Consider the following 110,711-nt stretch of genomic DNA (forward strand, 5'->3'; position numbering starts at 1 on the left):
CCACTGTCGCGCAGGGCGAGAATGAGCGCTTCGGGGATGCCGCACAAACCGAAGCCGCCCACGGCGATGGTTTGGCCGTGTTGCACCACGTCCCTTAGCGCTTCGAACGCACTCCCAAAAACCTTGTTCAAGATTCCACCACCAAGTCTTGGCGCGTGACGCTTCTCAAGAACGGTTCGAGGGCCGCTTTGAACGCGTCGGGATCTTCTTGCGGAAAGCCGTGCCCGCGTCCTTTCAGCACGAGCTCGGTCGTGCCGAGGGCGCGCGCTTGAAGGGCCAGCATCTCGGGCGTGATGAGACGGTCAAGTTCTCCGCCGAGAACGAGGGTCGGCAACGTGACGAGACGGCCTTCCACCGACCAGCGCTCCAAGGCGCGGGCGTTGCCGGTGAAGCCGCTCGGGTCCATGCGGCGCGCGTCTTGCACGAGCGCGTCGAAGTTGTGCGGCCGAGCGCTCGGGAAGAGGGCGGCGAGGCTCGCCGTGAGGAGGGTGACGTCCGAGCGGAGAAGTTCCAGCACGGGGTAGTTCTCCTCGGGCGTCTTCAGGCCGCTCAGGGGAGCGCTCGCCGCGAGGACGAGGCCCGAGAAGCGTTCGGGATGGCGAGCGGCGAGTTCGAGCGCGACCGCGCCACCGAGGCTGTGCCCGATCAGCACGGGACGATCGAGGTTCGAGGCGTTCACGAAGTCGAGAACGGCGTCCGCGAAGCCTCGGATGGACGGTTCGCCGAGGGGCGGCGCGTCCCCGAAGCCGGGCAGGTCGGGCGCAAGGACACGCCAACCGCTCGGAGCGGCGGTCACGAGGGCGTGCCACCAAGCTTTCGAGGCGAAGTTGCCGTGCAGGGCGACGAGGGGGCGGCCCGCGCCGCCCGAGAGGTGTGGAAGCATACCGAGTCCTTTCGAAGTCAGGAAGTCAGCAAGGTTTGAAGGTGCGGCGCGAACGCGTGCGTCTCGGCGACGCACGCGAGGTGCCCGAGGGTGGAGTCGATCTCGACGTGTTCGTGGCGCACGTTCGCCTCGCGCGTGACGCGCGTGAAGTCGCGCGCCTCGTCGACGGGGAAGAAGAGGTCGCCGCGCACGTTGACCGTCAAGAGCCGCGTGCCCGCTTCGCGCCACGTCTCGGCGAGGACGCCGAGCGGAGCGACTTCACGCAGGTCGTGCGTCTCGATGGCGCGTACGAGGTCGATCAGGTGCGGCAGGGACGCGGTCGCGGCGCGCTCGGACAGGTACGACTCGAAGTCCGCGTCGGGCACGCCGAACGTCGCGTGCAAACCGTCCGCGCCGAGTCCGAACAGGCTCACGAGCCGCAGGGCCTCGCGCACGTCGCCGAGGCGCGCGACTTCACGCAACAAAGGACCGAAGGTCCCTCGAATGACGACGCCGGCGTACGGACTGCAGGCGATCGCGGCGATGCGCGGCGCAAGGTGGGGCGCGCGCGCCGCCCACTGCAACGCCTGCATTCCGCCGAAGCTCGGTCCGATCACGGCGTGCCACCGATCCAACTTCAGGAAGTGCAGCAGTTCGCACTGCGTCTCGAAGAGGTCGGCGAGCGTCCACGCCGGAAAGGTGTCGCCGAGAGCCGTCCCGTCGTCGTCGAGCGTGTCGGGGCCGGTCGTGACGAAGCGCGAGTCGTTCGCCTGCACGTTCGAGAAGCTGTTCATGCTCACGACGAAGAAGCGGTTCGTGTCCACGGGCGCGTTCGGCCCGACGAGGTCCGCCCACCACCCGCCCTCTCCGGCGACGTGCGACGTGCCCGTGAGGTAATGGCACACGAGGACGGCGTTGTCTCGCGCCTCGGAAAGCGTTCCGAAAGTCTCCACGCCGAGCCGCACGGGCAGGGAGGCCGCCGAGCCGAGGGGTCGGCGCGTCTCGAACACGAACGCGTTGCGAAGCACGCGGTCAGCATAGGGGCGCGGTGTTACATCGATGTAACACCGCGCCCCTAGACTCCGAGGCGAGGAGAAACAACATGATGAAGAAATCGGCGCTGACGGTAAGCGTTCTGGTGGCCTTGACGAGCGGTCTGCTTTCCACTGCGAACGCGGTGAAGGTCGGAGTTCTGCTGCCCCTCTCGGGAACGGGCAGCGTGTCGGGCCAAGCGGCCCAAAACGGTTACAAGCTCGCCCTCAGCGAGATCAACAAGAAGGGCGGCGTGCTCGGCAAGCCGCTCGAAGTCGTGTTCGAAGACGATCAGTCGACGCCCGCCAAGGCCGTGCCCGCCTTCGTGAAGCTCGTGACGGTGGACAAGGTGGACTTCATGGCGGGCGGCGTGTCGAGCGCCACCACCATCGCCTTGTCGGGTCCCGCCAAGCAATACAACACCTTCATGGCGTGGATCGGCGCGGCCGCCGTGCCCGTCGAGGACGCTTTCGCGGACGCGCCGTACTTCTTCCACTACCACCCGTGGGCGTACTACAACGTCGCGGCGGTCGCGGACTTCTACAAGCACCTGCGCCTGAAGAACGGCGCCAAGACGATCGCGATCGCGTACGAGGACGGCCCGTTCGGCTCGAGCGGCATCGCCGACCTCGTCAAGCTCTTCGAAGGCACCGGCCTCAAGGTCGTGGCGACCGAGAAGTTCAAGTCGGGCAGCGGCAGCTTCGGCGCCCTCGTCACCAAGGTCAAGGCGGCCAACCCGGACATCTTGCACTGGATCGGGTACGACGTGGACGCGTTGCCGCTCGCGACGGAACTCAAGCAGCAGGGCGTGAAGCTCGGCATGCTGTACGGCACGCCGCCCTCGTGGCCCGTCGGCTTCGAGAAGAACCGCGTGGCGGACGACGTCGCCGGTCTCTCGATGTGGGTTCCGTCGTCGCCGGTGCTGGCGTCGAAGGACTTCGTGGCGAAGTACAAGAAGATGTTCGGGTCCGTCACCGAGGAGTACTTCGCGCCCCTGGCGTACGTGAACCTCATCAGCCTCGCGAACGCCATCAACAAGGCGGGCAGCGCCGACAAGGACAAGGTCGCGGCGGAACTCGCCAAGACGAACATGAGCACGCCGTTCGGAAAGCTGACGTTCTCGAAGAGCAACAAGATCAAGTACCAAGGCTTCAAGGGCGAAAACTGGCTGCACTTCCAGTTCCTGAACGACGAGCGCGTCCCCGTGTACCCGAAACGCGCCGCGAAGGCTCCGATCGTCTACTCGAAGTGAAGCGACCCTACCTCAAGGAGGTTTCGTCATGCCGACGTTTCACACGTCCCGCCTGAGCGTGCACGCTTCCGAGCGGCCCGCTCAAGGTGAGGCGACGCGCTTGCTGCTGATTCACGGCAACGTCTCGTCGAGCGCCTTCTACGAGCCGCTCATGGCGGCGTTGCCCGCGCACTTCCACGTGCTCGCGCCCGACTTGCGGGGCTTCGGAGACACCGAAGCCCTCCCGATCGACGCGACGCGAGGTCTGCGCGACTTCGCCGACGACATCTGGTCGCTGCTGGAGCACGTCGGCTGGACGCACGGTGTGCACGCCGCCGGGTGGAGCACCGGGGGCGGCGTGGCGATGCAACTCGCGATGGACCATCCGGGCGCCTTGGCGAGCCTCACCCTCATCGACGCCGTGAGCCCCTTCGGCTTCGGCGCGACGCACGGCGAGGACGGCACGCCGAACGACGAGGACTTCGCGGGATCGGGCGGCGGCACGGCCAATCCGGCCTTCGTCGCCGCCCTGTCGAGCCAGGACCGCTCGGACGCGCCCGGCTCGCCGCGAGACGTGCTGCGCTCGTTCTACTTCCATTCCTTTCGCCCCGCGCCCGAGGTGGAGGAGCGTCTGCTCGACTCGATGTTCACGACCCGCACGGGCGACGATCACTATCCGGGCGACTTCACGCCTTCGGCCACTTGGCCGAACGTCGCGCCCGGCACGCGCGGCATCCTCAACGCCCTCAGTCCGAAGTACCTGAACCTCTCGGAATTCGCCGATCTGCCCGACAAACCGCCCGTGCTGTGGGCGCGCGGCGCGCACGACCGAATCGTGAGCGACACGAGCGCCTTCGACTTCGCCCTGCTCGGCAGCCTCGGCGTCGTGCCCGGCTGGCCGGGCGCCGAGCAGTGCCCGCCGCAGTCCATGAACGCCCAGATGCGCTTCGTGCTGAACCGATACGCGGCGAACGGCGGGACGTACCGCGAAGTCGTGTTCGAACGCAGCGGGCACTCGCCGTTCCTCGAAGAGCACGAAGCCTTCCTCGCCGCGTTCTCGCAGCACGTGGAGGCCGCCGCGAAACAACCGACATGATCGAACTCTTCTTGCAAACTCTGCTCAACGGGCTGCTGCAAAGCGGCATCTACGCCCTCGTCGCGTCGGGCCTCGCGCTCGCCGTCGGCGTCGTCGGCATCGTGAACTTCGCGCACGGCGAGTTCTTGATGATCGGCGCGTTCCTCTCGTGGGGCTTGCTGACCTACTTCGGCATAGACCCGCTCATCGGCCTACCGCTCGCGGCCCTCACGACTTTCGGAGCGGGCGCGTTGACGTACCGCGTGACGATCAAGCACGTCCTGCTCGCACCGGAACTCAACCAAATGCTCTTGACGTTCGGCTTGTCGATTCTGCTGCAAAACCTCGCTCTGCTGCTGTTCGGCGGCAACACACGCTCGGTGAACACGTCGTACCAGACGCTCAGCGTGTCCTTCGCGAACCTCAACGTCGGCCTTCCGAAGCTCATCGCGTTCGCCCTCGCCGCCGGATTGCTCGCAGCGCTGTACTTCGTGTTGTACCGCACGACCCTCGGTCGGCAGATGCGGGCGGTCGCGCAAAACCGCCGTGGCTCGGCCCTCGTCGGCATCGACGTGGACCGCGTGTACCTCATCGCGTTCGGCGTGTCGTGCGCGCTCGCCGCCGTCGCGGGCGTGCTCATCAGCGTGCTGCTCTTCGCGTCACCGACCGTGGGGCTCGTGTTCGGCCTCAAGGCGTTCGCGATTATCGTGATGGCGGGCCTCGGCAACCTCACGGGCGTGCTGTGGGCGAGCGTCGTCCTCGGCGTGTCCGAAGCGTTCGTGCAAACGTACGTGGCGGGCGGCGGCGGTTGGAGCGACGCGGTGTTCTTCCTCTTGATCTTCGTGACGCTCGTCGGACGCTCGTGGAACTTCCGCCTTCGGAGGGCTGCGTGAGCGGCTCTACCTTGCCCGGCAAGCCGAGGCGGTCGCCGTGGGCGTCCGCGCGCGGCCTCGTGCCGCTCGGCGTGTTCTTCGTGCTCGCCTTGGTCTTTCCGTTCCTGCCCTTCGGAGACCGCGCGGAGTTCCTGCTCCAGATCGCGTACTTCACGATGGTGGCGGCGATCTTGGCGCTCAGCTGGGACATCCTGGCGCGTTCGGGGCAACTGTCGCTCGCGCACGCCGCCTTCTACGGCCTCGGCGCGTACTCCTTCGCCCTGTTCATGACGAAGCTGAGCTTCTCGTGGATTCCGGCGATGCTGCTCGCCGGGGTGGTCGCGTCACTCTGCAGCCTCGTGCTCGGCGCGGTGACGCTGCGCCTCAGCGGAATGTACTTCGCGATCGCGACGCTCGCCTTCACGGAAGTCGTGCGGACCGTGATCCAGAATCTGCCCGAAAGCTTCGCGGGCGGCGCGAACGGCCTGCTCGTGCCCGCCATCCTCGGCGGAAATTCGCGCGCGCAGTTCTACGCGGCGTTCGCCGTGCTCGTCGTGACGGTCCTCGCGAGCCTCTGGGTGCGCTTCTCGCGCCTGAACTACGCGTTCGCCGCGATTCGTCAAGGCGAAGAGGTCGCGCGGGTGCTCGGCGTGAACGTCGTTCGCTTCAAGCTCCTCGCGTTCGCCGTGTCGAGCTTTCTCGCCGCCTTGGCGGGCGTGCTGTTCGCGGGCAAGACCTTCTTCATCTCGCCCGGCGACACCTTCAGCCTCGCGACGAGCATCGCGCCGCTCACGACGAGCATCTTCGGCGGGCTGTACACCACCCTCGGGCCGGTACTCGGCGCGACGGTGCTGAGAGTCGCCGAGGAAGGGCTTCACACGTACGTCAAGAACGGTTACCTCATCGTGTACGGCCTCGTCCTGATGGCCTCGATCCTCTTCATGCCCAAAGGCCTCATGGGCTTGTTCGGGCGCGGAAAGGGAGGCAACGCGTGACGGCGGGCCCTCTCGCTCCCCGCGCCGCTCCTCTCGCGAACGCGGGAAGCCCCGCGGTTCTTCGTGCGCAGGGGCTCTCGAAGCGCTTCGGGGGACTCCTGGCCGTGTCGAACGTCTCCTTCGACCTCTTTCCGAGCGAGATTCTCGCGATCATCGGGCCGAACGGCGCGGGCAAGACGACCTTGCTGAACCTCTTGTCGGGCGTGTACCGTCCTTCGGCGGGCCGCTTGGAAATCGGCGGGCAGGACGTCACGAACCTCTCGATGGAAAAGCGCTGCCACCTCGGCCTCGGGCGAGCCTTCCAGATCGTGCGACCCTTTCCGGAAATGACCGTGTTGGAAAACGTCACGGTCGGCGCGCTCTTCGGAAAGCCCGGCACGAAGCTCGCCGAGGCGCGCGAGCGCGCGTACACCTTGCTGGAACGCACGGGGCTCGCGCCGCACGCCGAGAAGTCCGCGCACGACCTCAACTTGCTTCAGGACAAGCGCCTGGAAGTGGCGCGCGCCCTCGCCACGAATCCGACGGTGCTGCTGCTCGACGAAGTCATGGCGGGCCTGCGTCCCGGCGAGGCGACGGAAGCGGTGGAGCTCGTGCGGGGGGTGCGCGAAAGCGGCGTGAGCGTCTTGTTCATCGAGCACATCATGCCCGTCGTGCGTGACCTCGCGGACCGCGTCGTCGTGATGGACGCGGGCACGGTCATCGCGGGCGGTACGTACCAGGAGGTCGTGCGTGAGCCGCGCGTGGTCGAAGCGTACCTCGGCGGGGAGGTGACGGATGCGACTGACGATTGAGAACCTCAAAGCCGGGTACGGCAAGGTGCAAGTGCTGTGGGACGTGTCCGTCACGGTCGAGCCGGGCGAGTTCGTCGCCGTGATCGGCGCGAACGGCGCGGGCAAGACGACGACGCTGCGCGCGGTGTCCGGCATCGTCAAGCCGACGGGCGGGCGGGTAACGCTCGGCGGAACGGACCTCGCGCGCCTCTCGCCGACGCAAATCGTGAAGCACGGCCTCGGGCACGTGCCCGAAGGGCGCGAGCTGTTCGGCTTCATGACCGTGCTGGAAAACCTCGAACTCGGCGCGAGCGTTCGCGCGGAAGCGAAAGCCAAGAAGAGCGAGACCCTCGAGCACGTCCTGACGCTCTTTCCTCGTCTCGCCGAGCGACGCGCGCAACTCGCCGGCACGTTGTCGGGCGGCGAGCAGCAGATGCTCGCCGTGGGCCGCGCCCTCATGAGCCGCCCTCAAGTGCTGCTCGTGGACGAACCGAGCCTCGGCCTCTCTCCCCTGTTGACGCACACGGTGTTCGGCGCCCTGAAAGAAGTCAACCGAGAGGGCGTCGGCGTTCTGCTCGTGGAGCAGAACGTGCTGCAAAGCCTCAAGCTCGCGTCACGCGCGTACGTTTTGGAAAACGGCCGCGTCGTGAAGCAAGGGCTCGCGGCGGACCTCTTGAAGGATCCGGGAGTGCGAGAAGCGTACCTGGCGTTGTAAAGAACGACCGCGGAAAGGTAACGAAAGGCCCCGAACGAAACCGTTCGGGGCCTTTCGTTATCACTCATTTGTCTGGACGACTTTTCAAAAGCCCGAGTTTATGAAGATTTCGCCCTTGCGGAACCGGGGTGGGGACCCTATAGTCCATCCAGCTCAAACTCAAAAGGAACGCGAGGACGCACGCGAAGAGCGTGTCTCGAACGGCGTTTTCTCGTTTCGATCCCCAAGGAGTGCCGTGAAGAAAATGCGTGCTGCCGGTGTCGTCGTCTTGTCCCTTGCTCTCGCCGCGTGCGGTCAGCAAGGCCCCTCGTCTTCCATCTCGTCCGGTGACGTGCAAGCGCAAGGCGTTCAACAAAACCAAGGGCGTTACCTCGTGGGCTTCAAGCGCGGCGTCGGCGTCGACCGTGCCGCCATCAGCCGCGTGGGCGGGCAGATCACGCAAGAGTGGCGCGAACTCGACGCGGCCGCCGTTCGCCTTCCCGCCGCCGCCCTCAACGGCTTGCGCAACAATCCGAACGTCGAATACGTCGAAGATGACGTGATTCGCTACGCCCTCGGCAAGCGCAGCGTCGTTTCCGATGGCAAGCCGAGCGCGAGCGCGCCGAGCGCGACCCCGAGCGCCACGGCGACCGTCGGTCCTTGGACGGCGAGCGGCGAGTTCACGTGGGGCGACAATGCCTTGAACGTGCAAACGCTGCGCTCGTCGGGCTACACGGGCTTCAACGCCACGACGAGCGTCGCCGTGTGCGTCGGCGACACGGGCATCGACGGGACCCACAAGGAGTTCGCGGGCAAACTCAAGGGCTATCAGAACTTCATGGGTGACGGACGCAACGATCCGAACCAGCTCAACGACGTGTCGCACCACGGCACGCACGTCAGCGGCACGATCTTCGCGCAGTACAACGTAGGGTCGGCCGGGCTTCAAAGCGGCATGGACGCGAACGGCGTCGGCGGCGTCGCTTCAGGCGTGAACCTTTACATGGCGCGCGTTCTCGGCGACGACGGCAGCGGTTCGTCGAGCGGCATCATCAACGGCGTGAACTGGTGCGTTTCTAAGCTCAAGAGCCAAGGCGGTCCCGAAGGACACGTCGTCATCAGCCTCTCGCTTGGCAGCAGCCGTGGCAGCAAGACCGAGCAGCGCGCCTACGACTCCGCGTACAGCAAGGGCGCCCTCATCATCGCGGCGAGCGGCAACGACGGCGGCCCCATCGGCTACCCCGCGAACTACACGTCCGTCGTGGCGGTCGGCGCGATCGACGATCACGCGAACCTCGCGTCGTTCAGCAACTTCGGCGCGGATCAAGAGCTCGTCGGACCGGGCGTGGCCGTCCTGAGCTCGGTGCCGACCGGCACGGGCCTCGCGGCCAGCGCGAGCGCCACGGGCGTCACGGCGTACACCAGCGTCCTCGCCGCCGAGTTCGCTGCCAAGGGAACGGTCGCGAACACCGCGATCGTCGCGACGAACTCGGCGAACAACGAGCTCTGCGGCGTCGGCACGACGGACGCGAACCTCGGCGGCAAGATCGCCCTCATCGCGCGCGGCACCTGCTCGTTCGAGGAGAAGGTCAACAACGCCGTCTCGAGCGGCGCGAAGGCCGTCATCATCTACAACAACGCGGCGGGCGACCTCGGCATGACGCTCAACGTGCAAAAGACCGTCCCGGTCGTCGGAATCACCCAACAAGACGGTCAGAACACCCTCGCCGCCATCAACGCCTCGGCCACGAAGAGCACGCCGGGCACCGTGAGCATCACGAGCGCCGACTACGAGTACTTCGACGGCACGAGCATGGCGACGCCGCACGTGTCGGCCGCCGCCGCGCTCGTGTGGGCGACGAAGCCGACGTACAGCAACGCGCAGATTCGTTCGCTGCTGCAATCCACCGCGACGGACCTCGGTACGACCGGCAAGGACAACAACTTCGGCTACGGCCTCGTGAATCCCCTCAAGGCGATCAACACCAACTGACGTCCTGACGACCGAACAAGAGCGAGAGGGTCTTTCGTGGCCCTCTCGCTCTTCTTGTTCACGACTTGCACTGAGCCAAAACGCGCAGGTGAAGCGCGGGGTTCGCCGCCTATCCTGATCGCTATGACCTTCTCGTTCGAAGAGCGCCTCGATCGCTACGCCGACGTGCTCGTGCGCGTCGGCGTGAACCTCCAGCCCGGCCAACGTCTGCTGCTGGGCGCGGACCTCACGGCCGCGCCCCTCGCCCGCTTGATCGCCAAGCACGCCTACGCCGCCGGATCTCCCCTGGTGAACACGGTGTGGGACGACGCGGAAACGACGCGCACGCGCTTGCTGCACGCGTCACCCGACACGCTCGCGGAATTTCCCGAGTGGCAGGCGCGCTTGTGGCGCGAAACCGCCGAGCGTGGCGACGCCTACTTGTACGTGAAAGCCGACGATCCCGGTCTGCTCGCCGACATCCACCCCGACCTCGTGGACCGTGACCGACGCGCTCGGCAAACCGCGTTGCGCCCGTTCTCGCAGCTTTTGCGCAAGAACGCGTTCGCGTGGTGCCGCGCCGCGTCGCCGAGCCTTCCGTGGGCGACGCGCGTCTTTCCCGACTTGCCGCCGCAGGCCGCCTTGGAGCGCCTGTGGAACGACGTCTTTCAGGTGACTCGCGTAGACGAACCGGACCCCGTCGGGGCGTGGTGGGCGCACACGAACGAGTTGGAGAGGCGGGCGAACGAACTCAACGCCCGTCGTTACCGCGCCGTGCACTTTCGAGGTCCCGGCACCGACTTGCAAGTCGGGCTCGCCGATCGGCACGTGTGGGTGGGCGGCGCGTCGCTCACGCCGTCGAACGTGCCGTTCGCTGCCAACGTCCCCACCGAGGAAATTTTCACCTCGCCGCATCGTGAGCGCGTGCACGGCACGGTTCGCGCCACGAAACCGCTGGCGTTGTCCGGAACGATCGTGGAAGGCATCGAGATGCGCTTCGAGGGCGGGCGGATCGTGGAGGCGCGCGCTTCGCGCGGCGAGGAAGCCTTGCGCCGCGCCCTCGATACCGACGAGGGCGCGCGCTTCCTCGGGGAAGTCGCGCTCGTGTCCGCCCGGTCGCCGGTGGCCGCGACCCGCACGCTCTTCCTCGACACCTTGTACGACGAGAACGCCGCGTCCCACATCGCGTTCGGCGCGTCGTACGGCGAGAACTTCGAGCGGGGCAACGACCTCACCTTGGCAGAGCTCGCGGCGCTCGGCGCGAACGACTCTCTCACGCACGTCGACTTCATGGTGGGCGACGAGAACGTCGACGTGGACGGACTTCGCGAGGATGGAACACGCGAAGTCCTGCTTCGTGACGGAGACTGGGCGTTCTGATTCGCCGTCCTTGAACACGAGGGCCTCGCGCGAGACGCACAGATCTCGGAGGTTCGCGTGCCGCCTTCTCGGTTCCAGGTGTCTCGCCGCCCGTCAGGGTCACGAGGTGCCAAAGGCCGAGCCCATCAAGCGGACCGGTGATGTTGGCGCTCGGTTCCCGGGTGCGTCAAGGCGCGGCCTTCTCGCCGAAGGCCGCGCGTCCGCTCAATCCTTTCGGCTCACGCCGCGCGAAACGGCCGCCGCCGCCAAACCGCCCGCGAAGTACCACGTGACCGTCAGAAGTTGCGTGAACGGCGACCGCGCGTCGGGTTGCCGCCCCAATCCGAGACGATGCGGCAGGAACACCGCGCCGAGGCCCGCCGCGAGGCCGAGGGCAGCGCCGCGCGTCCACGTGCCCCGCGGCGAACCGACGCTCACGAGAGCGTAGTACAGCGAGTTCGACACGACGTCGCCCAGCATGGCCGCGCGGTACAAGTCCTCGCCGTGGGGCGGCTCGGCGCCGACAGCCGAGATCGTCTTTTCCAAGCCGCGCTCCCCGATCACGTCCATGCGTGGAGCGTGCGGCACGGCGCGGCGCACGCCCTCGTTGAGCAGCGTGACGGTGAGGGCTCCGGCAAGACCGCTCGCGAAGCCTTTCAAAGTGCCGTTCTTGTCGTTGTGCATCGTGACCTCCTCTCGCTTCTGCATACTCCACGCGGCGAGGCGTCGTGCCCTGTCTGAAGAAGCGCTCATCATCGCGGGGGCGGTTTACAGCCCATCGTGATCTGGAACCACGTTCATGGTGGAGGGCCAACAAGAAGCGCATTCCCTTTTCCGTCGAGGCGAAGGGACGTTCCGGCATTTCCCGCTCGACTTGAGGAGTACGACTGCACGACCGGCATCGGAAGCCCGAAGGCGAACACGATCGTTCCGTCCTTGCAACGCACTAGCGCAAGAGCCTCTTCAAAGTTCCTGCGCGTTCGGTAGGCTGTCGTATGAACGTGTCTTTCCTCATTCGTTCGACGACGCCCGGTGACGCGCCCGCGTTTCACGCCGTGATGATGGCCGCCGGGATGGATCCGCGCAGCTCATGGACTCGCACGACGGTCGCGCAAGTCGAGTGGTCCCTCGTGAACCACGGGGGCTTCGTGGCGATTTCGGGTGAGCGCGTCGTGGGCTGCGTCGGTCATCGTCCGGACGGCCCCGCCACGTTGACGCTCAACAAGCTCGCCGTGCTGCCCGAGGCGCGTGGATCGGGCGTCGCGCGGGCGCTCGTGGCGGCGGTCGAGGAGGTCGCGCGCGAGCGGCACTTCGAGCGCGTCCTGCTCGCCGTGAGTCAATTCAACCTCTCGGTGATCGGCTTTTACGAGAAGCTAGGGTACGCGGTGAACGGCGCGGCGACGTACGCCTTCGCCAGTCCTCTCAGCCCGCCGCCCGTCGTGATGACGAAGCAAATCGACGCGCGCTGAAGGTGAGCGACAGGGCGGAGGCCCCGCGGCCGACAAGCGGTTCGTCACACGCTCACGAGGCCGCGCCGCACGCCTTCCCGTAGAGCGGCGGCACGACTGGACACCCCGAGTTTCGAGTACAAGGCGCTCAAGTGGAACTTCACGGTATTCTCGCTGATGTCGAGCTTGGCGGCGATGCGCTTGTTCGGATCCCCATTGGCGAGAAGCACGAGGACGTCGCGTTCACGCGGAGTGAGCGGCTCGATGTCGACAAAGTCGCCACTCGCCCGTTCGAGCGTCGTCACCTCCGCCAGCGAAACGTCGGCGAGTTCGAGCGGCAAGACGGCAAGGCCGACGAAGGCCGACGCCAACCCCGCCGAGAGTTCCTCGGCGGTCGCGTCGAACGGCAGGAGAGCCCAGCCGGACGGGCGAAGCGTGCGGACGAGCGCGAACGTCTCCTCGTCGGCGCCGAGCACCACGAGGGCGGGCGGCGGCAAGCTCGGCAGCACCTCGACGAGCCGCGCGAACGCCGCGTCCACCACGAGGACGTCCGCACCCGGAGCGGCGTCGAGGTCCAGCGGGGACGCGAGCTCTCCGACGATCTTGGCGTTCGGCAGCAAGGCGCGCAACTCCGCGCGCACCGACGGTGACGCCGCGCCGATCAGTACGCGCGCGCCCGCGTCCGTCACGCCGCCCTCGCCTCACGCAAGCGCACCACGACGCTGGACGTCGCGCCGCCCCGCCACACGTCCAGCGTCAACTCGCCCGCCGCCGTGAGGTACGCCCGAAGCGCTTCGGGATGAGGCAGGAGTTCGCCGTTCGCCGCGAGAATCACGTCGCCCACGCGCAATCCCGCTTCCCGAGCGGCGCTTGCGTTCTCCACGAACGTCACGATCACGACGCGACGTCCGTCGAGTCGCGCGCTCGCCGCGCCCACGCCCAACTTCACCTTCGGCGCGTCGAGGTTCGCGAGCCAAGCGTGCGCGACATGCGCGGGCACCGCCACGCCGAGACGTCCGCCCCACACCATGCTGTTCACGCCGATCACTTCACCCGAGGCGTTGACGAGAGGTCCGCCCGAATTGCCGGGCGCGAGGCGAACGTCGCTTCGCACGAATTCGCGAGGTGCGCGCCCGAACCTCACTTCGCCGAGCCCGCTCACGACGCCGTGGGTCAGCACCCACGGACGGCCCCACGGGTGGCCGAGCGCGAACACGAGCTCTCCGAGGCGAAGCGCCCTCGAGTCTCCGACGCGCACGAAAGGCAGAGAAGCCTTCGTCTCCAGCAACGCGAGGTCCAGGGCAGGATCGCTCGCCACGACACGCGCTTCCATCCACGAGCCGTCCTCACGTGCGAGCTTCACGTCGTTTCGTCTCGCGACCACGTGATGATTCGTCAAGACGCGCACGCCCGACGGTGAAACGCTCCACACGAACGCGCCGCCGTGACCACGTCCGGACCGCACGTGCAGCACGGACGCTTTCAAGTCGTCGAGCCACTCCGGCACTTTGGGAATCGACGCGAAAGGCATGCTCCTCACCGCTCCCTGGCACCCAACGTCACCTGCACGCCGAGAGGTTGGCCGCCGCGCAGCACGCCGAGCACGACCGTTTCGTTCGCGCCGCTCGTCACGCGCTCCATGAGCGCTCCCCCGGAGTCGAGCGCCTCGCCGTTCCACGTCAGCAAGACGTCTCCGAGCAGCAGGGCGGCGGCGGCGGGACTGCCGCTTTCGACGCCCAGCACGAGCAAGCCCACGTTGCCCGTTTCGAGCTTCACCTCTTGGATGTTCACGCCGAGGAAGCCGCGCGGCGTCGATCCGTGCGCCGACAAGGACGTCGCCACCTCCATCGCTCGGGCAACGGGCACCGCGAGAATTTCGCCGCGCGACACGCCCGCGTTCACCAAACCGACGAGGGCGCCGCGCGCGTTCACGAGCGCGCTTCCCGAGAAGCCCGGGTAAGGCGCGGCGTCCGTGCGAATCCACACGCCACGACCGCTCGAACGGCGCCTCGGCCCGCGCGGCGCTCCGTGCGCCTCACCGCTCACCACGCCCGACGAGACCATCGGCGATCCCCCGGGCTTGGCGACCGCGAGGACGATGCTTCCAAGGCGCGCCGCTTCCCCGACGTCGATCGCCGGGGCGTTCAGACCGCTCACCTTCACGAGGGCGAGGTCCGTTGCCGCGTCCCGTCCCGTCACGGTTCCTTCCAGCCGCTCACCTTCCCACTGCACCGTCACCGTGTCGCTCATCAGGACGTGCTCCACCGTGAGGACTTCGCCGCTTCTCACGACGACACCGCTGATGGGTCGGCTTTGCGCTCCCCATACGGTCACGACACTCTTCAAGGCCGTTTCGGCCGCGTCTGCCAGTGCGTTCGAAAACGCCGTCACATCGAAGTCGTTCATGAAGTCAGTGTGCGCTCCGAGGAGCGGCGGCGCCTCACCTGTTCGGGCGGGCCACGGCTCTTGGCCATCCGAAGCCTCGAAGCGGTAAGCGAACGCCCGGAGCAACAGCAGAAATGGCTGTTGCTCCGGGCGACATTTGTTGGGAAGGAAGGTCTGGAGTTACTTCACGAGGCGCTTGTTGGCCCGAGCGATGGAAATGAGTTCGCCGACCGTGTATCCGCCGTACAGCACCTCATTGCGGGCGCGGTCCACGGTGATGCTCGGAACAGGGTCGCGCACACCCTCCACGCTCATTTCCCAGCCTTCGGGCGTTCCGTCCACAACTTCGCCGATGGTTAGAATGCGCTGCTTTTGCATAAGACCAGCTTAACTCGATGTGACGCGACGTAGGTGAGGCGAAGCGCCGAGGGAGAGCAGAAACATGAGCGCCCCGCTTCCGGAGAACGTCAAGGCAACGTCACGTGTACAGCCGGGGTCGGGCTCGACGGGGAAGCGACAGGAACACGCGCGCACTTCTCGAAGTCGAGGCTCACTCCTGGCGAGGGTCACGCTCCAGCAACTGCTCGAGCAGCTGCCGCAAGCGCACCGTGTCTTCGTGCTCTTGCGCGCCCCGCACTTGCGCGGCGGCCGCGAACAGAGAGTGCTCCATACGCCGAGACGGAATGAACGCCAGTGGCGTCACCAAGAACAAGATGCCGCTCAGCCACGGCGACACGAACGCCAGCACGGCCGCCAACGCGTATCCGAGCACCATCAGTCCCTGCCGCCGCGTCACCATCCGCACTACCTCGGGATCCAAGTCCGGATGCGCGAGACGGCCCGGCGCGAGCGCGTACAACACGTTCACGAGGCCGACCAAGGTCGCGGCCGTCAAGTTGAGCCCGAACACCATGTGTACGAGCGGCACGCTCGGGTACTCGCCGAGCGCCCCCGTCGAGAAAGGCACGAGCGCGACGAGCAGCAAGTACAGCAATCCCGTGGACGTGAAGACGAGGTCGCTGCGCCGCAAAAGCGCGTGGTAGTACTGGTGGCCCGTCCACAAGACGCCCAGCGTGAGGAAGCTCACCGCGTAACTCACGAGACTCGGCAACACCTCCTGCAGATGCTCCGGAATGTCGGACACGGCCAAGCCGGAGGGAAGGTGCACCTCGAGGACGAGCAGGGTCATGGCGATGGAGAACACCGCGTCGGTGAACGCTCCGAAGCGTTCGGTGGACAAGCCCAGGTCTTCGGGTTCGGCCTGTCCGCTGAAGGCGAAGCGGCGAACGAGGCGCATCAAGCGTGGCCTCCGCGTCGTGAACGCAGCGCGCAAACGTATGGCATACGTCACAGCTTACACGCCCCTCACGCGCCGACGTGCCGTTCGAGGGCTTGACGGGTCGCTCGCCGCGCGGGTCTTCGCAGGAGCGCCCGTCACGAGCGGGGTGGGGGATGCGAGCAGAGTTCAGCATGACCGCGTCACGTCCGGAGGTGCGTACGATGCCGCCGAGACCGTGAAGCGCTGCTTGAGGCTCGAAGCGTGTCCGAGCTCAGGTGAGCCGCGACGACCACTCGCCGGAACCTTGCTGTCGGGCCTTGACCGCCGACGCCGCTTCTCCAAAGCTAGAGGTGATCACGCCGACTCGGCGTTGCCGACTTCTCGAACGCTTCATGCAAGGCGCGGACTTCCCGTGCAATCGGCGTGGCGAAGTCAGGCGAGCGTGACGTGAAGACCGAGGGTGGCGGCGAGGCGCGTCAATGCGAGGCGAGTGCTGTCGAATCCGTCCGTACCCGCGCGTGTGATGGTGATGGTCGAGACTTCGACACCTCGAAGGTTGCGCGTGGTGTTGAAGGTCCAATCGGCTTGGTCGAGCTCGGACACGAAGTCGGCGTGGGAGTTGAGCGCACCAAGCTCTTCGGAGGTGTGCTTCCGCGTGAAGATCAGCGTGACCACGCCTCACGGTAGGCGTCCGAGAATACTTCGCCCTATGAACTTTCCGACACGCGCGTCGCAGGACAAACGTCGTCGCTCGTGGATACGCAAAGCCCACGCGACGTGGCGTGGGCGGTGACCGTCCTTCACTCGGGACGGGATGGTCGACTTGTGGATGATTCAGTGTACCTGTTTTCCAGGGCAGGTCAGCGCGCTCGGCCACCGCCGCACCGACTCGTGCGTGAGGGCAGGGCGCGGCGGTCGTTCCTGCCCTCGCGCTCCCCTCGAAGGCCGAGCATGCGGGACTAATATGGAGCCATGCTCGACCTGCCCTACCGGCTCGGCTTGACGGCCCCGGTCATTCAGGCGCCCATGGCGGGAGTGCAGGACCACCGACTCGCCGCGGCCGTCAGCGACGCGGGCGCGCTCGGCTCGCTTCCCGCGGCCATGCTCGATCCGGAGGGTCTGGAGCGGGAACTCCGCGCGTACCATGAACTCAGTTCCGGTCCGCTCAACGTCAATTTCTTCAGCCACACACCGACCGAGCCTGACCTCGCGCGCGAGGCTGCCTGGCGAGCCGCGCTGCAACCGTATTACGAAGAGTTCGGGGTCACCGCCGAGCCGTCCTCGGGGTCCGGTCGGCGCCCGTTCGATGGGGCGGCGGCGGACGTACTCGAAGCGTTCCGGCCTGCTGTGGTCAGCTTTCATTTCGGTCTGCCTGCTCCCGAATTGCTCGCCCGGGTGAAGAGTTGGGGCAGCTTGGTGTTCTCCTCGGCCACCACCGTCGACGAGGCGGCGTGGCTGGAGGCGCGCGGGGTGGATGCGGTGATCGCCCAGGGCCTGGAGGCCGGTGGACACCGCGGCATGTTCCTCGACCGTGACGTCACGACGCAGGTCGGCACCTTCGCGCTCCTGCCCCAGATCGCTCGGACGGTGGGTGTTCCCGTTCTCGCCGCAGGCGGCATCGTCGACGCGCGAGGCTTGACGGCGGCGAAGGCCCTCGGGGCCAAGGGGGTCCAGATCGGCACCGCCTTGCTCTGCACGAACGAGGCGACGACGAACTCCGTGTACCGAGCGGCGTTGCTTTCACCGTCGGCGAGGCATACGGCGCTGACGAACGTGTTCTCCGGGCGTCCGGCACGCGGCATCGTCAATCGCGCGATTCGTGAGCTCGGTCCTTTGAGCGACGTCGTGCCGGCGTTTCCCCTGGCAACGTCCGCTCTGGGGCCACTTCGGGCCGCCGCGGAGGCGCTGGGCCGAAACGACTTCACTCCCTTGTGGTGTGGCCAGAACGCCGAGGGTCTGCGGCGCGCTTCGGCAGCGGAGGTGATACGCGACTTTCTGGAAGCGTGGCACGAAGGTTGATTCGTCAAAGCGCTTCATGACTGCCCTGACGACAAACGAAGCGCGCCTCGACTCGCCCGAATTCGATAGTCTTTCGGCGCGTTTTCCCGTTCCACGCGAATCACGAGGCGAGAGCACGGCCCTGGCTGTGGCTTCGCTATTTTATTTCTCGTCGTTTCGAGATGTCGCCGTTGGCCTCATGCTGCGTGAGCACGTTTTCGAGGTGAGGCGGTCGATGATCGGCCTCGGCGATCAGGAGGGGTCGCCTTTTGAAGGAAGCGATATTTTTCGCTTCCTTCACAGATCGTTTATGTAAGACTCATGGTATGGATCTCGTCGACTTCGAAGCCGCTGGAGCGTTCGGTCTCGAGGGAGGCTGACGTGACCGCCACCGCCCGCCGAATCGTCCGTCTCGATACGTACGAACCCGAAGAGACCGACATCCTCACCATCTACCTCGCCGCGCTCGACATTCGTCAAGCGACGCTCGACGAACCTCACCACGTGTGGGCGATCACGTCTCTGGGCCGGGAGCTTCGCATCACCGAATACGGCTATCCCACTCGGGAGGCAGCCATCGCGCACGCCGCGCACCTCGTCGTCGGCGTCCGCGCCCATCTCGAGGCGTGCTTCGCCCGCGAATTCAATCTCGATTTAATCGAGAACCGCGAACTGAATTGATCGCCCGCCTCTCGGCGTACCGCACGACGGCGCGGAAAACCTCCTGCCAGCCTTGACGGCATGACGACGACTCAGTGCGAACTCCACAAGCCTTTCGCGGCATTGACACGCCGTTCGAGCCCTTCGGACCTCAGGCGAGCGTGCCTCGGGCGACCGAACGCTCCAGGCTTGGCGAGGGTGGCGCGAGACGCGTCTCGGCCCCGCTCTCGGTGCGTGGCGTGGCAAAGAAGAACGCGAGCGCCAGCAGGACGTACACCGTGATGAGCAGGACGCCCTCGAACCACGTGGTCTCCCCGTCGCGGGTGATGCTGTTGACGATGAGCGGCACGGCGAAGATCGCGAAGAGTTCCAGGGGGCTGCCGAACACGAGGTTCATCGGGTGCCCGATAAAGTACGACACGATGACCAGCAGGGGCGCCGTGAGAAGCGCGACTTGAATGGTGGCGCCCACAGCGATACTGATGGCAAGGCCGATGCGTCCTTGCCGCGCGAAGTACGTGGCGCCCACGTACTCGGCGAAGTTTCCGACGATGGCCAGCACGACGATGCCAAGGAAGAACGGCGTGAGCCCCAGGGCTTCCGAGGTCGCTTCCAACGCGCCGGACACCAGCTCCGCCTCGACTGCCACGAAGACCGTCGCCACGACGAGCACAAGCACCGAGCGGCTCAGCGGCCACACGGGACCGTGATGGGGCGCGTCGTCCTCCAAGCTGAAGACGTCGCGGTGCGTCACCAAGGTGTACACGAGGTTCAAGAGATACACGAGAATCAGCACGACGGCCACGCCGAGGCTGAGGTACTCGTCGAGGTTCGCGAGGGCTCCCGTGCTGGGCGCGGCGAACGCGCCCGTGCGCTCGGTGTAGTCGTAGATGGCGGGCAGCACGAGCGCGAGGACGAGCAGGACCAGCATGCTGGCGAGTTGCTGCGCGCCTTGTCGGTTGAACGTCTGCCGTGGCCGCCCGACACTGCCCGCCAGCACCGCGAGCCCGAGTCCGAGCAGGGCGTTACCGATGATGGAGCCCGTGATCTGCGCCTTGACGACGGCGGTATTCCCCGCAATGAGGACGAAGATCGCCAAGATGAGCTCGGCCATGTTGCCGAACGTGACGTTCAGCAGACCGCCGATGGTGGGACCCGCTACGCCCGCGATGCCCTCGGTGCCCTTGCGCATCCAATCCGCGAGGGGCACGATGCCGATCACGGCCGTCACGAATACCCACAAGGGTGGAGCGCGCACGACGTACTCCAGCACGAGCGACACCGGGACGAACGCCAAGAGTAGATTCATGAGCATGCGCCTAGCGTACCGGGCGAGGCGGTACTCACGCGCTTCGTTCATTGTTCACGTTCGACGTCCGCCTCGCCTCGTGCCCGTTTCACCGTCGGAAGAGCAGCGCCTCTCCGGCGGCCGCTCATGATTTCGGCCGACCCGTTCTTGGCGCTCTGGTTGTTTTAGTGATTCGCGAAAACGCTGCCATTCCCTAAAAGAACTCCCTCTGAGAGGAAGTCCTCTGCTGGTCGAGGCGGCGAAATTCGAACGTCCGATTCCTCCCACCCCAACTCGGACCAACCGCTTTCGGCTTCTGACGCCGTAGAACCGTCACAGGTAACGAAGGTACGCTTCCGGGTCCGCGAGGAACTCGCGCATGAGCCGCACGTGCTCCAGCTCTTCGTACACGGCTTCACGTACGCCTGACGCGTCGAACAACAGGATTTGCGCGGCCGGCAAGGCCAAAAGCATCGGCGAATGCGTCGCGATGATGAACTGCGCTTCCGCCCGTACGAGATCCTTCACGAGCGACATGAACGCCAACTGCCGCGAGGGTGACATCGCCGCTTCCGGCTCGTCGATGAGGTGAAGGCCGCCTGGCGTCAGTCGTGCTTGAAAGAACGCCAGGAAGCTCTCTCCGTGCGACCGAGCGTCCAAGCCGGGGCCGTATAAGGCGGTCAGTTCGCCGATGGCTCGACGATACGGAAAGGCCCGACGAGACTTCGAACCTTCTGCCGCTTCGATGCGCCGCACGTTCTCCTGGGCTTCGCTCAGCATGCGGTCGGCGCGACGCACGAAACCGAAGTAATCTTCAGCGCGCAGGAACAGACCGCGTCTCGTGCGACGCGACCAGGAGAGCCGCAAGTACGGTTCGAGTTGCACGGCGGCGTGAAGCGTGGGGTCATCCCCGGCTTCGTGGGCTCCCGCGGTGGGCAGTTCCGTCGCGCGCGCCAGCGCTTCGAGGAAGGTAGATTTTCCGCTGCCGTTCTCTCCGACGAGCAGCGTGACGGGTCGTGTCAGGGAAACGTCGAGGGCGTCCCGCACGAAGGACAGCGAGAAGGGAAACCCGTCCGGAAGCGGCTCGCCATCTGGGTTGAAGCGCAATCCGGTGAGGTGCATGTCTCACTGTACTTGTGAAGCGCGAACGGGGCGCAGGCGTGGCTCGACCCGACAAAGCGGCGCACTCCCGCGTCCGGAGGAGCAGGGAGCGGCACGCGACGAACAGAGTGCTCGTAGAAGACTTCGGATCCCCCTATAGTCACGACATGGAAGTCGAGTCGTTCTACCGTTACCTCACGCAGGCCCGCCGACGCCTCTGGACCACCCTGCGCACTTTGCCGGACGAGGACCTGTCGAAACCCGTTATCCCCACGGATGGCGCGCGCTGCATCAAGGACCTCGTGAAGCACGTCGCGGTGGTGGAGGACGGCTGGTTTCGAGGCGACTTGCTCGGCCAGCCCTTCGTGCTGGAGAGCTTCGGTCCCGAACCCAGGTCGGCTGACGAGTACTGGCACCACGAGACGGAGTCGCTGGAGTCGCTGCTCGCCTACTGGGAAGCGGTGGAGGCGGACACCCTCAAGCGCTGGCCGGACCTGATGGCCGTCGTCGCGTCGGGCCGCCGCGTCAAGGCGTTCGATGACCAGGATGTGACCGTTTCGGCAGACGAGGTGATGTGGCACGTCATGCAGCACGAGGTTCGCCATACCGCCCAGATCGTGCAGATGGTTCGTCTGCTTGGACACACCCCGCCCTCGCTGGACCTCGTGTTCCTCACCGCGCGTTGAGCCGAGCCCACGCGGCAACGCCGAGAAGAGCAAGCTCGATAGAATCGACTTCGACCGTCGTCAGTAGGAGGTTGCATGAACACGCCCGTACAGCTCGCGCCCAACCTGCACCAATTGTCCCTCGGTATGGTCAACGTGTTTTTGATCGAGCACGAGGACGAACTCGTCCTCATCGACACCGGCGTGCCGGGAAGCGAAATCCTCATTCTCGACGGAGTTCGCGCGTTGGGACGCCAACCGCAGCAGGTACGGCACATCATCGTGACGCACTTCCATCCGGATCACGCTGGTAGTCTCGCCGCCCTGAAGGAGCTCACGGGCGCGACGACGTACATGCATCCCCTCGACGCCCGCATCGTTCGTGAAGGCTTGTGGCGAGAGCGAGCCGTGATGCCCGCCCCGGGCTTCGAGGAGATGTTCGCTCAAGTGGTGATGGCACCTCAGGCGTTTCCGCGAACGGCGGTGGTGGACGTGGAAGTTCTCCCGGGCGAGGTCTTGCCGATCGCGGGCGGCTTGAAGGTGCTTCACGCGCCGGGCCATTCGGCTGGGCAGATCGCGCTGCTGTGGAGTGAGCATGGCGGCGTGCTGTTCGCGGCGGACGCCATGGGAAACATGCGAGGCTTGCACGACCCGATCTTGTTCGAGGATCTGGAAGCTGGGCGTGGAACGCAACGTGCGCTCGCCGCGTTGGCGTTCGAGGTGGCGACGTTCGGGCATGGAGACGCGATTCGTGAAGGTGCGTCGCGTGTGATCAGGGAGCGCTGGGGAGCTCCGGGAGCCGTTCCGGAAGCGTGAGGGCGGCAGACACGAGAAAGTCCGTGCGTTGGTTCATGACGGCCACCCTGCAAGGGGCGACGCGCGCGCACCGCACGAGGCTCGAGACGCGCAAGCTTCCAGCCAACCCGAGCGGGCGGGTTCCCGTCGCGCTTCGGCAACAGGCTCATTCGTCGGCACGTGCGCGAGGAGTGACACAAGGTGCTGGCACGCGGGAGTGGAGACGACGTACCGAATTCACGACCTGCGGCACACGTTCGTGACCCGACTGATCGAGGCGGGTGCAGACCCGAAGACGACGGCGGACCTGGTGAGGCTCACGTTGTCGCCGTACACGAGAGCCGAGACCCGGAAGCGGACGCTGTTGCTCTCCAAAGACGAGGAAAAGCAGGCGATCTGAGATTCGGAGGGGTATTGATGGGGTAGAAAACAAAAAAATCAGGAGGGGAAATTTCCCCTCCTGCTGCTGGTCGAGGCGGCGAGATTTGAACTCACGACCCCTACCACCCCAAGGTAGTGCGCTACCAGGCTGCGCTACGCCTCGCTTCGACGCGAAAGCAATGAATGCTTCGCTCCCAGCAAAGTGGAATATAGCCCAGCTCGCAACTCGGGTCAACCCCGGCGGCGCCTTTCGCCTTGGAGTATCCTGTCCGCCATGAGTCTTTCCTTTGAGCAGAAGTTGGCCAATTACGCCGAGCTCGCCGTGCGCGTGGGGGCGGGACTTCGGACCGGACAGCGCCTTCTCGTGCAATCTCCCGTGGAGTGCGCTCCGCTCGCGCGCGCGATCGTGCGCGCGGCGTACGCGGCGGGCGCGAGCTTCGCGGACGTGCGCTGGGACGACGACGACGTGGTGCTCGCGCGCTTCTCGATGGCGCCCGAGGCGTCGTTCGACACCATCAGCAAGTGGCGGGTGGACGCCGAGCTCGAAACGGCGGAGGCGGGTGGCGCGGTCATCAGTATTCGCGCGACGAATCCGAACTTGCTGGCGAACGTGGACTCGAAGCGGGTCGCGGCGCACCAGCGGGCGCTCGGCGCTTACCGCAAGCCGTACATGCAGCGCGTGATGACGAACAGCCTCAACTGGAACCTCGTGAGCGCTCCGATCGCGGCGTGGGCTCAGCGGATGTTCCCGGACGTGTCGCCCGAGGCGGCGGTCGCGGCTCAATGGGACGCGATCTTCGCGGCGACGCGCGCGGACCAGGAGAACCCCGTGGCGTTGTGGCGACAGCACAACGCGGATCTCAAACGCCGCAAGGACCTCTTGACCTCCAAGCAGTACCGCGCCCTGCACTTCAAGGGAGGCGAGACGGACCTCACGGTGGGACTCGCCGAGGATCACGTTTGGGGTGGCGGCAGCAGTCTCACGCCCGACGGCATCGAGTTCACGGCGAACATTCCCACGGAGGAAGTGTGGACGGCGCCGCACCGAGACCGAGTGGAGGGCGTCGTGGTGAGCACGAAGCCGCTGTCGTACAGCGGCGTCCTCATCGACGGCATTCGCATTCGCTTCGAGGGCGGGCGTGTCGTGGAAGCGACCGCGAGCAGCGGCGAGAGCGTCTTGAAGCAACTGTTGGAGACCGACGAGGGCGCGCGTCGTCTCGGCGAGGTGGCGCTCGTGCCGCACTCCAGTCCGATCTCGCGCTCGGGGCTGTTCTTCTATAACACCTTGTACGACGAGAACGCCGCGTCGCACATCGCCATCGGAAGCGCGTACCGCTTCAACGTGCAGGGCGGCGAGCACATGACGACCGAAGCGTTCGCGGCGAAGGGCGGCAACGACTCCCTGACGCACGTCGACTGGATGATCGGTTCGGCCGAGATGGACGTGGACGGCCTTCGCGAGGATGGAAGCCGGGAGCCCGTCATGCGCGCGGGCGAATTCGTGATCTGAACGGCGCGAACAGGCAAGGGAGGGTCGAGTTCGACCGTCCCTTGCCTGTTTCTTCATCTGGCCTCAGCACCTCCAGAAAACTTCCCGTCACGCTGAAGGCATGAAACACATGATGTTGGTATCGGCGTTCGCCGTCTTGACGAGTTGCATGGCGGTCGCCCAGGACGTTCGGCTCAACCGCGTCGCGGGCGGCCTTCAGCAGCCCCTCGACGTTCAAAACGCCCGCGACGGTTCGGGGCGCCTGTTCGTGGTGGAGCAAGGCGGTCTCGTTCGAGTGGTGCAAGGCGGGCAGGTGTCGAAAGAGCCGTTCCTCGACGTGCGCGACCTCACGCGAGCAGGGGGCGAGCGCGGCTTGCTGGGCCTCGCCTTCGATCCGAACTTCAAGGCGAACGGCCGCTTCTTCGTGAACTACACCGACGTGAACGGAAACACGGTCATCGCGCGGTACACGGCCAGAGGCGACCGTGCCGACACGAATTCCGCGACGGTCCTGTTGCGCGTCGCACAGCCGTACGCCAACCACAACGGCGGCGGCCTCGCCTTCGGACCGGACGGAATGCTGTACGCGGGCCTCGGCGACGGAGGAAGCGGCGGCGATCCCCAGAACAACGGGCAGAATCTCGGCAGTCTGCTCGGCAAGTTGTTGCGCCTCGACGTGAGCGGCGACCGCGTCGCCATTCCGAAGGACAACCCCTTCGTGAGCCGCGCGAACGCGAAACCAGAAATTTGGGCGTACGGGCTGCGCAATCCGTGGCGCTTCTCGTTCGATCGTCAAACCGGAGACCTTTTCATCGCGGACGTCGGTCAAAACCGTTTGGAGGAAATCAACTTCCAGCCGAGGAGCAGCAAGGGCGGCGAGAACTACGGGTGGCGCCTCAAGGAAGCGTCGGACTGCTTTCAGCCGCGCGCGAACTGCAATCGGGCGAGCCTGACCGACCCGATCTTGGAGTACGATCACGCTCAAGGCGTGTCGGTCACGGGAGGGTACGTGTACCGCGGCAAGAACGTCCCGAGCCTCGCGGGACGGTACGTGTACGGCGACTTCGGTTCGGGCGTCATCTGGGCGGCGACGCGCGGCGAGAACGGCAAGTGGACGTCTCGGCGTCTGCTCGACACCGATTACTCCATCTCGGCGTTCGGGCAAGACGAGGACGGCGAGTTGTACGTCGCCGATTACGGCTCGGGCAACTTGTACCGCTTCGCCAACCGCTGAGGACGGCGCTTCAAAACCGAGTGCCGTCCGTGAGCCAAGTCATGTACTCGGGAAGGCCCTTCTCGATGGGAAGCGCGACGATCTCGGGCACGTCGTACGGGTGGAGTTCGAGCAAGCGCGTCTCCAGAGCGTCGTACCGAGCGCGCGTCGTCTTCACGAGCAGCAACGTCTCGCTTTCCTCGGCCACTTCCCCTTCCCAGCGGTACACGGACTGCAAGCCCGGCAAGACGTTCACGCTCGCGGCGAGCCGCTCCTCGACAAGGGTTCGCGCCAGGTTGCGGGCGGCATCGGGCGGGACGGTCACGAGCACGACGATGGGCATGACAAGAAGATAACGCGAAACACCCCTCTCCCCGCGCGGGGAGAGGGGCCGCAGCGCACCTTCGCGCAAGAAGACGAATTACCGGTTCATGATGTGAATCGCTTGCTTGTGGACGTTCTCGGCCGCTTCCAAGATGCTCTCGGAGAGAGTGGGGTGCGCGTGGATGGTGAGGCTGATGTCCGTGACGGTCGCGGCCATCTCGAGCCCGAGGCCCACTTCGGCGAGAAAGTCACTGGCGTGCGGCGCGACGATGTGAGCGCCGAGCAGGAGGTCCGTGTCGGCGTCGGCGATCATCTTCACGAAGCCGTCGGTGTCGCCGAGCGTCATGGCGCGGCCCGACGCGGACAGCGGGAAGTTGCCGGTCTTGACGTTGTAGCCTTTGGCTTTCGCTTCGGCTTCCGTGAGGCCCACCCAGGCGAGTTCGGGCGTGGTGTACACGACGGCGGGAATCGCCACGACGTCCATCGCGCTCTTCTTGCCCGCGATGACTTCCGCCGCGACCAAGCCTTCCTTCATCGCCTTGTGCGCCAGCATGGGGTTGCCGACGACGTCCCCGATCGCGAAGATGTGCGGCACGGTCGTGCGCATCTCCTTGTCGACGGTGATGAAGCCGCGATCCGTCGTTTGCACGCCCGCCACGTCGAGACCGAGACCGCCGCTGCGCGGTCGACGTCCGACGGCGACGAGGACACGGTCGAACACTTCGACGCGCTTCTCGCCCGTTTTCACGTCTTCGAGTTCGACGTGCAGTTCGCCGTTCTTCTCGGTGTAGCCATTGGCTTTCGTGCCCGTCTCGATCACGATGCCTTGCTTGCGCAACACCTTGGCAAGTTCCTTCGCGGCGTCCGCGTCGGCGGCAGGCACGACTTGTGGCGCGAACTCGATGACTTTCACCTTGCTGCCGAGGTTGTTGTACACTTGCGCGAATTCGAGGCCGATGGCGCCCGCGCCGATGGCGAGCATGCGCGCCGGAACCGGGTCGGGCACGACGAGCGCGCCCGTCGAGTCCACGATTCGCTGCTGATCGACCGGGAAGGGAGGCAGCGCCGCCGATTCGCTGCCCGTGGCGACGATGATGTTCGAGGCGGTGACTCGCTTGTCGCCGACTTGCACGGTGTGCGCGTCGAGGAACGTCGCTTGTCCGACGAGGTGCGTGACCTTGTTCGCCTTGAACAAGCTTCCGACGCCGCCCGTGAGGCGTTTGACGATCCCGTCCTTCCAGCCGTTGAGCTTCGCGATGTCGAGCTTCATCTCGCCGAACGTGAGGCCGAAGTCCGCCGCGTGCTTGCTGGCGCGGATCTCCTCGCCCGCGTGCAGCAAAGCCTTCGTGGGAATGCACCCTATGTTGAGGCACACTCCGCCGACATTCCCCATTTCCGCGCACGCCACCTTGAGCCCGAGTTGCGCCGCGCGAATCGCGGCGTGGTACCCGCCCGGGCCCGCGCCGATCACCAAGACGTCGTAATCCATACGGAGCTCAGTGTAACGGGAAAGCATCGGCGGGAATTCTCGCCGACGCGACCATTGGAAGACCCTGAAGGCGCGACCCGTGAAGTCGACCAGCCTCGTCGGTGAATCAGGACGTCCGGCGAACCGGGAATTCGGCCGGAACGTGACGTCAAGGCTGTCCGAGCACTTCATCACGCTCGCCGCGAACAGAACGGCCGGAAGCCGCAACGACGCGTGCCGAACGCCATCCAGTTACAAGCAAGACGCGCGGAGCGTCATGCCGTTTCCACCCAGGCGATGCCTTGCGAGCTCACCACGGGGGGCGCCGCCAACATGGTGTCCTCGTGCGCGCGGATGTCTTGCAGGAACGGAAAGTCCGAGGGTCGCACCGGGACGGAGAACAAGGGCCGCACGGGACGTGTGGCGGCCCATTGGTGCGTCCACGCCTGCCCGCTCGGCAAGGACCTGGGAGGTTCGGCGTGAAACGCGTCACGCGTCAGGACGTACACGCACCCTTCTTTGAACGGGGACACCTTCAGCGCGTCCGCCGTGATCGAGAAGAAGTACCGTGTGGCGCCGAACTCACCCTGGGGATGCTCGAAGCGCACGGCGGCGTTCGCGAGCGTCATCGGGACGCGTTCACGGTCCAAGATCGCGAAGAACATCGACCACAACCCGTCGCTCGCCGCGTACACGGCCTCCTGGGCGCCGAACGGCGAGACGTCGCTCGCGCGACGTGGCTTCAACTCCGTCAGCCCCGACACTCCCGAGCCGTGCAGCAGCAAGCCTCGCGTGTCCGTCAGCCAGCACAGAAACGGCCACAGCGGCGTGACGTCGGCATCGGTCGGCCACGCTCCGAGATGCAGGGCGCGGTGAAGCACGCGCGTGAAGTGGCGATCGTCGGACGGCGGGAAGGCGGGGCGTTGAAGCCAAGGAGTGAAGTGCGTCGAGGGCATACGCTCGTTATACGGAAGTGCAACTTGAAACGGGCACGTCATTTTTGAGTTCAAACGTCGCTCGGGTCACTGGGCGTCAGACCGAGCCGAAGCGTGAACGCTCGCCGACCTTCGCCCGTGGCGTCCGATCGTGTCAAGACGTCGCGCCACAGCGCCTCCAGCGTCCGTTGAAGCGCCGCGGCCTCGGACGGAGTCAGGCGAACGGTCGACCACGAACTCCACAAGCCGAGCTCGTCGATGGGCGCCTGCGCGGTCACGGAGGGCGCGGTGGAGGTGAAGTCGAGGCTGACGTGCCCTTCGGTGGTTCGGTGCACGAGCGCGCCCCCGTTGGTGCTGTCCGGCCGTTCGTTGAGGTAGGCACGAACGTACGCCCGGGTGAAGCGTCGTTGCTCGTTTCGCTCGACGATTTCCCACGCCGCCTCCAGGTCCTCGAAACTTGTCGTGGCGAACGGCACGAAGAAGCGGTCGGCGGTGGAGCGGTAGTACTTCACGGGGCGTCCGCGCCGTGGTGACGTGCGGGCGACGTGCAGCAAGCCGAGGCGCGTGAAGCGCCGCGCGTGATACAAGGCGCGGCTGAGGGACGTGTTCGTTTCACGCGCGGCTTCCGTGAGAGTGCAGTCGCGCGCGAGGTACGGATGCAGGTGCGTGAACGACGACGGGTCCAGCAAGGCCTTGGCGGCGTCGGGGTCACGAATCCACCGCCAGGTGGAAGGGTCGGGCACCGCGTCTGGCATCCTCTCATCCTAGCTCTCCTGCTCGAAATCGAGGGACTTGGCGACCTCCCTTCGCGCTCGTCCCGCTCGAACCGAGCTTGGACAACCTTTTCATTGGTGCGAAGTGGGACGAAGCGCTCCATGTCCGCCGGGCTCGAAGTGTTGGGTCGGGGCCGAGCCTTGAGTGAATGCGAGCTACGCGCCGAGTTCCTGCAATGGGCGGGCGGCAGTGGCGGACGGTGAAGCGGGCGGCGTGGTTCGGCCGATTTCGTCAGTCGAGGTTCGTGCCGACGTCCACTTGGCGTTCAAGAAGCGGGCGTGCCGCCTGATCACCTTCAAGCGGCACGCCCCGGATACTGGGCCGTTGCGAGCGGCGCTCAACGGCCGTTGGTGCTGCTCTGCACCGCGGAACGGTTCGTGAGGGCACCCAGGTCCAGCAGGTAGTTGCCGTTGCTGGGCAGCATGATCGTCTGCACGCCCGGCGAGAGCTTCTCGGCGACCGTCAGCTGAATGATCTCGGGATTGGCCTTGAGGGCCTCACCTCGAAGCTTGAGCGCCTTCGATTCCCCTTCGGCGCGGGCGACGTTTGCTTTCGCTTCGCCTTCGGCCTCCACGACTTTGCGTTGCGCGGCGATGTTGGCTTGCTGAAGTCGGTTGCGTTCCACGGCGACTTGCTGTTCGGCCGTCTGCTTTTCCTCGATGGCCTTGGCGACCGATTCGGGAATGCGCAGTTCGCGCAGCAGCACCGAGTCGAGTTCGAGGTGGTTGCGTTCGAGCACTTCGCGAAGTTCTTCCGTGATGCGGGCTTCGACGGCTTGGCGCTGCGTGGAGATGATATCGGCGGCGTTGAACTGCCCGATGGCGTCGCGAACTTTCGAGCGGACTTGCGGACGAATCACGGTGATGATGTAACGCGGACCGAGTTGGCTGTGCAGCTGCGCGGCTTCGTCACGCTTCAAGCGGAACTGCACGGTGACGTCCGCGCTGATTCCCAAGCCTTCCTTCGAGCGCGCCTGAATGCTCTCGTCGGCGTTCGTTCCGTCCTCTCCGGTTCGTGACAAGGTGAGTTCCTGCAAGCGCGCGTCGTACAGAATGACGTTGTCCACGATGGGCGTGACGAAGTGAATGCCTTCGCTCAAAGGACGCTGTTTGACGCCGTTGAGCGCGCTGAACACGACGCCGACTTGACCGGCGGGAATGACGGTGAGCGACCCGCCGACGATCGTGACGATCACCCCAACGATCGCGAGTCCCCAGCCGAGGGCGCCGAAGGCGAGATTGCGTATCCGCGCGAAGATGGCCAACGCGATTCCTGCCACGACCAGCACGATTCCCAGATCAGCGAACATACACCATCATGTACGACTCATGGTCCGGTTTCGTTTCCTTCATCCAGGCAGGACAGGTGAAAGGCGGGCGGAACCAGACGTTCCGCCCGCCTTCGAAGGCCGGGTTACGGGGTTTGAATCGCCGCGAGCGGGTTGACGAGTCCGTTGCCGAAGAAGTTGTCGCGACCGTTAGGACCGAGGTCGGTGGCGGTGTCGGACAGCAACTTGCGCAGTTGCTCGTTCGTGAGGTTCGGCTTGGCCGCCCACACGAGGGCCGCCGCGCCCGACACGTGCGGCGTCGCCATGCTCGTGCCGCCGTAGTAGGCGTAATCGGCGGTCTTCACGGACAAGGAGCCCGTGGTGGACGCCGTCAGCGCTTGCAGCAACGCCTGCCCGTCGGCTTGCAGGATCGTCACGACGGGAATGCTCTTGTCGCTGCCCAAGTCCGCTCCGAAATCCCCGGCGCGGTTGTTGTAAATGATCGCGCCGATGGCGCCGCTGTTCACGGCGTTGGTGACCTTCTCGGCGAAGGTGCACGTGCCGCGCGAGATCAAGGCGATCTTGCCGCTCAGGGTGGCATCGATCGTGCCCACGCCGCACAACTGGTTGCTGGCGGTGGCCGTCGCGGTGATCACGCCCGTGACCGAGCTGACGGCCGAGCCGGTAGCGGCCTCCATGCTCGCGAAGGAGAAGCCCGGCACGCTCACCGAGCCGTCGCGGCCAAAGCCTACGGGCACGCTCGAAAGCACTTGATCGCCCGGCGCGACGAGTTCCTGCTTGGAGTTGTAGTTCGAGAAGCTCGCCAGGTCACCCTTCGCGTTCACGGCGCCCACCTTGATGACGCTGGGGTGATCGGACGGGTAGTGCGGTTCCTTGCTCGCGTCGTTACCCGCCGCGCCGACCAGCAGGGCGCCCATGTCGTACGCGGCTTGCATGGCGCGGCGTTCCGTGCGCGTCTCGTACTGCTCGGCGGCCGCTTTGGGCTTGCCGGAACCGAGCGACATGTTGATGACCATGTGCCGCTCTTCACCGAGCGCGACCTTGCCCGCGCACCACAAAACGCCCGCGATGACGTCCTCGGTCGTGCCGTACCCGGTGTCGCCGAGCACGCGCGCCGCGTACAAGTTCACGCTCGGAGCGACGCCGAGCACGCCGCCTTGCCACGTCATTTGGTGCAGCAGACCCGAGGACTCACTGCCGAGCTGAGCGGCGATCGTGCCGCTGACGTGCGTGCCGTGACCGTTGACATCGTTCGTGAAAGGGTCGTCACGTTGAGGCGAGTCCGCCAGCACGAAGTTCTTGTAGCCTTTCAAGGCCGCCGCGAGTTCGGGGTGGTCCCCGTCGATGCCCGTATCGACGACGCACACGCCGATGCCCGCGCCGCGCTGGTTCATGCCGTACAGTTGCGGCACGTTGAGGGCTTGATCGCCGTACGTGATTTCGCCTTGTTGGCTCCACGTGGCGTTGAGGCCGCCGAGGGTGCCGCCCGGCTTGCCGAGCGTCGTTCCGGCGATGGAGACGAGGCCGTCCGTGTCGGCGGCCGGACCGCCCGCTTGGTAGCGCAATTCCACGCGCTCGACGTACTCGACGCTGGGATCCGACGCGAGCTTTTGCGCGGCGGACGGGGTGAGGGTGACGGACGCGGCCTCGATGCGGTCGAAGGAGCGGCCGAGTTGTCCGCCCGCGCGGGAAATCGCTTTACGGTCGACGCCTTTGCCCGCTTTGAACCCCACGAGGTAACGGGCGGCCGTTTCACTGCGCACGCCTTGCGTGGCGAGGTCCGAGGTGGAGGCGGTGACGCTCGAAGGCGTCGAACCGCAAGCGGCGAGCGAAAGCGACAAGCCTAAAAGACAGATGGCACGGACGTTCTTCATCCCTACTCCTCGTGGTCGAACGCTCCGCGTGTGCGGTCGCCCGACTTTTCTTGCAATGTTGAACGATGCTAGCGCCCAGAATCTCACAAAAGGTGAGATATCCCTGAGAATATAATTAGAGAATGATAAGCGAAGCAGCAGCGTGAACAAAAAAACTCCCCGAGATGGGGAGTTCGAACGGCCTTTCGCCTCGTCAGATGCCTTCGAGCAGCAAGGTGTCCGGGTTTTCCAGCAGACGAATGACTTCCTTGCAGAAACGTGCGGCCTCGGCGCCGTCCACGAGGCGGTGATCGAAGGACAGCGAGAGGTACATCATGTGCGCGACTTCGATTTCGTCACGATCGTTCACGATGGGACGCTTCTGGATGGAGTGGATGCCCAAGATGGCGGCGTCGGGCACGTTGATGATCGGGAATGAGAAGAGCGCCCCGATCGAGCCGATGTTCGTGACGCTGAACGTGCTGCCGGTGAGTTCGTCCGCCGAGAGCTTGCCGTCTCGCGTGCGGCCCGCGAGGTCCACGACTTCCTTGGCGAGTTCGACGATGCTCTTGCGGTCCACGTCACGCAGCACGGGCACGAGCAGCCCCGCTTCGGCAGCGACCGCCATGCCGATGTTGTAGTACGACTTGTGGACGATTTCGCCCGTCGCCTCGTCGAAGGAGGTGTTGAGGCTCGGGAACTTGCGCAGGGCCGTCGCGATCGCCTTGAAGATGAACGGCAGGTAGCTGATCTTCGCGCCCGCCTTCTCCGCGTCGTCCTTCACGCGGGCGCGCAGCGCGACGAGCTTCGTCATGTTGACTTCGTCGACGGTGAGCGTGCGAACGGTGTAGAGGTGCGACGCCTGCATCGCGTTCGAGATGACGCGGCGCATGCCACGAAGCGGCGTGCGCGTCTCCAAGTGCTCGTAGCCTTTGGGCGTCTTGTACTGAGGCGGCGGCACGGGCAAGCCGGATCCGACGGGAGCCTTGGCTTGCTGCTGCGAGGCGCGTTCCTTTTGCATCGCGAAGGTGTGCACGTCGGCGACGCGCACGCGCCCGTTGGGCCCGCTGCCCTTGACGTCGTTCAAGTCGACGCCGAGTTCGCGGGCGAGTTGACGCGCGGCGGGCACGGCGAGGACGCGGCCGTGCGCGTTCGAAGGAGCGGTCGAGGCTCCGGGAGCCTTTCCGAGCGCGGGCATCGTGATCTTGTCGTCGCCCGCGAAGGCCTTGAAGAGACTGCCGTCGTCGCCCTTGTCCTCTTTGACGCCCGCCTCCACGATCGAGCGCTCCTCGACGGCCGTGACGGGAAGCTTCGCCGTCGTCGTGGCGGGGCTCTCGGCGGTCGTCTGCAGCGCTTGCTGAGCGGACGCGCTTCCCGCCGCCACGAGTTCACGCGCGGGCGCCGCCGACGCCGCGCCGACCGAGTCCTCGATGATCGCGAGGGCCGAGTGCACGGCGACGATGTCGCCTTCCTTCACGAGGCGCTTCGAAAGCACCCCGGCGTACGGAGACGGCAGTTCGACCGTCACCTTGTCCGTCATGACCTCCACGACGGGCTGGTCCTTCTCGACGCGCTCGCCTTCCTGGACGAGCCACTTGAGGATCTCGCCTTCCACGACGGATTCGGCGAGTTCGGGCAGGAGCAGTTCCTTGGGCATTGAGACTCCTTGAAATCAGAGGGTGGATCAGAGGAAGAATCGGACGACGCCGAACACCACGAACAGACCGCCGACGATTTGGTTCACGCGGTCCTCTCGGCCGTTCAGCCAGATCGCCACGCCGAACGCCGCGAAGAGAACGCCGATGGCGACGCTCTCCCACGGCGCAGGCAGGCGAAGCGCCCCCTGGTACAGCGCGAACCCGGCGGCGAGGCCGAAGATCGACAGTAGGGGGCGCGACAGGTCGTTCACGCGTACCCGAGCAGTTTCGCGGCGGCCCGCACCATGCGGTTGGGGCCGGGCAGGTAGATCTTGTCTTGCACGTACGGGTAGGGCGTGTCGAAGCCCGCGACTTGCAAGACGGGAGCGAGCAACTGATCGAACAGCTCCTCTTGAATCGAGTACGCGACCTCGCCCATGAAGTTCGAGATGCGCGGCGCTTCGGATACGAGCAGAACGCGGCCCGTCTTCGCGACGCTGGCGAGGACCGTTTCCTTGTCCCACGGCACGAGAGAGCGCAAGTCGATCACTTCGACGCTCACGCCTTCGCCTTGCAGGGCGGCGGCGGCTTTCATCGCGTCGGGCATCACGCCGCCGTATCCGACGATCGTGAGGTCCGCGCCTTCTTGGCGCACCTTCGCCTTGCCGAGTTCCACGACGTAGTCCTCGGCGGGAATGTCTTCCTTGAACGCGCGGTACAAGCGCTTGGGCTCGAAGAAGATCACCGGGTCGTCGCTGCGCACGGCGGCCTTGAGCAGACCGCGCGCGTCGTACGGCGTGCTCGGCATGACGACCTTGAGGCCGGGCGTGTGCGTGAAGTAGCTCTCGGGGCTTTGGCTGTGGTGGTGCCCGCCGCGCACACCGCCGCCCGAAGGCGTGCGAATCACGAGGGGCGCCGTGAACTGCGCGCCCGAGCGGTAGCGAATCTTCGCGGCTTGCGAAATGATCTGGTCGAAGGCGGGGCCCATGTAATCGGCGAATTGAATCTCGGCGATGGGCCGCATGCCGCGCACGGCCATTCCGACGGCCGCGCCGACGATGCTCGCTTCGCTGAGGGGCGTGTCGAAGACGCGCTTCTTGCCGAACTCCGCTTGAATGCCCTCGGTGGCGAGGAACACGCCGCCGCGCGCGCCGACATCCTCGCCGAAGAGCACGACCGTCTCGTCGCGGCGCATCTCCTCGCGGATGCCGAGGTTGAGCGCCTGGATGAAGTTGAGGCTGAGGGTGCCCGTGGCGGAGACGGTCGTTTGTTTTTCTTGCAGGGCGGTCACGACGTCACCTCTTGCTCGGCTTTGACGAACGCGCGCTGCTCGCCGATGTGAACGGGTGTGTCCGAGTACACGTCCTCGAACATGACGTCCCAAGCGGGAAAGCCGCTGGCATCCGCGTGGTCGAGGGCGTCGTCGATTTCACGGTTCGCCTCGGCGACGAGGGCGGCGCGGTCCACGGCGACGCCTTCGGCTTTGAGAAAGCGCTCGAACCGGTCGATGGGGTCCTTCTGCTGCCAGAAGGCGACTTCTTCGCGCGAGCGGTACTGCTTCTCGGCGTCGGCGTCCGCGTTGGAGTGCGAGCCGACGCGGTACGTGAGGCACTCCACGAGGGCGGGGCCTTTGCCCGAGCGCACGTCCTCGGCGACTTGCTTGAGAACGCTCATGACGGCCATGACGTCATTGCCGTCCACGTAGTAGCCAGGCATGCCGTACGCCCTCGCCTTGATGGCGATGTTCTCGGCCGCCGTCTGACCTTTGAAGTCCACGGAGATCGCCCACTGGTTGTTTTCGCACACGAACATCACGGGCGCCTTGTTCACGCCCGCCATGTTGAGGCCCGCGTGCCAGTCACCTTCCGACGTCGCGCCGTCGCCGAAGGTGCACACGGTGATCTCGTCCGTGCCGAGGTACTTCTGCGCCATCGCCGTGCCCGTCGCAGGCGCGACTTGATTGGCGATGCTGGAGCTGATCGAGACGAAGTTGAAGTTCTTGATGCCGAAGTGGTGCGGCATCTGCCGACCTTTGTTGAGGTCGGCGTTCGTGCCGAGGCACTGCGCGAAGAGGTCGCGCATGGAGACGCCGAGCCCGAGGGCGATGCCTTGGTCGCGGTAATACGGCCAGATCCAGTCGTGGCCCGCGCGCATGGCGCGCGAAAGGCCGACTTGGGTGGCTTCCATCCCGCTCGATTGCGCGTAGAACGTCGTGCGCCCTTGACGCAGGATGGTGATGAGCTTCTTGTCGAATTCCCGGGCGCGGATCATGTCGCGAAGCACCGCGACGAGCTGGACTTCCGTCAAGTCCAACGTCCACGTCCCGATTTTTCTGCCGTCGTCGCCCACCAAGCGGATGGGCGTGTCGGTGAACGGCTGATGCATGTGGCCTCCTCGAGAGCGAACCGCTCGCGTGACTCACGCCACGGAGGCGGTCTAACGCCCGTTAGGTAGTATACGACCTTCGAGGCGTTCGTCTTCTGGATACCACACAAGCGCTTCGTTCAGCGGCGCTTGATCAAGCGCGCGCGAACGGGCACGCGACGTGCGCGCGCCTCCGCGTCCCGCTTCGCCTTCAAGACTCCGAGCAAGCCCGCGAGCGCGCCGAGGGCGCTCACCATCGTCACCACGTCCGTCTCGTTCATGTCCGCAGTGTGCCAGTCGCAACGTCAGGGCGCGTGAACGATTTCGCCAGCGACTGTTGAGGCGAGCTTGAAGCGACTTTGAGCGAAGGCGCGCTTTGCGGCGCGCGGTATTTCACCATCCGGATGGCGCGCGGAGTATGCTGGGGCGTTTGGGAGGTTTCGTTCGGTGACGCGGCAAAGCAATTCGCTCGGACGTTCGTTTCGCAATTGGCTGCTTTCCGGCGCGAGGGCGCCGACACCTCCGAGCTACTTCGAGCCCGACGAGGACGTCGAGGCGCAAAACGAAAAGCACCCGTGGTGGAAGGTCATGTGCCTCACGGGCGTCGACTACTTCTCCACCCTCGGTTACCAACCTGGCATCGCCGCGCTCGCCGCCGGGGCCCTCAGCCCTATCGCGACGCTGATCCTCGTGCTCGTGACGCTGCTCGGCGCGCTTCCGATGTACCGGCGCGTCGCGAAGGAAAGTCCGCACGGGCAAGGCTCGATCTCCATGTTCGAGAACTTGCTGTCGTACTGGCCGAGCAAGCTCCTCGCCCTCGCCCTGATCGGCTTCGTCGCCACGGACTTCGTCATCACCATCACCCTCTCGGCCGCCGACGCCGCCGTGCACGTCGTCGAAAATCCTTACGTCAACGGCTACCTCGAAGGACTCAACATTCCCCTCACGCTCTTTCTCGTGGCGCTGCTGGGCGGCGTGTTCCTGAAGGGATTCAAGGAAGCGGTGGGGCTGGCCGTCGTGCTCGTCGTGACGTACATCGCCATGAGCGTCGTCGTGATCGCCGACGGTCTCGCGTTCGTCACGCGAAACCTCGACGTCGTCGCCAACTGGCGTTCGAGCCTCGCCGCGCAGTTTCACAGCCCCTGGCTGATGATCGGTACGGCCCTGTTCGTCTTTCCGAAGCTCGCGCTGGGCCTGTCGGGCTTCGAGACGGGCGTGACCGTCATGCCGCTCGTGAAGGGCGACCCGAACGACAAGGCCTACCGTCCCAAGGGCCGCATTCGCAACACCAAAAAACTCCTCACGACGGCCGCCCTCGTCATGAGCGCGTTGCTGCTCGGCTCCAGTTTCGTCGCGACCCTGCTGATTCCTCCCGAGGCCTTCTTGGCGGGCGGCGCCGCGAACGGACGGGCCCTCGCGTACCTCGCGCACGAGAACTTCGGACCGCTTTTCGGCACGATCTACGACCTTTCCACGATCATGATCTTGTGGTTCGCGGGCGCCTCGGCGATGTCGGGCCTCTTGAACATCGTGCCGCGCTACTTGCCGCGCTACGGCATGGCGCCCGATTGGGCGCAGGCGACGCGTCCTCTCGTGCTGCTGTTCACGCTCATCGGTTTCGCCATCACCTTGATCTTTCGCGCGGACGTCACCGCGCAAGGCGGCGCGTACGCGACGGGCGTGCTCGTCTTGATGTCGTCGGCGGCGCTCGCCGTGACGCTCTCCACGCGCCGCCTCGGCGAGCGAGGGCTGTCCGGCGTGTTCGCCGCCATCACGGTCGTGTTCGTCCTCACGACGATCCTCAACGTCTTCGAGCGGCCTGACGGCTTGGTCATCGCGTCGTTCTTCATCGCCGCGATTCTCGGCATCTCGCTGCTGTCGCGCGTCGCGCGCGCCACCGAGTTGCGTGTCGACCGCGTGGAGTTCGACCATACCGCGCTGCGCTTCATTCTCGGCGCACGAAACGCGCCCATCCGCTTCATCGCCAATCAACTCGAGACGAGCGATCCCGACGAACTGCGTCTGCGCGAACTCGACGTGCGTTACGACACGCACCTGCCCGAGGGCGATCCCGTGATGTTCCTGGAGGTGCATGTCGCCGACGCCTCGAACTTCTCGGAAGTGCTGGACGTGCGGGGCGTCGCGATCGGTTCGTTCCAAGTGCTGCGTGCCGAGACGAGCGCCGTCCCGAACGCCGTCGCCGCCATTCTGCTCGCCGTGCGCGACCTCACCGGGCACGTGCCGCACGTGTACTTCGAGTGGAACGACGAAAGCGGGGTTCGCAACGCCCTGAAGTTCCTGATCGCCGGGGAAGGCGACACGGCGCCCCTCACGCACGAAGTCCTGCGCGTCGCCGAGAAGAACCTTGGCCAGCGGCCCATGGTGCACGTGGGCGGTTGACGCCGCCCTCGCCGGGAAGAACTCCAGGTCAAGCCTGCTCGTCGTTCGTCTCGGCGGGTTCGTCCGCCAACTCGCACTCCACGACGGTGAAGCGTTCGTCATCGGGGTCTTCGAGCAGGCGGACGTTTCCGACGCGGTAAGCGTGGCCGCCGAACTCCAAGACGCCGTCCGTCGGGACGGCCTCGTCGAGGCAGAAGCCGAGAAGGTCGCCGGGAGTGAGAAGCGGCGCGAGACTCTCGAGGACGGTCGCTCGCGTGCCGCTGGACAAGTTTCGGGTGGTGCAACGAAGGCGGATGGACACGAACGTCAACTCCTCGGATGAGCGGCTTGCATGAAAGCTTCTTGCGCGCTGAACTCCCCTTCGAGCTTTTCGTAGGCGCCGTCGGGGCGCAGCTCCCACGCGCCGCGTTGATCGTGCCACTCGGTGTCGAGGATGGACAGCAGGCGCTCGCGGTGCGAGGCGGTGCACGCGGGCGCGATGACTTCGACGCGGCGGTTGAGGTTGCGGCTCATGAGGTCGGGGCTGCCGAAGTACACGCCGCTGCCGCCGAAGGCGAAGACGCGCGCGTGCTCCAAGAAGCGCCCGAGCAGGCTGCGCACCGTGATGTTCTCGGAAAGGTCGGGCACCCCGGGCCGCAGGCAGCACACGCCGCGCACCAAGAGCCGAACGCGCACGCCCGCTTGAGACGCGCGGTACAACGCCTCGATCATGCCGGGATCGGTGAGCTGGTTCATCTTCGCGAAGATCCAACCGTCCTCGCCACGCCGCGCCCGTTGGGCTTCCCCGTCGATGAGTTCGTACAAGCGGGCGCGGGCGGTGTCGGGCGCGACGAGCAGCGTTTCGTACTGCGCTTCGGCGTAACCCGTGAGGTGGTTGAAGAGGTCGGAGACGTCGTCGCCGATGTCCGGATCGGTCGTGAGCAAGCTGAGGTCGGTGTAGAGCTTGGCGGTGCGCGGATTGTAGTTGCCGGTCCCGACGTGCACGAACCGCCGCAACTCGCCGCCTTCGCGCCGCACGACGAGCGTCACCTTCGCGTGCGTCTTGAGGCCGGCGATGCCGTACACGACGTGCGCGCCGGAACGCTCCAGGGCGCGCGCCCACGCGATGTTGCGGTGCTCGTCGAAGCGGGCCTTGAGCTCGATCAGGGCGACGGCTTGCTTGCCGTTCTCGGCGGCCGTCCTCAAGACGTTGAGCAGGCGCTCGTCGTTCCCGGTGCGGTACAGCGTCTGCTTGATCGCGAGGACTTCCGGGTCGATCGCCGCGCTTTCCAAAAAGCGCAGCACCGGGTCGAAGGAGTCGTACGGATGGTGCAGCAGCACGTCACCCTTCTTGAGCGTGTCGAACACGCCGTCCTCGCCTTCGATGTCGGGCACGTGCGGCACGAACGGCTTGAAGGTGAGGTCGGGACGACCTGGGTTCCACGCCATGAAGTCGGCGAGACCGAGCGGCCCGCCGAGCTGGAAGACGTCCTCGTCGTCGAGGTCGAGACGCTCGGTCAGCAGGTCGCGCAGCTCCTTGGGCATGTCCCGCGTGATCTCCAAGCGCACGGACGCGCCGAAGCGGCGGCGCCGCAAGCCTTCCTCGATCGTTTGCAGCAAGTCCTCGGCTTCCTCCTCCTCGAACTCGTAATCGGTGTTGCGCGTCACTCGGAAGACGTACGAGGACAACACCGTGCGACCTCGGAAAAGGTCGCCGAGGTGCGCGGCGATAATGTCTTCGAGCAGCAGGTACTGCCCGTCGATCTCCACGACGCGGGGCAAGACGCCGACGGGCACTTTGACACGCGCGAACTCCTGCCCGTCTTCTTCCTCGTCGTGCACGATCACGGCGAGGTTGAGGCTGAGGTTCGAGATGTACGGAAACGGGTGGCTGGGATCGACGGCGAGGGGCGTCAAGACAGGCTGGATCTGCTTGAGGTAGTGCTCGCGCAGCTTGGCGCGCGCGCGCATGCCAAGGTCGCGCACGCGTGTGATGCGCGCCCCTTGATCTCGAAGCTTGCGCAGCAAGGCGTTGGCGACGCGTTCGATGCGCCGCAGCATGTCTCCGGCCTTTCGGCGGACGTTGGCGAGCGTCTCGGCGGGCGTGAGGCCGTCGGGACTGCGCACCGTGACGCCGGCATCGAGTTGGCGGTGCACGCCCGCGACGCGCACCATGAAGAACTCGTCGAGGTTGCTCGCCGCGATCGCGCAGAACTTCAAGCGCTCGAGCAGCGGGTTGCGCTCGTCGTTCGCTTCGGCGAGAACGCGCTCGTTGAACGCCAGCCACGAGAGCTCGCGGTTGAGGAACGTCGAGGCGTTGGAGGTAGTGGGGTTCGTGCGAATCACGTTCGGGGCCTCCAGGGCGTGTCTGGCAGCGTACCGAAAAGATGAGGAGGGCGTCGAGCGGAGCGTGCGTTAACCTGCGGCCTTCCCGAGCTCGTCATCGTCGCCGCGCTCGCAGCACGACGTACGCGCCGCCCGCGAGCAGCACGAGAAACGCGCCGCCTTCCAGCCAGCGGCCTTGCGCGAAGCGCAAGACCATGAGGCTCGCGCCGTACAACGCGAGCGCCGCGACGCCCCACAGCAGTGGAATTCGCTGCGGCGCGATGTTTCCGAGGCCGAACAGGGCGTACGCCACGACACCGAACGCGCCCACGAGCAGGTTCGGTCCGTCGCGGGCAGGATCGAAGAAGAGGCCGACGAGTTGCAGGGCCGCCAACCCGAGCACGACAAAGCCGATGGTGCGGGCCGTTCGGAGATTCACGAGAACGAGTTTACGGGGTGGCGCGCGCCCACATGGTGGGATCGCACGCCCGACCGTTCGTTGCTCCGAGCGCTCAGCTTCGAAAGCGGCGCATCACCAGCACGGCGTTTTGCCCGCCGAACGCGAAGGAGTTCGACATGGCGACTTCGACTTGCGCTTCGCGCGCGTGGTGCGGGATGTAGTCGAGGTCGAGCTCCGGGTCCGGATCGTCGAGGTTGATGGTGGGCGGCAGGATGCCGTCCGTTAGGGCTTGCGCCGTCGCGATCGCCTCGATCGCCCCGGCGGCGCCGAGCAGGTGGCCCGTCATGCTCTTCGTGGAGCTGATTTGCAACTTGCGCGCGTGCTCGCCGTAGATCGCTTTGATCGCTTGCGTTTCCGCGAGGTCGTTGGCGGGCGTGGACGTGCCGTGCGCGTTGACGTACCCGACTTCCTCGGGATTGACGCCCGCCGAGCGCAGCGCGAGCCGCATCGCGACTTGCGCGCCGCGACCTTCGGGCGCGGGCGCCGTGATGTGGTGCGCGTCGGCCGACACGCCGTAGCCGAGCAATTCGGCGTAGATCGTCGCGCCGCGCGCCCGCGCGTGTTCGAGCTCTTCGAGGATCAACACGCCCGCGCCTTCGCCGAGCACGAAGCCGTCGCGCGTCGCGCTGAACGGACGACTCGCCTTTTGCGGATCGTCGTTGCGGGTGCTGAGCGCCTTCATGTTCGAGAAGCTTCCGATCGCGATGGGCGTCACGGCCGCCTCGGTGCCTCCGGCGAGCATGATGTCCGCTTCGCCGAGTTGGATGTAGCGCATCGCCTCGCCGATGGCGCCGCTTCCCGTCGCGCAGGCCGTGACGACCGTGGAGCTCGGTCCCATCGCGCCGTAGCGCATCGCGACGTGACCGGACGCCATGTTGGCGATCATCATCGGGATGAACATCGGCGAGACGCGGTGCGCGCCGCGCTCGAACATCACCTTGAACTGGTTCTCGAAGGTCTCCAGACCGCCGATGCCCGTTCCGATGAGGGTGCCCGTCCGGTCGCTTTGCAAGTCTTGCGGCGTGAGGCCCGCGTGTTCGACGGCGAGGGCGGCGGCGGCGAGGGCGTACTGCACGAAGCGGTCGAGGCGCTTGACTTCGCGCGGATCGACGAACTGAAGAAAGTCGGCGGTCACTTCACCGGCGATGCGGCACGCCATGTTCGACGCGTCGAACCGCGTGATGGGACCGATGCCGCTCTTGCCCGCGCGTTGCGCGACTGCGAAGTCTGCCGCGCCCATGCCGATCGGGGTGAGGGGACCGAGACCCGTGATGACAACTCGTTTCATGGTTTCACCTGTCGAGGGCCGAGGGTCGAGCGACGAGGGTGAACGCACTCTCGACCCTCGACCCTCGCCGCTCGACTTACTGCTTGCTGTTGATGTAGTCGACGGCCGCTTGCACGGTGCGGATGCCTTCGGCTTCCTCGTCGGAGATGGTGATGCCGAACTTGTCCTCGAGGCCCATGATGAGCTCGACGGTCTCGAGGCTGTCCGCGCCGAGATCCTCGACGAAGCGGGCGTCCGGGGCGATCTTGTCCGCGTCCACACCGAGCTTCTCGACGATCACTTCTTTGATTTGTTCGTACGTATCCATGTTGGTTTCCTCCGTGGAATTGAAGTCTGAGACAGTGTACAGGGCGAGAGGTGAGGGGAAGCGCAGATTGAACCGCGTTCAATCCTGCCTCGGGGTCGTCAGTGCGGGTTGAGACCTCCGTCGACGCCGATCGTTTGGCCGGTCACGTACGCCGCTTCCGCCGAAAGCAGGAAGGCCACGACGTTGGCGACGTCGCGAGGTTGCCCGAAGCGCCCGAGGGGAATCGAGCCGAGATAAGTCTTCTGGACGTTCTCGGGCAAGGCGGCCGTCATATCGGATTCGATGAAGCCGGGCGCGACGGCGTTGACGGTGATGCCGCGCCCGCCGTACTCCTTGGCGAGGGCTTTCGTGAGGCCGATCAAGCCCGCCTTGCTCGCCACGTAGTTCGCTTGGCCGGGATTGCCCGTGAGGCCCACGACCGAGGAGATGTTGACGATGCGGCCCGTCCGTGCGCGCATCATGTGCTTGATGGCGGCGCGCGCGGCATGGAAGGCGGCCGTGAGGTTGGTGTCGAGGACGGCGTCCCAGTCGTCGTCTTTCATGCGAACGGCGAGGGTATCGCGGGTGATGCCCGCGTTGTTCACGAGGCCGTACAAGCCGCCCATCGCCGCGATGACGTCCTCGACGAGCTTCCCGGCGTTGGCCGGTTGCGAGAGATCGGCGCCGAAGACCTCGGCGCGCACGCCGAGAGCGCGCGCTTCTTGCGCGACCGCTTGCGCCTCGACGTCCGAACGGCCGTAGTGCACGGCGACGTCGAAGCCCGCCTCGGCGAGTCGCACCGCCATCGCGCGTCCCAGTCCTCGGCTCGCGCCCGTGACGAGGGCGACTCTTCGTTCGGTCGTCATGCGTGTTCCTCCATGCGAATGTTGAACGCCTCGATGTCGGCGGGCGTGTGGACGTTGTAAACGGTCGCGCCGGGCAAGGTACGTTCCACGAGCCCTTTGAGCACGGTGCCCGGCCCGAATTCGACGTAGGTGTCCGTGCCGAGCTCGTGCAAACGCTGCAACGTTTCGACCCAGCGGACGCTCTCGGTGATCTGCCGCGCGAGCAGGCCCGGAACGTCGCGTACGTTCGTCACGACGTCGGCGAGGACGTTCGACAAGACCGGGAAGGTCATCTCGCCAAGGTCGGCGTCGCGTAGATCGGGCGTGAGGCGCTCGCGGGCGGGCCACATCAGCGAGCAGTGGAAGGGCGCGCTGACCTTGAGGGGAATGACGCGCGCTCCCGCGCCCTTGAGCGTGGCGCTCGCCGTCGCCACGGCGCTCTTCTCGCCGCTGATGACGGTTTGCGAGGGGGCATTGAGGTTGGCGATTTCGCACACGCCGCCCGCCGACGCGCACGCTTCGCGAATGATGCCGAGATCGGCGTTCAGAACGGCCGCCATGGCGCCCACGCCTTCTGGCACGGCTTCTTGCATGAGCTCGCCGCGTTTGCGCGTGAGGCGCAAGGCGGACGCGAGATCGAGGGTACCCGACGCGACGAGCGCGGAGTACTCGCCGAGGCTGTGCCCCGCGGCGAACGCGGGCGTGAGGCCGGTGGCGGCGCGCCACGCGCGGTATGCGGCGACGCTCGCCGCGACGAGGGCGGGTTGCTGATTGGCCGTGAGGGTGAGTTCGGGCAGGGGACCGTTCGCCATGAGTGCGGTCAGGCCGGGCAGGACGGACTCGGTCGTGGAGAAGACGTCGCCCGCGACGTCGAAGGCGGCGGCGACGTCGCCGCCCATGCCGACCGCGTGGGAATTCTGGCCAGGAAAGAGAGCGGCGATGTTCACGCGAGGCCTTCTTGCTTCGGCGTGTACCAGCGCAGACAACTCGCGCTCCACGACAAGCCGCCTCCGAAGGCTACGAGCAGAAGTTCGTCTCCGTCGCGAATACGACCGTCGTCGAGCGCTTCGCACAAGGCGAGGGGAATGCTTGCGGTCGAGGTGTTGCCGTAGCGCTCGACGTTCACGACGACCTTCTCCTCGGGAATGCCGAAGCGCTGCCGAGCCGCGTCGATGATGCGGCTGTTGGCTTGGTGGGGAATGAGCCAGTCGACTTGGCCCGACGTCAAGCCCGCCTTGTCCAGCGCTTGCTGACCGGAGTCGCCGAGCACGCGCACGGCGAACTTGAAGACTTCACGGCCGTTCATGCCCGTCTTGTCGGACATGCGCTCGACGCCGGGAATGCGGTCGGCGACGGCCCTCATGTACAAAGAAGGCCCGCCCGCCGAGTCGGCGCCGAGAACGACGGACCGAAAGCCGTACCCCTCGGGCACTTCCTCGAGGATGGCGGCGCCCGCGCCGTCTCCGAAGAGGATGCAGCTGCCGCGGTCGCTCCAATCGACGATTTTGCTGAGGGTTTCCGCGCCGATCACGAGCACCTTCTTCGCGATGCCGCCCGCGATGAAGCCTTGGGCGCTCGCGCAGGCGTACACGAAGCCGCTGCAGGCGCACGAGAGGTCGAACGCGCCGACGCCCGCCAGGCCGACTTCGCCCGCGACGAGGGCGGCGGTGCTCGGAAAGAGCGCGTCCGGGCTACTCGTGGCGCACACGACGAGGTCTACGCCCTCGAGGGCGTTCGGAACGCGGCGGACGAGGTCGTGCACGGCGCGCACGCCCATGGTGCTTGCGAACTCGTCGTCCGCCGAGATGTGCCGTTCGCGAATGCCCGTGCGGGAGACGATCCACTCGTCGGTGGTGTCGAGCATCCGTTCGAGCTCCGCGTTCGTGAGGACGCGGTCGGGAGCGTACGCGCCAAGTGCGGTGATTCCGATTGCCATCTTGCCTCCCAGCGAGGCTCGACGAACCTCGCGCGGTGTTTCCGAGGGCAACCCTATCATTCTTTGACCGCCCGGTCAATGAATCGAGTCCAAGAATCGAGAATATCGAGAAAAGCCGTCGCCGCTTGCCGACTTTTCCGAACAACCGGGAGAAGCGCAAAAACGAACCTCCCCTTCGCGGGGAGGAATTCTGAAGCGCTTCGGAAGCGGATCAGACGCTCAGCGTCTTCGCGCAGCGGTACAAGTCGCGGCTGATCTCCTTGCGGCGCGCCCACGTCTCCTCGAGCGGCGTGAACGCGATGATGCCGTTGTTGCGGCCCACCATGACGCCCGACACGTCGTCGGCGAGCGCTTGCACGGCCGCTTCGCCAAGACGCGACGCGAGAATGCGGTCGCTGCTGACGGGCGTGCCGCCGCGCTGAATGTGACCGAGAATCGACACGCGCGTTTCCAAACCCGTGCCCTCGTTGATCGCCTTGCTGACGGCCATCGCGCCGCCCGGATAACCCTCGGCGACGATGATGATCGAGCTCGCCTTGCCCTTCTTGACGCTCTCGTTGATGACGTCCACGACGCTCGTCACCGGCATGTCCTCTTCGGGCAAGAAGACTTCCTCAGCGCCCCCGGCGACGGCGACGTCCAGGGCGATGTGGCCCGCGTGACGGCCCATCACCTCCACGACGAAGATGCGCTCGTGCGACGCCGCCGTGTCGCGCAGCTTGTCGACCGCCGCGAGCGCCGTCTCGACGGCCGTGAAGTACCCGATGGTGTGGTCCGTGCCGTACAGATCGTTGTCGATCGTGCCGGGCACGCCGATGACCTTGACGCCGTGCTCTTGCGACAGGAAGTGCGCTCCGTGAAAGCTGCCGTCCCCGCCGATCACGACGAGGCCGTCGATGCCCCATTCGCGCAGGTGGCGCGCGCCCTCCGCGCGCCCTTCGGGCGTGCGCCACACTTCCGAGCGCGCCGTCAACAAAATCGTGCCGCCACGCTGAATGGTATTCGCGACGTCACGCGGGCCGAGCAGACGCATGTCTCCTTGGTAAAGTCCTTGAAAACCGCGCCGAATCCCGACCACTTCCATACCGAGGTGCGTCGCCGCCCGCACGACGGCGCGCACGGCGGCGTTCATTCCGGGCGCGTCGCCGCCCGACGTCAACACTCCAATTCGTTTCATGATCACTCCTCAGGCTGCTCGCGCAATTCCGTGACGCGCAAAGACAGCGCATATGCGTCATTCTTACGCAAACCAGCCTGGGTGAGCAACGCCCGAATTTCCCGAGCGCTTCTTCCTTCATCGGCCAGCAAGCGCGCCATCGCCTCGAAATCCACCGCCTCCTCGTGAAGCGGTTCGCTGCGCCCCTCGACCACCACGACGATCTCTCCGCGCGCGCCTTGCTCGAACAGCGCCGAAAGCTCGCTCAGCGAGCCGCGCCGCGTCTCCTCGTGCAGTTTGCTCAGCTCGCGCGTGACGCTTGCCCGCCGCGCCCCGCCGCACGCTTCCGCGAGGTCGGCGAGCGTCTCCGCGAGGCGATGCGGACTTTCGTAGACCACGCTCGCCTCCTCTCGGCGAGCCAACGCCGCCAACCGCTCGCGTCGCTCTCGTCCACTGCGCGGCAAAAACCCCTCGAAGGTGAAGCGAGCAATCTTGAGACCCGACAACACCAAGGCGGGCACGAAGGCCGTCGGGCCCGGCAAGGCCTCGACCGTTCCGCCGAGGTCCAACACGATCTCCACGAGTTCCGCGCCCGGATCGCTGATGCCGGGCGTTCCGGCGTCCGATACGTACGCGAGCCTCGGGTACTTCTCCAGCACGCCCCCCGCCCGATCGCGAATGGTGTGCGCGTCGAGACGCACGAGCGGTTTCTTGATCCCGAGGTGATGCAGCAGCGCGCCCGAGTGTCGCGTGTCCTCGCACGCGACCGCGTCGGCGCCCTTGAGCACCTCGATCGCGCGCAAGGTGATGTCCGAGAGATTTCCGATCGGCGTCGGAACGAGCGTCACGTGTGGAGCCGTCATGAAGTCGGCAGCACCTCGGGGGTGGCGTCACCCTCCTCGGGCGCCTCGAAGCCGAGGCCGGGCGTCGCGGGCTTGAGGCGAATCTTGATGCGCTTGGGACGACGAAGCGCGTTCGCGATCGTCGCGCGCAGCAACTCTCCTTCCCCCACCGTCACGGTCACGACCGTTCCCTCGGGCAGGCGCGCACCTTGCAACTCGATCACGCCGTTCACGACGATGCCTCGGTAAGCCCTCACGTGCGCCTCCGACGATGACGCTCGGCGCGCGCCAACGCTTCGCGCAACGACAAGATTTCGCTTTCTCGCGCGCTTCCGAGCCGCGCGTACCGATCGATGAGTTCCGCCGCCTCACGCCGCCGCCCGAGCCTCAGCAGCAGGTAACCGACGTGCTCGCCGGCGGCGTAGAAGGCGCCCGGGTCTTGCGGCGCGCGCTCCAAGGAGGCGCGGGCGTTCACGAGGCGTTCGAGCATCACGCGATGTGTCGTGACTCGACTTCGAATCGCCCAAACGGCGAAGCCGAACGCGGCGAGCATCAGCAGGGTCAGCGTCGCCGCCGACTGTCCCACTCCGTACTGCCCCGCCGATCGCACCAGAATCGGGTACACGAACGCCAGGACCATCAGCACCGCGAGGGTCGCCGCGTAGTTCACGCGCGCCTCCCGGTCAACGTGGCGTGTCCTGCGAGGATCCGCATGGCGCCAGTGTACACGGCGGCGCCCCTCGGGAAAGCGCGTCATCTCTCATGGAGCTTCGCGAACCATAATGTGGCGCGTGAAGCTTCATTTCGTCACCGTCGGCGAGCCGAAACTGCCCTTCGCGAAAAGCGGCTGGGACGAGTACTACGGTCGCCTCGGCCGCTACCACAAGCCGCGCGTCACCCGCGTGCCGAACAGCACGCCCGACAAGGAAGGCGCGGCGATCTTGCGCGCGACCGGAACGACGCCGCTCGTCGCGCTCGATCCGCGCGGACGACAAATGACGTCCGAGGAGCTCGCCTCCTTCCTCGACCGACTCGCCGTGAGCGGCGTCGGCGACCTCGCCTTTTGCGTCGGCGGTCCGGACGGCCTCACGAACGAAGTGCGCGGCAAGGCGCACACCCTCTGGAGCTTGTCGAACCTCACCTTGCCGCACGACCTCGCGATGATCGTGCTGCTCGAAGCCGTGTACCGCGCCGCGACGATCAGCGCGAACGAGCCGTACCACCGCTGAGAATCAGACGCGCACGGTCAGCACCGGAATCGGCGACTCTCGCACCATCCGCTCGGTCACGCTGCCCGCGAAGAAGTGCGCGAGGCCCGTGCGACCGTGCGTGCCCATCACGATGAGGTCGGCGTTCCAGCGGTCCGCGACGTTCAAAATGCCCGACACGGGCTCGCCCGCGAGCACCTCGTACTCCTCGCCCGGCTCGGCGAGCGACTGCAACAGCGCGACGTCCGTGCGGCCCTCCTCGCGCAGCGTCTCCACGGGCGGCGCGACGGGCGCGACGCCGCCCGTGGAATAGTCCGTTACCGAAACCGCGCGGGCGTCCACGACGTGCAGCAACTTGACCTGCGCGCCCGGAAAGGACGTGCGGGCGAGCGTCAGAGCCCGTGCCGCGCTCGGCGAAAAGTCGATCGGGACGAGGATACGCTGAAAAGTCGTCTGCGTCATGCGATCACCGTATCACCCGCCCGCGACGGCGGACGAACGAAGGAGCTCGAGAAACGCCGCGTACACGCGCGCCGTCGCGACGGCGTCCTCGAGCGCGTCGTGCGGACGCAGAGGAATGTCGAAGCGCGCCGCGAGGTCTTCGAGGCGCGTACCGCCGACGTTCGACAAGGCGCCCGCGTGCAGCAGGAACTGCGCGGTCGCCTTCGTGTCGACCGTCGCGCCCAAGACGAGCGAGCGCCAGTCGGGCACGAGGGCGCGCAAGAACCGCTCGTCGAACGCCACGTTGTGGCCGCCGATCATCACGCGCCTTCCCTTGTCGCCCCGCAGATAGACACGAACCGCTTCCGCCGCTTCCTCCGGCGCGACCGCGAGCGCGTGGTGCTCTTTCAAGTCGATGCCGTTGACCTCCATCGCCTCGGCGTTCACGTGGTACACCTCGTGCTTCACGCGAATCAGCAAAGGGGTCGTCACGTCCAGCGAGCGCGTGTTGAGCGTGACGAGGCCGATCGTGAGCAGCGAGTGCGTCTCCGGTCGGCTTCCACCCGTCTCGGTGTCCACGAAGACGATTTTCGCCACACCCCCGTTGTACTTCCCACGCTCTTGGCGGTGTCTTCAGGAAATCAAGAGTCCGCCCTCAATTTCGGGCCGCCCCTTATGAGGTAAGGTTGGTGAGATTATGACCGCTCCGAGTGACCTGTACATCCCTGACGGCTACCAGCTGACGCCCTTCCTCAGCGAGTCGCGCAAAACGCAGTTCGGCGAGGCGCCCGAACTCGGCGACGGCATCGAGCCCGGCAAGCAGTACCTCGCCGTGTTCGAAACGAACAAAGGCCGCCTCGTCATCAAGCTGTATGCCGACGAGACCCCGGTCACCGTCAACAATTTCGTGTACCTCATTCGCCACCGCTACTACGACGGCATCGTCTTCCACCGCGTCATTCAAGACTTCATGGCGCAAACGGGCGATCCGACCGGCACGGGACGCGGCGGACCCGGCTACCGCTTCGAAGACGAGTTCGCACGCGGACTGCGCCACGACAAGAAAGGCGTCCTGTCCATGGCGAACGCCGGACCGAACACCAACGGCAGCCAGATCTTCATCACCTTCGTTCCCACGCCGCACCTCGACGGCCGTCACACGGTCTTCGGCGAGGTCGTCGAAGGCCTCGACGTCCTCGACCGCATCACCCGCATCCAACCCGGCTACCCCGGCACGCCCGACCGCATCGAGCAAGCCTACGTCGTCGAGAAGTAAACGTCCTCACACCCCCTCTCGCGCTTCGAGCGAGGGGGAGTGAGGCGCCGACAAGCCCAGCAAGAACAACTCGAGGATCTGCACGGCCGCCGCCTCGTCCAAGTCGGTCGCGCCCGATTCGCGGGCTCGCCGCGTCGTGAAACGCTCGTCTTGATAGTGAACGGTCACGCCGCGCCGAGCGAGTTCGAGGCCGAAGGACTTCACGCGATCGGCGGTCGGCGACGGTTTGCCGTCGGTACGTAGCGGCAAGCCGAGCACGACGGCGGTCGCGCCGACCTCCTTGATCTTTCGCAGCACGGCGTTCATGTCGCGCGCGTGCTGCTTGCGCTCCAAACTGCCGCGCCCGAAGGCGAGACGACCGACGTTCGCGGCGAAGCCGACGCGGTTCTTGGAAAGGTCGAGGGCGAGGAACGTCGCGAGATCTTCGGACACGAAGGCATTCTAGACGCCGAGCAAGGCGGCGACCGCTCGCCCGCCGTCGACGATGTCATGGCACGCGGGCAGCGAACGGGTGCTCGCGAAGGGCACGCGGGCCAAGGTGTGGGTCTTGACGCGCAGATTCTCGAAGTTTCCATGATCGGACGACAGCACCACCGACGCGCCCTTCGAGAGCAAGCCCGACAAGAAGGCGTCGAGCCGTCCGAGGTACGCTCGGCCTGCCGCGTCGAGCGCCTCGTTCGGCACGGGCCTTCCGGCGTGCCCCAGCAAGTCCGAGAACCACAAGTCGAGAATCAACAAGTCCGCTTCGCCGGAAGCCAGCGCCACCCGCTCTCCTTCGCGCCGCACGTCGTCGAGCAGGTTCGACGGTCGCCACGGCGCCTCGAAGTCCAACCCCAGGGTCGGCGGCACGAGCGGGAACCCCGGCGGATCGAGCGTTCGTCCCGCCAGCAGCACACTCAAAGGAAAGCACCCGTGCTGAAATCGTGAACGCTGAAAGTACGCCGGGGGAAAGAAGTTCAACAACTCCACGCGCGCCCCCGCCTTTGCGAGCCGCGCGGGCAACGCGCGCTCCAAGAGTGGCCGCAACGTCGGACCCGGCCTCGGCCCGAAGTGCTCTCCCATCACCTCGACGGCGTTCTCGCCCGTCAGCCACGTCGTCTGTCCCGTCGCCGACTGCGGCAAGCCCGGCACGCCCAGCGTCGCGTCGAGCGGTTGCCCTTCCTCCACGAACGGGCGAAGCGTCGGCAAGTCCGCTTCCCAAGGACTGCCGAGAGGCGCGTCCGCCGGGTGCCCGACGCCGTCGAGGGCAAGCCAGATCAAAGCCATGACTCACCCCGCGCGCCTCTCTCACGACTAGAGAGGCGCGCGGAATGCCTTGGCGGGCCAAGGAAGCGCCGAGGGCCGACGAAGGTCAAACTTCGACCGGGAGGGCGTAGTCCTTGAACTTCTCGCGCAATTCGCGCTTCATGAACTTGCCCGTCGAGCCGATGGGAATGCTGTCGACGAACTCGAAGGCGTCGGGCATCCACCACTTCGCGAACTTCGGCTCCAGGTGCGCGCGAAGTTCCTCTGCCGTAACGTCCGCGCCTGGCTTCCTCACGATCACGGCGAGCGGACGCTCGTCCCACTTCTCGTGCGCGACGGCGATGACCGCCGCTTGCGCGACCGCCGGATGACCCATCAAAGCGTTCTCGAGGTCCACTGAGGAGATCCACTCACCGCCCGACTTCACGAGGTCCTTCGCGCGGTCCTGAATGCTCATGTACCCCAACGCGTCGATGGTGGAGATATCGCCCGTGTCGAACCAGGCCTCGTCGCCCATCGGCCCCTCGAGGTGCACCACGGCCTTCTTCGAAGCTTCCTCGTCGCCGTAGTAACCGCCGCTGATCCAATTGCCGCGAATGAGCAGGCGGCCCATCGTCTTGCCGTCGTGCGGCACGTCCTGGCCCGACTCGTTCACGAGGCGAACGTCCACGAGGGGCGGCACGCGGCCCTGCTTCGCGCGAATCGCGTACCCTTCCTCGCTGCGCGGATCCATCCCGACAGGCACGCGCGACACCGTTCCGAACGGACTCGTCTCCGTCATGCCCCACGCGTGCACGATGTTGAGTCCCAGCGCGTCGAACGCGCGAATCATGCCTTCGGGCGCGGCGCTTCCGCCCACCACGAGTTGCTTGAGTTTGCGCAGGTCGTACGGATGCCCCTCCTTGATGGCGCGCTCCAGTTCCTGCAGCAAGCCCATCCAAATCGTCGGAACGCCCGCCGTCATCGTGACGCCTTCTTCTTGCATGAGCCTCGCGATGCTGGCCCCGTCGCTGAACACCGACGAAAACACCGAGTTCGCTCCCACCATCGGCGACGCCCACGGCATGCCCCACGCCATGACGTGAAACATCGGCACGATCGGGTACGCCGTGTCCACCTCACCGACGTGGAAGCCCGTGGAGTGCGTCATGCCGAGGCTGTGCAGCACGATCGAGCGGTGCGAGTACACCACGCCCTTCGGATTGCCCGTCGTACCCGACGTGTAGCACATGCCCGCCGCCGACTTCTCGTCGATCTCGGGGTACGTCAACGTGTTCGGGTAGTCCGAGATCCACGTGTCGTAATCCGTGACGCCCGGCATCGCCTGGGGCACCGGCCCCATCACCACGACCTTCTCCAACGTGGGGCAGTGCGGCAAGATCGCCGGAAGGAGCCGCGCGAGGACGTTGTCGATCAAGAGGATCTTGTCCTGCGCGTGGTTCACGATGTACACGATCTGCTCGGGGTGCAAGCGGATGTTGACGGTGTGAAGCACCGCCCCGACACACGGAATAGCGAAGTAAGCCTCCAAGTGACGGTACGTGTTCGTTCCGATGGTCGCCACGCGGTCGCCGGGCTTCACACCCGCGTCCATCAAGGCGTTCGCGAGTTGCTTGGCGCGCAACACCATGTCGCCGTACGTGTACTTGTGCTTGCCGGCGATCGGCTTGCCTTCCGCGTCCATCCCGACGGGCAGCAGCGTCGTCACGGTCTTGTGCGGAAAGTAGCGCTGCACGCGCTCCATCACGTAAGGCAGGGTGAGGGGCACGTCCATCATGGTGCTTTGCATGACAACCTCCGATAGCGAGAGTGGCCCGAGGTAGGCCGAGGAACTTGCAGTTGAACGTCGATCGTCATTGTAGCGACCGAGAAGCGCCGTCTGATGACGAGAAGGCACACAAACAGCCCCTCGGTGCCCCGTTCCATCGAGGCGACGAGAGCTTCAAGAAGCGTTCAGAAACCGCACCTATCCTCCGGACGCTCGAAGGCACGCCTCCTTCAAAGCGCGGCCCGCCGCTTCCGCACACGACCGACCGCCTCTGGACGGCTCGCCACATCCCAGGAGACTTCATGAACCAACGCAGCGTCCTGCTCGTCGGCGTCGCCTTGTCGCTCGCCGCTTGCTCCTCCCCCCGAACGAACGCTTCCGTCGGAAGCTCGATTCTCGGCAATCTCGACCGTCCTCGGGAAGTCTCGTTTCATGTCACGACGATGACTCGCCGCGTCGACCCCTTCGACGAGCAGCATCACCTCCGGACGGCCGCCAGCATCCAAGACGACACGAAAATGACGTACGCCTACGACGACCGCGGACGCGCCGAAACCGTCCGCATCGATCCATACGAGGCGAGCGGCCAGGAAGCGAACACCGCGTACCTCCTCGACTTCGCGAGGAACACCGTTCAAACGCTCGACAAGAAGACGGCCGTCCGACAGCAAGCCTTCACGGGCGCGAGGGACGTCCTGAAGTCCCTCGCGGGCGACGTCTCCCTGCAGAGCAATCCGCTCGTGCCACCCAAGCTGCAGACCTTCCGTGGTCAAAGCGCTTCCGGCTTTCACGTTCTCGCCACGGACCGAACCGGGGTCGTCACTTTGCGGCGCGCGCAGCAGACGCCACGCGGACAAGTCGTCACGAGCCTCACGTTCGACGCGACGAGCGAACTCCTCGAAGGCATCGAGACGCGCACCGAGAACCCCGACCTCGTCAACACTACCGTCCAAGACATCACCTACCAAACGATCGACGGCCACAAGATCGTCGACGAAGTCACGTCGCGCACCACCATCGAGATGAAGGACAAGCACGTGTTCGGCGAGTTGACGTTGCCGAACGCCGCCGTTCTCGGCGCGAACGAAGCGCCGACTCTCCAGCCGGGCGAGCGCGTCGTAGGGACGTTCACGACGCCCCTGCATCCCGGCCGCAACGACACGAGCGTCTACGCCTACGAGACCACCACCGACTACAGCGACGTCCACGTTCGCTGACGCCCACCACGAAAGGACGCGCCATGCCCCGACCGACGAACATCCTCCTCGCGAGCGCCCTGCTCGCCCTCACCGCCATGCGCGCCCCCGCGCAGACCCTCGCACCCGACTACGTCTTCGCGCACGGCCTGAGCAACTCCTGCGAAACCTTCTTCGGCTCCAACGGCACGAACGGCGTGTGCACCACGGCGGACCCGAGCACCCTCGTCGCTCGCATCAAGAGCGGCGCGAACGCCGCCGTGAACGTCAGCGGACGGACCATCGAGACGAAGGCGATCGGCGTCGCCGACCAAGCGCAACAACTCGCGCAAGACCTCGTCTCCGAGCGCCCGAAAATCATCGTCGGACACAGCCAAGGCGTGATCCGCTCGCGTTACGCCCTGCAAGTCCTCAAAGGGCAGACGCGCGGCGTACGCGGCCTCATCAGCATCTCCGGCCCGAACGGCGGCGCGCCCATCGTCACGAACGCGCCCGCGTTCGCACGCCGCGTCCTGTCCGACCTCACCACGTCCGGATTGCTGCAAGTCGCCGTGAACGCTCAACCCGCGTACAACACCATGGCGAGCATCGCGAACGCCCTTCGTGAAAAGTCGTTGCCGTTCTTCTACGACGCCATCAACTCTCCTCAAAACGCGTTCGACGCTATCATGCGCGCCGCGAACGTGAACATCACAGATCCCGGCTTCACGGACCTCGCTCCCGGCAGCGCCCTTTTGACGCAACTCTCCAACCAGTCATGCCGCTGGACGTTCAACTTGGGGACCACGAATCAATTCACGTACATCTGCTCGCCGACGGACGGGCCGAAGCTGGACGCGTCGGTCGCCGTCGCGAGCATTCGAGGCAAGAACAACCTCCTCTTCGGCGGCTTGTTGAACGCCGACAAGAAGCCTTTGCTCGACACCGCGAACGCCGCCATTCGCGCCTACTCGTACACCATGCAGGCGCCGTGCCGCCTCTCGTTCAACCTCTACCGCGCCGCTTGCGACTCCATGGAAGCCACGTGGCGTCTCCTGTCCGTCACCGAGAACGTCGAGCAAGCCTTCGAGCGCGACATCATCGGCGCTGAGGGCGCCTCCGCCGGGGACGGCGTCGTTCCCCTGTGGTCTCAGAGTGTTCACGGCAGCAGTCCATATATTGGCGGGACGCCCGTCACGTCACCGGACGGAACACAGAACTTCGATATCGACTCTGCCTCGCACGGCGGCGAGAATGCCATCCTCGGCAAGATCGACACGTTTTATAAAGTTCGTCAAATCCAAGAGGCAATGGGAATGACGGTATCACGCTGATTCCAGGGACTCGATCCCTGGTTTCCCAGCAGGAGTAAACGACATGGACAAGGGACTGGCCCTTTTGGCACTATCCTTGCTGCTCGGCGGCTGCTCGACTACGCAGACCCAGCTTCCCCAGCAGGAATACAATTACCCGGCACTTACGGCCATAGATCGCGACAACCGAATCTCGGCCTACGGAGGCACAATCGCTTCCCACGATTTTCTGGTCTCGAATGCCAATACGTCCGAAATCATTCCGCCTGAACTCAAAAGTACCGACGGAATAGTATTCGATCGCCGTACGAGGCAAGTCGTCAAGTCCTACCCGTACAGCCTCAACTCCAATAACGCGCTGATCGTCGACGACCACCTCGTCAGTGACGACGACAAGTCGAATCTCGTCGTCACCGACTTGACGACGCTGCGAGAGACGGTCACACCGCTCTCTTCGCTCGGCGACTTCTTTATCCAGACAGGCTCGACCGAGCAGTCGTTCGTGGATGGCGACAACGTCTACATGGTGTTCATCAACCTGCTGGCGAAGTACGACAAGAAGACGCTGCTGACCAGCGCAGCCCCTCAACCTATTTGGGCGCGGGACAACGGCTTTCGCCGACCGAAAGACTCGACGGGCTACGTCAACGGCGTCGCGTTCGATCGGAACACGAAAGAGTTGTTCTACACGACCCGAGAGCCGTTCGCGGGTGACGATCGCTACTACAACACGTGGCTCTTCCGACTCGACGAGAACGGCAAGGAGATCAGTCGCTTCAAGATTGCCGAGCACCTTCCGCCGACCTTGGCATTCTCGAAGATCGCGATCGAAGCTGGAACAGTTTACGTGGCCATCGGCGGGATGAAGATCCAGAAGTACGACCTTCAAGGCAAGCTCTTGTGGGAAACGCCCAACGTTCGATGCCCAGGGCAAGAAACTAACGTCGTCAGCGGTCTTTTCCGCCATGGAAGTACGCTGCTCCTCATGCCCGACGGTGACGGGTGCTTCTTCGCGTTCGACACTCTCACCGGGAAGCTCAAGTGGGCGTTCGAATCGCCGAATCAACTGTCGTTCGCGAACCGACCGCTCGTGCTCAACGGCGTGGTGTACGCGGCGAACGGCTATATGTGGGCTTTGGACCTCGAAACGGGAAAAATCCTGGCGATGTCACAGAAGAACGCGACGACGCAAGGCACGACGGGCACGCCCGCGTACGACTCCTCGACGAACCAGATCGTCTTGTGGGGCCGCGAGTTGCAGTTCTATAAGCCACTGCGGTGATGGTGCGCGGACTTCGCAGACGGTAAGGTGGCGGGCATGTCTTCGTCCGCGTCCGCGTCGTCTTCGAGTCCTCTCGTGGGAATCGGGTGGGCGCTGCTTTCAGCGTTCGCCTTCTCGACCTTGGGGATCTTCGCGAAGCTCGCGCCGTCCGTGGGCCTCACCTCGGAGACGCTGCTGACGTGGCGCTTCGGTATCGCGGCCTTGGCGCTGTTCACGCTGGGATTTGGGCGTGGCGTGGCGTGGCGCGAACGACTCGTGATGTTGGCGTTCGGGCCGATTTACACGCTTCAAACGGCGCTTTACTTCGCGGCGTTGTCGCGCATCTCGGCGGGAACGGCGGCCTTGCTGCTGTATCTCGCTCCGGCGTTCGTGGTGGTGTACGCGTGGATGCTGGGGCGCCGTCCGGGAGCGGCGCAAGTCGGCGCGGTGGCGTTGACGCTCGTGGGATTGGCCGTGGTGATCGGTCTGCCGAGCGATTCGGACCGTGGCGCGAGCGGACTGCTGCTGGGCGTGCTGACGGCGATGTGCTACGGAGCTTACCTGCTGGGCAGCGAACGCTATTTGGGGCGCCTCGCGCCGTTCACGGTGACGGCGCACGTGGCGCTGGGAGCGACCGTGGGATTCGGGCTGTTGGGAGCGGCGCAGGGACGCCTCGACGTGCCGAGCAGCCTGGAAGCTTGGGGAGTCGTGGTGGCGTGCGTGATCTTCCCGACGCTGTTGGCGCTGCCGTCTTTGTTCGCGGCCATTTCACGTCTCGGCGCGGCGCGAGCGTCGATCATCGCGACGACGGAGCCGGTGTGGACGGCGGTGCTGGCGGCGCTCGTGTTGGGCGAGGCGTGGGGTACGGGTCTGTTGGTGGGCGGAGCGTTGATTTTGCTGGGCGCGGTCTTGGCGCAGTGTCCGGGCCGCGCGAGGTGACTTCAGCTCGTCTCGCCGTGTGCGGTGAGGACGAGCGTGCGCGGTCCGCCGTCGTCGCGGTGCTCGCACAGGTAGAGACCTTGCCACGTGCCGAGCCCGAGGCGGCCGTTCGTGATCGGCAAGGTGAGACTGTCGCCGATCAGGACGGCTTTGACGTGCGCGGGCATGTCGTCGGGACCTTCGAGTTGGTGTTCGAAGGACGACGTGCCGTCGGGCACGAGCCGCGTGAGAAAGCGTTCGAGGTCGCGTCGAACGTCGGGTGAGGCGTTCTCGTTGAGGGCGAGGGAGGCGGACGTGTGACGCAGAAAGACGTGCAGCAGACCGACGCGCACGGTGCTCAGTTCGGGAAGGGCGGCGAGGACGTCGCGTGTGACGAGATGCACGCCGCGCGACTTGGCGGGCAAGGTCAGGGTCGTCTGAAACCACGGCATGCGTTCAGTTCAGCACGGTCGGGTAGGGTGAGGTATGAGGCTGTTGTCGGCGAAAGGTCATGCGCTCGTGGATTGGCTCACGGCGCCGCTTCTGGCGCTCGCGGTGCAACGAGCGAGGCTCTCCGAGCCCGCGCGGTCGTCGGCGCTCATGTTCGTGCCGCTGATTCTGCTGGCGGTGTCGACGACGAGGACGCCGTTGGGAGTCGTGCGGATCGTGCCGCTCCGTCTTCACGGTCGAGCGGAGATCGCCAGCGTGGTCGTTCAGTTCGCTCTGCCGTGGCTGCGTGGGTTTTCGTCGGATCGGCGCGGGCGGAATTTCATGCTGGGGTTCGCGGCGTACAACTTCGCGGTGTGGCTCGCGACGGATTGGGGCAGCACCGAGGGGAAATGAAAAGCGGCCATTCCTGGCCGCCGATGTCATACAAGATAGCGTGGTATGCGCTATGAGTCAAATTGATTCAGGCAGTTGTGACTCGACCTTGGCGTGGGAGTACATTCCCTTTGGCAGCCGTGATTCGAAAGCGCGGAGCCGATTCTGCCAAGCAAGCCGTTCCCGCTCGTCACGTAGACGGCTTTGATAAGGAACCGCCGAACTCTGCGAGGGGCTCGGGCGGTGGGTTCTCTTTGGGCACGAAGCCTTTCGGCCTCCTTCGACCCCTTGTACGAGCACCTCCGCTGAGGGCATAGAGAGCGTTAAGGCACCAAACTCCTGCCTCGTGGGTGTTCGAAACTGGTAGTGGTTTGCCGTCAGCTTTTGACGGTGAGCGGGAGGACGCATGACGCAGACACGCGACAGCATCAACGACATTTGGGGCGCCCGCACCCCGCACGGTGCCGACGCATCTTGGCCCGAGCGCGTCGACGAGCACATCACCGACACGCCGGACCGCTGGGTGCGAGGAACCTGTGTGCTGTGCTCCAATGGGTGCGGGCTCGACATCGGCGTGAAGGACGGACGCATCGTCGGCGTGCGCGGCCTCGCCACGGACGTCACCAACAAGGGGCGCCTCGGCCCCAAGGGGTTGCACGGCTGGGTCGCGAACAACGCCGAGGACCGCCTCACCCGGCCCCTGATTCGCCGGGACGGACGACTTCAGGAAGCCACTTGGGACGAGGCGATGGAGCTCGTCGTGCGCCGCTCGAAAGAGATCGTCGAGCAGCACACGAGCGGCGCGGTCGGCTTCTACACCTCGGGTCAGCTCTTCTTGGAGGAGTACTACACGCTGGCCGTGATCGGCAAGGCCGGGCTGGGCACGCCTCACATGGACGGCAACACGCGGTTGTGCACGGCCACCGCCGCCGCCGCCCTCAAGGAGTCGTTCGGGTCGGACGGGCAGCCGGGCGCGTACGAGGACCTCGACGTGACCGACACGATTATGCACGTCGGGCACAACGTCGCCTCGCAGCAGACGGTGTTGTGGATGCGCATCCTCGATCGACTCGCCGGGCCGAATCCACCGAAGCTCATCGTGATCGACCCTCGGCGTACCTTCACCGCCGAGAAGGCCACCGTGCACCTCGCGCCGAGGGTCGGGACGAACGTGGCGCTCCTCAACGGTCTCATTCGTCTCGTCATCGAGGCCGGAGCGGTCGACCGGGACTTCCTCGACGCGCATACCGTCGGATACGACGCGCTGAAGAAGACCGTCGAGACTTACACGCCCGAGCGGGTCGAGGAGCTCACGGGCGTGCCCGCGCGTGACGTGCGCGCCGCCGGGGAGATCCTCGCGACGACGCGTACCCTCGTCTCCACGGTGCTGCAAGGCGTGTACCAGTCCATGCAGGCGACGGCCGCCGCCGTGCAGGTCAACAACCTGCACCTCGTGCGCGGCCTCATCGGAAAGCCGGGCAGCGGCATCTTGCAGATGAACGGTCAGCCCACGTCGCAGAACACCCGCGAGACGGGCGCGGACGGCGACCTGCCCGGCTTTCGCAACTGGGGTAACCCCGATCACATCCGTCAGCTCGCCAAGCTTTGGAACGTCCCGGTCAACAAGATTCCGCACTGGTCGCCGCCGACGCACGCGATGCAAATCTGGCGGTACTGCGAGACGGGCAGCATCAAGTTCTTGTGGATCCAGGCGACCAATCCTGCCGTGTCCTTGCCGGAGTTGGGTCGAATCCGCCGCATCCTTCAGAAGGAAGACTTGTTCGTGGTCGTGCAGGACGCGTTCATGACCGAGACCGCCCGCCTCGCCGACGTGGTGCTACCCGCCGCGATCTGGGGCGAGAAGACCGGCACCTTCACGAATGTGAGCCGCACCGTGCACATCTCGTGCAAGGCCGTCGAGCCGCCCGGTGAGGCCCGGAGTGACCTCGACATCTTCTTGGACTACGCGCGCCGCATGGATTTCCGCGATCAGGACGGCTCGCCGCTGATTCGCTGGGACGACGCGCGGGGCGCCTTCGAGGCGTGGAAGGAGTGCACGCGTGGCCGACCTTGCGACTACACGGGCTTGACGTACGAGAAGCTTCTGGCGGGCAGCGGCATTCCCTGGCCCGTGAACGAGCGTCACCCTGACGGGACTCTGCGGCTTTATACCGACGGCGTCTTCCCCACCGGGGCGGACGAGGCGGAAACATACGGGCAGGACTTCGACACGGGCGCTTCCGTCACGGCCGAGGAATACCGCGCGAACGACCCGAAGGGCCGCGCGCTCATCAAGCCCGCCGAACACCAGGAACCGCACGAGGTGCCCGACGACGCGTACCCGCTATGGTTCACGACGGGACGGCAGGTCTATCACTTTCACACGCGCACGAAGACCGGCCGGGCGCGCGCCTTGGCGGAGGCGGCGCCGGACGCGTTCGTGCAGCTTTCGCAGGAGGACGCCCAACGGTACGGCATCGAGCAGGACGACTGGGTGCTCGTGGAGTCCCGCCGAGGCGCGATCATCGAACGGGCGCGGATCGGGAACATCGAGCCGGGCCTCGTGTTCGTTCCGTGGCACTACGGCTCTTGGGACGATCCGAGCCGTCCGCGCGCCGCAAACGAGCTGACCCTCACCGAGTGGGATCCCGTGAGCAAGCAGCCGCACTACAAGTACGCGGCGGTGCGGATCAGTCGGTACGACGCGAAGGACGCCTTGCCTCCCATGGGCCTGATGAGCCGCACGATCGACGCCGCGCGTGGTCTGATCGGGAGGCACGGCGACGAGGCGGCGTCCGCGAAGTCCGAATTCGCGCGTCCGAAGACGACGCAGAGGGTGGACGGATGAACGGACGGAGCATGCACGTCGGCAATTACCTCGGCCTCGTCCACGGCAGCGAGGAGCGATTGGTGGACGTTCTGCGCAAAGTCGCTCGGCATCATCGAGACGAACCGGACGTCGAGCAGACTTGCTTGCTGCTCGCCGCGTGGTCCGAAAAGCACCTGAAGTTCCTCCGGCCCCTCGTGGAGAAGTACGGCGAGGAAAAGAACCCCGAGCCCGACGACTTGGAAGTCGCGCTGTTCCACGGGCCGCGCACCGGCAGTTTGGGCTTGCTTCGCGATCTGCACGACTTGTGGCTTATGTCGAACGAGGTGCAGCTTTGCTGGACGGTGTTGGAGCAGGCCGCGCAGGCGTTGCGTGACGACGATCTCGAACGCGTCTGCAAGGAGTGCGGCAAGGAGACGAAGCGTCAGACGGCGTTCTTCCTGACGCGCATCAAGCAGGCCGCGCCGCAAGCCCTCGTGGTGGCTTGAGGATGGCGCGCCTTGCCGTTCGAACGGCAAGGCGCGAAGAAGTCGGAGGGCGCGGCGCTCCTCTCGCCGCGCCCTGTGGTGGTGCACGAAGCGATTCGCGAGGAAGGCGAGAGAGGAACTCGGGCGCTCTACCCGCGCGCTCGGCTTGGATCTCGCGGCAAACTTGTCGATGGCTTCTCTTCGGTACGGAGGGCCTGACGACGGGCGCGTTGTCCTTTTGCTGGATGCCTTGACTACGACGCTGCTCGGGAACATCCTGGGCGGCGTCGAAGCACGCGCAGGTCGCGGCGGGCGAGCAGAAGGAGACGCTTGAGCGCCGTTCGCCCCGAAGAAGCCCGATGACTCAGCGTGGTGAGCAGTGCCCGACGACCCCGACGGGCAAGCCTCGTCGGGGCCGTCTCTTTGGGGTGCGGAGCGGTCGTCGCCAAGTTATTCCAACTGCATGCCCATCGCGTTGTAGCCCGCGTCGACGTACGTGACTTCACCCGTGATGCCGCTCGCCAAGTCGGACAGCAGGAAGAGGCCGAGTTTGCCGACTTCCTCTTGGGTGGCGTTGCGACCGAGCATGCTCATGGCGGCGGCCTTTTCGTACATGCTGCCGAAGCCGGGGATGCTTCGCGCGGCGACCGTGCGCATGGGGCCGGCGCTGATGGCGTTGACGCGGACGTTCTTCTTGCCGAGCTCGTACGCGAGGTAGCGGGTGCTCGCCTCCAGGGCAGCCTTGGCGATCCCCATGACGTTGTACTTCGGCACGACCTTTTGCGAGGCGTAGTACGTCAAGGTGACGATGGCGCCGCCGTCACGCAAGAGCGGCTCGGCATGCCGAGCGACGGACACGAGGCTGTACGCGGAGACGCTCAGGGCCGTGTTCCAGTCTTCGGGCGTCGTGTCGATGAAGCGGCCGTCCATGGCCGGTCTCGGCGCGAACGCCACGGAGTGGACGATGTAGTCGAGCCCGCCGAACTCTTCTCGGACGCGTTCGAACAGTCGTGCGAGGTCCGCTTCGACCGTGACGTCGCACTGCTCGGTGAAGGTGTCGGAGTGCGGCGCGGCGAGCTTTTCGATGTCGGCGCGCAAACGCTCGCCTTGGTAGCTGAAGGCGACCTTGGCGCCCGCCTTGATGAGCTGCTCGCCAATCGCCCAGCCGAGAGAGCGGGCGTTCGTCACGCCGAGCACGAGGGCCGTCTTGCCGGTGAGGTCGATGCCGATCATGCGCGCACTGTACCATCCGTCGCGATTCTCGTCGTGCGCCCTCCTCGAGGGCCGGGAAGACGACGTTCGTTAGAGTTCGGAGAGAGTGAAGCCCTTAAACTGATGATCATGTGGCTTTTCGCGCCGAACTTGAACGTCACGCACGGCTTTTCTACGCGTCACGGCGGCGTGTCGAGCGGACCGTTCGCGTCTCTCAACCTCGATGACCGTGAGGATGACGCGGCGCTCGTGACCGCGAATCGCGAGCGCGCCCTGAGGGCGCTGGACGTGGACGGGCGGATCGTGGCCCGCTTGCATCAAGTGCACGGAACGGACGTGCGAGTGGCAAGTCCTGGCATCCAGGAGGGGGACGCGCTCGTGACCGACGATCCGCGCTTCGTGCTGACGATCATGACGGCCGACTGCTACCCGATTCTGCTGGTCGACGAAGCGGCGGGCGTCGTTGGGGCCGCGCACGCGGGCTGGCGAGGGACGCTCGGCGGGGTGGCGGCGAGAACGGTGGAGGCGATGGAAGGGATGGGAGCACGGCGAGAGCGGATCGTCGCGGCGATCGGTCCGGGCATTTCGGCGCCACGGTACCCGGTCGGGGAGGACTTGGCGCGTTCGTTCGAAGGAGCGTTCGGCGAACAGGTCGTGCGCTGGCGTGACGGCGTGCCGCACCTCGACCTCGCGCGCGCCAACGTGTCGGTGCTGGAAGGGGCGGGGGTGGAGGCGGCGCGGGTGTGGACGTGCGAACGCTGCTCGACCGAACCCGACTTCTTCTCGTTTCGGCGCGACGCTGGACGCACGGGAAGGATGTGGAGCGTCATCACGCCGAATCCTTCACTTCTTATGAAGGAGCAGCCCGTAGAATGAACCTTGTCTTTATGGTTGTCGTGACATCTTCCACCGAGGACGTGGCATGAGCTTGCTGCGACCCCAACTCATCATCGATCACGTCACGGAAATCACGCCGAGCTTTTTGGCATCGCGTGGTCTGCGCGGCATCATCCTCGACCTCGACAACACTCTCGTCGCGTACGGCTCTTACGAGCACGATCACGCGATGCAGGCGTGGGCGAGCGCGCTGCTCAAGGCGGGCGTGCGCTTGTACTTGCTGTCGAACGCGCGACGTTCACGCGTGCGCTTCTGGTCGGGACACTTCGGCTTCGCGGGCAAAGGCTTGGCGAGCAAACCGATTCCGCGCGGATTTCGGAAGGCGGTGCGTCACATCGGCCTTCAGCCGACCGAAGTGGCGATGGTGGGCGATCAGTTGTTCACGGACGTCCTCGGCGGCAACCTCGCCGGGATGTTCACGATTCTCGTGCGGCCCCTCGCCGACAACGCTTTGCCGCACACCAAGCTCGCGCGCCGCTTCGAGCGACTCGTGTTGAGTCGCTATCAAGATTTGCTGCCCCGACCGGTGCCTTCGTCGCATCCATCTTCTCTCAAGTCCGCGCGGCGCGCGGAGTGGCCGCATCGGAGGTCTTGAATCGTGGCTCTTTCCATTGGTGACCGTCGTCTCGGCGCGATTTTGCTCGAGCAGGGGTACGTCAACGACTCGGACTTGCAGCGTGCGCTCGATCGTCACAGCGAGGTCGGCGGACGTTTGAGCGACATCCTGATCGACGCGGGGATGGTCGGCGAGCGGCGCATCGCGCGCGCCATCGAAGAAGCGCTCGGGATTCCACTCGTGAACTTGTCGGTTCTGCAGCCGTCTGCCGAAGCGCTGGCGTCCCTGCCCGCCGCCGGAGCGCAGCAGCATCAAGCCGTGCCGTTCGCCCTCGCGAGCGGCACGTTGCGCGTCGCGTTCGTCGATCCGCTCAACTCGCTCGCCGTGGAAGCCGTGGAGGACGAGACGGGGTACATCGTCGAGCCCTACCAAGCGCTGCGCGAGCAGGTGATGTGGGCGCTCGCGACGTTCTACCCGGAGTTGGGCTTGCAAGTCGCGCCTCCCGAAGAAGTGAAGGAGGCCGCGCACGAACGGCTCGGCGCGCGCCTCGTTCGGCGCGGCTACGTCACGCAGCGCGAGTTGGAAGCGGCGCTGGAGGCGCAGCAGCAAAGCGAGGAGTCGCTCGGGCAGATTCTCGTGAAGCTCGGTTCGATCTCTGAGGAGCAACTGTACCAGATGCTCGCGGAGCAGGCGGGCGCGATCTTCATTCGCAATCCGCGCGATTACGAACCCAGCGAGGCGTTGCTGGGCCTGCTCTTGCGGGCGGACGCGCTGCGTTTGTCGGCGGTGCCGATCGAGGAGCAGGGCGGCGTCGTCACGATCGTTACGTCGGATCCGCGCAAGCGCGACGACATCGAAGCGGCGATCGGCAAGCCGGTGCAACTCGCGCTCGCTCGTCCGAACGACATCGAGAGCCTCATCGAGCGGCTGTATCCGCAGCGAGGCCGCCTCGGCGAGACGCTCGTGCAGCAAGGGTCGCTGTCGCGCGCGCAGTTGCGAGACGCGCTGCAGGTGCAGGCGCGCGAAGGCAAGGTCAAACCGCTCGGGGAAGTCATCGTGGAGCTCGGTTATGCCGGCTCGGAGGAAGTCGATCAGGCGCTGCAACGGCAGCACTCGGGCGGTGGACGCCTGGAGGACACGCTCGTCCAGTCGGGCAAGATCAGCCCGGAGATGCTCGCGCGCTCGCTCGCCGTGCAGCTCGGCTACGAGTTCATCGACCCGAATCAAGCGATGCCCGATCCGTCCGTGGCGCTGCTCGTGCCGGAAGCAACGGCGCGCCGCTACACGGTGGTGCCCATTCGCATGGAGGGCAGCGCGCTCGTCGTGGCGATGAAAGATCCGCGCAACGTCTTCGCCCTCGACGATTTGCGCCTCATCGTGGGCCGCGAGATCGTCCCGGCGGTCATGGCCGAGAAGGAGATCACGCGCCTCATCGAGCGTTACTTCGGCTCGTCGGACATGGCCAAGCTCAACAAGGAGCTCGCCGCGAACGCCAAGGCGAAGGAAGTCGCGCGCGAAGAAGTCGACTTGTCCGTGCTCGACGACAACGCGGTCGTGCGCGTCGTGGACAACATCATTCGCGAGGCGGCGCTGCAGGACGCGTCGGACGTTCACATCGAGCCGTCGGAGACCTCGGTGAAGGTCCGTCTGCGTGTCGACGGAACGTTGCGCGAATATCAGGAGTTGCCCAAAGCGGCCGCTCCCAGCATCGTCGCGCGCATCAAGATCATCGGCGGACTCGACATCGCCGAGCGCCGCGTTCCGCAGGACGGCCGCGTGCGTTTCAAGCGTGGCTCGATCGACATCGATCTTCGTCTCTCGACCTTGCCTACGGTGTACGGCGAGAAGGCCGTGATGCGCCTCTTGCAAAAGGCGAGCAACATTCCCGAAGTCGAGCAGCTCGGCTTCTCGGAGCACAACTTCCAACGCTTCATCGACATCATCGAAAAGCCGTACGGCATCTTCCTCATCACCGGTCCGACCGGCTCGGGCAAGTCGTTCACGACCTTCTCGGTCCTCAAGCGCATCGCGACGCCCGACGTGAACACCACGACCGTCGAAGACCCCGTCGAGTACGAGATTCCCGGCATCAACCAGACGCAGGTGAACGTCGCGGCGGGCTTGACGTTCGCGCGGGCTTTGCGATCGTTCTTGCGTCAAGACCCCGACATCATCATGGTCGGCGAAATTCGTGACTCGGAAACGGCGAAGATCGCGACGGAAGCGGCCCTCACGGGACACCTCGTGATCGCGACGCTGCACACCAACGACGCGCCGGGCGCTGTGACGCGCCTCGAGGAGATGGGCGTCGAGACGTTCAACATCTCGGCGGCGCTCATCGGGGTGCTGGGACAGCGTCTCGTGCGCAAGATCTGTGCGGACTGCAAGATCGAGACGACGCCCGATCCCGAGGTGCTGCGCAAGCTGGGCATCGACGAGACCGCGCTCACCACCGGCAAGTTGTACCGAGGCGCGGGTTGCCCACGCTGCAACGGCACGGGTTACCGTGGACGAATGGCGATTCACGAATTGATGGCCGTCGACGAGCCGGTGCGCCGCGCGATCGTCGCCGGGAAGTCGGCCACGGACATCCGCGACGTCGCCAAGTCCGACTCGGCGATGAGGACGCTGCGGGAAGACGGGCTGGAGAAGGCCTTGCAAGGTCTGACGACGCTCGAAGAGATTCTCGGCAACACGAACGCCTGATTGACCCTGGTTCAAACGGCCCGCTTGGCGAGCACGAAGGAGACACAGCATGATGAAGCCTCAAGGAGACATCACCGACATTTTGAGGGTCGCGACCGATCGGGGTGCCTCGGACATCATCTTGACGGTCGGCTTGGCGCCGCAGTTCAAGATCCACGGATCGTTCATGTCCTTCGACTTCGGTCCGCTCGAAGGAACGGATACCCGCAAGTTGATGTACTCGATGATGAACGAAAAGCAGCAGCGCACGTTCGAAGAGCGCCGCGAGCTCGACTTCTCGTTCGCCCTGGGCGGTCGAGCGCGCTTTCGCGTGAACGCCTTCATGCAGCGTGGCAGCGTCGGCGGCGTGATGCGTCTCATTCCGACGCAGATCAAAAGCGCCGAGGACCTCGACTTGCCGAAGACGATCGTCGACGTCGCGAATTCACCGCGCGGTTTGGTGCTCGTCACGGGCCCGACCGGTTCGGGCAAGTCCACGACGCTCGCCGCGATGCTCGATTGGATCAACACCAACAAGAAGATGCACATTGTCACGATCGAGGACCCGATCGAATTCTTGCATCCGCACAAAAACTCCATCATCAATCAGCGTGAAGTGGGCGGGGACACGCAAGATTTCAGCATGGCGTTGCGCGCGGTGTTGCGCCAAGCGCCCGACGTGATTCTCGTCGGAGAAATGCGCGACTACGAGACGATCAAGGCGGCCGTGACGGCGGCCGAAACGGGTCACCTCGTGATGGGGACGCTTCACACGAACTCGGCGCCCGAGTCCATCGACCGTATCGTGGACGTCTTTCCCGAAGAGCAGCAAGCGCAAATCCGCGTGCAACTCGCGAACAACCTCGTAGCGATCATGACGCAACAACTCCTGCCCCGCCTCGACCAAGACGGCCGCGTTCTCGCGTACGAGTTGCTCATCGCCAATCCGGCGGTGCGCGCGCTTATTCGCGAAGGCAAGACGTACCAGATCACGTCGGTGATGCAAGCCGGTGGGCAGCAGGGCATGGTGACGATGGACGCTTACCTGGCGCGTTTGTACCGCAAGCGGATGATCAGCTACGACGTCGGCTTGGAGCGCTCGGTGGACGCCAAGGAGTTCGCGCGGCTCGTGTCGGACGGAACGACCGGAGCGACCACATCGACCGCCGCTCCGCGTCCCGCGGCCTCGACGACAACGACGCAGCCCTCGTCGACGTCCAATCCGTACGGTCGACGCTGAACGTCCTCGCCTTCTTGGCGGTAATGCAAGGGACCCTCAAGAAGTCTTGAGGGTCCCTTGCGTCGCTCGCGACTCGCGCGCCGCATACTCGGCGGCATGACACAACCCGGACCGACTTCTCCGATTCACGATCCGCCGTCCACGCCGACTTTGCCCGAGCGCACGCCGTCGATCGAGGACGCTCCCATTCCGGCGATCGATCCGCCTTCGAATCCGGACACGCCGGGATTGCCCGGTGAAGCGCCGACGCGCACGCCCGGCATTACCGTTCCGTCACCCGTGCCGATTTGATCGAGGCTCCTCGGGCCGTACGGGTGCGGGGCGCTCCGCTCGACGGGGCGAACCGAGTTCCCGAAACTGCCCGTGCGCTCTTTCCAGGCAAGGCGAGAAACGAGAGGCCGGATGTTTCTCGCCTCCTTTGCCGATCGGCGAGTTGCCGTCACGTCGTCCGAGTGGTTCCTCGTTGCCGTTGAACGCGATCGGCCTCCGCGCTCGCCATGGCGAGCGCGGAGGCCGATCGTGGGCGTTCACTCTGCGACGTACGTCTTTTCGATGGGCATACCGACGGCGTTGCCCCACTCGGTCCACGAGCCGTCGTAGTTCGAGACCTTCGGGTACCCGAGAAGTTGCGTCAAGACGAACCACGAGTGGCTGCTGCGCTCGGCGATGCGGCAGTACGCGATGACTTCCTTGTCGGGCGTGACGCCTTGCGGCTCGTACAGCGCGCGCAGTTCCTCGGGCGTCTTGAAGGTCCCGTCCTCGTTGACCGTCTTGGCCCAGGGAATGTTGCTCGCACCGGGAATGTGACCGCCGCGCAGCACGCCTTCTTGCGGGTAGTTCGGCATGTGCGTGACCTTACCGCTGAATTCGTCGGGGCTGCGCACGTCCACCATGGCGCCCGCGCCCGCGCGGACCTTCTCGATGTGCGCCTTGACTTGATCGCGGTACGCGCGGATGCTTTCGTCACGTTGCCCGGCGGGGTACTGAGTCGGCTCGACGCTCGGCGTCTCGGTAGAGAGGGGGCGGCCTTCGGCGACCCACTTTTGGCGGCCGCCGTTCATGAGCTTGACGTTGGTGTGCCCGTTGTATTGAAAGAACCAGAAGGCGTACGCGGCCCACCAGTTGCTCTTGTCACCGTACAAGATCACCGTGGTGTCGGGCGTGATGCCGAGGCGTCCCAGGAGTCCCGCGAACTCGTCGGGTTGGATGAATTCGCGCATGACGGGATCCCAGAAGTCGAGTTGCCAGTCGATCTTGACGGCACCTTCGACGTGGCCCGTCTCGTACAGCAAGATGTCCTCGTCCACTTCGACAAGGCGAAGCCCGGGATCGCCGCGATGCTGCTCGACCCAGTCGGTCGAGACGAGCACGTCCTTCACGTAGTTCGATTGCGTTTGCGTCATGAATGATTCCTCCCTCGCGCATTGTAAACAGGATTTCAGGAAGTTGACAGAAGTTGTCAATTACAATCCACGCACGGTCCCCTCCCCCGCTCGCCTTGTACACTCCTGTTCATGACCGACGCCGCCATGCCCGCCAAACTCGACGGGATCGTCAAGATGTTCAAGAGCCTTCCGAAAGGAATGCGTTTACAAGCCCTGTTAGAGTACTCCAAAAAGCTTCCCGCCTTGCCCGCCGAGTACAAGGACCATCCCGAGCGCATGGAGCAGGTGCCCGAGTGCGTCAGCCCGTTCTTCCTCGCCACCACGGTCGAAGGCGGCCACGTGAACATGTACTTCGACGTTCCCGCCGAAGCGCCCACCGTGCGCGGGTTCGCCAGTATCCTCTCCGAAGGGCTCGGCGGCGGCTCGCCTCAAGACGTCCTGAACGTTCCCGACACCTTCTACTACGACATGGGCCTCTCCGATCTCATCACGCCGAACCGACTCAACGGCATGCACGCGATCTTGCGGCGCCTCAAAAACCAAGTGCGCGAGCACGCGTAACCCGCCTTCACCTTCCCCTGGCCCGCACATGAGCGAGAAGCGGGACAGTGGGAAGGCGCCATGACCGACTCTCTCACTCCCTTGCAAGCGCGCCGCGCCGCCCGTCGTCTCGCCCGCCAAGTGTTCGGCTACCGCAACTTGCGGGCGGGACAGGAAGACGCCATCAAGAGCGTCCTCGAAGGGCACGACACCCTCGCCGTGATGCCGACGGGCAGCGGAAAGAGCGCCATCTACCAAATCGCCGCGCTGTCGCTCGATGGCCCGACGATCGTCGTCTCGCCGCTCATCGCCTTGCAGCGCGATCAAGTGGACTCGCTGCAAGAGCTGCAGGAAGACGGCAGCAGCGCGGCCCTTCTGAATTCCACGCTCTCGGCCTCCGAGCGGGCGCAAGCCTTGCGGGCCTTTCAAGCGGGAGAGTTGGAGTTTTTGTTTCTCGCGCCCGAGCAGCTCACGAACGACGAGACGGTCGCGTGCCTCAGGGCCTCGAATCCCAGTTTGTTCGTGGTGGACGAAGCGCACTGCGTCTCCGAGTGGGGATTCGACTTCCGGCCCGACTACTTGCGGCTCGGCGCGGCTATCGAGGCGCTCGGTCATCCGCGGGTGCTCGCCCTCACGGCGACGGCCGCGCCGCCCGTGCGCGCCGAGATCGTCGAGCGCCTCGGCATGATCGAGCCGCGCGTCATCGTGAGCGGCTTCGACCGTCCGAACCTCACGTTGTGCGTGACGGAATTCGAGCAGGACGCGTTGCGCCGCGACGCCGTACTGAAGTTCGTGCAAGGCGCCGAGAAACCCGGGCTCGTGTACGCGGCGACGCGCAAGAAAGCCGAGGAACTCGCCGAGGCGCTGAGCTCGCGCGGTCTGCGTTCGGCGGCGTACCACGCGGGCATGAAGGCCGCCGACCGTGACGCCGTGCAGCGCGGCTTCATGGCGGACGCCTTCGACGTGATCGTCGCGACGACGGCCTTCGGCATGGGAATCGACAAGCCGAACGTACGCTTCGTCGCGCACGCGGACTTGCCGGGCAGCCTCGACGCTTACTACCAGGAGATCGGACGCGCGGGGCGCGACGGCGAGCTTGCCACCGTGCACTTGTTCTTCACCCACGCCGACACGAAGCTGCGCAAGTTCTTCGCGTCGGGCGGTTTGCTCGCCGCCGATGACTTGCAGCATCTGCTGAGCATCCTCGAAGACGAGGGGCGGCCGGTCGCGCCTTCGCGCCTCTCGGAAGAGACGAGCTTCTCACAAACGAAGCTGACGTCGGCCCTCACGCGCCTCGAGGAGGTCGGCGCCATTCGCTTCACGGAGGACGGGGCCGTGGAGGTGCTCGAAGGCGTCGAGTCCACGGAGGCGGCGCAAGCCGCGTCCACGGCGCAGCACGCCCGCAAGGAGTACGAGCGGTCGCGGTTGGAGATGATGCGCGCGTACGCGGGCACGAGGGGATGCCGCCGCGCGTTCCTGCTGGGGTACTTCGGCGAAGCGTTCGAGCCGCCGTGCGACCGCTGCGATACTTGCCGTTCGGGGCGGCGTGTCGAAGCGGACGAGAACGCCGAGTTCGGCGTTGGTGAGCGCGTGCGGCACAAGACGCTCGGCGAAGGACAAGTGACGCTCGTGGAATCCGGCAAGGTGACGGTGCTGTTCGACGAGCACGGGTATCAAGCGCTCGCGCTGAAGTTCGTGCGCGACAACGAACTGCTGGAGGTGCTCGACGCGTCCAACGAGGCCGTGTGAGCGGCGTCGGGATGTCGAGCGGTTCGAGCAGGTGGCGAGGTCACTCGCGAAAGGGGCGGACTCATCCGCCCCTTTCTTGTCAGGACGTGGCGTCCTCGCGAGCCTCGTGGGCGACGCCCCGCTCGAACTTCGGAATGCGGGCTTGAATTTCCGGCGGGAAGGTGAGGCCCGCGTAGAGGTCGTCGAGGTGAGCGTCGTGGTTGTTGGGAAGGATCGGGAAGTTCTGGCGCTTGGTGTACTCCACGACCTTGCCGCGCCTCGGAGGCGGTTCGCCCTCGACGCTCTTCATGACTTCGCGCGCTTCCTGCTCACCGAGGTTGCGCTTCAAAAGCATGAGGGTGTCGTCGGCCGACAGGAAGTACTGCGCGACGGTCGCGAAGATTTTGCGGCCGTACGGTCCGATGTCTTGTCCCATTTCGAGGGCTCCGACGAGGTGGGCCATGAAGCGGTTGCTCTTGAGGGCTCTGCGTTCGTTCGACATGTGACCTCCTTCGCGCTCACGGTAGGCGCCCCGCGCGGCTTCGTGCGTAAACGCGGCGTGATGACGTCTTGAGGCTTGCTGGCATCATGCCGTCGCGCGTGGTATGAGGAGGTATGACATCGCTTCGTTGGGGATTTTTGGGCGCCGCGCGCATCGGTCACGCGCTCGCTCCGGCCGTGAAGAACGCGGGGCACGTTTTGCAGGCGGTCGCGGCGCGCGACGTGAATCGGGCGCGCGAGTTCGCCGGGAGGTACGACGTCGCCCGCGCGTACGGCAGCTACGACGAGTTGCTCGCCGACCCCGAAGTCGACGCGATCTACAATCCTTTGCCGAACGACGCGCACCTGCCGATGACCGTGGCGGCGTTGGAGGCGGGCAAACACGTCTTGTGCGAAAAGCCGCTCGTGATGAACGCCGAGGAGGCGCGCGCCCTGCGCGAGGCGAGCGAGCGTACGGGGAAGCTGGTGCTGGAAGCGTTCGCGTACCGCTTTCATCCGGGCTTCGAGCGAGCGCGAGAAGTCGTGGCGTCGGGCGCCTTGGGAGACTTGCGGCTGGGGCACGCCTTGTTTTGCTTCACCCTCGATCGCCCGGACGACTTTCGCTGGAGCGCCGAGAAGGGCGGCGGCGGCTTGTACGACGTGGGGTGCTACTGCGTGAACGGATTGCGGATGCTGCTGGGGCGCGAGCCGACGCGGGCGTCCGCTTTTCAGCGTTTGGAGCGTGGCGTGGACGGAACGTTGTCGGGGCTGCTGGACTTCGGCGAGGCGAGCGCCACCGTGAACTGCGGTCAGGCCGCGTCGTACCAGCAGCGCCTCACGCTCGTCGGCACGAACGGCTCGATGGTCTTCGATCACGCCTTCACGAGCAAGGGCGGCGGGCACACGTTGCGGGTGAACGGCGAATCGGAGACGATCGAGCACGCCGACGCTTACCAGCGCATGGTGGAGCACTTCGGTCGGGCGGCGCACGGCGTGGAGCCGTTGCGTTTCACGATGGACGATTCCGTCGCGCAGGCGCGCGTGCTCGACGCCTTGTTCGCGAGCGCCCGCCAAGGGCACACGGTAGACGTTTGACGTCGGTCGGCTGAGAAGACGGCCTGCACTTCTCCGTGCAGGCCGTCTTCCAAAGTTCGCTCAATCGTCTTTTTGGTGGCGGTATTGCTGGATGTGATCGTAGACGCTTTCGGGAAAGTCGAGGTCGCGGTACACGTTGCCTTCGTCGGGATCGTCCACGTTCGGCAAAATCGGGAAGTCCTGCTTTTGCATGTACTCCAAGATCTTCTCGCGGCGCGGCGGATTGTAGTCGTGCTGCTCGACTTGCTTCACGAGGTCGCGCGCTTCGTCCTGTCCGAAGTCGTGGTCGTTGGCGAGCTTGCCCACGAGTTCGTCTTCGTTCATGAAGTGGCGGCCTACGATCGCGAACACGAGGCGACCGTAATGCCCGATGTCTTGCCCTTCGTCGAGCGCGTCGAGCAGGTGGGACATCATGTGGTTCTTGCGCAAATCTTCAATCGCCATAACTTTTCCTCCTCAGTTAGCCTAAAGCGTAATTATGGCGCGTCGGTGGCAGGGTTCTGAGGAGCACTTCACGCCCGTCTCAAGCTGAAGGGAACCTCTGCGATGCAAGAAGGCGACGTCGGCGTTCCTTCACGCCGCGTCACGTCGCGGCTACTACGCTGCCAACATGGATTGGGAGAGACTCAGACGCAGCACGAACGTCCAAGACCGCCGTGGTGGCGGTCTCGGCGGTGGACTCGCGATTGGCGGCGGCGGCGCCTTGCTCATCGCGCTCGTGTCGTTGCTGTTCGGCGCGAACCCGGCGGATGTCCTCAATCAACTCGGCGCGGGCGGATCGCAATCGGGCGGGCAGTACGAGCGCACGCCAGAGAACGACCGTCAAGCGGACTTCGCCGCGCGAATCCTCGGCAGCACCGAGGACGTGTGGAGCGGCATCTTCCAGCGCAGCAACAAAACCTACACCCCGACTCAACTCGTGCTGTTCGACGGCGTGGACTCGTCGGCGTGCGGTTCGGCGAACGCCGCGACGGGCCCGTTCTACTGCCCGTCCGACCAAGACATCTATCTCGACCTCTCGTTCTTCCGTCAACTCGAACAGCTCGGCGGATCGGGCGACTTCGCGCGGGCGTACGTCATCGCGCACGAAGTCGGACATCACGTGCAACAGGAACTCGGCATCGAACAGCAAGTGCGCAGCCAGCAAGCAGGGCTGTCGCAAGCGGGCGCGAACGCCTTGTCGGTTCGCTTAGAGTTGCAAGCGGACTGCTTCGCGGGCGTGTGGGGCCACGGCGCGTCGGACATCGCCAACCTCACCGACGCCGATTACCGTCAAGCGATCAACGCCGCCGCCTCAATCGGTGACGACCGCCTGTCGGGCGGACGCGCCACGCCCGATTCGTTCACGCACGGCTCGTCGCAACAGCGCGTCACGTGGTTCCAGCGCGGGTTGGAAAGTGGCGATCCCAACAAGTGCGACACCTTCGCGCAGTAACGCCCGCCTCGGCGTCCCTCCGCTCACCTCTCTAAAGTTCGTTGGTCCGTTCATCACCCGCGCTTCGAAGCGCGGGTGTCACCTTGAGGCATGCAAGTCATCCGGCCCTCGTCGTGGAGCGAACTGCAAGACGTCTTGTACGAAGGCGCGTGGAATCCGTCGCTGCGCCGCTTTCGCTCGCCCTTCGCGTACCGTGGCGTGTCCGACGCGCGCTACTCGCTCCGCACGAGCCTCGCACGCCTCGGTGGAACGCCACGCGACTTGGAGCGCCACTTGCTGCGGGCGTTTCGGCGTTACGCGTACACGAGCGTGCAAGAGCGCGAGTCGTACTGGCATTGGCTGGCGCTCGGACAGCATCACGGCCTTCCGACGCGTCTGCTCGACTGGTCGTACTCACCCCTCGTCGCCCTGCACTTCGCGACGGCGAGCATCGAGAAGTTCGACACGGACGGCGTCGTCTGGATGGTGAACTTGTCCCAGGCGAACGCGTCCTTGCCCGAACCGCTCGCGCGGCACCTCGCCGAGGACGGAACGGACGTGTTCACCGTGGAAAGCTTGACGTCCTTTTCGCGTCGTCACGCCCGCGAGCGCGATCCGGACGCCATGACCTTCGACGTGCAGGTGCTCGAGGATCTCGAACGCACGTCTGACGAACCGTTCCTGCTGTTCTTCGAACCGCCGTCGATCGACGAGCGCATCGTGCAGCAGTACGCGCTCTTCTCGCTGCTTTCCAATCCTGCCACGGCTTTGCAAGACTGGCTGAGCGACCACGAGGACGTGTATCGTCAAATCGTCCTTTCGGCGGACCTCAAGTGGGAGGTTCGCGACAAGCTCGATCAGGCCAACATCAACGAGCGCACGCTGTTCCCGGGGTTGACGGGGCTCTCCACGTGGCTCAAGCGGTATTACCTTCCGCGCGACGCGGACGAGGACGCAGACGAGGACAAGGAATCCGGCGGCCCCCGGGACGCGAACGAAACTTGAGGAAGTTGCCATCCGATCGAGCGGGCGCGTCCCTACCCTGACGTCATGACGAACGACACCGAACGAGACGAAGCGCGGCAAGGCAAGTCGGGCGGCGACGACGTCGCGCGCCGAGAACGTGAACTCGCACACGGCGAAGTGCCCGACCGCTCGGAGACGGGCGGCGGACCGAGCCTCGGCGTGACGACCGACGGCCGTACCGGGCCCGGTCACAGCACGGACAACGGCCCTAAGAGCACTTTGCGTGTCGAGCATGACTTCAGCGGCGACGGCAATCTCGCCGACTCGGGCAAGGACCGCGACCTCGTGGATTTCGCCGACAAGGCGAGCGAGAGCGGCGAGTAAGCATCACCAGCGCATGAGGCGCAGGGCGTCGTCGAACGTCGACACGCCCTGCGCCTCTAGCATCAACGTTCGTCCCAGCGTCAAGGCGAGGCGCTCGGCGACGGCGCGCGCCTCGGGGTTCTCGATGCCGTCAAGGTCCGAGACGTGCGCGAAGCCGACCGTACGCCGAATCATCTCGCAGCCCGCGAAGCCGACCGTGTCGCGCAGCACTCCTTGCAAGAAGGCGTCTTGAAAGGCGGGAGAGTTCCATGACGGCGACTCGGCCTTCGCGAGCCGTTCACGAAAGTCCGCCTCGAACGTCGACCACATCGACCGTCCTTCTTGCAGAAGGTACGAGCGGAATTCGGCCCTCGCCGCGCGGTGCTCCGTGCGAACTTCGTGCGCGCACGCGCTCAGCAAGAGGTTGGCGAGGAAAAGGCCGAGGTCGAAGCCCATCGGGCCGACGAAGGCGAACTCCGAGTCGATGACGCGGTGGTCGTCGCCGAGCGACATCACGCTGCCCGTATGCAAATCGCCGTGCAAGAGAGCTTGGGCGCTCGTCAGAAAGGTGAGCTTGAGGCGCGCCGCGTGTGCCCGCAGCGACTCGTCGCCCTGCAAGTCGCGCACGTCGTTCGCGACGAGGTCGTTGAAGCGGTTGCGCTCCGCTGCTTCCGAGAACGGCTCGGTGAAGACGAGGTCCTCGGTGATGCGGCACAACTCGGGATTGTCGAAGTCTCCGACGAGGCGGCGCTTCTCGTCGCTCGGCAAGGCGAAGTCCGACGTGTCGAACAGGGTGGCGGCCAGAAAGCGTCCCATCGCCTCTCCGAGCCCCGGCAGGACGCGCCTCTCGTTGAGCAGGCCGCGCACGACGCGGTGCTCGCGCAAATTCTCCATGACGCTCAGGGCCATGACGTCGTCGTGCCAGAAGGGGCGGGGCACGAAGTCGGGAGCACTCTCGAAAAAACGCCGCAAGGACCGCGCCTCGTAATGCGCTCGCCGCGTCGACAGGGGCCAGCCTTCGCCCGCGACACGAACGTACGGCAACGCCTGCTTCACGAGCAGGCTTCGCGAAGGGCGGTCCCGCTCGGCGACTTGAAACACGAGGTTGAGGTTGCCGTCGCCGACTTCACGCACCGACAAGTCCGCCGTGAGGTCCAGCAGGTCGGCACTTTCGGAACGCGACCGCAAGTACGCGACGACACTGTCGAGGCTGAGCGGTCGGTACGCTCCGAACGACACGGCGTCCGTCACTTCGCCGCCTCCGACTTCAACGACTCCAAGAGGGCGCGCGTTCGCGGAGCCCGCCCGTCCTCGACGGTTCGCACGTCGCTGAGCAGGGTGCGCAGGTCATCCTCGACGTCGAGGTCGTACCACGAGGCGACGTCCACGAGGTGCAGTCCGCCCTCACGGGCCCGCTCGCGCGTCTGGTCGGCGACGACCTCCGTGCTCCACGCGATGCGCTGAAACAGAACGTCGTGCAGGTGCTTCATGCCGAGCAGGTAGTAACCGCCGTCCGTCACCGCTCCCAGGACGACGTCCACGTCGGGTCGTGCCAGCGCGTCGAACGCGCTTTGCACGTGCGCGCGCGGCAAGCTGGGGTTGTCGGTGCCGATCAGAACGACCGCGCGGGCCCCTGTGTCGAAGGCCGCCCGAAAAGCCGACACGAGGCGCGCTCCGAAGTCCTCGCCGAGCTGCGGGGCGAGGGCGAAGTCGGGGGCGAGCGCCGTGAAGAAGCTTCGCGCCTCCGGCGTGGGCGGAGCGAAGCTCAGCAAGGGACTCGCCGCGCACGACCTCACGAGGTCGAGCGTGTCGAGCAAGGCGCTTTCGTACACGCGGGCGGCGACGTCGGGGCCGAGGGTCGCGGCGATTCGCGTCTTGACCTCGCCCGCGCGAGGACGCTTCGCGACGACCACAAGGGTACGTCGATCCGCGAAGTTCTCGTGGTCGGGCCCGAGTTCGCTATCGTGAGCAGGCATGGACATCGTGATGATACCCTCCGCGTCCGCCGGCCTGGGCCACATCGGGCGCACCGCCGCCTTGGGAAGAGCTTTAACGAAGCTCGACGCGAGCATTCACGTCGAGTACGTCCTCAACGCCGACCGCCTGCGACCTCAATGCGAGGAGGCCGCGCGGGCGACCGGCTTTCCGACGCGCGTCATGGGCCACCGTCGGCCCGACAATCGCCGCGCCGTCGTGACCGAGGCGCTCGGTCACGCGGACGTCATCGTGGACGACACCCAAGGCGAGCTCATCCACATGAAGGCCTTGCTGCCGAAGGCTCGGTGGGTCCACATTCCGATGTTTCCCCTCGGCGACGAGCTGTTCATGAATTGGCCCGCCCTCACGCTCATCGACGGCTTGCTGTGGGCCTATCCGCCGGGGCTCGGCTTTCCCGACGAACTCTCGTTTCTCGGCGACCGAGCACGTCGCGTCGGGCCGTTTCTGAGCGTGAAGGACGTGCCGACGAAGGCGGCGGCCCGAACACGCTTCGGCTTTCGGCGCGGCGAGGAAGTGCTCGTCTACGCGCCGCGCGGCATGTCGTTCGGGCCGGAGTTCGGCGTGCGCGTGCTGAGCGCGGTCTTCGAGGGCGCGCGGCTTCGGCGCGAGAGCGGCGCCAAGGTTCGGCTCGTCCTCGCGGCGACGAATCCGCACGAACTGGCCTTCGCGGGCTTGCCGCCCGAGCTTCCCGAATGGGTGACGACCTTCGGCACGGTCGCGCCCGCCGACATGCTCGCCCTCATTCGCGCCGCCGACGTCGCCGTCACCGAGGGCAGCAACATGACGCAAGAGGCGGCGGCGCTCGGCACGCCGATTTTGATGGTGCCCGGCACGATCTACGAGACGTGGCTCATGGGCACGCGGTTGCTCGAACGCGGGGGAGCGCGGGTGCTGTGGATCGAGGACGTCTTTCCCCGGTCGGTCGCCGATCAATTCGCGGCGATTCTCGGCGACGAAGGCGAGCGCGGTCGGCTCGTGAAGACCGCCAAGGCGTTCGTCGGCGAGTCGGGCCACGAGAAGGCGGCGCGGGCCGTCGCGGAGATCGGGCGTGGCCCGAGGCGCGACGTGCCTCGCGACATGCTCGTTTAATCGGCGGCGAGGTCGGCTTCGGGCTCGAAGCGGCGAACTTGACGCGCGAGTTCCGCCGCGAGCGGCTCGAAGCGCTCGCGTTCGCCTCCTTCGTCGGCGTAGTTCCACAAGCCGTTGTGGCAGTGACGGTCATCGTCCCAGCCGGGGTGGTTGAGAATGGGATACCAGCACACCCCGCCGACGTCCACGCCGATCGACCGCGCGATCTCCACCTCGTCGCACACGTGGGCGAGCCACGCGGGTCGCTCGTCGCCCTCGCAGCCCGTCTCGGCGAGGAAGAGAGGGCGGCGAAAACGCTCGTGAACGTCGCGCAGCAGCGTGTGCAACGGGCGGTGCAGCTCGTCACCCGAAAAGAGGTTGACTTCCGGCGGCCCGCCCTCGCGGTGAATCCACTGGTTGTACGGGTAGTAGTTCAGCCCGACGATGTCGAGAAAGGACTCGTCGCCGCCGAGTTCGGGGGCGACCCGCCCGGCGAGCATGTCGAGCGCCTCGAACTGGTTGGCGTGGTGCCAGCGAGCGATCTCGTGCTCGTGGGGTCGCGCGGGATCGCCGACGATGTTGATGAGAGGCTCGGTGTGCACGAAGCGCGCGGCGGGCAGGACGGCCCGAATCTCGCGCATGGCGGCGACTGCGGCGAGGACGAGTTGCCGCTTGAGTTCCGGCGAGCGAAAGCTCGCGAAGGGATTGAGGTACGCCGAGTGACCGCCCACGAAGGCGAACCACGAGATTTCGTTGATCGGCGTGACGAGCGGCGCGAGGTCGCCCTCGGCCTTCAAAAGCTCCGCGAAGGCTCGGGCGAACCCCGCGAAGCGGTCCGGGAACTCTGCCGAGAAGAGATCGAGGTCGTCGGGCCAGCCGTAGTGGAAGAGGTCCCAGATGACCTCCACGCCGACTTCTCGCGCCGCTCGGTGCATCGGTAGGAAGCTCGAGAAGTCATACGTTCCGGGACGCGCCTCGACGAGGTGCCAGCGCAGGCCGTCGCGCGCCGCTCGAACGCCGACTTCCCTCAGGCGCTCGTAGTCCTGGCGCGCGAACGCGTCGTGCCGCGTGCTCGCCACGAGGTCGAGCCGCCGTCCCGAACGCAGGCGGTGCGACGAGCACTCGAAGCCGCCGAGGAAGAAGCTGCCGAACAACGAACGTCTCATGCCACGGATCGGGCGGCGAAGCGCTTCGCCGGGGCGGCGAATTCGTCTTGCGCGGCGACGAGTTGGATTTCGCGCGTGCCCGCCTCGTGCGTGAGTTCCAGCAAGCGGTAAAGGGCGGACACGGCGAGCTCGAGGCTGTCTCGCACGCTGCCCGTCTTGAGGTACTGCCCGAAGAACAGCGCGGCGATGGCGTCCCCGGTGCCGTTGCGCGGCGGATCGAGGGGCAGCAGCGGCGTCGAGACGAGCCACGCGCCTTGACCGGACACGGCGAGCGTCTCGATGTGTCCTTCCGGAGCGTCGTCACGCAAGAGGCTCGTGACGAGAACGACGTTCGGGCCACCTTGCCGAATGTGGGCGCGCAGGGTGTGCGCGGCGCTGAGGGCGTCTTCGAGCGTCTTCACGCTTCGGCCGGTGAGCAGTTCGAGCTCGAACTGGTTCGGCGTGACGATGTCCGCCTCGACGGTCGCGCGCTCTTTCATCACATCGGGCACTTCGGGGCGCACGAACACGCCGCGCCCCACGTCCCCCATGACGGGATCGCAGCAGTACAGCGCCCGCGGATTGGCTTCGCGGACGCGGCGAACGGCGTCGAGGACGGCCGAGACGGTGTTCGCGTCGCCCATGTAACCGCTCAGGACGGCGTCGCACGTTCCCAAGACGCCCCGCTCGGCGATGCCGTCCACGAGGTCGCGCATGGCGTCGGGCGAAAACACCTGCCCTTTCCACTGGCCGTAGCCGGTGTGGTTCGAGAATTGCACGGTGTGAATCGCCCAGACTTCGAATCCGAGGCGTTGCAGCGGAAAGACGGCGGCGGCGTTGCCGACGTGGCCGTAGCTCACCCAGGACTGGATCGAGAGGATGTTTCGCGGCAAGGTCGTGCTCACGAGGGGCATCATACGCTACGGGCGGCCTCGGGCGCGGCTCACCAAGGAAGCGTAGTCTGCGGTCATGCGCCGCTTGCTGCTCTGCCTCGCCTTCTCCTCGCTCGCGTTCGCCCAGACGCACGACCACTCGCCGCCGCCCTCGGCGCCTTCCACGTCCGCGCCCGTGGCGAGTCACGATCACTCCGTGCTGGGAGGCGAGCTCATGGCGAGCTTGGAGCGGCTCGACGGTCGGACGTTCGACCGCGCCTTCCTGAGCCTGATGATCGCGCATCACGAGGCGGCCAACGCCATGAGCGAGGACGTTTCGAAGAGCGCTCAAGACGCCAAGGTGCGGACGTGGGCGAACGAGGTGCTGCTCGCTCAGCGCGGCGAAGTGCGTGAGATGCGCGCCATGCTGGGCGACTTCGATCTCGGCGGTGTGGACGAGGCGCGTTACGCGGCGATGGCGGCCGACATGAAGCCGATGGTGGACGAGGTTCGAACGGCGCGGCAACTCGACGACGCGTGGGTGAGCGGCATGGCTCGCCATCACGCTCTCGGCATCGTGATGGCGACGGTCGCGCTCTCGAAGTCCGACAATACGCTGATTCAACTGCTGGCCCGCAACATCATCTTGCTGCAATCCAGGCAACTCGCCGAGTACCGGGCTTGGACGGCCGATTCCTGAGAACCGAGACGTCAGCTTGCCGTTAAGTGGGTTGGTATAGTAAAGAGATCGTGAACGACACGCTCATCTACGAACAGGACCAAGAGGTCCTTCACGCCATCCAACTGCAAGGAAACGCCACCGTCGCCGCGCTCGCCGCCCACCTCGGCTTGCCGGTGCTCAGCGTTCGCGCCAGCGTCAACCGCCTGCTGGTTCGCGGCCACATTCGCGGTCACAAGATCAGCGACGTCCGCGTCGAGTACCACAGCGCTTGAGACAACGAAGAGGAGGAGACGCTCGGCGAGCGTCTCCTCCTCTTGAAGCGGGAAAGGTCAGTCGTCTCGGCGCTTCGTCGGGACTTCCGGATTTTCGACGAATTCGGTCGGATCGAGTTCGCTGAAGCCGACTTCGGTCTCGAACTTCTCGATCTTGGCGTGCAGGCGCTTCACGTCTCCTTCGACGAGCCCGTAGTCGAACGAGTTCCAGATGGCCGTCTGCTGCGTTCCGTCGTTGTCGAACGTCGGCACTTCGCGCGTGCGCTTGATGCCGTCCTCCAACTGCTTTCGGCCCTCGATGCCGAGTTGACGAAACACGACTTGCATCACGTCGCGGCTGAAGTCACGCGGTCCGTAGATCCCGGCGCGGTACACCGTCTCGGCGAACTTGTCCCAATCCGGAACGAGGTGCGACGACGGCATGGCAAAGCCGCTGATGACCGTCTTGATCGCTTCGAGCGTGCGCTGCGGGTAGTAGTACAAGTACAGGCGCACGCCTTCGAGGAAGAAGTTGTAGTGCGCCGCCTCGTCCACCGCGATGACTTGCGCGACTTGCGCCAGCACGGGGTCCTTCACGTCGGCGAGGTGCGGCCGGTCGCTTTTGCCCTGCGCGATCTTCATGAGGTTGAGGTAGTTCAGCTGCGTGGCGCGCTCTTGAAACACCGTGTACACGAGGTTCGTGATGGCGTCCGGAAAGGGCAGCGTCCACTGCTGGCTGCGCAGGCGCTCCTTGTACTCGGCGATCCACTGCGGCGAGCGTTGACGCGAGAACAGCACCGCGTTTTCCCAGGCGTCGGCGTGCTTTTCCTCTTCGCTGCCCCAGCGCAATTGGAAGTGACTGCGCCCGTGGCTGCGCCGCACGAGGTTCACGAGTTCCGACGTGTAGTCGGGCGCGTACTGCTCCACCGCGAAAAAGCCTTGCACGGCGGTCGTGATTTCCGACGGCCAGTCTTGGGCCAGCTTGCGCCAATCGAAGCTCTTGTCGGGATTCCAATTACGCGTTTCTTGGCTTCGCGCCGTGTACCAACGGTACAAGCCCAGGAATGCTCGCTCGATGAGGCGGTCCTTCTCGGCGTTGGAAAGCAAGCCCGCAGGCTGTCGGCGACCGAGCGGGATGGCGGATGGGGGCATAATGTCAGTCACAGTCTTGCTATCGTACAAGACGAACGTCCGTCCTTTCGTGATTCGTGTAGGGAAAGTCCGTTCCAGAACACGAAGTGAAGGTCTCCCCCACACTAGCTTGAGGTGTGCGCCGCGTCCTCGTGCCCATCCTCGCCCTGCTCGCCGTCGGCCTCGCCTCGGCGAGCGAGTGCGACAATCCCTTCTCGCCCGTAGAAGCCTCGTGGCAGTGGACGTACCGTACGACGAGCGGCGACGCGTACACGGTCGTTCGCGTTCCGACGGGACCGAAAGGATTCAGCGAGACGTCCACCTCACCCAACGCGCCGGGCACGCGCACGTACGCCTGCTCGGCAGGTGAGCAATCACCCAAGACGGCGAACATCGTCATTCCCGGCTTCGACGTCACCGTGCTCGCGGCCAGAGGCACCGCCATCGCCGCGCCCAGCAAGTGGGCCGTGGGCGAGTCATGGTCGTACACCATGGACTTGGAGGCGACGTTGCAAGGATTGCTGCCTCTCAAGGGCGCCGGGCAGATGACGGTCACGTTTCGCGTCGTGGCGCAGCAGAGAACCGAGGTCCCCGCCGGCACGTTCGAGGCCTTCAAGGTCGAGGTGACGCGCGACCTCTCGGGAAGAGCGGGTTTCATCCCGTTTCGCCGAATCGTGAAGCAAACGTCGTATTACGCGCCGGGCGTCGGCATGATCCGCGAAGAGACGGAGCGGGGCGTGGCGGAATTGTCGAAGCTGCACAAGAACTGAGCTTCAGGAAGCTTGAGGCTCGTCTCGTCCGATCGACCGTGAAGTCGGGCACCTTGAAGGTATGACTCAAGGGCCTCACCTCGTCGATTGGCGCGAGTTTCCCAACGACCTCAGCGCTCCGCTCAAAGCCCTCACGCTCGCCGGATGCGACGTCGTCGTGGAGCGTCGCGTCGTGGAGACTTCGAACGCGCTCGACGATCACTACCGTCTGCGGGTCGTTCACGGAGGTCGGGAACTCGTGAACGCCGAGTCGAGCGACGTCATGGGCTTGACGAAGTACGCGGACGAAGCGTACCGCGCGCTCTCGAACCACCTCGAACGCTGATCGACAACGAGCAAGGCTTCCTGAAGCCGACTCCAACGCTCCCCATGAACGCACCGCCTATAAGTGGAGTGCGAAGGAGGAACCCCACATGAAATTATCGACCATCTTGTACGCTTTGGGCTTCGTATCGATCGCCATTTCCGCCGCCAACTTCCTGACGGGCAAAGGCAAGACGGGCGCCGAGGGCGAGCGCAACGCCTTGTTCATCGGCGAGTGGCCGCCGACGTTCTTCATCTTGGCGAAGGCCGCCGAGGACCGCGAGCGTCTCGCGCAAGGCCAATCGCAGTAACGCGACTGCCGAGGAAGCAAAGGGAACAGGGCCGAAGTGCGTACTTCGGCCCTGTTCCTCGTTCAAGGCACGATGATCGTTCTCAAGCGAACGAGGCCGCCAGCCAATCGCTCGCTTCCTCGGTCATCGCGTTCGGCAACGAGTGCCCTCCCTCGTACCAGCGCAGTTCCTTGGGTTCGTTCGCCGCGTCGAACAAACGCTGCGCCTGATCCGCGCGAATCACGGGATCGAAGCGGCCGTTCACCATCAAGAGGGGCCGACCGTGGAGCTTGCGCACGTCTCGCAGCGGATCGACGAACGACCGCACGAGAGGCGCGAACGGCAGTTCGGCGGGCAAGTCGCCGCCGGCGGCGAGAAGAACGCGTGACAAGCGCGGCTCTTTGGCGGCGAGCGTCACGCTCAGAAACGACCCGAGCGAATAGCCGACGATGGCGATTTTCGTGGCGTCGACGCGTTCGTGCGCGCCGAGAAAGTCCACGGCGACGGCGGCCTCGTCGAGCGCGAGACGCCACAAGCGCACGAACTCCAGCGGGTTTCCCAGAGACTGCAGTTCCAAGGGATTGCCGCGCGATCCGTGCATCGGCAAGTCCAGCGCGAGCGACGCGACGCGGCGCCGAAGAAGCGCCATCCCGGCCGAGTTCGTCATGACGTCGGCTCGGGACGTGACGCCGTGCAGCAGCAAGGCGGCCGGCACGCGCTCGGCGCCGTCGGGAAGCAGCAGCAAGCCCGGCACCGTGAGGTCCGGCGTCTGCAACTCGAGTTGCAAGCGCGTGCCGCCGGGAACGCGCTGCTTGTCGTACACGGTCTGCCACCACGAGGAACGCACGCCGCCAGGGTACGCGAAGGAGCGCGCGGCATCGTGATTCTCGAGGCAAAGCCAACGAACGCCAAGCAAAAGAAAAAGCGGCGTTTCCGCCGCTGATAAAATCAAGATACCTCGAGATTCTTTATTCGTCAAGGTATGCAGGCCGACTTCGTCACTCTTCGACGATGCCGACGCCGAACCCTTGATCGAGAAGGTCTTGCGAGTACGTGCGAAAGGCGAGCATTGTCTTCGTGCGCGTGATGCCTTCGATGCGGCGCAGTTGCCCGGTGACGACGTCGTCGAGGTCGTCGTAGCTTGGAAGGCGCAGCACGGCGACGATGTCCCAATCGCCCGTGACGCTGTACACCTCTTTGACGTGCGTGGCGTTGGCAAGTTCCTGCGCGGTTTCCGGGATGCGGGAACGTTCGGCGTTCACGAGGACGATAGCGGTGACCATGCAGGTATCTTAGGCGTTCAGTACCACGTGCGCTTGAAGGCGCCGCCCAAGCCGCGCCGTTTCAGCAGGCGTTCGACGCGCCGCAAGGCGATGGAGTACAAGCGTCCCTTGAGGCCGCGTTTTCTTTTGCCGTGACCCGCCTTGCGGCGCAAGACTTCGTACAGGGCGATGAGGGCGGCGTTCTGCAGCACTTTCTTGTCGACGTTGCGGTTCATACCACTGCATACGCGTGGAACGCACGTGGAGTTCCGCCGTACAGGCCGCGCTTTTTGCTAGGCTGTGGAGGCATTTTCAAGGAGGTTTTCCCATGACGGTTTCCACCCGTGATCCTATTGCCGAGGTCGTGCCCGCCGTCGTCTCGTGGCGTCGCCACTTGCACCAGCATCCCGAGTTGTCCTTTCACGAGCACGAAACGGCCGCGTACGTGGAAAACGTGCTGCGATCGTTTTCCGGCCTGGAAATCTCGCGTCCCACTCAAACGAGCGTCCTGGCGGTCCTCAAGGGTGAGGCGGGGCCGGGCAAGACGGTGTTGTTGCGCGCGGACATGGACGCGTTGCCCATTCAGGAGGAAAACGACTTCGAGTTCACGTCGAGCAAACCCGGCGTGATGCACGCCTGCGGACACGACGGACACACGGCGATGCTGCTCGGCGCGGTGAAGGTGTTGTCGGAGATGCGCTCGGAGCTCAGCGGCGAAATTCGCTTCATCTTCCAGCACGCCGAAGAGCTCTTTCCGGGCGGCGCGCAGGAAGTGGTGGACGCGGGCGTGATGAACGGCGTGGACCTCGCCGTGGGCGCCCACTTGATTTCCCTCGTGCCGACGGGCCTCATCGCCGTGAAGGCGGGCGCGCTCATGGCGGCGCCCGACACCTTCGACATCAAGGTGCGCGGACGCGGCGGGCACGCGGCGAGTCCGCACGAAACGGTCGACCCGATCCTGATCGCGGCGCACGTCGTGACGAATCTGCAAAGCATCGTGTCGCGGCAACTCAATCCCATCGAGCCGCTCGTGGTGAGCGTCACGCAGTTCCACGCGGGCACGGCGGACAACGTCATTCCGGAGACCGTGCAGATCGGAGGCACGGTGCGGTCGTTCGATCCGGCGCTGCGCGAGCAGGTTCCGGGCTGGATGGAGCGCATCGTGAAGGGCCTGACGGAAGCGCACGGCGCGTCGTACGAGTTCGCGTATCAACAAGGTTACCGCGCGGTCATCAACGACGCGGAGGTGACGGCGCGTCTGCAAGACGTCGTGCGCGACACGCTGGGCGCCGAGCGGCTCTTGGAGGCGAAACCCACGATGGGCGGCGAGGACTTCAGCGCCTACATGACGAAGGCGCCGGGAGCGTTCTTCTTCATCGGGGCGGGCAACGCCGAGGCGGGCATCACGGCGCCGCATCATCACCCGAAGTTCACGGTCGACGAGGCGTCGTTCGAGGCGGGCGTGCGAGTGCTGGTGGAGACGGGGCGTCGCTTCTCCGGCGCTTGAGCGAGACAACTTGAGCTTCGTTGCACGAAGCTCTCAGAAGGAGGCCACTGAAACGATTAGGTGGCCTCTTCGCTTTCATCTACGTATGACGATCTCTTGACAAGCGTCGAGGGCGGGCGTGTAATGCCTGTAACCGATTACAAGAAGTGCTCACCGCTGCTCAGGGGTGCGCTCCGCTTCGCTGTAACCGGTTACAGCCAGGAGGTTCATGAAGCCGACCATCGAGGACATCGCCAAAGCGTCCGGCGTCTCCAAAGGAACCGTCAGCCGTGTGCTCAACGGCCACCGATCCGTCGCGCCCGCGACGCGTGAACGCGTCCTAGGCATCATGAGCCACTTCGGCTACCAACCCGACCCGATCGCTCGTCACCTCTCGTGGCGAACCGGGCGCGCCCTCGGCTTGTCGCTCATGCCGGGCGATTCGCTGCTCTCGCCGTACCACGTCCTCTTTCGCCGCGCGCTCGAGCGCGAAACGGCCTCGCTCGGCTTCGCCCTGCAAGACCTCACGGGATCGCTGGCCGCCTTGTCGCACTTGCCGAGCGCCCTGCTCGTCATGAACGTCAGCGACGACGACGAGCGCCTCGTGTTCCTACGCCGCCGCGAAGTGCCCGCCGTCGTCGTCGGTCACCACCCCGAGTGGGCGTGGGTCGCGCCGGACGACAAGGGCGGCGCCGAACTCGCCGCGCGGCACCTCGTGGCCCTCGGACACCGCGACCTGATCTTCATCGGAGACGGTCCGAGTCAAGTCGCGCAAGATCGGCGGCTCGGCTTCGTCGAAACGGCGAACGCGCTCGGCGCCCACGTGAGCTGCGTTCCCGCCGACTTCTCCGCCCTGGGCGGTTACCGAGCGGCGCGGCGCGCTTGGGAAGGCGGGCTGCGCGGCACGGGCGTCTTCGTCGGATGCGACGAGGCGGCCGTCGGCGTGATCGCGGCCCTCGTCGACCTCGGCTTGCGCGTGCCTTCCGACGTCTCGGTGATCGGCTTCGACGGTCTGCCCGAACTGCCGTCGACGGGCGCGTTCCTCGGGCTCCAGCTCAGCACGGTCGCGCAAGACATCGAACGCATCGCCACGACCGCCTTGGAGCTCGTCCTCGCCGCGCTCGACCGCCCTGTCGAGGAGCGAATCGCCCGCGGCGTCCACGTCCCCGTGCAACTCGTCGTCGGAAACACGACGGCACCTCTAGGAGGAACGGTATGAAAAAGATTGTGCTTCTCGGTTTGGCTCTTTCCACCCTCGTCGGCGTGGCGTCCGCGCAGAACGTCACCATCAAGATCAACGGCTACGGCGGCACCGACCCCGCCGTCGTCGGCGACCTCATCAACCGCTTCGTGAAGCCCGCCGTCGCCAAGGACAACATCACCGTCGTGTACGAGCCGCTGCAAGGCGACTACAACCAATCGCTGACGAACTTGCTGTCGGCCGGCAACGCGGGTGACGTGTTCTACCTTCCGGGAGAAACGGTTCAAGCCTTCGCCGCGACGAACCGCCTGCTGCCCCTCAACGGCCTCGTCTCGTCCACGCCTTTCCTGGCGGCCTTGAATCGCACGTTCACGGTGAACGGCAAGCTGTACGCCATCGCCAAAGACACCAACTCCCTCGCGATCGTCTACAACAAGGACATCTTCGACGAGGCCAAGGTCGCGTACCCCAACGCGAACGACACGTGGACGACCTTCGCCGACAAGCTTCGCAAAGTTCGCCAAGCGCTCGGCAACGACTACTATGGCATCTGCTTCCCGGCAGACTACGCCCGCATGGGCGCGTTTGCCTTCGCAGCGGGCTGGCGTCCCTTCGACAGCCAAGGCCGCACGAACGTCAACACCGCGTCGTTCCGCCGCGCCTTCGACTTCTACACCGGCCTCGTGAAGGACAAGACGGCCATCCAACCCAGCGACCTCTCCGAAGGTTGGAGCGGCGGCTGCTTCGCGAAGGGCAAGGTCGCGGCGGCCATCGAAGGCAACTGGATCGTCAACTTCTTGCGTGACAGCGCGCCGAACCTCAAGTACGGCACGGCGCCCTTGCCCAAGGACCCCACGACGAACCGCCGCGGCAACTTCTTGTACACCGTCGGCTGGGCCATCAACGCCAACACCAAGAACAAGGACGCGGCCGTGAAGGTGTTGCAAGCCCTCACGAGCGTGCAAGCGCAAACGTACATCCTCGAGCAGGGCCTCGCGCTGCCGTCGCGCAGCGCCCTGCAACGCAACGCCTTCTTCACCAAGAACACGCCCGAGTCGCAGGCCGCGAACATCATCTTCCGCGGCTCCTCGGACGGCAACGTGCAAACGTACTCGGCGGGCCGCTACACCCTCAACGACTTCCAACGCCCCATCAACGAGGCCCTCACCTCCGTCATGACCGGCCAGGCGACGACCGCGCAAGCGCTGCAACGCCTTCAAACGGCGCTCAACACGCTGCAACGCCGCTGAAGCTCGCCCCGAGCTCGCCTGGGGGTGAAGGTCCTCGCCCCTCGGCGAGCTTCTTTTGGAGGTCGACATGAATGCACAACAACGGTCGGTGGTGGCGGCGGCCATTTTGTTCCTGGCGCCTTTCCTCGCGACCCTCGCCGTGTTCTTCGTGTACGCGTTCTGTCGCGCCGTGTACTTCAGCTTCACGAACTACAACCTCTTCGATCAGATGAACTTCGTCGGGCTGCGTAACTACGCCGCGATCTTCGGCGACAATCTCTTTTTGTCGGCGCTGCGCAACACGCTTCTGTTTTCGTTGATCACCACGGCCCTGCAAACGATCCTCGCGCTCTTGATGGCGAACGTCCTCAACCAGAAGGTCAAGGGCATCACCTTCTTCCGCACGGCGTGGTACATGCCTTCCATCACGTCCAGCGTCGTCATCGGCTTGATCTTCTTGTGGCTCTTTCAGCGCGTCGGCCTCGCCAACTACTTGCTGACGCAAATCTCGAATTACGGCTCGGCCATCATGACCTTCCTGCTGGTACTCGTCGCGGTCCAGATCGTCCAGGTCGTGCTGGAGCGCGCCCGTCGGCTGCCCGCTTCCTGGTTCGATCCCGCACTCGCGGTCGTGAGCGCCCTGATCGCTTTGATCGTGACGTGGCTCCTCGTGAACTTCGGCGTGGTTCGCATCGGTGACAATCCCGCCGTGAACATCACGTACTACGCCACGCAGGAAAAACTCTTCGGCTTCCTGCCCGTGCCGCTCGCCACGATCATCGCGCAAAACGTCTTCACGACCGTCCCGACCTTGATGCTCTTCTTCTTGGCGGGCCTGCAAAACGTTCCCCGCGCGCTTTACGAGGCGGCCGAGATCGACGGCGCCACGAAAGCGCAGCAGCTTTTGTACGTGACCGTGCCGATGCTGCGCCCCGTGACGTTCTACGTGGTGACGGTCGGCCTCATCGGAACGCTGCAGATGTTCGACCAAGTGGCGATCATCGGCGACGCCGCGCCTTTGGAAAGCATCGTGACGCTGGCCTACTTCGTGTTCACACGCGTCTTCTCGGGCGGCGTCGCCGAGGCCGGTTTCGCCATGGCGGGCGCCGTGATCCTCGCGGCGATCACCCTCCTGATCGTGCTGCTTCAACGCCGCTTCTTCGTGTCCGACGAGGCTTTCCAATGAGCATCGCCACGAACACTCCCCAGGATTTCTCGCAGCGTCGACTCGACGACCGCTGGGTCGAGCGTCGCCGCTGGGCGCGTGCCGGTTGGGTCTACTTCTTCTTGCTCGTCTTGTCCTTCCTCTTCATCGGGCCGTTCTTCATGGGAACGATCTCGAGCTTCAAGGACAACGCGAACGAGTACCCGCCGCGCGTCATCATTCCGCAGCTCACGCCGAGCTTCATCGCCACGGCCGCCCGACTCGGCCGCGAAGGCGGCGGCGGCGCGTGGGACGGCGGCGTCACCCCGGGCGCGAACGTCACCTTCTCGTTCAAAATTCGACAACCGCAAGGCGCGCCGCAAACGCCGCCGCAAATCGCCGTGCCCGCCCGACGTCCGGGCGGCGGTCTCGGAGCCGTACGGCCCGTCGCACTCGCCAACGAGTACGTGAAGGTCGCGGGACCCACCGTCGTTTCGCGTGAAGGCGACGTCGTCACGTACCGCGCAGTCGTCACGTACCCGCCCCTTACCAAAGTGACGGGCGAGCGGATCGTCGGCACGATTCCCGAAACGCAGAACTCGCCGAACTTGCAAGTACGTCTCGCGGGCGGGCAACTCGTAGATGTCACGCTCGACACGCCCGAAGCCCAAGGCGTGCAGTACACGCTCGGCTCGGCGCGCGACCAAGCGGTGGAGCTCGTGCGCGCCAACGGCAAGTACTACCTGCGAGGCCCGCTCATTCAACGCACGCCCTTCGACATCAACATCGAGCGCGGACAGGAATTCGTCTCCTCGGACTTGCCGCCCGCCGACATCCAGAACTTCGGCCGCAGCCTCTCCGTACGCAACATCACGCCCGGCGTGATGGGCTACACCTTCAACAACTACCGCCGCGTCTTTCAAGAAAACGTGTCCGAGCGAACGGGAAGTTCACTCGTCCTGACGTGGATCGGAAACTCCTTTCTGTACGCCTTCGTGCGGGTGATTGTGGCGATCATCTTCGCGAGCCTCGCCGGATACGCCCTCGCGCGCTTCAGCTTTCCCGGCAAGGAACTGTTGTTCGTGGTCGTGCTGTTCGTGCAAATGGTTCCGATTCAAGTGACGTTCATCAGCAACTACGTCATCTTGCGCGACCTCAGGCTCCTCAACATCGCGGGCCTCGTCCTCACCACCGGCATCGCGGCGGGCGCGGTGTTCCTCATGAAGCAGTTCTTCGAGGGTTTGCCGAAGGAACTGGAGGAAGCGGCCGCCATCGACGGCGCGTCGCCCTTCCAAACGTTCTGGCGCATCATGCTGCCGCAAGCGGGTCCCGCCTTGGGCGCGCTCTCCATCACCACCTTCCAAGGCGCGTGGAACGACTTCTTCTTGCCGCTCGTCGTGCTCAAGGGCAACGAGAGCCTTACCCTGCCGATCGGCCTGCTGTCCTTCCGCCAGTTCTACGGCGGCGCGGGCGGCGACTACGGCGCCTTGCTCGCCGGGGCGATCATCTCCGCCATTCCCGTCATCGTCTTGTTCATCGTCTTCCAGCGTTTCTTCGTCGAAAGCCAAGCGGGCAGCGCGGTAAAAGGGTAGTCTTTTCGGAACTTCGCCGCCTTTTCGAGAAGCGCGGCGGCGAAGTTTGGAGTCATCATGTTCTCTTCTCGTAGTGTCTTGAAAGAAAACGAACTTTACTTCGTGGGCGACGGCACGTACGTCGCCGCCCACGGTGAGGCAGGCTTGTACCGCCGTGACACCCGCTTTCTGTCGCGTTACGAGTGGCGCCTCGACGGGGAACGTCCCCAACCGCTCGTGCAGCACGCACGGTTGCCGTGGTGGCTGCACGAGGTGGCAGGCAACGCCAACCTCGGCTACACGATGCACACCGGCCTCACGCGCGACTTGCAGGTAACGGGCGCGGACTTGCGCGACCGCGTCCGCGTCACGCGCTACAAGGACGTCGCCCGTGAACTCAAGCTGTGGTTGTCGGCGGACTTCCGCGACATGTTCGAGGTGCGCGCGGCGGTCGGCGACGAGGGCGACTGGCCGACGATGGCCGCGCGCGGGGTGACCGCGCGTGCGGTCGAAGGCGGCGTCGAATTCGCCTACACGGCGTCCGACGGCTTGGCGACGCGCACCGTCGTTCAAACGACTCCACCGGGACGTTGGGACGGCGAGGGACTCGTCTGGAATCTCGCCGAGACGACGGACGTCGAGGTTCGCGTGTTCGCGCTCAAAGGAGACGAGACGCCGTCCGACACGGACGTGAACGCCCTCGTGCGCGATTACGAAGCGTGGGGCGACGCGAGCTTCACCTTGGCCGATCCGCGCGATCAAGGAGCGCTTCAGCAGTCTTTGCTGGACTTGCGCTCGTTGGTGTTCCGCACGCCGTACGGGCCCTTCCCGGCGGCGGGCCTTCCTTGGTTCGTCGCGCCGTTCGGGCGAGACTCGGTCATCATGGCGCTCTTGGTGCTGCCGCACCGCCCCGACCTCTCGCTCGGCGTCGCGCGCTACCTCGCGGCGAAGCAAGGCAAGCGGCACGATCCGCACACCTTGGAGCAGCCCGGCAAGATTTTGCACGAGGAGCGCGACGGAGAACTCACAAGGACGGGCAAAACTCCGCACCGCCCGTACTTCGGGACCGTGGACGCGACGCCCTTGTTCGCTTGGCTCGTTGGCGAGATCGCGCGGGTGGACGCGGCGGCAGGGCGCGAACTGCGTCCCAACCTCGAAGCGGCCTTGACGTGGATGGAGACGCTCGGCGATCCGGACGGCGACGGCTTCTTGGAGTACACGCCCGATCGCAAGCAGGGCGGCATCGGCAACCAAGTGTGGAAGGACAGCGGCGACTCCACCTTCGATCAGCACGGCCGCGACGCCGAAGGGCACATCGCGATCGTGGAGGTGCAAGGATACGCCTTCGCGGCGTACGAGGCCGCCGCCGACTTCTACGACCGCGAAGGCGAGGCGGCGTTGGCGGCGCGTTTCCGCGAGAAGGCCCGCACGTTGCAGCACAAGTTCCACGAAGCCTTCTGGTGGCCCGAGCGGTCCACGTACGTGCACGGCCTGAACGGCGACAAGACGCCCCTGAAGGTGCTCGTCTCGAACGCCGCGCACGCTTTGTGGACGGGCATCGTGCCTCGCGAGCACGCCGCCGACGTCACGAAGACGGCGCTCTCGCCGGAACTTTGGAGCGGCTGGGGCATTCGCACGCTCGGCGTGAACGAGCCGAGGTTCAATCCCGTCTCGTACCACAACGGCTCGGTGTGGCCGCACGACACGGCCGTTGCCGCGCTCGGCATGGCCCGCTACGGCCTGTTGGGCGAAGCGAAGCTCGTGGCGCGCGCCTTGTTCGACGCGGCCCGCTGGGCGCCCGACGCGCGACTGCCCGAACTCTTCGCGGGATTTTCGCGCGAGGACGGCCCGCCCGTTCCCTACCCCGCCGCGTGCCATCCGCAAGGGTGGGACGCCGTGCTCCCCCTCGCCCTCGCGCACCTACTCGACGGCGTGGAGGCACTCAGCCGAGCGGCGGACTGAGCGGAGACAAACCCGCGTTCATCGTGGCGCACGGTGTTCCGAGAGGAATACAGTGCGCCATGACTTCTGTGACGCTTCGCCGCGCGACGATCTCCGACCTCGCCGTCCTCGTGACCCTGGGTGACGCGGCGGGGAACGCGGAACGACGGCGTCGCATCGAGGAGACGCTCGCAACGCGGGAAACGGTGCTCGCGCTTCGCGGTGACGAAGCGGTCGGGTACGGCGTGCTCGGCACGTTCTTCGACCGTCCGTTCGTCTCGCTCGTGTACGTCTCGCCGCCACATCGCCGCCGCGGAATCGCAGAGGCGCTCGTGCGCCACTTCGGCGCGCTGGACGCGCCGAAGGTCTTCTCGTCGACCAACCTCGGCAACGCCGCGATGCACGCCTTGTTCCGCAAGCTCGGCTGGATCGCGGCGGGAATGGTCGATCATCTCGACGAGGGTGACCCCGAGGTGATCTACGTGCGCGTGACGTCCGTACAATGAGCGCCATGATCATCCCGAGGCGCCCGACGACCGACGAGTACCATTCGTTCTACGAGACGTACGTGCGCCTCGTGGACGCCGAGACGTTCGAGGAGGACTTGCGAGACGGCGCCAAGCGCGTGGCGCACCTTCTAGGAAGCGTGCCCGAGGAGGACGCGGGCCGCGCGCCCGCCTCCGGCAAGTGGAGCCTCAAGCAAGTCGTGGCGCACCTGAGCGACACCGAGCGGGTGTTCTCGTTTCGCATGTTATGGATCGCGCGCGGCGGCACGGAACCCCTGCCGGGCTTCGATCAGGACGTCTGGGCGGCCAACCGAGACGTGACGGGCACGACCTTTCGGGCGCTCCTCGACGAATTCGAGGGCGTGCGGGCGACGACGCTGTCCCTCGTTCGGTCGCTGCGTTCCGAAGACTTCGATCGGCGCGGCGTCGTGAGCGGCCATGGCGCGACCGTCCTCGCCCTCGCGTTCATGATCGTCGGGCACGCGAAGCACCACGAGCGCGCGCTCCACGCGCGCGTCGCCCACGAGGCGCGCTGATGCGCTTCGACCTCGCCGAGCTCGCGCCGAGAGACGCGTACAAGCTTCTCACGGGCATCGTCGTTCCGCGTCCCATCGCGTGGGTGACGACCGTGAACCACGACGGCAGCCTCAACCTCGCGCCGTTCAGCTTCTTCAACACCTTCGGCAGCGACCCGCCGGTCGTGGCGTTCGCGCCCGGCGACCGCGCGGGCGTTCCCAAGGACACGGCCGCGAACATTCGCCGCACGCGCGAGTTCGTCGTGAACTTCGTTTCCGAGGAGCTTTTGCACGCCATGAACGTCACGGCGGCGGAACTGCCGCACCTCGAGGACGAGGTGAAGCTGGTGGGACTCACGCCCGAAGCGTCCTCCACGGTGGACGTCCCGAGGATCGCCGAGAGTCCCGCCGCCTTCGAGTGCCGTGAGGTGACGACCGTCCTGATCGGCAAGAACCGCATCGTGCTCGGCGAAGTTCTCACGATTCACGTGCGCGACGACCTCGTGGATCCCGAGAAGTTCTACGTGGACACCGCGAACCTCAAGCTCGTCGGACGGATGGGTGGAAGAGGCGGTTACGTGCGAACGAGCGATCTCGTGGAAGTGCCGCGCCTCTCGAACGAGGAGGCGCGGCAACTCGGGCGCACGTCGGACGATTAACGCTCGCGGATGCTCCAACCTTTCGCGCGCAGCGCGTCGATCATGGTCGCGAACACCGGGTCGACGTCCGCGTCGGTGAGCGTGCGCTCGCCGCGGAAGGTGAGGCGCACGGCCACGGAGCGTTGCCCTTCGGGAATCGGGGCGCCCGCGTACACGTCGAAGGGCTCGGCACTTTCCAGCAGGTCCGTGGCCGAGGCGCGCAGAACGTCGCGGATGTCGGCGTACGAAACGTCGGTCGGAGCGATCACGGCGACGTCGCGCAAGTTCGCGGGCGTGCGGCGCGGATCGGCGAAGCTCCACGCGCGGCCCGGAAGCGGAAAGCTGATCTCGGCGAGGAACGTTTCGCCTTTGAGGCCGAACTCGGACGCGATGCCCGGATGCAGAGCGCCGATCCAGCCGACCGAAACGCCGTTCCAAAGAACTTCACCCGCGATGCCCGGATGCAAGGCGCTCGGAACCGCGTCGCCGCGCACCTGCCGCACGTCGAAGGACGCGCCGAGCGACGACGCCGCCGCTTCCAACAAGCCCTTGAAAGTGTAGAAGCTCTCCGCGACGCCCGGTTGCCAAGCGGACGGCGCGAGCGGACCGCGCATCAGGAAGCCGACGCGCTCCACCTCGCCGCTCGACGGAAAGACGCGGCCGACTTCGAAGATCAAGACGTTCTCGCGAGCGTTCGAGGCGGCCGTCTTCAGCAAGCTCGGGTACAGGGCGGTCCTCATACCGGTGCGGTCGCTCGTGAGAGGATTGCGCAGACGCAAGTTCGGGCGTTCGGTACGCGCGCGGTCGGCTTCCTCGTCGCTCGCGAAGGTGTACGTCACGACTTCCTGAAAGCCGACGCCGGCGAGCGTCGTCTTGAGTTCGCGGCGACGGCGCGCCTCGTCGCCCGCCCCGAGGTTGCTTTCGTGCACTTGCAAGGTGGGAACGGTCTCGGGCAGATTCTCGAAGCCGTGAAGGCGCGCGATCTCCTCGGCGAAGTCTTCCTTGATGTGCAAATCGACGCGCCACGTGGGCGGCGTGACTTCCCACGCGTCGGACACGCCGCATCCGAGGCGCGTGAGGATAGAGCGCATCTCGTCGTCGGACACGTCCATGCCCAGCAAGTCGCGCGTCGCTTGCGGATCGAAGGCGATCGGGCGCGACGTCTTCGGTCCGCCCGCGTCGGTCACGCCCGCGTGGACGTTCGCGCCGCCGTGAAGAGCGAGGAGTTCCATGATGCGGTTCGCGGCGAGAAGGGTCGCGTTCGGATCGACGCCGCGCTCGAAGCGGTACACGGCGTCCGTCTTGAGGTCGAGGCGGCGCGCGGTGAGGCGCAAGCGCACCGGGTCGAAGTGCGCGGCTTCGAGCGCGACGTCGCTGGTATCGGCGCGAATGCCTCCGAAGTTCGCGCCGATGACGCCCGCGACGCCGACGATCGCGCCTTCGGCGTTGCGAATGACGAGGTCTCGGGACGTGAGCACCTTTTCGTCGCCGTACAGCGTCAAGACCGACTCGCCGTCCTTCGCGTCGTCCACGGCGAGTCCTCCGGCGAGGTCGCGAAGGTCGTACAGAGCGGTCGGCTGGCCGACTTCGAACATGACGTAGTTGCTCGCGTCGACGATAAGGTCGATGGGCCGCGAGCCGCACGCGAGCAGGCGCCGTTGCAGCAGCAGCGGAGACGGCCCGTTGCGCACCCCGCTCGCCGTGCGGGCGACGAATCGGTCGCAACCGTCGTGCAAGGTCACGTCGATCGGCAAAGGTGCGCCCGCGTCAGGCTGGACGCCCGCGCTCGGCGGGTGCCAGTCGAGCCGAAGGGACGCGGAGAGGTCACGCGCGACGCCGAGCGCGGAGAGGGCGTCCGCGCGATTCGGGGTGACTTCGATGTCGATGACTTGTTCGGCGGGCCAGAGGTCGGCGAAGGGCGTTCCGACAGGCGCGGTGCCGAGCGGCAGCAGCAGCAAGCCGCCGCCGTACTCGCCGACGCCGAGTTCCTTCGGCGAGCACAGCATGCCCCACGACGCGACGCCTTGCACGCCGCGCACTCCGATCGCTTGGCCTTCGATGACGGCGCCCGGTTTCGCGACGGCCACGCCGACTCCCGAGGTGGTGTTGGGAGCGCCCGTGACGATCACGACCGGGGCGGGCTCACCGGCGTCCACCGTCGCCGCGAAAAGATGCGTGCCCTCGATGGGCGAGACTTCGAGCACCTCGCCGTACACGACGTCCGAGGGCGGCGCGGGCACGTCCACGATCTCTTCCACGGGAAGGCCCAGGGACGCGAGGATCGGCTCGAGGTCCGTCGCGGACGGCAAGCTCGGCACGAGTTCTTTGAGCCACGAATACGGAAGCTTCACATCGTCTCCTTGAGGGTGTCGCGCGGCAACGGCGGGAGTTCGCTCGGCGTCTCGTTCGAGAGGTCGCCCTTGAACTGCGTCAGGAAACGCAAGTCGTTTCCGTAGAAGTAACGGATGTCGGGAATGCCGTAGCGCAGCATCGCGATGCGGTTGGGACCGAGGCCGAACGCGAAGCCCGTCTTGCCTTCGTAGACGCGCGGCAAGCCCTTCGCGGCGCGCAAGTCGTCCACGGCGCGAAAGACGTTCGGGTGCACCATGCCCGACCCGCCGAGTTCCAGCCAGCGTTGCTCCTGGTCCCACCAAATCGCGAAGTCCGCGCCCGGTTCCGTGAACGGGTAGTAACTCGGCTGGAAGCGTACGCGCGCGCCCCGCCCGAACATCGCGCGCGCCATCTCGGAGATGGCGCCCTTGAGGTCGGCCATGGTGATGCCCTCGCCGACCACGAGGCCTTCGAATTGGTGGAACATGCTTTCGTGGGTGGCGTCCGTCGCTTCGTAGCGGTACACGCGGCCCGGCACGACGATCTTGAGGGGCGGCTCGTGCGTTTCCATGTACCGCACTTGCATGTTGCTGGTGTGCGTGCGCAGCAACTGGCCGTTTTCCAGCCAGAAGGTGTCTTGCAAGTCGCGCGCCGGGTGCCAGCTCGGCATGTTCAAGGCGTCGAAGTTGTGCGTTTCGTCCTCCACTTCGCGGCCTTCCACGACGCGGTAACCCATAGACTCGAAGATGTCGCTGAGCTCGTACAAAATGCGCGTGACGACGTGCAAACCGCCCGAAGGCAACTTCACGCCCGGCAACGTCACGTCGATCGCTTCGGAGGCGAGCTTGGCGTTCAAGGCTTCTTGCCGCAAGGTCGCTTCGCGCTCGGCGACGGCCCCCTCCAGTTCGGCCTTGAGGGCGTTGATCTCCGCGCCGCGCGCTCGACGTTCGTCCGGAGCGAGGCTGCCGAGGGTCTTGAGTTGCGCCGTCACGAGCCCGTTCTTGCCGAGGTAGCGCGTTTTGACGCCGCCGAGGGCGTCGAGTGTGGCGGCGCCCTGAATGGCCGCGAGTGCTTCTTCCCGCATGGATCCTCCCGAATGAAAAAAGCCCGCCCCGCCTTATGAAAAGGCGGGGCGGGCAGCGCTTGAGACGATTAAGCCTGCCAGACCCCGACGCCGCTAAACGGCGAACGTGAACGCGAAGCGTGCGAAGTCATGTCGTCAGCCTACGAGCAAGTGCGAACGAGGTCAAGTGTATAGAGCGAGACGTGCGAACTTCTTATCGCCCTGACGTTCATGCCTCGCTTATATTGACGGTATGCTTTTTGGGCCGCCCGGGTCGTCGTCCCCGAACAACATGGTGGGCGAGGCGTCGCACGTCACGCCGACGCTGCGGGCGCGGGCCGTCACGGACGCGGGCCGTGAGCGGTCCCTCAACGAGGACGCGGCCCTGCTCGTGCCCCTCCCGACGGGCGGACTGTTCGCCGTCGCGGACGGAATGGGCGGCCACGCGGCGGGCGAAGTCGCGTCGCAACTCGCCTTGGAAGAGTTGCGAGACGCCTTTGAGCTCGCCGAAGGCAACACGCCGTCACGCCTCGTGCGCGCCCTGCAAGCCGCGAACGGCGCCGTACACTCGCAAGCGGTCGGTAATCAGGCCGGGATGGGCACGACGCTCGCCGCCGTCCTCATCGACGGCGGCGTCGCCCTCGTCGCGAACGTCGGAGACTCACGGGTGTACCTGTGGCGTGGCCGCGAGTTGCGCCAACTGTCGCGCGACCACTCGTGGGTGGCCGAGCAAGTGCGAAAAGGCTTTCTCACCGAGCAGGAAGGCCGCTCGCACGCGTGGCGCAACGTCGTCAGCAACGCCATGGGCAGTGAAGCCGCGCTCAGCCTCGATTTGTTCGGGATACCGCTCGAACGCGGCGACCGCTTTCTCATTTGCAGCGACGGCGTCACGGACGTGCTGTCCGACGAGCAACTCGCCGAGCTTCTCGCGCGCGAGGACGATCTCGGCATCCTGCTGCCCGACCTCGTGAAGCTCGCCAACGATCACGGCGGTCCCGACAACATCACGGCGATCGTCATCGACGTGACGACCCTGCTCGCCAAGCCGCGCTACACCCTGCCGGTCTTGCATCCGAACGGGCCCGTCGCCGCGGCGACGCTCGCGCGCGCCACGAAGCGCAGTTCCGCCGCTTACGTCACGCTCGCCGTGCTGTACCTCACGTTGCTCGGCATGATCGTCCTGCCCGAGTACCGCAACCTCATCGCCTTGATCGGCGGCGGCGGTTTGGCCGTCTTGCTGTTCTCGACCGTTCGCGCTCGGCGCCCCAGAAAAGGCCGCGGCGCGACTCGCTCGACCGCCGACATTTCCCTTCAGGAGAACTCTGATGAAGCAACCCGTCTCCACCCCTGACGCGCCCGCTGCGATCGGTCCGTACAGTCAAGCCGTGCGCTTCGGTAACCTCGTCTTCACGTCCGGCCAGATTCCTTTGCGGCCCGACGGCACCTTGATCGAAGGCAACGTCGAAGAGCAAGCGCATCAAGTGTTCGCGAACCTCAAGGCCGTTCTCGCCGCCGCCGATTGCACCTTGAGCGACGTCGTCAAGGCGACGGTGTTCGTCGCGGACCTCGGTCAGTTCGCCGAGCTCAACGCCGTGTACGCCCAGTACTTCAGCGAGCCTTACCCGGCCCGCAGCACGGTCGAAGTGGCGAGGTTGCCGCGCGACGTGCTCGTGGAAATCGAGTTGGTGGCGGTCGTTCCGTAGCTTCACGCTCCTCTCGCTCACCGGGGAGAGGGCCGACCAGCGGCGTTGTCACGCTTTGACCGCGCCGCTGGTCAGCCCTTCGATGTACGAGCGCATCAAAAACGCGAAGAGCACGACGAGCGGCACGGCGCTCAGGACGTACGACGCCATGAGGGCGCCGTAGTTCGGCGTGGAGGGATTGCTGTTGCCGCCGCCTTGGAAGTACACGAGGGCGACGGGCAAGGTGCGGTGCGCTTCGTCGAGGACGAGCGACGGCAAGATGAACTCGTTCCACACGGGAATGAGGCGGATGATCGCGACGGAGATCAGGACGGGAACGCTCATCGGGACGACGACGCGGGCCAAGATCTGAGCGTGGCTCGCACCGTCGATGCGGGCCGCCTCCAAGATTTCTTTCGGCAGGTTCTCGAAGGCGGTCTTGAGAACGAGAATCGCGAAAGCCTGACCGGCGGCGATCGTCGGGAGGATGATCGAGAGGTAGTTGTTCGGCAAGTCGAGGCTCTTGATTTGGATGTACAGCGGAATGAGGGTGAGAAAGTCGGGAATGAGCAGCAGGGCGAACACGAGCGCGAAAAGGACGCGGCGCCCGACGAAGCGCATCAGTGCGAAGGCGTAGGCGCTCAGCACCGCCAGCAGCAGCGTGAACAGCACGCTCGTGAACGTCACGACGAGGGAGTTCACCATCGGGGAAGCGACGGCGCGCCACGCGACGAGGTAGTTCTCGGGGTGGAGGCTCGGCGGGACGTTCAGGAGATTTTGTGCGTATTGCACGGGGTTTTTGAAGGAGTTGACGACGGCGAAGTAGATCGGAAAGAGGCTGACGAGTCCGAGGATCAGCAAGACGCCTTGCCGAAGGAGTTCGCCCAGCGAGCGCGGCGGGCGCATCTCAATCGCCTTGTGCGCGCGCCACGCGTTGCGCGACGACCGTGAGAAGCACGATCACGACGAACAGCAGCGCGGCGATAGAGAGAGCGTAGCCGTACTCGCCGAACTTCACGGCGGTGTTGTACATCAGCAAGGCCGGAACGGTCGTCGCGTATCCGGGTCCGCCCGAGGTGATCACGAGAGGGCTGAGAAAATACTGGGCGTTGCCGATGACGGACAGCACGGCGATGAGGAAGAGTTGCGGTCGCAGCAACGGCAAGTCGATGGTCCACACGCGCCTCGGGCCGACGGCGCCGTCGAGCTTCGCTGCTTCGAGAACGTCCTTCGGGATGCTTTGCAAGCCCGCGTAGAGCAACAGCAGGTAAAAGGCGTCGACGTACGGAAAGCCCAGGAAGATCAGGGCGTAGAGGGCGGTGTCTTGATCGGCGAGCCACGAGCGCTGCCACGCGCCGAGACCGACCGAGCCGAGCAGTTGGTTGAGGACGCCGTCCGTGCGGTAAAAGGTCGTCCACAGCAACAGCAGCACCAAGGACGGCACGACGATCGGCACGACGAACAGGGTGCGGTACGCGTACTGCCGTCTGGGGCCGCGCAAGTGGAAGATCAGCTCGGCGACGACGAGCGGCGGAATCACGGCGAGCAACAACCCCAAGACGATCCAAAGGCCGACGTTGGCGGACGCTTGCCCCATGGCGGGGTCGGTGAGGGCCCGCCGGAAGTTCTCCAAGCCCGTGAAGGTGGGCGGGTTGAAGCCGTCCCAGTCGGTGAAGGCGCGCGTGAAGGCGATGTACGCGGGGTAGTACGCGAAGTAGCCGAGCAGCACGAAGGTCGGCAGCAAGAACAGGTACGCGCGCCGCCCCGCCCAAAGTCGCTTCCAGAAGGTGGGGCGGGCGGCGCGGCGCGGTGCAGGCGAGGCGGAGTGCACGTGGCTTCCGAATCAGTACTTCGCGAGGTCCACTTTGTTCTTGCGGGCGTAATCGCGCACGGCGCGGTCGAGCAAAGCCTGCACTTGGCCTTTGGCTTGGTCGAGGGTGACTTGCCCGGCGAGATACTGACCGAAGATGCGTTGCATGTCCACCCAGCCGAGGTTCGGGGCGATGTCGGCGGCGAGGATGCCGCGGTTGGCCTTGCCGATTTGGCTGGTCAGGGCGGACGCGTCGAGGTCGAAGCCGGGCACGTTGAAGGTCGTCTTGGCTCCGTTGGGGCTCGGCCACGCCATGATGTAACTGCCGTTTTCCTGCACGAGGCGCCGTAAGTTCGTCGGCGTGCCGAAAAAGCGCATCCAATCGATCACGGCTTGCAACTTGCCGATCTCGCGCAACGTCTTGTCGGATTGCGGCGTGGCGACGGCGAATTGGAAGGCGCCCGTGCCGCCCGTGGCGTTCGAGGTGTCGGCGCCCGTGGCGTAGCGGTTGTCCTGCTTCGTGAGCTTGGGAAAGTTGAAGGTGCCGACGCCGAACTTCACGCCCGCGTCCTTCATCCAGCGCGCTTGATAGCTGCCTTCGTACAGCATGGCGGCCTTGCCGCCCACGAAGTCTTGGAAGACGTCGTAGTTCTTGCCGACGTCCTGCGCGATGTAATCCTTCTGCCACGTGTCGGTGAAGGCCTTCATGGTCGGCCACCACGACATGAAGCGTGGATCTTTCGGCGAGAGGAGGCCCTTGGAGACGGCGACGGCCTCGTCGAGGGCCGAGATGCCGGGCGCCTTGTCGAATCCGGCGATGCGGTTGTAGTCCTGGCCGTAGAGGTCCGAGAGGAAGTGCTTGCCCCACCACGGGTACGCCGGCACCTGTACGAACGGGTTGATGCCCGCCGCGCGCAGCTTTTTCGAGACGCTCACAAGCTCCGTGAAGGTCGTGGGCGCCTTCGTGATGCCCGCCTTCTTGAACAAGTCCTTGTTGTAGTAGATGGTGTACCCGACGGTGTCGCCGCTCAGGACGTACTCGGCGCCGCTCGGCGCGCGCGACTCGGCCAGAACGCGCGGGTTCATGACGTCCTGCCACGCCTTGTTGCCGGGAATGTACGGATTGGGCTGCTTGAAGTACGGCGAGAGGTCCGTCGCGACACCTTTGGGAAGGGTCGCGTTGAGGCTCGTCGCTTGCGCCCAGTAGATGTCGAAGAGTTCTCCCGCGGCGGCTTTCACGCGAATGTTCGTGTCGTTGTCCGGAACGGGCGTCGTGGAGAACTTGATTTTGATGCCGGGGTACTTCTTTTCGTACTCGTCGGCGATTTGCTGAAAGACTTTGAGGGGTTTTTCCTGATCGGGCCAGTTCGGCGTGTACTCCGAGACGAACATGGTGATGGTGCCTCGCCATGTTCCGGGCGCGGCCCACGCGCTTGAAAGCGACAGCAGGAGTCCGAGCGTCAGTCCTCGCTTCATAAGTCCTCCGGAGATGAACGACAAGGTAACGTGACGATAACCACGAGAAAAAAGACGCTAAAGTGAGTCTTCACTTTCTGAAGTTCGGTTCAAGACGTTTTGGTAACGCGGACTTCAAAGACGAGTTGAGGACCTTGGGGCATTTGTCGAGGGAAGGGCATGCTACGTTGACCTTTATGACGGCCACCGAAGTTTCCCCGCGCGAGTTGCTGCTCAACCGCGTGCAGAAGGACATCCCCATCGTCGCGCGTCCGTACCGCGTCCTCGCCGAGGAAGTCGGCTTGACCGAACGCGAGGCGCTCGAAATTCTCCGCGAAGAGAAGGCGCGGGGCATCTTGCGGCAAATCAGCGCGATCTTCGACACGCGCACCCTCGGCTACAAGTCCAGCCTCGTCGCCGTGAAAGCCGACCCGGACGAACTCGACGCGGTGGCGGAAATCATCAACGGCCATCCTGGCGTCAGCCACAACTACAAGCGAAACCACGACTTCAACCTCTGGTACACCATCGCCGTGCCGCCCGAAAGCGATCTCGACGCGCACGTGCAAAAGCTGCACGACCTGTCGGGCGCCCAGCTCACGCGCCTCATGCCGACCCTGCACCTCTTCAAGATCGGCGTGGAGTTCGACATGACGGGCAAGGAAGAGTGGAACGCCAAGTCCAAGCCGCAATACACGAACGAGCAACGCAACCTCGCCTATCAAGTGACGCCGACGGACCGCGTGTTCGTTCTGGAGTTCCAAAAGGATCTGCCCCTCGTCGAAGAGCCGTACGCCGCCGCTTGCGAAGCGTTGAGCATGACGATCGACGAGGTCGCCGCGCACGCCGAGCGGATGAAGGCGGCGGGCGCCTTGCGCCGCGTTTCGGCCGTGTTCCGCCATCAATCGGCGGGCTTCAAGTACAACGCGATGGGCGTCTGGGCCGTGCCGCAAGACAAGGTCGCCGAGATGGGCCAGAAGATGGCAGAGTTCAAGGCCGTGTCACACTGCTACCTGCGTCCCACCTACCCCGAGTGGCCGTACACGATCTTCACGATGGTTCACGGCCGCAGCAAGGAAGAAGCCTTCGGCAAGATCCGGGCGATCGCCGACGAAGTCGCCGTGGACATCGACCACGCCATCCTCTACAGCACCAAGGAGTACAAGAAGGTGCGCTTGGAGTTCTACAAGCCCGAATTCTACGAGTGGGCGCAGCGCAACCTCGGCGTGGAGGCTTGAGCGCGGCTCATCGAGCGTATCGAATTGATTCTCATCGCATACCTTGGTATGTTGTTTTTATCAGCGGCGGAAACGCCGCTTTTTCTTTTGTCGGCTCGCTTCCGGCGCGCCGCTGAACCTTTAGACTGTCTTGCGGATGACAGCTGAGGGAAGCGACCCGAGATCCATCGTCGGAGCGATCGATTGGGGCGGCACGAAGTTGCTCGTCGGACTCGTGGACGACGAGGGCCGCGTGCTCGCGTCGCGCGCCGTCCCCACGCCGACGGGAGGCGCGAGCAACGTGTTGTCGCGGGCGGTGGAGTTGCTGCGTGAATCGCTCGCCGAGCAAGATCGAAGCGGCGACGCGCTGCGCGGCGTGGGCGTCACGGTACCGGGCGTCGTGGACGCGGCGGGACACGTGCTGAAGTACGCCCCCGCGCACGGTCTGCGCGACGTGCCCGTCGCACGTGAGCTGGGCATGCACGTCGGCGTACCCGTGCGAATTGCGAACGACGTGGACGCCTGCGCGCTCGCCGAAGTGCGTTTCGGGCGCGCGAACTTCGAGAACTTCGCGTGGGTCACGATCTCGACGGGCGTAGGCGGCGCGTTCGTCCTCGACCGCCGCTTGTTTCGCGGCGGCGGCCTCGCAGGCGAGATCGGGCACGTCGTCGTGGAGGAAGGCGGGCCGCGCTGCGGCTGCGGTCACCTCGGCTGCTTGGAGGCTGTCGCCGCCGGACCGGCCATCGCCCTGCACGCGCGGTCGCTCGGTTTGCCCGCGCGAAGCGCTCAGGACGTCGCGGCGCTCGCGGCGAGTGGAAACCTCATCGCCCGCTCGGCCTTGGAACGCGCCGCGGCGGCGCTCGGACGGGCGCTCGCCTTCGTGCAGAACCTCCTCGACCTCGACGCCGTCGTGCTCGGCGGCGGCGTGGCGCGCAGCTTGAACTTCGACGTGATTCGCGCGACCCTCGCCGACCGCGTGCTCCCGGTTCCCGGTCGTCACCTTCCCGTCTTGCGCCTCACCGCCCTCGAAGCGCACGCCGCCCTGCTGGGCGCGGCGAGCCTCGTCCTACCCCCGGAGAATCACTGATGAGCATTCACGCGTACCTCGAAACCGTCCGTCAAGCCCTCGCCTCCACGAACGTCGACGCGCTCGAAGCGGTGACGTCGCTTCTGCACGACGCTTACAGAGCGGGCACGACCGTCTACACGTGCGGCAACGGCGCGAGCGCCGCCCTCGCGAGTCACATGGCGTGCGACCTCGGCAAGGGCACCGCCTCGGATCTTTCGCGCGGACCGCAGCAACGCGCCGAGCGGCGTTTGCGGGTCGTGTGCCTCAACGACAACACCGCCCTCATGACGGCGCTCGCCAACGACCTCGCGTACGAGGACGTGTACCTCGAGCAGCTCAAGAACGTCTTGATGCCAGGCGACCTCGTGATCGGCATCAGCGGCAGCGGCGGCAGCCCCAACGTTCTTCGCGCCTTGGAGTACGCGCGCCTGCACGGCGCGCGTACGGTCGGCTTCACGGGACGGCAAGCGAAGTGCGAGCTCATCCGGCCGCTGTGCGACGTCCTCGCGCAAGCGCCCCTCGAGATGATGGAGCAAATCGAGGACGCGCACGTCATCTACTTCCATGCGGTGGCCGTGGCGCTCCGCGAGCGACTTCGCGCCGCCCTTCAAGACGCCTGAGATTCGCCCGCCGCCTCCTGCATCGCCTTGAGGACGTTTCCCATGTGCGTGTCGAGGTCCACGCCGAGTTCGCGCGCTCCCTGCTCGACTTCGTCACGGTTGACGCCCGCCGCGAAGTTCTTCGTCTTGAACTTCTTCTTGAGGCTGGAAAGCTCGATCATCCGCACGTCCTTGTCGGGCCGAATGAGGGCGGCCGCCTGCACGAGACCGGTGAGTTCGTCCACCGCGAACAGCGTCTTCGCGAGCAGGGTTTCGCGCGGCACGCCGCTGTACGTCGCGTGGCCGAGGATCGCCGTGAGCACGTCCTGGGGAACGTCGGTGTTCGCCTGCAAGTACGCCACGCCCCAGAAGGGGTGGCCGGTCTTGGCTTGCACGTCGTACTCGGGGTGCTGCTCGTAATCGAAGTCGTGCAGCAAACCGGTGATGGCGTACACCTCCTCGTTCTCGCCGAAGTGCCGCGCGTACCAGCGCATCGCCGTCTCGACGTTGAGCATGTGGCGTTGCAAGGAAAGGCTCGGCGTGTGCTGCAGCATCAAGGCGTAAGCTTCGTCGCGCGTCATGCAGAAGACTCTACACTCCTGGTATGGCCTTCGTCGCCTCGACGCCGCTGCAAGCCCGCTTGCTGCTCGATCTCTCGAACGCTTCGTTGCTGTCGTTGCTGATGGCGAGCGAACGCAACGCCAGCAGCCTCGCGGCGGAACTCGCCGTGGACGTCCGCAAAGTCCACTACAAACTCACCCGGTTGTGCGAAGGAGGCTTGATCGGCGTGACGCGCGAAGAGAAGCGCGCGGGCCGGCCCGTGAAGTACTACGAGGCGTTCGATCGGGCGTACCACGTGCCCTTCTCGCTCACCGACGCGGCGACGCTGCGCGAGTTGCTCGGCGCGCTGTACACGCCCTTCTCGAGCGGCGCGCTCGACAGCATGGCGAGCGGCTTGGCGCGGCGCGAAGCGCACACGCTCTCGCTCACCCTCAACCAGAACGGCCTTTTGCAGTTGGGATTCGACGCGCGACCTTCGGAAACCCACTTCAGCACGTGGGGTGCGTTCGCGCTGACCGACGAACAAGCGGTGACGCTTCGCGCCCGCCTGTTCGCGTTGTACGAGGAATACCGCGCGCTTTCCCCTCGGGAAGGCGCGCGGTCGTACTTCGTGGGACTCACGATCACGCCGGGGGAGTTGCAGAGCTGAGCGGCGAGGACGCGGCGCGTTCCTTGCGCTGTGCGAGCCCCCACAGCAAACCGCCCAGAATCGTGACGACGCCCGACGTGCCGAAGATCGCGCCGACGGACAGCGAATCGGCGATCGGGGCGAGGAGCAGCAAGGTGGCCGGAACGCCGATCATGCCGACCATGCCGAGCAGACTGCCGACGCGTCCGCGGTACTCGGCGTCGATGAGGGTCAGGAATAGCGTCGAGATGCAGACGTTCGTGATTCCGATGGCCGCGCCGGTCAAGGCGGCGAGCACGTACATCTGCCACGCGGCGCTCGTGAAGGCGAGCGCGACGCTCACGCCGCCCGCCACGACGAGGCCGAGCGCACTCGTCGGGCCGTGCTTCACCTTGCCGCCGAGGGCCGCCATGACGACGCTGCCGAGCGCCATGCCGCCCGTGAAGAGGCCGAAGTAGAGTCCGTATCCTGCCGCGCCCGCGCCGAGTTCCGTCATGCGCTTGGGAATGAGCATCTCCATCGGCGCGAACGACGCGTTGATGACGAGCGCGATGAGCGGCATCGACATCATCAGCACCGAGCCGCGCACGTACGCGAGGCCGCCCTTGAAGTCGCTCCAGAAGCTCGCGCCCGACCGACTCGCCGCCTTGGCGGGCAACTTCACGAACACGACGAGCAGCGCCATCAGCAGAAACGACGCGCCGTCCACGATGAGGCTGGTCGCCGTGCCGATCTGCGCGACGAGGAAACCGCCGCCCACGAGGCCGAGCAGGTTCGCCGTCTGGTTCACCGACGCCATGAGACCGCTGGCGCGCGCGATCTGATTTTTCGGCACGACGTTGGGAAGGACGCTCATGCTGGCGGGGCCATACAGAACGCCGATCAAGCCGTTGACGAAGGCGAGGGCGAACACGACCGGCATGGGAATGTGGCCCGAGAGGGTCGCGAGGCCGAGACCGAGTTGGATGACGCCGCGCAGAAGATTGCCGAGCGCGAGGGGCACGCGCAGCGGAATTCGGTCGACGAGCGTGCCCGCGAACGGTGAAAGCAACGCGGGCAGCATCGAAAGAGCGAGCGTCACGCCCATCGCGGAAACGCTGCCCGTTTGGCGGTACACCAAAAAGGACATGGCGATGCCTGCCAGCGAACTGCCGAGCGCGGACTGTCCGCTGCCGATCAGCCACAAAAGGAAGTCTTTGTTCCACAACTTCACGGGATGCGCTGTTTCCATGCCCTCACGTTGCAGGCTAAGCTACTCGCGATGACAGACCAAAGTTCGAGTAGGGT

At 65.5% G+C, this 110,711-nt stretch carries 119 protein-coding genes and 1 tRNA gene (1 of these 120 running past the window's edge); 59 read left to right on the forward strand and 61 right to left on the reverse strand.

Annotated elements, in window-relative coordinates; all coding sequences use genetic code 11:
* The 3 genes from DES52_RS15995 to DES52_RS16005 form a co-directional block, all read right to left on the reverse strand.
* The coding region (locus DES52_RS15995; RefSeq protein WP_281268579.1) for a CoA-transferase at positions 1-131 on the reverse strand (131 nt) is incomplete at its 3' end.
* The gene (locus DES52_RS16000) at positions 128-883 is read right to left on the reverse strand and encodes an alpha/beta fold hydrolase (RefSeq protein WP_110887840.1); all 756 of its coding nucleotides are present in this window, start codon (positions 881-883) and stop codon (positions 128-130) included. The genes DES52_RS16000 and DES52_RS15995, both read right to left, overlap by 4 nt.
* A 17-nt stretch (positions 884-900) precedes the next feature.
* A complete protein-coding gene (locus DES52_RS16005) occupies positions 901-1,890 on the reverse strand; it encodes an alpha/beta fold hydrolase (protein ID WP_110887841.1) in 990 nt (329 codons plus the stop codon).
* A gap of 74 nt (positions 1,891-1,964) precedes the next feature.
* Between DES52_RS16005 and DES52_RS16010 the strand changes: the two genes are divergently transcribed.
* The 8 genes from DES52_RS16010 (at position 1,965) to DES52_RS16045 (ending at position 10,883) form a co-directional block, all read left to right on the forward strand.
* A complete protein-coding gene (locus tag DES52_RS16010; RefSeq protein WP_245901067.1) occupies positions 1,965-3,146 on the forward strand; it encodes an ABC transporter substrate-binding protein in 1,182 nt (393 codons plus the stop codon).
* A gap of 28 nt (positions 3,147-3,174) precedes the next feature.
* The gene (locus tag DES52_RS16015) at positions 3,175-4,221 is read left to right on the forward strand and encodes an alpha/beta hydrolase (protein ID WP_110887842.1); all 1,047 of its coding nucleotides are present in this window, start codon (positions 3,175-3,177) and stop codon (positions 4,219-4,221) included.
* Positions 4,218-5,093: a branched-chain amino acid ABC transporter permease gene (locus DES52_RS16020; RefSeq protein WP_245901068.1), complete on the forward strand. Its 876-nt coding sequence runs from the start codon at positions 4,218-4,220 to the stop codon at positions 5,091-5,093. The genes DES52_RS16015 and DES52_RS16020 overlap by 4 nt, the downstream gene beginning before the upstream one ends.
* Complete coding sequence (locus DES52_RS16025; protein ID WP_211317943.1) at positions 5,090-6,067, forward strand: branched-chain amino acid ABC transporter permease; 978 nt, start codon at positions 5,090-5,092, stop codon at positions 6,065-6,067. Before DES52_RS16020 ends, DES52_RS16025 begins: the two co-directional genes overlap by 4 nt.
* Entirely contained in the window at positions 6,064-6,858 is a 795-nt protein-coding gene (locus DES52_RS16030; RefSeq protein ID WP_110887843.1) for an ABC transporter ATP-binding protein, read from the forward strand. The genes DES52_RS16025 and DES52_RS16030 overlap by 4 nt, the downstream gene beginning before the upstream one ends.
* On the forward strand, positions 6,842-7,552 hold the full coding sequence (locus tag DES52_RS16035) for an ABC transporter ATP-binding protein (RefSeq protein ID WP_110887844.1): 711 nt from the start codon (positions 6,842-6,844) through the stop codon (positions 7,550-7,552). The genes DES52_RS16030 and DES52_RS16035 overlap by 17 nt, the downstream gene beginning before the upstream one ends.
* Before the next feature lie 244 nt (positions 7,553-7,796).
* A complete protein-coding gene (locus DES52_RS16040) occupies positions 7,797-9,524 on the forward strand; it encodes a S8 family serine peptidase (protein ID WP_110887973.1) in 1,728 nt (575 codons plus the stop codon).
* 123 nt (positions 9,525-9,647) lie between these two features.
* Positions 9,648-10,883 carry an aminopeptidase gene (locus DES52_RS16045; protein ID WP_110887845.1) on the forward strand — a complete coding sequence of 412 codons (1,236 nt, stop codon included), beginning with the start codon at positions 9,648-9,650 and terminating at the stop codon, positions 10,881-10,883.
* 204 nt (positions 10,884-11,087) lie between these two features.
* Here the strand turns inward: DES52_RS16045 and DES52_RS16050 are convergent, their stop codons facing one another.
* Complete coding sequence (locus DES52_RS16050) at positions 11,088-11,546, reverse strand: hypothetical protein (protein WP_110887974.1); 459 nt, start codon at positions 11,544-11,546, stop codon at positions 11,088-11,090.
* 311 nt (positions 11,547-11,857) lie between these two features.
* On the opposite strand from DES52_RS16050, the gene DES52_RS16055 reads away from it, so the two are divergent.
* Positions 11,858-12,331 (forward strand): GNAT family N-acetyltransferase, encoded by a 474-nt coding sequence (locus DES52_RS16055; protein ID WP_110887846.1) that lies wholly within the window; start codon positions 11,858-11,860, stop codon positions 12,329-12,331.
* A gap of 44 nt (positions 12,332-12,375) precedes the next feature.
* Here the strand turns inward: DES52_RS16055 and DES52_RS23600 are convergent, their stop codons facing one another.
* From DES52_RS23600 to DES52_RS16085, 6 genes are all read right to left on the reverse strand, one after another.
* Complete coding sequence (locus tag DES52_RS23600) at positions 12,376-12,999, reverse strand: helix-turn-helix transcriptional regulator (RefSeq protein ID WP_110887847.1); 624 nt, start codon at positions 12,997-12,999, stop codon at positions 12,376-12,378.
* Positions 12,996-13,841 carry a S1C family serine protease gene (locus DES52_RS16065; protein ID WP_110887848.1) on the reverse strand — a complete coding sequence of 282 codons (846 nt, stop codon included), beginning with the start codon at positions 13,839-13,841 and terminating at the stop codon, positions 12,996-12,998. The genes DES52_RS23600 and DES52_RS16065 overlap by 4 nt, the downstream gene beginning before the upstream one ends.
* Positions 13,842-13,846: 5 nt before the next feature.
* Positions 13,847-14,716, reverse strand: a complete 870-nt coding sequence (locus DES52_RS16070) for a S1C family serine protease (protein WP_245901069.1) — start codon at positions 14,714-14,716, stop codon at positions 13,847-13,849.
* A gap of 159 nt (positions 14,717-14,875) precedes the next feature.
* Positions 14,876-15,073: a hypothetical protein gene (locus DES52_RS16075; RefSeq protein ID WP_110887849.1), complete on the reverse strand. Its 198-nt coding sequence runs from the start codon at positions 15,071-15,073 to the stop codon at positions 14,876-14,878.
* A 172-nt stretch (positions 15,074-15,245) separates the two neighbouring features.
* Entirely contained in the window at positions 15,246-15,992 is a 747-nt protein-coding gene (locus DES52_RS16080; RefSeq protein WP_110887850.1) for a TMEM175 family protein, read from the reverse strand.
* A 414-nt stretch (positions 15,993-16,406) separates the two neighbouring features.
* The gene (locus DES52_RS16085) at positions 16,407-16,649 is read right to left on the reverse strand and encodes a hypothetical protein (protein WP_110887851.1); all 243 of its coding nucleotides are present in this window, start codon (positions 16,647-16,649) and stop codon (positions 16,407-16,409) included.
* Positions 16,650-16,946: 297 nt separating this feature from the next.
* Between DES52_RS16085 and DES52_RS16090 the strand changes: the two genes are divergently transcribed.
* The 3 genes from DES52_RS16090 (at position 16,947) to DES52_RS16100 (ending at position 18,653) form a co-directional block, all read left to right on the forward strand.
* Positions 16,947-17,993 carry an NAD(P)H-dependent flavin oxidoreductase gene (locus tag DES52_RS16090; RefSeq protein ID WP_110887852.1) on the forward strand — a complete coding sequence of 349 codons (1,047 nt, stop codon included), beginning with the start codon at positions 16,947-16,949 and terminating at the stop codon, positions 17,991-17,993.
* Between the two features lie 16 nt (positions 17,994-18,009).
* The gene (locus DES52_RS16095) at positions 18,010-18,288 is read left to right on the forward strand and encodes a hypothetical protein (protein ID WP_110887853.1); all 279 of its coding nucleotides are present in this window, start codon (positions 18,010-18,012) and stop codon (positions 18,286-18,288) included.
* Between the two features lie 65 nt (positions 18,289-18,353).
* Entirely contained in the window at positions 18,354-18,653 is a 300-nt protein-coding gene (locus DES52_RS16100; protein ID WP_110887854.1) for a hypothetical protein, read from the forward strand.
* A 130-nt stretch (positions 18,654-18,783) separates the two neighbouring features.
* On the opposite strand, the gene cax is transcribed toward DES52_RS16100, so the two are convergent.
* A complete protein-coding gene (cax, locus tag DES52_RS16105) occupies positions 18,784-19,947 on the reverse strand; it encodes a calcium/proton exchanger (protein WP_110887976.1) in 1,164 nt (387 codons plus the stop codon).
* Positions 19,948-20,253: 306 nt separating this feature from the next.
* Complete coding sequence (locus DES52_RS16110) at positions 20,254-21,042, reverse strand: AAA family ATPase (protein WP_110887855.1); 789 nt, start codon at positions 21,040-21,042, stop codon at positions 20,254-20,256.
* A 146-nt stretch (positions 21,043-21,188) separates the two neighbouring features.
* Here DES52_RS16110 and DES52_RS16115 point away from each other — a divergent pair, with 146 nt between their 5' ends.
* The gene (locus tag DES52_RS16115; RefSeq protein ID WP_110887977.1) at positions 21,189-21,707 is read left to right on the forward strand and encodes a DinB family protein; all 519 of its coding nucleotides are present in this window, start codon (positions 21,189-21,191) and stop codon (positions 21,705-21,707) included.
* A 75-nt stretch (positions 21,708-21,782) separates the two neighbouring features.
* Positions 21,783-22,502 (forward strand): MBL fold metallo-hydrolase, encoded by a 720-nt coding sequence (locus DES52_RS16120; RefSeq protein WP_110887856.1) that lies wholly within the window; start codon positions 21,783-21,785, stop codon positions 22,500-22,502.
* A gap of 446 nt (positions 22,503-22,948) precedes the next feature.
* Here DES52_RS16120 and DES52_RS16130 read toward each other — a convergent pair.
* Positions 22,949-23,025 (reverse strand) — tRNA-Pro (locus tag DES52_RS16130).
* Positions 23,026-23,136: 111 nt separating this feature from the next.
* On the opposite strand from DES52_RS16130, the gene DES52_RS16135 reads away from it, so the two are divergent.
* Positions 23,137-24,372, forward strand: a complete 1,236-nt coding sequence (locus DES52_RS16135; RefSeq protein ID WP_110887858.1) for an aminopeptidase — start codon at positions 23,137-23,139, stop codon at positions 24,370-24,372.
* A 100-nt stretch (positions 24,373-24,472) separates the two neighbouring features.
* Entirely contained in the window at positions 24,473-25,585 is a 1,113-nt protein-coding gene (locus DES52_RS16140; RefSeq protein ID WP_110887859.1) for a PQQ-dependent sugar dehydrogenase, read from the forward strand.
* Between the two features lie 10 nt (positions 25,586-25,595).
* Here the strand turns inward: DES52_RS16140 and cutA are convergent, their stop codons facing one another.
* From cutA to DES52_RS23030, 11 genes are all read right to left on the reverse strand, one after another.
* Entirely contained in the window at positions 25,596-25,907 is a 312-nt protein-coding gene (gene cutA / locus DES52_RS16145) for a divalent-cation tolerance protein CutA (protein ID WP_110887860.1), read from the reverse strand.
* A 78-nt stretch (positions 25,908-25,985) separates the two neighbouring features.
* The gene (gene lpdA / locus DES52_RS16150; protein ID WP_110887861.1) at positions 25,986-27,377 is read right to left on the reverse strand and encodes a dihydrolipoyl dehydrogenase; all 1,392 of its coding nucleotides are present in this window, start codon (positions 27,375-27,377) and stop codon (positions 25,986-25,988) included.
* A 254-nt stretch (positions 27,378-27,631) separates the two neighbouring features.
* Positions 27,632-28,312 (reverse strand): hypothetical protein, encoded by a 681-nt coding sequence (locus DES52_RS16155; RefSeq protein WP_110887862.1) that lies wholly within the window; start codon positions 28,310-28,312, stop codon positions 27,632-27,634.
* Positions 28,313-28,362: 50 nt separating this feature from the next.
* Positions 28,363-29,046 carry an ArsR/SmtB family transcription factor gene (locus DES52_RS16160; RefSeq protein ID WP_110887863.1) on the reverse strand — a complete coding sequence of 228 codons (684 nt, stop codon included), beginning with the start codon at positions 29,044-29,046 and terminating at the stop codon, positions 28,363-28,365.
* Positions 29,047-29,402: 356 nt separating this feature from the next.
* Complete coding sequence (locus DES52_RS16165) at positions 29,403-30,374, reverse strand: prohibitin family protein (RefSeq protein WP_110887864.1); 972 nt, start codon at positions 30,372-30,374, stop codon at positions 29,403-29,405.
* A 104-nt stretch (positions 30,375-30,478) separates the two neighbouring features.
* Positions 30,479-32,227, reverse strand: coding sequence for a S8 family serine peptidase (locus DES52_RS16170; protein WP_110887865.1), 1,749 nt, complete (start codon positions 32,225-32,227; stop codon positions 30,479-30,481).
* A 193-nt stretch (positions 32,228-32,420) separates the two neighbouring features.
* On the reverse strand, positions 32,421-33,863 hold the full coding sequence (locus DES52_RS16175) for a dihydrolipoamide acetyltransferase family protein (RefSeq protein ID WP_110887866.1): 1,443 nt from the start codon (positions 33,861-33,863) through the stop codon (positions 32,421-32,423).
* Between the two features lie 27 nt (positions 33,864-33,890).
* Positions 33,891-34,115: a hypothetical protein gene (locus tag DES52_RS16180; RefSeq protein WP_110887867.1), complete on the reverse strand. Its 225-nt coding sequence runs from the start codon at positions 34,113-34,115 to the stop codon at positions 33,891-33,893.
* Entirely contained in the window at positions 34,112-35,134 is a 1,023-nt protein-coding gene (locus tag DES52_RS16185; RefSeq protein ID WP_110887868.1) for an alpha-ketoacid dehydrogenase subunit beta, read from the reverse strand. Before DES52_RS16185 ends, DES52_RS16180 begins: the two co-directional genes overlap by 4 nt.
* Positions 35,131-36,228, reverse strand: coding sequence for a thiamine pyrophosphate-dependent dehydrogenase E1 component subunit alpha (locus DES52_RS16190; RefSeq protein ID WP_110887869.1), 1,098 nt, complete (start codon positions 36,226-36,228; stop codon positions 35,131-35,133). The genes DES52_RS16185 and DES52_RS16190 overlap by 4 nt, the downstream gene beginning before the upstream one ends.
* A 119-nt stretch (positions 36,229-36,347) precedes the next feature.
* Positions 36,348-36,488, reverse strand: a complete 141-nt coding sequence (locus DES52_RS23030) for a hypothetical protein (protein ID WP_170131099.1) — start codon at positions 36,486-36,488, stop codon at positions 36,348-36,350.
* 307 nt (positions 36,489-36,795) lie between these two features.
* Here DES52_RS23030 and DES52_RS16195 point away from each other — a divergent pair, with 307 nt between their 5' ends.
* On the forward strand, positions 36,796-38,607 hold the full coding sequence (locus DES52_RS16195) for an APC family permease (RefSeq protein ID WP_211317946.1): 1,812 nt from the start codon (positions 36,796-36,798) through the stop codon (positions 38,605-38,607).
* A gap of 28 nt (positions 38,608-38,635) precedes the next feature.
* On the opposite strand, the gene DES52_RS16200 is transcribed toward DES52_RS16195, so the two are convergent.
* From DES52_RS16200 to DES52_RS16255, 12 genes are all read right to left on the reverse strand, one after another.
* The gene (locus DES52_RS16200) at positions 38,636-38,908 is read right to left on the reverse strand and encodes a hypothetical protein (RefSeq protein ID WP_146237334.1); all 273 of its coding nucleotides are present in this window, start codon (positions 38,906-38,908) and stop codon (positions 38,636-38,638) included.
* A gap of 5 nt (positions 38,909-38,913) precedes the next feature.
* On the reverse strand, positions 38,914-40,932 hold the full coding sequence (gene ppk1 / locus DES52_RS16205) for a polyphosphate kinase 1 (protein ID WP_110887872.1): 2,019 nt from the start codon (positions 40,930-40,932) through the stop codon (positions 38,914-38,916).
* A 94-nt stretch (positions 40,933-41,026) separates the two neighbouring features.
* Complete coding sequence (locus tag DES52_RS16210; RefSeq protein ID WP_110887873.1) at positions 41,027-41,350, reverse strand: hypothetical protein; 324 nt, start codon at positions 41,348-41,350, stop codon at positions 41,027-41,029.
* Positions 41,351-41,423: 73 nt separating this feature from the next.
* Complete coding sequence (fabF, locus tag DES52_RS16215) at positions 41,424-42,659, reverse strand: beta-ketoacyl-ACP synthase II (RefSeq protein WP_110887874.1); 1,236 nt, start codon at positions 42,657-42,659, stop codon at positions 41,424-41,426.
* Between the two features lie 76 nt (positions 42,660-42,735).
* A complete protein-coding gene (gene acpP / locus DES52_RS16220; RefSeq protein ID WP_110887875.1) occupies positions 42,736-42,966 on the reverse strand; it encodes an acyl carrier protein in 231 nt (76 codons plus the stop codon).
* 98 nt (positions 42,967-43,064) lie between these two features.
* Positions 43,065-43,811, reverse strand: coding sequence for a 3-oxoacyl-[acyl-carrier-protein] reductase (gene fabG, locus DES52_RS16225; RefSeq protein ID WP_110887876.1), 747 nt, complete (start codon positions 43,809-43,811; stop codon positions 43,065-43,067).
* Positions 43,808-44,737 (reverse strand): ACP S-malonyltransferase, encoded by a 930-nt coding sequence (gene fabD, locus DES52_RS16230; protein ID WP_110887877.1) that lies wholly within the window; start codon positions 44,735-44,737, stop codon positions 43,808-43,810. Before fabD ends, fabG begins: the two co-directional genes overlap by 4 nt.
* On the reverse strand, positions 44,734-45,726 hold the full coding sequence (locus DES52_RS16235; RefSeq protein WP_110887878.1) for a beta-ketoacyl-ACP synthase III: 993 nt from the start codon (positions 45,724-45,726) through the stop codon (positions 44,734-44,736). The genes fabD and DES52_RS16235 overlap by 4 nt, the downstream gene beginning before the upstream one ends.
* Positions 45,727-45,937: 211 nt before the next feature.
* Positions 45,938-46,903: a 6-phosphofructokinase gene (gene pfkA / locus DES52_RS16240; protein WP_110887879.1), complete on the reverse strand. Its 966-nt coding sequence runs from the start codon at positions 46,901-46,903 to the stop codon at positions 45,938-45,940.
* Positions 46,904-46,905: 2 nt separating this feature from the next.
* Complete coding sequence (gene rsmI, locus DES52_RS16245; protein WP_110887880.1) at positions 46,906-47,745, reverse strand: 16S rRNA (cytidine(1402)-2'-O)-methyltransferase; 840 nt, start codon at positions 47,743-47,745, stop codon at positions 46,906-46,908.
* Positions 47,742-47,981, reverse strand: a complete 240-nt coding sequence (locus DES52_RS16250) for a hypothetical protein (RefSeq protein WP_110887881.1) — start codon at positions 47,979-47,981, stop codon at positions 47,742-47,744. Before DES52_RS16250 ends, rsmI begins: the two co-directional genes overlap by 4 nt.
* Positions 47,978-48,394 carry a hypothetical protein gene (locus tag DES52_RS16255; RefSeq protein ID WP_110887882.1) on the reverse strand — a complete coding sequence of 139 codons (417 nt, stop codon included), beginning with the start codon at positions 48,392-48,394 and terminating at the stop codon, positions 47,978-47,980. Before DES52_RS16255 ends, DES52_RS16250 begins: the two co-directional genes overlap by 4 nt.
* A 121-nt stretch (positions 48,395-48,515) precedes the next feature.
* On the opposite strand from DES52_RS16255, the gene DES52_RS16260 reads away from it, so the two are divergent.
* On the forward strand, positions 48,516-48,953 hold the full coding sequence (locus tag DES52_RS16260) for a 23S rRNA (pseudouridine(1915)-N(3))-methyltransferase RlmH (protein WP_110887978.1): 438 nt from the start codon (positions 48,516-48,518) through the stop codon (positions 48,951-48,953).
* 3 nt (positions 48,954-48,956) lie between these two features.
* Here the strand turns inward: DES52_RS16260 and DES52_RS16265 are convergent, their stop codons facing one another.
* Both DES52_RS16265 and DES52_RS16270 read right to left on the reverse strand, forming a co-directional pair.
* Positions 48,957-49,394, reverse strand: a complete 438-nt coding sequence (locus DES52_RS16265) for a universal stress protein (RefSeq protein WP_110887883.1) — start codon at positions 49,392-49,394, stop codon at positions 48,957-48,959.
* A 12-nt stretch (positions 49,395-49,406) separates the two neighbouring features.
* The gene (locus DES52_RS16270) at positions 49,407-49,970 is read right to left on the reverse strand and encodes a 3'-5' exonuclease (RefSeq protein WP_110887884.1); all 564 of its coding nucleotides are present in this window, start codon (positions 49,968-49,970) and stop codon (positions 49,407-49,409) included.
* Positions 49,971-50,070: 100 nt separating this feature from the next.
* Here DES52_RS16270 and DES52_RS16275 point away from each other — a divergent pair, with 100 nt between their 5' ends.
* Positions 50,071-50,649, forward strand: coding sequence for a peptidylprolyl isomerase (locus tag DES52_RS16275; protein WP_110887885.1), 579 nt, complete (start codon positions 50,071-50,073; stop codon positions 50,647-50,649).
* Positions 50,650-50,655: 6 nt separating this feature from the next.
* Here DES52_RS16275 and ruvX read toward each other — a convergent pair whose 3' ends face one another.
* The 3 genes from ruvX to DES52_RS16290 all read right to left on the reverse strand — a co-directional run bounded on the left by ruvX (position 50,656) and on the right by DES52_RS16290 (position 53,683).
* Positions 50,656-51,081, reverse strand: coding sequence for a Holliday junction resolvase RuvX (gene ruvX, locus DES52_RS16280; RefSeq protein WP_110887886.1), 426 nt, complete (start codon positions 51,079-51,081; stop codon positions 50,656-50,658).
* 9 nt (positions 51,082-51,090) lie between these two features.
* Positions 51,091-51,915: a metalloenzyme domain protein gene (locus DES52_RS16285; RefSeq protein ID WP_110887887.1), complete on the reverse strand. Its 825-nt coding sequence runs from the start codon at positions 51,913-51,915 to the stop codon at positions 51,091-51,093.
* 85 nt (positions 51,916-52,000) lie between these two features.
* Positions 52,001-53,683 carry a long-chain fatty acid--CoA ligase gene (locus tag DES52_RS16290; protein WP_110887888.1) on the reverse strand — a complete coding sequence of 561 codons (1,683 nt, stop codon included), beginning with the start codon at positions 53,681-53,683 and terminating at the stop codon, positions 52,001-52,003.
* A 281-nt stretch (positions 53,684-53,964) separates the two neighbouring features.
* Between DES52_RS16290 and DES52_RS16295 the strand changes: the two genes are divergently transcribed.
* The 4 genes from DES52_RS16295 to DES52_RS16310 are packed head-to-tail and all read left to right on the forward strand — an operon-like array spanning position 53,965 to position 58,350.
* A complete protein-coding gene (locus tag DES52_RS16295; RefSeq protein WP_110887889.1) occupies positions 53,965-54,879 on the forward strand; it encodes a hypothetical protein in 915 nt (304 codons plus the stop codon).
* Positions 54,880-54,902: 23 nt separating this feature from the next.
* Positions 54,903-56,171, forward strand: coding sequence for an esterase/lipase family protein (locus DES52_RS16300; protein ID WP_110887890.1), 1,269 nt, complete (start codon positions 54,903-54,905; stop codon positions 56,169-56,171).
* Between the two features lie 43 nt (positions 56,172-56,214).
* A complete protein-coding gene (locus tag DES52_RS16305) occupies positions 56,215-57,432 on the forward strand; it encodes an outer membrane protein assembly factor BamB family protein (RefSeq protein WP_110887891.1) in 1,218 nt (405 codons plus the stop codon).
* 36 nt (positions 57,433-57,468) lie between these two features.
* Entirely contained in the window at positions 57,469-58,350 is an 882-nt protein-coding gene (locus DES52_RS16310) for a DMT family transporter (RefSeq protein ID WP_110887892.1), read from the forward strand.
* 2 nt (positions 58,351-58,352) lie between these two features.
* Here DES52_RS16310 and DES52_RS16315 read toward each other — a convergent pair whose 3' ends face one another.
* A complete protein-coding gene (locus DES52_RS16315) occupies positions 58,353-58,781 on the reverse strand; it encodes a secondary thiamine-phosphate synthase enzyme YjbQ (RefSeq protein WP_110887893.1) in 429 nt (142 codons plus the stop codon).
* A gap of 34 nt (positions 58,782-58,815) precedes the next feature.
* Between DES52_RS16315 and DES52_RS16320 the strand changes: the two genes are divergently transcribed.
* From DES52_RS16320 to DES52_RS16330, 3 genes are all read left to right on the forward strand, one after another.
* On the forward strand, positions 58,816-59,172 hold the full coding sequence (locus tag DES52_RS16320) for a hypothetical protein (protein ID WP_110887894.1): 357 nt from the start codon (positions 58,816-58,818) through the stop codon (positions 59,170-59,172).
* Positions 59,173-59,557: 385 nt separating this feature from the next.
* Positions 59,558-61,999: a molybdopterin oxidoreductase family protein gene (locus DES52_RS16325; protein ID WP_110887895.1), complete on the forward strand. Its 2,442-nt coding sequence runs from the start codon at positions 59,558-59,560 to the stop codon at positions 61,997-61,999.
* Between the two features lie 11 nt (positions 62,000-62,010).
* Complete coding sequence (locus tag DES52_RS16330; protein ID WP_110887979.1) at positions 62,011-62,466, forward strand: molybdopterin oxidoreductase; 456 nt, start codon at positions 62,011-62,013, stop codon at positions 62,464-62,466.
* 429 nt (positions 62,467-62,895) lie between these two features.
* Here DES52_RS16330 and DES52_RS16335 read toward each other — a convergent pair whose 3' ends face one another.
* Complete coding sequence (locus DES52_RS16335) at positions 62,896-63,678, reverse strand: enoyl-ACP reductase FabI (RefSeq protein WP_110887896.1); 783 nt, start codon at positions 63,676-63,678, stop codon at positions 62,896-62,898.
* Between the two features lie 108 nt (positions 63,679-63,786).
* On the opposite strand from DES52_RS16335, the gene pgeF reads away from it, so the two are divergent.
* The 5 genes from pgeF (at position 63,787) to DES52_RS16360 (ending at position 69,326) form a co-directional block, all read left to right on the forward strand.
* Positions 63,787-64,533: a peptidoglycan editing factor PgeF gene (gene pgeF / locus DES52_RS16340; protein ID WP_245901071.1), complete on the forward strand. Its 747-nt coding sequence runs from the start codon at positions 63,787-63,789 to the stop codon at positions 64,531-64,533.
* A gap of 46 nt (positions 64,534-64,579) precedes the next feature.
* Positions 64,580-65,149: a YqeG family HAD IIIA-type phosphatase gene (locus DES52_RS16345; RefSeq protein WP_110887898.1), complete on the forward strand. Its 570-nt coding sequence runs from the start codon at positions 64,580-64,582 to the stop codon at positions 65,147-65,149.
* 3 nt (positions 65,150-65,152) lie between these two features.
* A complete protein-coding gene (locus DES52_RS16350) occupies positions 65,153-67,816 on the forward strand; it encodes a type II/IV secretion system protein (protein WP_110887899.1) in 2,664 nt (887 codons plus the stop codon).
* A gap of 49 nt (positions 67,817-67,865) precedes the next feature.
* Complete coding sequence (locus DES52_RS16355; RefSeq protein ID WP_110887900.1) at positions 67,866-69,035, forward strand: type IV pilus twitching motility protein PilT; 1,170 nt, start codon at positions 67,866-67,868, stop codon at positions 69,033-69,035.
* Between the two features lie 96 nt (positions 69,036-69,131).
* Positions 69,132-69,326, forward strand: coding sequence for a hypothetical protein (locus tag DES52_RS16360; RefSeq protein WP_110887980.1), 195 nt, complete (start codon positions 69,132-69,134; stop codon positions 69,324-69,326).
* A gap of 236 nt (positions 69,327-69,562) precedes the next feature.
* Here the strand turns inward: DES52_RS16360 and DES52_RS16365 are convergent, their stop codons facing one another.
* Positions 69,563-70,438: a sulfurtransferase gene (locus tag DES52_RS16365; protein ID WP_110887901.1), complete on the reverse strand. Its 876-nt coding sequence runs from the start codon at positions 70,436-70,438 to the stop codon at positions 69,563-69,565.
* A gap of 111 nt (positions 70,439-70,549) precedes the next feature.
* Here DES52_RS16365 and DES52_RS16370 point away from each other — a divergent pair, with 111 nt between their 5' ends.
* Both DES52_RS16370 and DES52_RS16375 read left to right on the forward strand, forming a co-directional pair.
* Complete coding sequence (locus tag DES52_RS16370; RefSeq protein WP_110887902.1) at positions 70,550-70,981, forward strand: SufE family protein; 432 nt, start codon at positions 70,550-70,552, stop codon at positions 70,979-70,981.
* Between the two features lie 60 nt (positions 70,982-71,041).
* Entirely contained in the window at positions 71,042-72,709 is a 1,668-nt protein-coding gene (locus tag DES52_RS16375) for a RecQ family ATP-dependent DNA helicase (protein WP_110887903.1), read from the forward strand.
* 79 nt (positions 72,710-72,788) lie between these two features.
* Here DES52_RS16375 and DES52_RS16380 read toward each other — a convergent pair whose 3' ends face one another.
* Positions 72,789-73,190, reverse strand: coding sequence for a hypothetical protein (locus DES52_RS16380; RefSeq protein WP_110887904.1), 402 nt, complete (start codon positions 73,188-73,190; stop codon positions 72,789-72,791).
* A gap of 113 nt (positions 73,191-73,303) precedes the next feature.
* Between DES52_RS16380 and DES52_RS16385 the strand changes: the two genes are divergently transcribed.
* On the forward strand, positions 73,304-74,263 hold the full coding sequence (locus tag DES52_RS16385; RefSeq protein ID WP_110887905.1) for a Gfo/Idh/MocA family protein: 960 nt from the start codon (positions 73,304-73,306) through the stop codon (positions 74,261-74,263).
* A 60-nt stretch (positions 74,264-74,323) separates the two neighbouring features.
* Here the strand turns inward: DES52_RS16385 and DES52_RS16390 are convergent, their stop codons facing one another.
* Positions 74,324-74,707: a hypothetical protein gene (locus tag DES52_RS16390; protein ID WP_110887906.1), complete on the reverse strand. Its 384-nt coding sequence runs from the start codon at positions 74,705-74,707 to the stop codon at positions 74,324-74,326.
* Positions 74,708-74,873: 166 nt separating this feature from the next.
* Here DES52_RS16390 and ypfJ point away from each other — a divergent pair, with 166 nt between their 5' ends.
* The 3 genes from ypfJ (at position 74,874) to DES52_RS16405 (ending at position 77,027) form a co-directional block, all read left to right on the forward strand.
* Positions 74,874-75,698, forward strand: a complete 825-nt coding sequence (gene ypfJ / locus DES52_RS16395) for a KPN_02809 family neutral zinc metallopeptidase (RefSeq protein WP_110887907.1) — start codon at positions 74,874-74,876, stop codon at positions 75,696-75,698.
* Positions 75,699-75,788: 90 nt separating this feature from the next.
* Entirely contained in the window at positions 75,789-76,682 is an 894-nt protein-coding gene (locus DES52_RS16400; protein ID WP_110887908.1) for an FRG domain-containing protein, read from the forward strand.
* A gap of 45 nt (positions 76,683-76,727) precedes the next feature.
* Entirely contained in the window at positions 76,728-77,027 is a 300-nt protein-coding gene (locus tag DES52_RS16405; protein WP_110887909.1) for a hypothetical protein, read from the forward strand.
* Positions 77,028-77,030: 3 nt separating this feature from the next.
* On the opposite strand, the gene mtnK is transcribed toward DES52_RS16405, so the two are convergent.
* Together mtnK and DES52_RS16415 are read right to left on the reverse strand one after the other, a co-directional pair.
* Entirely contained in the window at positions 77,031-78,257 is a 1,227-nt protein-coding gene (mtnK, locus tag DES52_RS16410) for an S-methyl-5-thioribose kinase (RefSeq protein ID WP_110887910.1), read from the reverse strand.
* Positions 78,254-78,982, reverse strand: a complete 729-nt coding sequence (locus DES52_RS16415) for a TIGR04282 family arsenosugar biosynthesis glycosyltransferase (protein ID WP_170131100.1) — start codon at positions 78,980-78,982, stop codon at positions 78,254-78,256. Before DES52_RS16415 ends, mtnK begins: the two co-directional genes overlap by 4 nt.
* Here DES52_RS16415 and DES52_RS16420 point away from each other — a divergent pair.
* A complete protein-coding gene (locus tag DES52_RS16420; RefSeq protein ID WP_110887912.1) occupies positions 78,981-80,093 on the forward strand; it encodes a glycosyltransferase in 1,113 nt (370 codons plus the stop codon). The genes DES52_RS16415 and DES52_RS16420 overlap by 2 nt on opposite strands.
* On the opposite strand, the gene DES52_RS16425 is transcribed toward DES52_RS16420, so the two are convergent.
* Together DES52_RS16425 and pdxY are read right to left on the reverse strand one after the other, a co-directional pair.
* Complete coding sequence (locus DES52_RS16425) at positions 80,090-81,238, reverse strand: glycoside hydrolase family 1 protein (RefSeq protein WP_110887913.1); 1,149 nt, start codon at positions 81,236-81,238, stop codon at positions 80,090-80,092. The two genes, DES52_RS16420 and DES52_RS16425, sit on opposite strands and share 4 nt — an antisense overlap.
* Positions 81,235-82,131: a pyridoxal kinase PdxY gene (gene pdxY / locus DES52_RS16430; RefSeq protein ID WP_110887981.1), complete on the reverse strand. Its 897-nt coding sequence runs from the start codon at positions 82,129-82,131 to the stop codon at positions 81,235-81,237. The genes DES52_RS16425 and pdxY overlap by 4 nt, the downstream gene beginning before the upstream one ends.
* 55 nt (positions 82,132-82,186) lie before the next feature.
* Here pdxY and DES52_RS16435 point away from each other — a divergent pair, with 55 nt between their 5' ends.
* Together DES52_RS16435 and DES52_RS16440 are read left to right on the forward strand one after the other, a co-directional pair.
* Entirely contained in the window at positions 82,187-82,789 is a 603-nt protein-coding gene (locus tag DES52_RS16435; RefSeq protein ID WP_110887914.1) for a DUF305 domain-containing protein, read from the forward strand.
* Positions 82,790-82,839: 50 nt separating this feature from the next.
* Positions 82,840-83,043, forward strand: coding sequence for a MarR family transcriptional regulator (locus DES52_RS16440; RefSeq protein WP_110887915.1), 204 nt, complete (start codon positions 82,840-82,842; stop codon positions 83,041-83,043).
* A 57-nt stretch (positions 83,044-83,100) separates the two neighbouring features.
* On the opposite strand, the gene DES52_RS16445 is transcribed toward DES52_RS16440, so the two are convergent.
* Entirely contained in the window at positions 83,101-84,186 is a 1,086-nt protein-coding gene (locus tag DES52_RS16445; RefSeq protein ID WP_110887916.1) for an acyl-ACP desaturase, read from the reverse strand.
* A gap of 104 nt (positions 84,187-84,290) precedes the next feature.
* On the opposite strand from DES52_RS16445, the gene DES52_RS16450 reads away from it, so the two are divergent.
* From DES52_RS16450 to DES52_RS16460, 3 genes are all read left to right on the forward strand, one after another.
* Complete coding sequence (locus DES52_RS16450) at positions 84,291-84,923, forward strand: TapB family protein (RefSeq protein ID WP_110887917.1); 633 nt, start codon at positions 84,291-84,293, stop codon at positions 84,921-84,923.
* 61 nt (positions 84,924-84,984) lie between these two features.
* On the forward strand, positions 84,985-85,248 hold the full coding sequence (locus DES52_RS16455) for a hypothetical protein (RefSeq protein WP_110887918.1): 264 nt from the start codon (positions 84,985-84,987) through the stop codon (positions 85,246-85,248).
* Positions 85,249-85,336: 88 nt separating this feature from the next.
* Positions 85,337-85,537: a hypothetical protein gene (locus tag DES52_RS16460; RefSeq protein ID WP_110887919.1), complete on the forward strand. Its 201-nt coding sequence runs from the start codon at positions 85,337-85,339 to the stop codon at positions 85,535-85,537.
* A gap of 82 nt (positions 85,538-85,619) precedes the next feature.
* Here the strand turns inward: DES52_RS16460 and DES52_RS16465 are convergent, their stop codons facing one another.
* The 3 genes from DES52_RS16465 to DES52_RS16475 form a co-directional block, all read right to left on the reverse strand.
* Complete coding sequence (locus DES52_RS16465) at positions 85,620-86,363, reverse strand: alpha/beta hydrolase family protein (protein WP_110887982.1); 744 nt, start codon at positions 86,361-86,363, stop codon at positions 85,620-85,622.
* A 151-nt stretch (positions 86,364-86,514) separates the two neighbouring features.
* Complete coding sequence (locus DES52_RS16470; protein ID WP_110887920.1) at positions 86,515-86,799, reverse strand: Lrp/AsnC family transcriptional regulator; 285 nt, start codon at positions 86,797-86,799, stop codon at positions 86,515-86,517.
* Positions 86,800-86,816: 17 nt separating this feature from the next.
* Positions 86,817-87,014, reverse strand: a complete 198-nt coding sequence (locus DES52_RS16475; protein WP_110887921.1) for a hypothetical protein — start codon at positions 87,012-87,014, stop codon at positions 86,817-86,819.
* Between the two features lie 92 nt (positions 87,015-87,106).
* Here DES52_RS16475 and DES52_RS16480 point away from each other — a divergent pair, with 92 nt between their 5' ends.
* The 9 genes from DES52_RS16480 (at position 87,107) to DES52_RS16520 (ending at position 97,030) form a co-directional block, all read left to right on the forward strand.
* Positions 87,107-88,285: a M20 family metallopeptidase gene (locus DES52_RS16480; protein WP_110887922.1), complete on the forward strand. Its 1,179-nt coding sequence runs from the start codon at positions 87,107-87,109 to the stop codon at positions 88,283-88,285.
* 208 nt (positions 88,286-88,493) lie between these two features.
* Positions 88,494-89,483 carry a LacI family DNA-binding transcriptional regulator gene (locus DES52_RS16485; RefSeq protein WP_110887923.1) on the forward strand — a complete coding sequence of 330 codons (990 nt, stop codon included), beginning with the start codon at positions 88,494-88,496 and terminating at the stop codon, positions 89,481-89,483.
* Positions 89,480-90,715, forward strand: a complete 1,236-nt coding sequence (locus DES52_RS16490) for an ABC transporter substrate-binding protein (protein WP_110887924.1) — start codon at positions 89,480-89,482, stop codon at positions 90,713-90,715. Before DES52_RS16485 ends, DES52_RS16490 begins: the two co-directional genes overlap by 4 nt.
* 67 nt (positions 90,716-90,782) lie before the next feature.
* Positions 90,783-91,880: a carbohydrate ABC transporter permease gene (locus DES52_RS16495; RefSeq protein ID WP_110887925.1), complete on the forward strand. Its 1,098-nt coding sequence runs from the start codon at positions 90,783-90,785 to the stop codon at positions 91,878-91,880.
* Positions 91,877-93,430 carry a carbohydrate ABC transporter permease gene (locus DES52_RS16500; RefSeq protein ID WP_110887926.1) on the forward strand — a complete coding sequence of 518 codons (1,554 nt, stop codon included), beginning with the start codon at positions 91,877-91,879 and terminating at the stop codon, positions 93,428-93,430. The genes DES52_RS16495 and DES52_RS16500 overlap by 4 nt, the downstream gene beginning before the upstream one ends.
* Before the next feature lie 57 nt (positions 93,431-93,487).
* On the forward strand, positions 93,488-95,371 hold the full coding sequence (locus DES52_RS16505; protein ID WP_110887927.1) for a glycogen debranching N-terminal domain-containing protein: 1,884 nt from the start codon (positions 93,488-93,490) through the stop codon (positions 95,369-95,371).
* Between the two features lie 59 nt (positions 95,372-95,430).
* Positions 95,431-95,856: a GNAT family N-acetyltransferase gene (locus DES52_RS16510; protein WP_110887928.1), complete on the forward strand. Its 426-nt coding sequence runs from the start codon at positions 95,431-95,433 to the stop codon at positions 95,854-95,856.
* 5 nt (positions 95,857-95,861) lie between these two features.
* Positions 95,862-96,392, forward strand: a complete 531-nt coding sequence (locus DES52_RS16515) for a DinB family protein (protein WP_170131101.1) — start codon at positions 95,862-95,864, stop codon at positions 96,390-96,392.
* A complete protein-coding gene (locus DES52_RS16520) occupies positions 96,392-97,030 on the forward strand; it encodes a flavin reductase family protein (protein WP_110887930.1) in 639 nt (212 codons plus the stop codon). The genes DES52_RS16515 and DES52_RS16520 overlap by 1 nt, the downstream gene beginning before the upstream one ends.
* On the opposite strand, the gene pheT is transcribed toward DES52_RS16520, so the two are convergent.
* Both pheT and pheS read right to left on the reverse strand, forming a co-directional pair.
* Positions 97,027-99,360 carry a phenylalanine--tRNA ligase subunit beta gene (pheT, locus tag DES52_RS16525; protein ID WP_110887931.1) on the reverse strand — a complete coding sequence of 778 codons (2,334 nt, stop codon included), beginning with the start codon at positions 99,358-99,360 and terminating at the stop codon, positions 97,027-97,029. The two genes, DES52_RS16520 and pheT, sit on opposite strands and share 4 nt — an antisense overlap.
* The gene (gene pheS, locus DES52_RS16530; protein WP_110887932.1) at positions 99,357-100,424 is read right to left on the reverse strand and encodes a phenylalanine--tRNA ligase subunit alpha; all 1,068 of its coding nucleotides are present in this window, start codon (positions 100,422-100,424) and stop codon (positions 99,357-99,359) included. Before pheS ends, pheT begins: the two co-directional genes overlap by 4 nt.
* Before the next feature lie 232 nt (positions 100,425-100,656).
* Between pheS and DES52_RS16535 the strand changes: the two genes are divergently transcribed.
* Positions 100,657-101,754 carry a PP2C family protein-serine/threonine phosphatase gene (locus DES52_RS16535; RefSeq protein ID WP_110887933.1) on the forward strand — a complete coding sequence of 366 codons (1,098 nt, stop codon included), beginning with the start codon at positions 100,657-100,659 and terminating at the stop codon, positions 101,752-101,754.
* The gene (locus DES52_RS16540) at positions 101,729-102,106 is read left to right on the forward strand and encodes a RidA family protein (protein WP_110887934.1); all 378 of its coding nucleotides are present in this window, start codon (positions 101,729-101,731) and stop codon (positions 102,104-102,106) included. Before DES52_RS16535 ends, DES52_RS16540 begins: the two co-directional genes overlap by 26 nt.
* Before the next feature lie 48 nt (positions 102,107-102,154).
* Here the strand turns inward: DES52_RS16540 and DES52_RS16545 are convergent, their stop codons facing one another.
* Genes DES52_RS16545 through DES52_RS16555 form a run of 3 tightly spaced genes read right to left on the reverse strand, consistent with a single transcriptional unit; the run spans position 102,155 to position 105,371 of the window.
* A complete protein-coding gene (locus tag DES52_RS16545) occupies positions 102,155-102,991 on the reverse strand; it encodes a carbohydrate ABC transporter permease (RefSeq protein ID WP_110887935.1) in 837 nt (278 codons plus the stop codon).
* Position 102,992: 1 nt separating this feature from the next.
* A complete protein-coding gene (locus DES52_RS16550; protein WP_110887936.1) occupies positions 102,993-103,916 on the reverse strand; it encodes a carbohydrate ABC transporter permease in 924 nt (307 codons plus the stop codon).
* 12 nt (positions 103,917-103,928) lie between these two features.
* Positions 103,929-105,371: an ABC transporter substrate-binding protein gene (locus tag DES52_RS16555; RefSeq protein ID WP_110887937.1), complete on the reverse strand. Its 1,443-nt coding sequence runs from the start codon at positions 105,369-105,371 to the stop codon at positions 103,929-103,931.
* Positions 105,372-105,547: 176 nt separating this feature from the next.
* Here DES52_RS16555 and ahbA point away from each other — a divergent pair, with 176 nt between their 5' ends.
* The 3 genes from ahbA to DES52_RS16570 all read left to right on the forward strand — a co-directional run bounded on the left by ahbA (position 105,548) and on the right by DES52_RS16570 (position 108,256).
* A complete protein-coding gene (gene ahbA, locus DES52_RS16560; protein ID WP_110887938.1) occupies positions 105,548-106,588 on the forward strand; it encodes a siroheme decarboxylase subunit alpha in 1,041 nt (346 codons plus the stop codon).
* Between the two features lie 136 nt (positions 106,589-106,724).
* Complete coding sequence (locus tag DES52_RS16565; protein WP_110887939.1) at positions 106,725-107,654, forward strand: ROK family protein; 930 nt, start codon at positions 106,725-106,727, stop codon at positions 107,652-107,654.
* Positions 107,654-108,256, forward strand: a complete 603-nt coding sequence (locus tag DES52_RS16570) for a D-sedoheptulose-7-phosphate isomerase (RefSeq protein WP_110887940.1) — start codon at positions 107,654-107,656, stop codon at positions 108,254-108,256. The genes DES52_RS16565 and DES52_RS16570 overlap by 1 nt, the downstream gene beginning before the upstream one ends.
* Here the strand turns inward: DES52_RS16570 and DES52_RS16575 are convergent.
* Entirely contained in the window at positions 108,244-108,816 is a 573-nt protein-coding gene (locus tag DES52_RS16575) for an HD domain-containing protein (RefSeq protein ID WP_110887941.1), read from the reverse strand. The two genes, DES52_RS16570 and DES52_RS16575, sit on opposite strands and share 13 nt — an antisense overlap.
* A gap of 23 nt (positions 108,817-108,839) precedes the next feature.
* On the opposite strand from DES52_RS16575, the gene DES52_RS16580 reads away from it, so the two are divergent.
* Positions 108,840-109,445, forward strand: a complete 606-nt coding sequence (locus DES52_RS16580) for a hypothetical protein (protein ID WP_110887942.1) — start codon at positions 108,840-108,842, stop codon at positions 109,443-109,445.
* Here the strand turns inward: DES52_RS16580 and DES52_RS16585 are convergent.
* Positions 109,420-110,655 carry an MFS transporter gene (locus DES52_RS16585; protein WP_110887943.1) on the reverse strand — a complete coding sequence of 412 codons (1,236 nt, stop codon included), beginning with the start codon at positions 110,653-110,655 and terminating at the stop codon, positions 109,420-109,422. The two genes, DES52_RS16580 and DES52_RS16585, sit on opposite strands and share 26 nt — an antisense overlap.
* Positions 110,656-110,685: 30 nt before the next feature.
* Here DES52_RS16585 and DES52_RS16590 point away from each other — a divergent pair, with 30 nt between their 5' ends.
* Positions 110,686-110,711 carry the 5' end (the start) of a winged helix-turn-helix domain-containing protein gene (locus DES52_RS16590; RefSeq protein ID WP_146237336.1) on the forward strand. It continues 607 nt past the right edge of the window, so 26 of the gene's 633 nt are visible here — the first part of the coding sequence; it begins with the start codon at positions 110,686-110,688; its stop codon lies off the right edge, out of view.

It is taken from the genome of Deinococcus yavapaiensis KR-236, from assembly GCF_003217515.1.
Lineage (GTDB): Bacteria > Deinococcota > Deinococci > Deinococcales > Deinococcaceae > Deinococcus_A > Deinococcus_A yavapaiensis.

Coding starts and splice junctions, on each gene's coding strand:
- DES52_RS16000 (WP_110887840.1), bottom strand. CDS start 883: ATGCTTCCACACCTCTCGGGCGGCGCGGGCCGCCCCCTCGTCGCCCTG.
- DES52_RS16010 (WP_245901067.1), top strand. CDS start 1,965: ATGATGAAGAAATCGGCGCTGACGGTAAGCGTTCTGGTGGCCTTGACG.
- DES52_RS16015 (WP_110887842.1), top strand. CDS start 3,175: ATGCCGACGTTTCACACGTCCCGCCTGAGCGTGCACGCTTCCGAGCGG.
- DES52_RS16020 (WP_245901068.1), top strand. CDS start 4,218: ATGATCGAACTCTTCTTGCAAACTCTGCTCAACGGGCTGCTGCAAAGC.
- DES52_RS16035 (WP_110887844.1), top strand. CDS start 6,842: ATGCGACTGACGATTGAGAACCTCAAAGCCGGGTACGGCAAGGTGCAA.
- DES52_RS16040 (WP_110887973.1), top strand. CDS start 7,797: ATGCGTGCTGCCGGTGTCGTCGTCTTGTCCCTTGCTCTCGCCGCGTGC.
- DES52_RS16045 (WP_110887845.1), top strand. CDS start 9,648: ATGACCTTCTCGTTCGAAGAGCGCCTCGATCGCTACGCCGACGTGCTC.
- DES52_RS16050 (WP_110887974.1), bottom strand. CDS start 11,546: ATGCACAACGACAAGAACGGCACTTTGAAAGGCTTCGCGAGCGGTCTT.
- DES52_RS16055 (WP_110887846.1), top strand. CDS start 11,858: ATGAACGTGTCTTTCCTCATTCGTTCGACGACGCCCGGTGACGCGCCC.
- DES52_RS16065 (WP_110887848.1), bottom strand. CDS start 13,841: ATGCCTTTCGCGTCGATTCCCAAAGTGCCGGAGTGGCTCGACGACTTG.
- DES52_RS16070 (WP_245901069.1), bottom strand. CDS start 14,716: ATGAACGACTTCGATGTGACGGCGTTTTCGAACGCACTGGCAGACGCG.
- DES52_RS16075 (WP_110887849.1), bottom strand. CDS start 15,073: ATGCAAAAGCAGCGCATTCTAACCATCGGCGAAGTTGTGGACGGAACG.
- DES52_RS16080 (WP_110887850.1), bottom strand. CDS start 15,992: ATGCGCCTCGTTCGCCGCTTCGCCTTCAGCGGACAGGCCGAACCCGAA.
- DES52_RS16090 (WP_110887852.1), top strand. CDS start 16,947: ATGCTCGACCTGCCCTACCGGCTCGGCTTGACGGCCCCGGTCATTCAG.
- DES52_RS16095 (WP_110887853.1), top strand. CDS start 18,010: ATGACTGCCCTGACGACAAACGAAGCGCGCCTCGACTCGCCCGAATTC.
- cax (WP_110887976.1), bottom strand. CDS start 19,947: ATGCTCATGAATCTACTCTTGGCGTTCGTCCCGGTGTCGCTCGTGCTG.
- DES52_RS16110 (WP_110887855.1), bottom strand. CDS start 21,042: ATGCACCTCACCGGATTGCGCTTCAACCCAGATGGCGAGCCGCTTCCG.
- DES52_RS16115 (WP_110887977.1), top strand. CDS start 21,189: ATGGAAGTCGAGTCGTTCTACCGTTACCTCACGCAGGCCCGCCGACGC.
- DES52_RS16120 (WP_110887856.1), top strand. CDS start 21,783: ATGAACACGCCCGTACAGCTCGCGCCCAACCTGCACCAATTGTCCCTC.
- DES52_RS16135 (WP_110887858.1), top strand. CDS start 23,137: ATGAGTCTTTCCTTTGAGCAGAAGTTGGCCAATTACGCCGAGCTCGCC.
- DES52_RS16140 (WP_110887859.1), top strand. CDS start 24,473: ATGAAACACATGATGTTGGTATCGGCGTTCGCCGTCTTGACGAGTTGC.
- cutA (WP_110887860.1), bottom strand. CDS start 25,907: ATGCCCATCGTCGTGCTCGTGACCGTCCCGCCCGATGCCGCCCGCAAC.
- lpdA (WP_110887861.1), bottom strand. CDS start 27,377: ATGGATTACGACGTCTTGGTGATCGGCGCGGGCCCGGGCGGGTACCAC.
- DES52_RS16155 (WP_110887862.1), bottom strand. CDS start 28,312: ATGCCCTCGACGCACTTCACTCCTTGGCTTCAACGCCCCGCCTTCCCG.
- DES52_RS16160 (WP_110887863.1), bottom strand. CDS start 29,046: ATGCCAGACGCGGTGCCCGACCCTTCCACCTGGCGGTGGATTCGTGAC.
- DES52_RS16165 (WP_110887864.1), bottom strand. CDS start 30,374: ATGTTCGCTGATCTGGGAATCGTGCTGGTCGTGGCAGGAATCGCGTTG.
- DES52_RS16170 (WP_110887865.1), bottom strand. CDS start 32,227: ATGAAGAACGTCCGTGCCATCTGTCTTTTAGGCTTGTCGCTTTCGCTC.
- DES52_RS16175 (WP_110887866.1), bottom strand. CDS start 33,863: ATGCCCAAGGAACTGCTCCTGCCCGAACTCGCCGAATCCGTCGTGGAA.
- DES52_RS16190 (WP_110887869.1), bottom strand. CDS start 36,228: ATGCATCAGCCGTTCACCGACACGCCCATCCGCTTGGTGGGCGACGAC.
- DES52_RS23030 (WP_170131099.1), bottom strand. CDS start 36,488: ATGAACGAGACGGACGTGGTGACGATGGTGAGCGCCCTCGGCGCGCTC.
- DES52_RS16195 (WP_211317946.1), top strand. CDS start 36,796: ATGTGCCTCACGGGCGTCGACTACTTCTCCACCCTCGGTTACCAACCT.
- fabF (WP_110887874.1), bottom strand. CDS start 42,659: ATGAAACGAGTTGTCATCACGGGTCTCGGTCCCCTCACCCCGATCGGC.
- acpP (WP_110887875.1), bottom strand. CDS start 42,966: ATGGATACGTACGAACAAATCAAAGAAGTGATCGTCGAGAAGCTCGGT.
- fabG (WP_110887876.1), bottom strand. CDS start 43,811: ATGACGACCGAACGAAGAGTCGCCCTCGTCACGGGCGCGAGCCGAGGA.
- DES52_RS16235 (WP_110887878.1), bottom strand. CDS start 45,726: ATGGCAATCGGAATCACCGCACTTGGCGCGTACGCTCCCGACCGCGTC.
- pfkA (WP_110887879.1), bottom strand. CDS start 46,903: ATGAAACGAATTGGAGTGTTGACGTCGGGCGGCGACGCGCCCGGAATG.
- rsmI (WP_110887880.1), bottom strand. CDS start 47,745: ATGACGGCTCCACACGTGACGCTCGTTCCGACGCCGATCGGAAATCTC.
- DES52_RS16265 (WP_110887883.1), bottom strand. CDS start 49,394: ATGACGCAGACGACTTTTCAGCGTATCCTCGTCCCGATCGACTTTTCG.
- DES52_RS16275 (WP_110887885.1), top strand. CDS start 50,071: ATGACCGCTCCGAGTGACCTGTACATCCCTGACGGCTACCAGCTGACG.
- DES52_RS16285 (WP_110887887.1), bottom strand. CDS start 51,915: ATGGCTTTGATCTGGCTTGCCCTCGACGGCGTCGGGCACCCGGCGGAC.
- DES52_RS16290 (WP_110887888.1), bottom strand. CDS start 53,683: ATGCAAAGCACCATGATGGACGTGCCCCTCACCCTGCCTTACGTGATG.
- DES52_RS16295 (WP_110887889.1), top strand. CDS start 53,965: ATGAACCAACGCAGCGTCCTGCTCGTCGGCGTCGCCTTGTCGCTCGCC.
- DES52_RS16300 (WP_110887890.1), top strand. CDS start 54,903: ATGCCCCGACCGACGAACATCCTCCTCGCGAGCGCCCTGCTCGCCCTC.
- DES52_RS16305 (WP_110887891.1), top strand. CDS start 56,215: ATGGACAAGGGACTGGCCCTTTTGGCACTATCCTTGCTGCTCGGCGGC.
- DES52_RS16310 (WP_110887892.1), top strand. CDS start 57,469: ATGTCTTCGTCCGCGTCCGCGTCGTCTTCGAGTCCTCTCGTGGGAATC.
- DES52_RS16315 (WP_110887893.1), bottom strand. CDS start 58,781: ATGCCGTGGTTTCAGACGACCCTGACCTTGCCCGCCAAGTCGCGCGGC.
- DES52_RS16320 (WP_110887894.1), top strand. CDS start 58,816: ATGAGGCTGTTGTCGGCGAAAGGTCATGCGCTCGTGGATTGGCTCACG.
- DES52_RS16325 (WP_110887895.1), top strand. CDS start 59,558: ATGACGCAGACACGCGACAGCATCAACGACATTTGGGGCGCCCGCACC.
- DES52_RS16330 (WP_110887979.1), top strand. CDS start 62,011: ATGCACGTCGGCAATTACCTCGGCCTCGTCCACGGCAGCGAGGAGCGA.
- DES52_RS16335 (WP_110887896.1), bottom strand. CDS start 63,678: ATGATCGGCATCGACCTCACCGGCAAGACGGCCCTCGTGCTCGGCGTG.
- pgeF (WP_245901071.1), top strand. CDS start 63,787: ATGTGGCTTTTCGCGCCGAACTTGAACGTCACGCACGGCTTTTCTACG.
- DES52_RS16345 (WP_110887898.1), top strand. CDS start 64,580: ATGAGCTTGCTGCGACCCCAACTCATCATCGATCACGTCACGGAAATC.
- DES52_RS16355 (WP_110887900.1), top strand. CDS start 67,866: ATGATGAAGCCTCAAGGAGACATCACCGACATTTTGAGGGTCGCGACC.
- DES52_RS16360 (WP_110887980.1), top strand. CDS start 69,132: ATGACACAACCCGGACCGACTTCTCCGATTCACGATCCGCCGTCCACG.
- DES52_RS16365 (WP_110887901.1), bottom strand. CDS start 70,438: ATGACGCAAACGCAATCGAACTACGTGAAGGACGTGCTCGTCTCGACC.
- DES52_RS16370 (WP_110887902.1), top strand. CDS start 70,550: ATGACCGACGCCGCCATGCCCGCCAAACTCGACGGGATCGTCAAGATG.
- DES52_RS16375 (WP_110887903.1), top strand. CDS start 71,042: ATGACCGACTCTCTCACTCCCTTGCAAGCGCGCCGCGCCGCCCGTCGT.
- DES52_RS16380 (WP_110887904.1), bottom strand. CDS start 73,190: ATGTCGAACGAACGCAGAGCCCTCAAGAGCAACCGCTTCATGGCCCAC.
- DES52_RS16385 (WP_110887905.1), top strand. CDS start 73,304: ATGACATCGCTTCGTTGGGGATTTTTGGGCGCCGCGCGCATCGGTCAC.
- DES52_RS16390 (WP_110887906.1), bottom strand. CDS start 74,707: ATGGCGATTGAAGATTTGCGCAAGAACCACATGATGTCCCACCTGCTC.
- ypfJ (WP_110887907.1), top strand. CDS start 74,874: ATGGATTGGGAGAGACTCAGACGCAGCACGAACGTCCAAGACCGCCGT.
- DES52_RS16400 (WP_110887908.1), top strand. CDS start 75,789: ATGCAAGTCATCCGGCCCTCGTCGTGGAGCGAACTGCAAGACGTCTTG.
- DES52_RS16405 (WP_110887909.1), top strand. CDS start 76,728: ATGACGAACGACACCGAACGAGACGAAGCGCGGCAAGGCAAGTCGGGC.
- DES52_RS16420 (WP_110887912.1), top strand. CDS start 78,981: ATGGACATCGTGATGATACCCTCCGCGTCCGCCGGCCTGGGCCACATC.
- DES52_RS16415 (WP_170131100.1), bottom strand. CDS start 78,982: ATGCCTGCTCACGATAGCGAACTCGGGCCCGACCACGAGAACTTCGCG.
- DES52_RS16425 (WP_110887913.1), bottom strand. CDS start 81,238: ATGAGACGTTCGTTGTTCGGCAGCTTCTTCCTCGGCGGCTTCGAGTGC.
- pdxY (WP_110887981.1), bottom strand. CDS start 82,131: ATGCCCCTCGTGAGCACGACCTTGCCGCGAAACATCCTCTCGATCCAG.
- DES52_RS16435 (WP_110887914.1), top strand. CDS start 82,187: ATGCGCCGCTTGCTGCTCTGCCTCGCCTTCTCCTCGCTCGCGTTCGCC.
- DES52_RS16455 (WP_110887918.1), top strand. CDS start 84,985: ATGACTCAAGGGCCTCACCTCGTCGATTGGCGCGAGTTTCCCAACGAC.
- DES52_RS16460 (WP_110887919.1), top strand. CDS start 85,337: ATGAAATTATCGACCATCTTGTACGCTTTGGGCTTCGTATCGATCGCC.
- DES52_RS16470 (WP_110887920.1), bottom strand. CDS start 86,799: ATGGTCACCGCTATCGTCCTCGTGAACGCCGAACGTTCCCGCATCCCG.
- DES52_RS16475 (WP_110887921.1), bottom strand. CDS start 87,014: ATGAACCGCAACGTCGACAAGAAAGTGCTGCAGAACGCCGCCCTCATC.
- DES52_RS16480 (WP_110887922.1), top strand. CDS start 87,107: ATGACGGTTTCCACCCGTGATCCTATTGCCGAGGTCGTGCCCGCCGTC.
- DES52_RS16485 (WP_110887923.1), top strand. CDS start 88,494: ATGAAGCCGACCATCGAGGACATCGCCAAAGCGTCCGGCGTCTCCAAA.
- DES52_RS16490 (WP_110887924.1), top strand. CDS start 89,480: ATGAAAAAGATTGTGCTTCTCGGTTTGGCTCTTTCCACCCTCGTCGGC.
- DES52_RS16495 (WP_110887925.1), top strand. CDS start 90,783: ATGAATGCACAACAACGGTCGGTGGTGGCGGCGGCCATTTTGTTCCTG.
- DES52_RS16500 (WP_110887926.1), top strand. CDS start 91,877: ATGAGCATCGCCACGAACACTCCCCAGGATTTCTCGCAGCGTCGACTC.
- DES52_RS16505 (WP_110887927.1), top strand. CDS start 93,488: ATGTTCTCTTCTCGTAGTGTCTTGAAAGAAAACGAACTTTACTTCGTG.
- DES52_RS16510 (WP_110887928.1), top strand. CDS start 95,431: ATGACTTCTGTGACGCTTCGCCGCGCGACGATCTCCGACCTCGCCGTC.
- DES52_RS16515 (WP_170131101.1), top strand. CDS start 95,862: ATGATCATCCCGAGGCGCCCGACGACCGACGAGTACCATTCGTTCTAC.
- DES52_RS16520 (WP_110887930.1), top strand. CDS start 96,392: ATGCGCTTCGACCTCGCCGAGCTCGCGCCGAGAGACGCGTACAAGCTT.
- pheS (WP_110887932.1), bottom strand. CDS start 100,424: ATGCGGGAAGAAGCACTCGCGGCCATTCAGGGCGCCGCCACACTCGAC.
- DES52_RS16535 (WP_110887933.1), top strand. CDS start 100,657: ATGCTTTTTGGGCCGCCCGGGTCGTCGTCCCCGAACAACATGGTGGGC.
- DES52_RS16540 (WP_110887934.1), top strand. CDS start 101,729: ATGAAGCAACCCGTCTCCACCCCTGACGCGCCCGCTGCGATCGGTCCG.
- DES52_RS16545 (WP_110887935.1), bottom strand. CDS start 102,991: ATGCGCCCGCCGCGCTCGCTGGGCGAACTCCTTCGGCAAGGCGTCTTG.
- DES52_RS16555 (WP_110887937.1), bottom strand. CDS start 105,371: ATGAAGCGAGGACTGACGCTCGGACTCCTGCTGTCGCTTTCAAGCGCG.
- ahbA (WP_110887938.1), top strand. CDS start 105,548: ATGACGGCCACCGAAGTTTCCCCGCGCGAGTTGCTGCTCAACCGCGTG.
- DES52_RS16565 (WP_110887939.1), top strand. CDS start 106,725: ATGACAGCTGAGGGAAGCGACCCGAGATCCATCGTCGGAGCGATCGAT.
- DES52_RS16570 (WP_110887940.1), top strand. CDS start 107,654: ATGAGCATTCACGCGTACCTCGAAACCGTCCGTCAAGCCCTCGCCTCC.
- DES52_RS16575 (WP_110887941.1), bottom strand. CDS start 108,816: ATGACGCGCGACGAAGCTTACGCCTTGATGCTGCAGCACACGCCGAGC.
- DES52_RS16580 (WP_110887942.1), top strand. CDS start 108,840: ATGGCCTTCGTCGCCTCGACGCCGCTGCAAGCCCGCTTGCTGCTCGAT.
- DES52_RS16585 (WP_110887943.1), bottom strand. CDS start 110,655: ATGGAAACAGCGCATCCCGTGAAGTTGTGGAACAAAGACTTCCTTTTG.